This window comes from Kitasatospora sp. NPDC058218 (assembly GCF_042882445.1).
In the GTDB taxonomy this organism is placed as follows: Bacteria; Actinomycetota; Actinomycetes; order Streptomycetales; family Streptomycetaceae; genus Kitasatospora.
Map to the genome: position 1 here is coordinate 1 of NZ_JBHVWC010000018.1, position 110611 is coordinate 110611.

98 protein-coding genes and 2 pseudogenes are annotated in these 110611 nt (G+C 73.6%); 52 read left to right on the plus strand and 48 right to left on the minus strand.

Annotated elements, in window-relative coordinates:
- Positions 1-29: 29 nt before the first annotated feature.
- Positions 30-434 (plus strand): hypothetical protein, encoded by a 405-nt coding sequence (locus ACFVYI_RS13570; protein WP_387884531.1) that lies wholly within the window; start codon positions 30-32, stop codon positions 432-434.
- A 28-nt stretch (positions 435-462) separates the two neighbouring features.
- Here the strand turns inward: ACFVYI_RS13570 and ACFVYI_RS13575 are convergent, their stop codons facing one another.
- Positions 463-735 (minus strand): hypothetical protein, encoded by a 273-nt coding sequence (locus ACFVYI_RS13575; protein ID WP_387884533.1) that lies wholly within the window; start codon positions 733-735, stop codon positions 463-465.
- A 95-nt stretch (positions 736-830) separates the two neighbouring features.
- Between ACFVYI_RS13575 and ACFVYI_RS13580 the strand changes: the two genes are divergently transcribed.
- Entirely contained in the window at positions 831-1220 is a 390-nt protein-coding gene (locus ACFVYI_RS13580) for a DUF11 domain-containing protein (protein WP_387884536.1), read from the plus strand.
- A 353-nt stretch (positions 1221-1573) separates the two neighbouring features.
- Here the strand turns inward: ACFVYI_RS13580 and ACFVYI_RS13585 are convergent, their stop codons facing one another.
- Positions 1574-2140, minus strand: coding sequence for a class I SAM-dependent methyltransferase (locus tag ACFVYI_RS13585; RefSeq protein ID WP_387884539.1), 567 nt, complete (start codon positions 2138-2140; stop codon positions 1574-1576).
- 91 nt (positions 2141-2231) lie between these two features.
- Here ACFVYI_RS13585 and ACFVYI_RS13590 point away from each other — a divergent pair, with 91 nt between their 5' ends.
- Both ACFVYI_RS13590 and ACFVYI_RS13595 read left to right on the plus strand, forming a co-directional pair.
- Positions 2232-3080 (plus strand): AraC family transcriptional regulator, encoded by an 849-nt coding sequence (locus ACFVYI_RS13590; RefSeq protein WP_387884542.1) that lies wholly within the window; start codon positions 2232-2234, stop codon positions 3078-3080.
- 875 nt (positions 3081-3955) lie between these two features.
- Positions 3956-4423 carry a hypothetical protein gene (locus ACFVYI_RS13595; RefSeq protein ID WP_387884544.1) on the plus strand — a complete coding sequence of 156 codons (468 nt, stop codon included), beginning with the start codon at positions 3956-3958 and terminating at the stop codon, positions 4421-4423.
- A gap of 398 nt (positions 4424-4821) precedes the next feature.
- On the opposite strand, the gene ACFVYI_RS13600 is transcribed toward ACFVYI_RS13595, so the two are convergent.
- Positions 4822-5448, minus strand: coding sequence for a M15 family metallopeptidase (locus ACFVYI_RS13600; RefSeq protein ID WP_387884547.1), 627 nt, complete (start codon positions 5446-5448; stop codon positions 4822-4824).
- A 170-nt stretch (positions 5449-5618) separates the two neighbouring features.
- On the opposite strand from ACFVYI_RS13600, the gene ACFVYI_RS13605 reads away from it, so the two are divergent.
- A complete protein-coding gene (locus ACFVYI_RS13605) occupies positions 5619-6305 on the plus strand; it encodes a response regulator transcription factor (protein ID WP_387884549.1) in 687 nt (228 codons plus the stop codon).
- Positions 6302-7459 carry a sensor histidine kinase gene (locus ACFVYI_RS13610; protein ID WP_387884551.1) on the plus strand — a complete coding sequence of 386 codons (1158 nt, stop codon included), beginning with the start codon at positions 6302-6304 and terminating at the stop codon, positions 7457-7459. The genes ACFVYI_RS13605 and ACFVYI_RS13610 overlap by 4 nt, the downstream gene beginning before the upstream one ends.
- A 22-nt stretch (positions 7460-7481) precedes the next feature.
- On the opposite strand, the gene ACFVYI_RS13615 is transcribed toward ACFVYI_RS13610, so the two are convergent.
- Together ACFVYI_RS13615 and ACFVYI_RS13620 are read right to left on the minus strand one after the other, a co-directional pair.
- Positions 7482-7607, minus strand: a complete 126-nt coding sequence (locus ACFVYI_RS13615; RefSeq protein WP_387884554.1) for a hypothetical protein — start codon at positions 7605-7607, stop codon at positions 7482-7484.
- Entirely contained in the window at positions 7604-7951 is a 348-nt protein-coding gene (locus tag ACFVYI_RS13620; RefSeq protein ID WP_387884557.1) for a VOC family protein, read from the minus strand. Before ACFVYI_RS13620 ends, ACFVYI_RS13615 begins: the two co-directional genes overlap by 4 nt.
- Before the next feature lie 806 nt (positions 7952-8757).
- Here ACFVYI_RS13620 and ACFVYI_RS13625 point away from each other — a divergent pair.
- Together ACFVYI_RS13625 and ACFVYI_RS13630 are read left to right on the plus strand one after the other, a co-directional pair.
- The gene (locus ACFVYI_RS13625; RefSeq protein WP_387884560.1) at positions 8758-9141 is read left to right on the plus strand and encodes a hypothetical protein; all 384 of its coding nucleotides are present in this window, start codon (positions 8758-8760) and stop codon (positions 9139-9141) included.
- Between the two features lie 388 nt (positions 9142-9529).
- A complete protein-coding gene (locus ACFVYI_RS13630) occupies positions 9530-10438 on the plus strand; it encodes a DUF4231 domain-containing protein (RefSeq protein ID WP_387884562.1) in 909 nt (302 codons plus the stop codon).
- Between the two features lie 89 nt (positions 10439-10527).
- Here ACFVYI_RS13630 and ACFVYI_RS13635 read toward each other — a convergent pair whose 3' ends face one another.
- Together ACFVYI_RS13635 and ACFVYI_RS13640 are read right to left on the minus strand one after the other, a co-directional pair.
- A complete protein-coding gene (locus ACFVYI_RS13635; RefSeq protein WP_387884564.1) occupies positions 10528-11301 on the minus strand; it encodes a HEAT repeat domain-containing protein in 774 nt (257 codons plus the stop codon).
- Between the two features lie 275 nt (positions 11302-11576).
- Positions 11577-12698, minus strand: coding sequence for an NADAR domain-containing protein (locus ACFVYI_RS13640; protein ID WP_387884567.1), 1122 nt, complete (start codon positions 12696-12698; stop codon positions 11577-11579).
- A gap of 321 nt (positions 12699-13019) precedes the next feature.
- Here ACFVYI_RS13640 and ACFVYI_RS13645 point away from each other — a divergent pair, with 321 nt between their 5' ends.
- From ACFVYI_RS13645 to ACFVYI_RS13655, 3 genes are all read left to right on the plus strand, one after another.
- Positions 13020-13205 carry a DUF6928 family protein gene (locus tag ACFVYI_RS13645; RefSeq protein ID WP_387884819.1) on the plus strand — a complete coding sequence of 62 codons (186 nt, stop codon included), beginning with the start codon at positions 13020-13022 and terminating at the stop codon, positions 13203-13205.
- Between the two features lie 631 nt (positions 13206-13836).
- Positions 13837-14220 carry a hypothetical protein gene (locus ACFVYI_RS13650; protein WP_387884570.1) on the plus strand — a complete coding sequence of 128 codons (384 nt, stop codon included), beginning with the start codon at positions 13837-13839 and terminating at the stop codon, positions 14218-14220.
- A gap of 186 nt (positions 14221-14406) precedes the next feature.
- The gene (locus ACFVYI_RS13655) at positions 14407-15459 is read left to right on the plus strand and encodes an LLM class flavin-dependent oxidoreductase (protein ID WP_387884571.1); all 1053 of its coding nucleotides are present in this window, start codon (positions 14407-14409) and stop codon (positions 15457-15459) included.
- A 130-nt stretch (positions 15460-15589) separates the two neighbouring features.
- Here the strand turns inward: ACFVYI_RS13655 and ACFVYI_RS13660 are convergent, their stop codons facing one another.
- From ACFVYI_RS13660 to ACFVYI_RS13680, 5 genes are all read right to left on the minus strand, one after another.
- Positions 15590-16030: a VOC family protein gene (locus ACFVYI_RS13660; protein WP_387884573.1), complete on the minus strand. Its 441-nt coding sequence runs from the start codon at positions 16028-16030 to the stop codon at positions 15590-15592.
- Between the two features lie 638 nt (positions 16031-16668).
- Positions 16669-16908 (minus strand): OmpL47-type beta-barrel domain-containing protein, encoded by a 240-nt coding sequence (locus ACFVYI_RS13665; RefSeq protein ID WP_387884574.1) that lies wholly within the window; start codon positions 16906-16908, stop codon positions 16669-16671.
- Positions 16909-17024: 116 nt separating this feature from the next.
- Positions 17025-18344 carry an RICIN domain-containing protein gene (locus tag ACFVYI_RS13670; protein ID WP_387884577.1) on the minus strand — a complete coding sequence of 440 codons (1320 nt, stop codon included), beginning with the start codon at positions 18342-18344 and terminating at the stop codon, positions 17025-17027.
- A gap of 413 nt (positions 18345-18757) precedes the next feature.
- Positions 18758-19408: a fasciclin domain-containing protein gene (locus ACFVYI_RS13675; RefSeq protein ID WP_387884579.1), complete on the minus strand. Its 651-nt coding sequence runs from the start codon at positions 19406-19408 to the stop codon at positions 18758-18760.
- Positions 19409-19520: 112 nt separating this feature from the next.
- Positions 19521-21179, minus strand: a complete 1659-nt coding sequence (locus ACFVYI_RS13680; protein WP_387884582.1) for a molybdopterin-dependent oxidoreductase — start codon at positions 21177-21179, stop codon at positions 19521-19523.
- A 405-nt stretch (positions 21180-21584) separates the two neighbouring features.
- On the opposite strand from ACFVYI_RS13680, the gene ACFVYI_RS13685 reads away from it, so the two are divergent.
- Positions 21585-22160 (plus strand): sigma-70 family RNA polymerase sigma factor, encoded by a 576-nt coding sequence (locus tag ACFVYI_RS13685; protein ID WP_387884584.1) that lies wholly within the window; start codon positions 21585-21587, stop codon positions 22158-22160.
- Complete coding sequence (locus tag ACFVYI_RS13690; RefSeq protein ID WP_387884587.1) at positions 22157-22900, plus strand: anti-sigma factor domain-containing protein; 744 nt, start codon at positions 22157-22159, stop codon at positions 22898-22900. The genes ACFVYI_RS13685 and ACFVYI_RS13690 overlap by 4 nt, the downstream gene beginning before the upstream one ends.
- 81 nt (positions 22901-22981) lie before the next feature.
- On the opposite strand, the gene ACFVYI_RS13695 is transcribed toward ACFVYI_RS13690, so the two are convergent.
- Positions 22982-23536, minus strand: coding sequence for an ATP-binding protein (locus ACFVYI_RS13695; protein ID WP_387884590.1), 555 nt, complete (start codon positions 23534-23536; stop codon positions 22982-22984).
- Between the two features lie 463 nt (positions 23537-23999).
- On the opposite strand from ACFVYI_RS13695, the gene ACFVYI_RS13700 reads away from it, so the two are divergent.
- From ACFVYI_RS13700 to ACFVYI_RS13715, 4 genes are all read left to right on the plus strand, one after another.
- Positions 24000-27071, plus strand: coding sequence for an ATP-binding protein (locus ACFVYI_RS13700; protein WP_387884592.1), 3072 nt, complete (start codon positions 24000-24002; stop codon positions 27069-27071).
- Positions 27072-27146: 75 nt separating this feature from the next.
- Complete coding sequence (locus ACFVYI_RS13705) at positions 27147-28217, plus strand: class I SAM-dependent methyltransferase (RefSeq protein WP_387884594.1); 1071 nt, start codon at positions 27147-27149, stop codon at positions 28215-28217.
- Positions 28214-29668, plus strand: coding sequence for an amidase (locus ACFVYI_RS13710; protein WP_387884597.1), 1455 nt, complete (start codon positions 28214-28216; stop codon positions 29666-29668). The genes ACFVYI_RS13705 and ACFVYI_RS13710 overlap by 4 nt, the downstream gene beginning before the upstream one ends.
- A gap of 338 nt (positions 29669-30006) precedes the next feature.
- Positions 30007-31173 carry a methyltransferase domain-containing protein gene (locus tag ACFVYI_RS13715; RefSeq protein WP_387884599.1) on the plus strand — a complete coding sequence of 389 codons (1167 nt, stop codon included), beginning with the start codon at positions 30007-30009 and terminating at the stop codon, positions 31171-31173.
- Positions 31174-31302: 129 nt separating this feature from the next.
- Here ACFVYI_RS13715 and ACFVYI_RS13720 read toward each other — a convergent pair whose 3' ends face one another.
- From ACFVYI_RS13720 to ACFVYI_RS13755, 8 genes and pseudogenes are all read right to left on the minus strand, one after another.
- Positions 31303-31947: an AraC family transcriptional regulator gene (locus tag ACFVYI_RS13720; RefSeq protein WP_387884822.1), complete on the minus strand. Its 645-nt coding sequence runs from the start codon at positions 31945-31947 to the stop codon at positions 31303-31305.
- Positions 31948-32097: 150 nt separating this feature from the next.
- A complete protein-coding gene (locus tag ACFVYI_RS13725) occupies positions 32098-32691 on the minus strand; it encodes a hypothetical protein (protein WP_387884601.1) in 594 nt (197 codons plus the stop codon).
- A gap of 359 nt (positions 32692-33050) precedes the next feature.
- On the minus strand, positions 33051-33608 hold the full coding sequence (locus ACFVYI_RS13730; protein ID WP_387884603.1) for a hypothetical protein: 558 nt from the start codon (positions 33606-33608) through the stop codon (positions 33051-33053).
- 184 nt (positions 33609-33792) lie between these two features.
- A pseudogene (locus ACFVYI_RS13735) lies at positions 33793-33918 on the minus strand (GTP cyclohydrolase I); the annotation flags it as partial.
- Between the two features lie 159 nt (positions 33919-34077).
- On the minus strand, positions 34078-34512 hold the full coding sequence (locus tag ACFVYI_RS13740; protein WP_387884606.1) for a glutamate ligase domain-containing protein: 435 nt from the start codon (positions 34510-34512) through the stop codon (positions 34078-34080).
- Positions 34513-34861: 349 nt separating this feature from the next.
- Entirely contained in the window at positions 34862-35626 is a 765-nt protein-coding gene (locus ACFVYI_RS13745) for an ALF repeat-containing protein (RefSeq protein ID WP_387884609.1), read from the minus strand.
- Between the two features lie 411 nt (positions 35627-36037).
- Positions 36038-37099 (minus strand): HEAT repeat domain-containing protein, encoded by a 1062-nt coding sequence (locus ACFVYI_RS13750; RefSeq protein WP_387884611.1) that lies wholly within the window; start codon positions 37097-37099, stop codon positions 36038-36040.
- Positions 37100-37256: 157 nt separating this feature from the next.
- Positions 37257-37874, minus strand: coding sequence for a TetR/AcrR family transcriptional regulator (locus ACFVYI_RS13755; protein ID WP_387884612.1), 618 nt, complete (start codon positions 37872-37874; stop codon positions 37257-37259).
- Positions 37875-37909: 35 nt separating this feature from the next.
- On the opposite strand from ACFVYI_RS13755, the gene ACFVYI_RS13760 reads away from it, so the two are divergent.
- From ACFVYI_RS13760 to ACFVYI_RS13775, 4 genes are all read left to right on the plus strand, one after another.
- Positions 37910-38776: an alpha/beta fold hydrolase gene (locus ACFVYI_RS13760; RefSeq protein ID WP_387884614.1), complete on the plus strand. Its 867-nt coding sequence runs from the start codon at positions 37910-37912 to the stop codon at positions 38774-38776.
- A gap of 88 nt (positions 38777-38864) precedes the next feature.
- A complete protein-coding gene (locus ACFVYI_RS13765) occupies positions 38865-39641 on the plus strand; it encodes a DUF998 domain-containing protein (RefSeq protein ID WP_387884617.1) in 777 nt (258 codons plus the stop codon).
- 167 nt (positions 39642-39808) lie between these two features.
- Complete coding sequence (locus ACFVYI_RS13770; RefSeq protein WP_387884825.1) at positions 39809-40441, plus strand: RNA polymerase sigma factor; 633 nt, start codon at positions 39809-39811, stop codon at positions 40439-40441.
- On the plus strand, positions 40438-41253 hold the full coding sequence (locus ACFVYI_RS13775; RefSeq protein ID WP_387884619.1) for a hypothetical protein: 816 nt from the start codon (positions 40438-40440) through the stop codon (positions 41251-41253). The genes ACFVYI_RS13770 and ACFVYI_RS13775 overlap by 4 nt, the downstream gene beginning before the upstream one ends.
- A gap of 279 nt (positions 41254-41532) precedes the next feature.
- Here ACFVYI_RS13775 and ACFVYI_RS13780 read toward each other — a convergent pair whose 3' ends face one another.
- The 4 genes from ACFVYI_RS13780 to ACFVYI_RS13795 all read right to left on the minus strand — a co-directional run bounded on the left by ACFVYI_RS13780 (position 41533) and on the right by ACFVYI_RS13795 (position 44601).
- On the minus strand, positions 41533-41838 hold the full coding sequence (locus ACFVYI_RS13780; RefSeq protein ID WP_387884622.1) for a hypothetical protein: 306 nt from the start codon (positions 41836-41838) through the stop codon (positions 41533-41535).
- Positions 41839-41905: 67 nt separating this feature from the next.
- Complete coding sequence (locus ACFVYI_RS13785; RefSeq protein WP_387884624.1) at positions 41906-42370, minus strand: NADAR family protein; 465 nt, start codon at positions 42368-42370, stop codon at positions 41906-41908.
- A gap of 759 nt (positions 42371-43129) precedes the next feature.
- Positions 43130-43477 carry a DoxX family protein gene (locus tag ACFVYI_RS13790; protein ID WP_387884626.1) on the minus strand — a complete coding sequence of 116 codons (348 nt, stop codon included), beginning with the start codon at positions 43475-43477 and terminating at the stop codon, positions 43130-43132.
- A gap of 395 nt (positions 43478-43872) precedes the next feature.
- Positions 43873-44601, minus strand: a complete 729-nt coding sequence (locus ACFVYI_RS13795) for a hypothetical protein (protein WP_387884629.1) — start codon at positions 44599-44601, stop codon at positions 43873-43875.
- A 735-nt stretch (positions 44602-45336) separates the two neighbouring features.
- Between ACFVYI_RS13795 and ACFVYI_RS13800 the strand changes: the two genes are divergently transcribed.
- Together ACFVYI_RS13800 and ACFVYI_RS13805 are read left to right on the plus strand one after the other, a co-directional pair.
- Positions 45337-45978 (plus strand): dihydrofolate reductase family protein, encoded by a 642-nt coding sequence (locus tag ACFVYI_RS13800; protein ID WP_387884632.1) that lies wholly within the window; start codon positions 45337-45339, stop codon positions 45976-45978.
- 4 nt (positions 45979-45982) lie between these two features.
- Positions 45983-46825, plus strand: a complete 843-nt coding sequence (locus ACFVYI_RS13805) for an alpha/beta fold hydrolase (protein ID WP_387884635.1) — start codon at positions 45983-45985, stop codon at positions 46823-46825.
- 225 nt (positions 46826-47050) lie between these two features.
- Here the strand turns inward: ACFVYI_RS13805 and ACFVYI_RS13810 are convergent, their stop codons facing one another.
- A complete protein-coding gene (locus ACFVYI_RS13810) occupies positions 47051-47491 on the minus strand; it encodes a hypothetical protein (protein WP_387884638.1) in 441 nt (146 codons plus the stop codon).
- A 315-nt stretch (positions 47492-47806) separates the two neighbouring features.
- Between ACFVYI_RS13810 and ACFVYI_RS13815 the strand changes: the two genes are divergently transcribed.
- A complete protein-coding gene (locus ACFVYI_RS13815; protein ID WP_387884640.1) occupies positions 47807-48391 on the plus strand; it encodes a DinB family protein in 585 nt (194 codons plus the stop codon).
- A 354-nt stretch (positions 48392-48745) separates the two neighbouring features.
- Positions 48746-49387 (plus strand): HAD family hydrolase, encoded by a 642-nt coding sequence (locus tag ACFVYI_RS13820; RefSeq protein WP_387884643.1) that lies wholly within the window; start codon positions 48746-48748, stop codon positions 49385-49387.
- A gap of 59 nt (positions 49388-49446) precedes the next feature.
- On the opposite strand, the pseudogene ACFVYI_RS13825 reads toward ACFVYI_RS13820, so the two are convergent.
- Positions 49447-50030, minus strand: a pseudogene (locus tag ACFVYI_RS13825) (GNAT family N-acetyltransferase).
- A 65-nt stretch (positions 50031-50095) separates the two neighbouring features.
- Entirely contained in the window at positions 50096-51334 is a 1239-nt protein-coding gene (locus tag ACFVYI_RS13830; protein ID WP_387884646.1) for an alpha/beta hydrolase family protein, read from the minus strand.
- Positions 51335-51517: 183 nt separating this feature from the next.
- Here ACFVYI_RS13830 and ACFVYI_RS13835 point away from each other — a divergent pair, with 183 nt between their 5' ends.
- Positions 51518-52825 (plus strand): sensor histidine kinase, encoded by a 1308-nt coding sequence (locus ACFVYI_RS13835; RefSeq protein ID WP_387884649.1) that lies wholly within the window; start codon positions 51518-51520, stop codon positions 52823-52825.
- Positions 52822-53523, plus strand: a complete 702-nt coding sequence (locus tag ACFVYI_RS13840) for a response regulator (protein ID WP_387884652.1) — start codon at positions 52822-52824, stop codon at positions 53521-53523. The genes ACFVYI_RS13835 and ACFVYI_RS13840 overlap by 4 nt, the downstream gene beginning before the upstream one ends.
- 78 nt (positions 53524-53601) lie before the next feature.
- Here ACFVYI_RS13840 and ACFVYI_RS13845 read toward each other — a convergent pair whose 3' ends face one another.
- Both ACFVYI_RS13845 and ACFVYI_RS13850 read right to left on the minus strand, forming a co-directional pair.
- Positions 53602-54195: a hypothetical protein gene (locus ACFVYI_RS13845; protein WP_387884654.1), complete on the minus strand. Its 594-nt coding sequence runs from the start codon at positions 54193-54195 to the stop codon at positions 53602-53604.
- A gap of 114 nt (positions 54196-54309) precedes the next feature.
- The gene (locus ACFVYI_RS13850; protein ID WP_387884657.1) at positions 54310-57054 is read right to left on the minus strand and encodes a DUF6493 family protein; all 2745 of its coding nucleotides are present in this window, start codon (positions 57052-57054) and stop codon (positions 54310-54312) included.
- A 344-nt stretch (positions 57055-57398) separates the two neighbouring features.
- On the opposite strand from ACFVYI_RS13850, the gene ACFVYI_RS13855 reads away from it, so the two are divergent.
- From ACFVYI_RS13855 to ACFVYI_RS13875, 5 genes are all read left to right on the plus strand, one after another.
- Positions 57399-57806: a DoxX-like family protein gene (locus tag ACFVYI_RS13855; RefSeq protein WP_387884658.1), complete on the plus strand. Its 408-nt coding sequence runs from the start codon at positions 57399-57401 to the stop codon at positions 57804-57806.
- On the plus strand, positions 57803-58717 hold the full coding sequence (locus ACFVYI_RS13860; RefSeq protein WP_387884661.1) for a DUF3419 family protein: 915 nt from the start codon (positions 57803-57805) through the stop codon (positions 58715-58717). The genes ACFVYI_RS13855 and ACFVYI_RS13860 overlap by 4 nt, the downstream gene beginning before the upstream one ends.
- Before the next feature lie 64 nt (positions 58718-58781).
- Positions 58782-59561, plus strand: coding sequence for a DUF2071 domain-containing protein (locus tag ACFVYI_RS13865; RefSeq protein WP_387884664.1), 780 nt, complete (start codon positions 58782-58784; stop codon positions 59559-59561).
- Entirely contained in the window at positions 59558-60331 is a 774-nt protein-coding gene (locus tag ACFVYI_RS13870; protein WP_387884666.1) for a class I SAM-dependent methyltransferase, read from the plus strand. The genes ACFVYI_RS13865 and ACFVYI_RS13870 overlap by 4 nt, the downstream gene beginning before the upstream one ends.
- Positions 60324-60746: a hypothetical protein gene (locus ACFVYI_RS13875; protein WP_387884668.1), complete on the plus strand. Its 423-nt coding sequence runs from the start codon at positions 60324-60326 to the stop codon at positions 60744-60746. Before ACFVYI_RS13870 ends, ACFVYI_RS13875 begins: the two co-directional genes overlap by 8 nt.
- Before the next feature lie 95 nt (positions 60747-60841).
- On the opposite strand, the gene ACFVYI_RS13880 is transcribed toward ACFVYI_RS13875, so the two are convergent.
- The 3 genes from ACFVYI_RS13880 to ACFVYI_RS13890 form a co-directional block, all read right to left on the minus strand.
- A complete protein-coding gene (locus ACFVYI_RS13880; RefSeq protein WP_387884670.1) occupies positions 60842-61384 on the minus strand; it encodes a GNAT family N-acetyltransferase in 543 nt (180 codons plus the stop codon).
- Between the two features lie 143 nt (positions 61385-61527).
- Positions 61528-64899 carry a hypothetical protein gene (locus ACFVYI_RS13885; RefSeq protein ID WP_387884673.1) on the minus strand — a complete coding sequence of 1124 codons (3372 nt, stop codon included), beginning with the start codon at positions 64897-64899 and terminating at the stop codon, positions 61528-61530.
- Positions 64900-65034: 135 nt separating this feature from the next.
- A complete protein-coding gene (locus ACFVYI_RS13890; RefSeq protein WP_387884676.1) occupies positions 65035-66087 on the minus strand; it encodes an alpha/beta hydrolase in 1053 nt (350 codons plus the stop codon).
- Between the two features lie 114 nt (positions 66088-66201).
- Here ACFVYI_RS13890 and ACFVYI_RS13895 point away from each other — a divergent pair, with 114 nt between their 5' ends.
- Positions 66202-66807: a TetR/AcrR family transcriptional regulator gene (locus ACFVYI_RS13895; protein ID WP_387884679.1), complete on the plus strand. Its 606-nt coding sequence runs from the start codon at positions 66202-66204 to the stop codon at positions 66805-66807.
- 198 nt (positions 66808-67005) lie between these two features.
- Here ACFVYI_RS13895 and ACFVYI_RS13900 read toward each other — a convergent pair whose 3' ends face one another.
- Entirely contained in the window at positions 67006-67677 is a 672-nt protein-coding gene (locus ACFVYI_RS13900) for an IclR family transcriptional regulator (RefSeq protein WP_387884681.1), read from the minus strand.
- Positions 67678-67785: 108 nt separating this feature from the next.
- Between ACFVYI_RS13900 and ACFVYI_RS13905 the strand changes: the two genes are divergently transcribed.
- Both ACFVYI_RS13905 and ACFVYI_RS13910 read left to right on the plus strand, forming a co-directional pair.
- A complete protein-coding gene (locus ACFVYI_RS13905) occupies positions 67786-68436 on the plus strand; it encodes a nitroreductase family protein (RefSeq protein ID WP_387884684.1) in 651 nt (216 codons plus the stop codon).
- A 179-nt stretch (positions 68437-68615) separates the two neighbouring features.
- Entirely contained in the window at positions 68616-69059 is a 444-nt protein-coding gene (locus ACFVYI_RS13910) for a nitroreductase family deazaflavin-dependent oxidoreductase (RefSeq protein ID WP_387884685.1), read from the plus strand.
- 56 nt (positions 69060-69115) lie between these two features.
- On the opposite strand, the gene thpR is transcribed toward ACFVYI_RS13910, so the two are convergent.
- Together thpR and ACFVYI_RS13920 are read right to left on the minus strand one after the other, a co-directional pair.
- Positions 69116-69733: an RNA 2',3'-cyclic phosphodiesterase gene (thpR, locus tag ACFVYI_RS13915; RefSeq protein ID WP_387884688.1), complete on the minus strand. Its 618-nt coding sequence runs from the start codon at positions 69731-69733 to the stop codon at positions 69116-69118.
- Between the two features lie 323 nt (positions 69734-70056).
- On the minus strand, positions 70057-70797 hold the full coding sequence (locus ACFVYI_RS13920; protein WP_387884691.1) for a class I SAM-dependent methyltransferase: 741 nt from the start codon (positions 70795-70797) through the stop codon (positions 70057-70059).
- Positions 70798-71128: 331 nt separating this feature from the next.
- Here ACFVYI_RS13920 and ACFVYI_RS13925 point away from each other — a divergent pair, with 331 nt between their 5' ends.
- Complete coding sequence (locus ACFVYI_RS13925) at positions 71129-71878, plus strand: ABC transporter ATP-binding protein (protein WP_387884693.1); 750 nt, start codon at positions 71129-71131, stop codon at positions 71876-71878.
- Positions 71875-73566 carry a hypothetical protein gene (locus ACFVYI_RS13930; protein WP_387884696.1) on the plus strand — a complete coding sequence of 564 codons (1692 nt, stop codon included), beginning with the start codon at positions 71875-71877 and terminating at the stop codon, positions 73564-73566. The genes ACFVYI_RS13925 and ACFVYI_RS13930 overlap by 4 nt, the downstream gene beginning before the upstream one ends.
- 85 nt (positions 73567-73651) lie before the next feature.
- Here ACFVYI_RS13930 and ACFVYI_RS13935 read toward each other — a convergent pair whose 3' ends face one another.
- Positions 73652-75055, minus strand: coding sequence for a nucleobase:cation symporter-2 family protein (locus ACFVYI_RS13935; RefSeq protein WP_387884699.1), 1404 nt, complete (start codon positions 75053-75055; stop codon positions 73652-73654).
- Positions 75056-75485: 430 nt separating this feature from the next.
- Here ACFVYI_RS13935 and ACFVYI_RS13940 point away from each other — a divergent pair, with 430 nt between their 5' ends.
- Complete coding sequence (locus ACFVYI_RS13940) at positions 75486-76583, plus strand: MerR family transcriptional regulator (protein WP_387884828.1); 1098 nt, start codon at positions 75486-75488, stop codon at positions 76581-76583.
- A gap of 98 nt (positions 76584-76681) precedes the next feature.
- On the opposite strand, the gene ACFVYI_RS13945 is transcribed toward ACFVYI_RS13940, so the two are convergent.
- The gene (locus tag ACFVYI_RS13945; RefSeq protein ID WP_387884702.1) at positions 76682-77128 is read right to left on the minus strand and encodes an anthrone oxygenase family protein; all 447 of its coding nucleotides are present in this window, start codon (positions 77126-77128) and stop codon (positions 76682-76684) included.
- Between the two features lie 282 nt (positions 77129-77410).
- Positions 77411-78568 (minus strand): serine hydrolase domain-containing protein, encoded by a 1158-nt coding sequence (locus ACFVYI_RS13950; protein ID WP_387884705.1) that lies wholly within the window; start codon positions 78566-78568, stop codon positions 77411-77413.
- A 424-nt stretch (positions 78569-78992) separates the two neighbouring features.
- Here ACFVYI_RS13950 and ACFVYI_RS13955 point away from each other — a divergent pair, with 424 nt between their 5' ends.
- The gene (locus tag ACFVYI_RS13955; RefSeq protein ID WP_387884707.1) at positions 78993-79523 is read left to right on the plus strand and encodes a hypothetical protein; all 531 of its coding nucleotides are present in this window, start codon (positions 78993-78995) and stop codon (positions 79521-79523) included.
- Positions 79524-79659: 136 nt separating this feature from the next.
- Here the strand turns inward: ACFVYI_RS13955 and ACFVYI_RS13960 are convergent, their stop codons facing one another.
- Together ACFVYI_RS13960 and ACFVYI_RS13965 are read right to left on the minus strand one after the other, a co-directional pair.
- Positions 79660-80481, minus strand: coding sequence for a lipase family protein (locus tag ACFVYI_RS13960; RefSeq protein ID WP_387884709.1), 822 nt, complete (start codon positions 80479-80481; stop codon positions 79660-79662).
- 305 nt (positions 80482-80786) lie between these two features.
- Positions 80787-81644, minus strand: coding sequence for a CPBP family intramembrane glutamic endopeptidase (locus ACFVYI_RS13965; protein ID WP_387884711.1), 858 nt, complete (start codon positions 81642-81644; stop codon positions 80787-80789).
- Between the two features lie 858 nt (positions 81645-82502).
- Here ACFVYI_RS13965 and ACFVYI_RS13970 point away from each other — a divergent pair.
- Complete coding sequence (locus ACFVYI_RS13970) at positions 82503-84842, plus strand: SpoIIE family protein phosphatase (RefSeq protein ID WP_387884714.1); 2340 nt, start codon at positions 82503-82505, stop codon at positions 84840-84842.
- A 50-nt stretch (positions 84843-84892) separates the two neighbouring features.
- On the opposite strand, the gene ACFVYI_RS13975 is transcribed toward ACFVYI_RS13970, so the two are convergent.
- Positions 84893-85561: an HAD family hydrolase gene (locus tag ACFVYI_RS13975; protein WP_387884717.1), complete on the minus strand. Its 669-nt coding sequence runs from the start codon at positions 85559-85561 to the stop codon at positions 84893-84895.
- 355 nt (positions 85562-85916) lie between these two features.
- Here ACFVYI_RS13975 and ACFVYI_RS13980 point away from each other — a divergent pair, with 355 nt between their 5' ends.
- Positions 85917-86645, plus strand: coding sequence for a GntR family transcriptional regulator (locus ACFVYI_RS13980; RefSeq protein WP_387884720.1), 729 nt, complete (start codon positions 85917-85919; stop codon positions 86643-86645).
- 29 nt (positions 86646-86674) lie between these two features.
- On the opposite strand, the gene ACFVYI_RS13985 is transcribed toward ACFVYI_RS13980, so the two are convergent.
- Positions 86675-87748 (minus strand): alcohol dehydrogenase catalytic domain-containing protein, encoded by a 1074-nt coding sequence (locus ACFVYI_RS13985; protein WP_387884723.1) that lies wholly within the window; start codon positions 87746-87748, stop codon positions 86675-86677.
- 134 nt (positions 87749-87882) lie between these two features.
- On the minus strand, positions 87883-89820 hold the full coding sequence (locus tag ACFVYI_RS13990; RefSeq protein WP_387884725.1) for an alkaline phosphatase D family protein: 1938 nt from the start codon (positions 89818-89820) through the stop codon (positions 87883-87885).
- 547 nt (positions 89821-90367) lie between these two features.
- Here ACFVYI_RS13990 and ACFVYI_RS13995 point away from each other — a divergent pair.
- Positions 90368-91282: a phosphate/phosphite/phosphonate ABC transporter substrate-binding protein gene (locus ACFVYI_RS13995; protein ID WP_387884727.1), complete on the plus strand. Its 915-nt coding sequence runs from the start codon at positions 90368-90370 to the stop codon at positions 91280-91282.
- Positions 91282-92319, plus strand: coding sequence for a phosphonate ABC transporter, permease protein PhnE (gene phnE / locus ACFVYI_RS14000; RefSeq protein ID WP_387884729.1), 1038 nt, complete (start codon positions 91282-91284; stop codon positions 92317-92319). Before ACFVYI_RS13995 ends, phnE begins: the two co-directional genes overlap by 1 nt.
- A 405-nt stretch (positions 92320-92724) precedes the next feature.
- Here the strand turns inward: phnE and ACFVYI_RS14005 are convergent, their stop codons facing one another.
- From ACFVYI_RS14005 to ACFVYI_RS14015, 3 genes are all read right to left on the minus strand, one after another.
- Complete coding sequence (locus ACFVYI_RS14005) at positions 92725-93138, minus strand: hypothetical protein (protein ID WP_387884731.1); 414 nt, start codon at positions 93136-93138, stop codon at positions 92725-92727.
- A 22-nt stretch (positions 93139-93160) separates the two neighbouring features.
- Positions 93161-93736, minus strand: coding sequence for a MarR family winged helix-turn-helix transcriptional regulator (locus tag ACFVYI_RS14010; protein WP_387884734.1), 576 nt, complete (start codon positions 93734-93736; stop codon positions 93161-93163).
- 246 nt (positions 93737-93982) lie between these two features.
- Entirely contained in the window at positions 93983-95503 is a 1521-nt protein-coding gene (locus ACFVYI_RS14015; RefSeq protein WP_387884737.1) for a hypothetical protein, read from the minus strand.
- A gap of 412 nt (positions 95504-95915) precedes the next feature.
- On the opposite strand from ACFVYI_RS14015, the gene ACFVYI_RS14020 reads away from it, so the two are divergent.
- The 9 genes from ACFVYI_RS14020 (at position 95916) to ACFVYI_RS14060 (ending at position 107109) form a co-directional block, all read left to right on the plus strand.
- Positions 95916-96434, plus strand: a complete 519-nt coding sequence (locus tag ACFVYI_RS14020) for a MarR family winged helix-turn-helix transcriptional regulator (RefSeq protein ID WP_387884740.1) — start codon at positions 95916-95918, stop codon at positions 96432-96434.
- Positions 96435-96583: 149 nt separating this feature from the next.
- Entirely contained in the window at positions 96584-97063 is a 480-nt protein-coding gene (locus ACFVYI_RS14025) for a hypothetical protein (protein ID WP_387884742.1), read from the plus strand.
- Positions 97064-97188: 125 nt separating this feature from the next.
- Positions 97189-98043 carry an NmrA family NAD(P)-binding protein gene (locus ACFVYI_RS14030; protein WP_387884743.1) on the plus strand — a complete coding sequence of 285 codons (855 nt, stop codon included), beginning with the start codon at positions 97189-97191 and terminating at the stop codon, positions 98041-98043.
- A gap of 256 nt (positions 98044-98299) precedes the next feature.
- Complete coding sequence (locus ACFVYI_RS14035; RefSeq protein WP_387884746.1) at positions 98300-99841, plus strand: MFS transporter; 1542 nt, start codon at positions 98300-98302, stop codon at positions 99839-99841.
- 60 nt (positions 99842-99901) lie between these two features.
- Entirely contained in the window at positions 99902-100342 is a 441-nt protein-coding gene (locus ACFVYI_RS14040) for an SRPBCC family protein (protein ID WP_387884748.1), read from the plus strand.
- An 83-nt stretch (positions 100343-100425) separates the two neighbouring features.
- On the plus strand, positions 100426-101790 hold the full coding sequence (locus ACFVYI_RS14045) for a carotenoid oxygenase family protein (RefSeq protein ID WP_387884750.1): 1365 nt from the start codon (positions 100426-100428) through the stop codon (positions 101788-101790).
- Between the two features lie 105 nt (positions 101791-101895).
- On the plus strand, positions 101896-103383 hold the full coding sequence (locus ACFVYI_RS14050; protein ID WP_387884753.1) for an alpha/beta fold hydrolase: 1488 nt from the start codon (positions 101896-101898) through the stop codon (positions 103381-103383).
- A gap of 434 nt (positions 103384-103817) precedes the next feature.
- Positions 103818-106010, plus strand: coding sequence for a transglycosylase domain-containing protein (locus ACFVYI_RS14055; RefSeq protein WP_387884755.1), 2193 nt, complete (start codon positions 103818-103820; stop codon positions 106008-106010).
- A gap of 280 nt (positions 106011-106290) precedes the next feature.
- Positions 106291-107109, plus strand: coding sequence for a sortase domain-bontaining protein (locus ACFVYI_RS14060; protein WP_387884757.1), 819 nt, complete (start codon positions 106291-106293; stop codon positions 107107-107109).
- A gap of 281 nt (positions 107110-107390) precedes the next feature.
- Here ACFVYI_RS14060 and ACFVYI_RS14065 read toward each other — a convergent pair whose 3' ends face one another.
- The gene (locus ACFVYI_RS14065) at positions 107391-110255 is read right to left on the minus strand and encodes a hypothetical protein (protein WP_387884758.1); all 2865 of its coding nucleotides are present in this window, start codon (positions 110253-110255) and stop codon (positions 107391-107393) included.
- Positions 110256-110611 lie beyond the last annotated feature (356 nt).

Here is a 110611-nt window from a genome sequence, read left to right on the forward strand (position 1 = left end):
GACGACGGCGGGAGGACCCCATGAGGGACATGCTGGAGAAGATCAGCACCCGGCAGCGGCTGGTGCGCGAGACCGTCGAGCATCTGCGCGAACAGATAGCCCGGCTGGGCGAACAACTGGCCGCGGCCGAGCGGACCCTGGAACGACTGGAGATCACCCACGCGACGGTGCTGGAACTGGCCGCCGAAGACGAACATCCTCCACCCGAGGCCGAACCCCTGCCACCCGGCTACCGCGAGATCCTGGCCCTGTTCGAGCACGCTGACGGCGGACTGCGTCCCAAGGATGTCTGCCAGGGCCTCGGTATCGGCAGCGAGCCAAAGCACATCGAGGGCGCACGCGCCAAGCTCAAACGCCTGGTCACCCGAAGCATCCTGATCGAACCCGAGCCCGGCCTATTCGTCCTATCGCCCCCGCCGCCCACCCGCGCCTGACGAACCATCACGGGCCACTCTCGTGCGCCTATCCGACCGCGGCGTTCTCACCGCCGCCGTCCTTCTGAGTGGCCTCGCGGAGCAGGCGGTTCAGCCTCCGACGCGCATGCACGTCCATCCGCGCCAGATCCGCCAGTTCCTCTGTCCGCCGGGCACGCGCGAGCAAATCCATGTGCCACAGATGGTGGTCATGAGCGTAGAAGTCGGCCGAGTAGCACTCGGCGTGCACACTGACCAGCGCAATCGCCGTATCCCAGTCGCGACGTTCCTCGGCTTCCTTGGCCTGCTCAACCCATTCCACGGCATGAGTATCGCCGAGCGGTAAGCAGGTCTGCATCGAACAAGAGCGGTTCAACGAGCCAGTTCGAGCAAGTGCTCACGAAACGCCCTCTGAGCGTGACCAAAGCCGCCGACGCCACCACCGTCACCGTCGGCCAGACCGTCACCTACCGTGTGACCGTCCGCAACGCCGGGCCGAACACGGCCACCCGTGTCACCGTCGCCGACAGCCTCCCGGCCGGTCTGGCGTTCCTCTCCGCCACCCCCCGCCCCGGCACCTACGACCCCGACACCGGCCAGTGGAGCATCGGGACACTGGCCGTCCACGCCTCCGCCACCCTCGTCCTCCGGGCCAAGGCGATCACCACCGGCCCGGTCACCAACACCGCCACGGCGCAGGCGGCCGAGACCGACCTCCGCCCCGCCGACAACACCGACTCCGTCACCGTCTGCGTCGAGGCCGCCCCCACCTGCTGCCCGCCCCCTGGCGGCTGCGGACCCTGCTGACCCCGGCCGCCAACCGGCCCCGGGAAGGTGAGCGGCCGACTGCCGGTCACCGGGGAGCGGTGGCGCCGTATCGATCCCCGTGCCGCCGCGCGGCACACCCCGTCCGCCGACACGGACCCGGTCGCGTGCTCCGGGTCGGTCATGCCGTCCATGCGGTACTGCTCGTACGCGGCGAAACCGGGAAGGGAGAAGGAGGAGCCGGCCGCCGCGCCTTCGGCGTCATCCTGGACGCCTACGCCTCGACGGATCGGACGACGCTCGGCATGGCCCTCGGCGCGGTCGCCTCCTGCGCGGCCGCCCGGGACGCTCCCGGGCCGGAGCGGGCGGACGGGCGGGAGGCGACCGCGACCCGCTCAGGTGCGGCGGGCCAGGAAGCTGATCCGGCGGCCCGGCTGGTGGTCCGTCTCGATGTCCACGAAGCCGGCCCCGCGCAGCCGGTCGGGCAGGGTGTGCGGGTCGAGCGTCACCATCGTGTCGCCGACGTGCAGCAGCCGGAAGCCGGGATTGGGCTGGCTGTCCACGCCACGGAAGACGCCACCGGGCCGCAGCACCCGGTACGCCTCGGCGAACAGCGCGTCCTGCTGGGCGGGCGAGGGCACGTGGTGCAGCATCGTGAAGCAGACCACCGCGGAGAAGTGCCGCTCGGGGAAGGGCATCCGGGCGCCGTCGCCCCGCACGATCTCGACCCGCTCGCCGAACTCGGCGCGCAGCAGCCGGACGGACTCCGGGTCGATCTCCACCGCGGTCAGCCGCTCGACCCGGGTGGCCAGCACCCGGGTGGTCGCCCCGAAGCCGGGGCCGATCTCCAGGACGTCGTCCCCGAGTTCGACGCCGGCCAGCATCCCGGGCATGCGCTCCGCCACGTCGGCGGCCCACTTCTTGGAACTGCAGAGCTTGCGGTGCAACAGGTTCATCGGCATGCCACCGACCCTAGGCAGCAGGCGAGATGGCCGCGAGACGTACCCGGGCCAGGTGATGTCGCGTGGCGGCCAGGGATCGTACGATGCCCGGATGAGCTCCCGCATCACGCCGCCGGGCGCGGCCGTTCCGGCCGGCCGGAACATCGCCGGGCCCCCACGCGTGGCGGCGGATCCGGTGGGCGCCATCGTGGTCGGCGCCTTCCCGCTCGCCGCCGGGCAGTGGTTCGCGCCGCACGAGCATCCGCGTCACCAACTGGCCTGGGCCACCCGGGGCGTGCTGGGAGTGGCGGTCGGCGACGACTCGTGGGTGTTACCGCCCACCCGCGCCCTCTGGATCCCGGCCGGCACCGTCCACCGCACCGGCGCGCCGCGCGACAGCGTGTTCCACAGCCTCTACCTCACCCCGGACCCGTGCCCGGTGGACTGGCGGCGGCCGACCGTGGTCGCCGTGGACGACCTGCTGGCCGGGCTGCTGTCGCACCTGGGTCGCGAGGACCTCGCGCCACCCGCCCGGCAGCGCGCCGAGGCTGTCGTCTTCGACCTGCTGCACCCGCTGCCCAGCACGCCCATCTCCGTCCCCGAGCCGCTCGACGACCGCGCGCGGGCGGTCGCCGCGTTGCTGCTGGCCGACCCCACCGACTCCCGCACCCTGGAGGCCCTGGCCCGCGCGGTCGGCACCAGCCGGCGCACGCTGAGCCGGCTCTTCGCGCAGGAGACCGGGATGAGCTTCGACCGCTGGCGCACTCACCTGCGGCTGCGCGCCGCGCTCCCGTTGCTCGCCGAGGGCCACCCGGTGGCCCGGGTCGCGCACGCGGTCGGCTACGCCACACCCAGCGCCTTCCTCGCCGCCTTCCGCCGTACCGTGGGCACCACACCGCAGCGCTACCTGCGCGGCCCGTCCTCCGGCCGAACCGGCGCGGGTGGAGGACGGGACGGGTGAGGCGAGGCCCGGGGCGGCATCCTCGACACGAACGCCGGTGCCCCCTGCAGTGAGCGCCGCGCCGACGGCGGCGTACCCGGCTCTCCCCTGCTCACCGTCCTCACCGGCACGGCCGTCGCCCCGGTGCGCGCAGGGCGCCCCTCCTCCGGCCCCCGGCCTCCTGCTCGTCCCGCTGCCGGGACACACCCGGGGCCACTGCGGCGTCGCCGTCCGGAAGGCGGACCGCCAGCTGCCGCACTGCGGCGACGCCTACTTCTCGCACACTGCGCGAACTGCGCCGCACCCACCATCTGCGCCCACGACCCGGCCGACCTCGACCCGCACCCGGCTCCCCGGGGCTGATCACACCGGGGTCCGAGCCCTGATCAGGTTCGATCGGCCGGGTCGTCCGGCGTGGCAGCCCGCTCGTCCGGTTCCCCGACCGCCACCGCCACCCGTGGATCGTGCCCCGCCCGCGGCGGAGGGTCCGCTGGATCCCGGGATGGGAACGGCCGACGATGCCGCGACATCTCCGTTGTCATGGGCGAGCGACGGGTTCATCGGGGACCTCCGTGGATACCCCCGGCTTTGGCCGGGGGTGGGGGCGCCCCCGCTTGCGGGGGAGAAACGGACCGCCTGTGGAGCAGGTCGGGGGGCGGTGTTTCGCCGTCGAGGCGGACCGCCGATGCCGCTCGGAACATCCTGGCCGCCGGACGGGCGGACAGGCTAAACGCCTGCGGAGGGCCGGTAGGACCCGGCGTGGCGATCCCACGCCAGGCACGGCCCGTTGAAACAGGAACCCACCGGAACGCCGGCCACACCGGGCGCAAGCCCCGTGCCGCAGGCGCGGCCGGAATCCCCGTGCTTTAGCGCGGGGAGGATGTCAACATCGACAGATGTTCGAGCTGCTGCCCGGGAGGGGCGTCGTCCTGCCGCGCCAGGTGGGGGTCCTGAGGTTCGGCATGACCGAGCGGGCCGCCCAGTGGACCGTCGCGAGCCTGGCCGATGTGCGGAAGTCGTGGGTCTGCCAGGCGGGCTGGGCCTTCACCGCCGTGTACGACGGTGTGGACCTGCTCGTCTACGGTGACTGTGCCGACCGTGAGGGCCGCTCCGAACGGGACAGGCCCGGCCTCGCCGCGGTCGTTCTCGATCGCTGCCGGTACACCCTCACCGGTCCCTCGGCCGTGCCCGTGGTTCTGGACGGCATCGACGTCTTCGGGTATCCGGCCGCCGAGGTGCTGGACGTGCTCGTACCCGCCGACCACCCCGGGCTGAGGCTCCCCGCCGGCTCCCTGAGCACCTATCTGTCGCAGGTCTCGGTCTCCTGCCCGCCGTTCGACGCCCCGGCACAGACCGGGACGTGACCGGGTGGCCCCGGATACGCTCCCGGGCATCGGCCACGGCCGGATTGCCAGGCCGGTGCCGCTGTCGAGCAGGCGACCCGGTGCCCCGGTGTCCCGCGGGAGACGACGGCATCCGGGCGGCACGATGACACCAGGCGGACCCGCCCCCGCTCCCGGGGCCCTGCGGTACCACCGGCCCCGCCGCGAGTCGGACCCGGCGGCCCTCAGGCGGGGGTGTCGGGGGTGGTGCCGTGAACGTGCTCCAGGCCGAGACGGGTCGGCTGGTGATGGACCGGACCCATCCTCGCCGCCGACCGGCCTTCGGCAGCGAGAACGTCGGCATGTCGGCCCCAGGACAGCGGCCTCAGCGCCGTCGGCGGCGTCAGCCGTCCGGGTGCGTGCCGGACCCGTGTCCGCCGTCATCCGGCCGCGTCCGGCAGCTGCGCCGGGCAGGTCCCGCCCGGGGTGGTGAGCAGCTCGTAGTGCCACACCTCGTTGGAGTACACCTGGCACAGCCCGTACCGGGGGCCGTACTGCGCCATCCAGTACGCCGCGTCCGTCGGGCCGACGTCCACCGCCTTGCCCGACACGTGCGTGGAGGCGTCCGGCGTGTTGACGAACCGTCGGGCCCGCTCCAGAGTCCCGTGCTCGACCACCGCGCGGTCGAGCAGCCCCTGCTGGTAGTCCCGGCTGCGCCAGCCGGAGGTGACGGTGATCTCGATGTGCCTGGCGCGGGCGTCGACGGTGGCCTGCTGCAGGGCCGCCAGCAGCGGGCCGTCGAGCTTACGGACGGCCGGGGCCTCGGTGTCGAAGGGGCTCAGCCTGGTCCCCTCGGGGATCACCCCGTCCTCCGCCCCCGGCGACGCGCCGCTGATCATCGCCGTGATCCCGCGCAGGCCAGCCGTCCCCGAGTCGGCCGCCCAGACCCCCGCCGAGGCCAGCGCCACGACCGCGACGGCGCCCGCGACCAGCCGACCGCGGCGCCGCCGCGGGCCGACCGCCAGCCCTTGCGTGCACTCCGTCTGCTCCCTGAGCTCCGCGTCCATCCCAGCCTCCCGGTGTCGTCGGTACGTTGCCCGGGAGCCATTCGACGGGAGGCGATGTTGCGGGGGTGTTCGCGCGGGCCGATACGTTTTCGATACGCCCGATGGGGTCCAATGGGGGACGAACGACCGCCGTCGGCGGTCGTCGGCGGACACAGACGGGAGAGCGGCACGTGCGGGTCCTGGTGGTGGAGGACGAGATCTACCTCGCCGAGGCGGTCCAGGCCGGACTGCGGCTGGAGGCGATCGCCGCCGACGTGGCGGGCGACGGCGACGCCGCGCTCGAACGGCTCGCCGTCCACGCGTACGACGTCGTCGTCCTCGACCGGGACATCCCCGGCACGCACGGAGACCAGGTCTGCCGCATCATCGTCGAGCGCGGCCTCGGCTGCCGGGTCCTGATGCTCACCGCCGCCGCCCGTCTGGGCGACAAGGTCGACGGTTTCGAGCTCGGTGCCGACGACTACCTGACCAAGCCCTTCGACCTCGCCGAACTCGTCGTCCGGCTCCGCGCCCTGGCACGCCGCCCGGGCCGCTCCGCCCCGCCGGTCCTGGAGCAGGCCGGCCTGCGGCTGGACCCGTTCCGCCGCGAGGTCTACCGCGACGGGCGCTATGTGGCGCTCCCCCGCAAGCAGTTCGCCGTCCTGGAGGTCCTGATGGCCGCCCGGGGCGGTGTCATCAGCGCCGAGGAGCTTCTGGAGCGGGCCTGGGACGAGAACGCCGACCCCTTCACCAACGCCGTCCGGATCACCATCTCCAGCCTGCGCAAACGCCTCGGCCACCCCTGGGTCATCCACACCGTCCCCGGCGTCGGCTACCGCTTCGGCGAGCCGGCCCCCGAAGAGGAGGGCACCCGGTGAACCCGCCCGCCGGCGTCAGGCCCCGGCCACGGCGCCTGACGGCCCGGATGCGCCTGACGCTCAGCTACACGCTCTTCACGCTGGCGGCCGGGGTGCTGTCGCTGGCCGTGATCTACGTCGCCATGAAGTACGTCCCCAACTACCCGCTGACCTCCTCCAACCCGCGCTACCGCTCGGACGCGCCGTCGCGCCAGGAGATCCTCGACTCCCTCCTCCGGGCGGGTGGTTTCGCCCTGGCCCTGATGACGGCCGTCGGCATCACCGGCGGCTGGTTCATCGCCGGGCGCGTCCTGCGGCCGCTCCAGGACCTCACCGGTGCCGCGCGGCGGGCCGCCGACGGGGCACTGGAGCACCGGGTCGCCCTGAGCGGGCCCCGGGACGAGTTCACCGAGCTCTCCGACGCCTTCGACGACATGCTGGAACGCCTCCAGCGCTCCTTCGAGGCGCAGCAGCGGTTCGCCGCCAACGCCTCCCACGAACTGCGCACCCCGCTGGCCATCACCCGCACCATGCTCCAGGTCGCCGCCGCCGATCCGGCCGGCCAGGACTGGGGCCGCCTGGTCACCCGCCTCCAGGACACCAACCAACGCGGCATCGAGATCAGCGAGGCCCTGCTCCAACTCGCCGCCCTCGACCAGAGCCCGCCCGAACTCGCCCCGACCGACCTGGCCACCGCCACCCGGGAGGCCCTGGCCACCGTCCAGGACGAGGCCCGCACCCACGGCACCACCGTCACCGCCTCGCTCGACCCCGCACCCACCACCGGCAATCCGGTCCTCCTCCGTCAGGCCGCGCTCAACCTCCTCCACAACGCCCTCCGCCACAACCACCCCACCGGCGGCACCGTCACCGTCACCACCGGCCCCCACCGCCACCGCCCCGACCGCGTCCGGCTCACCGTCACCAACACCGGCCCCCCGCTCGCCCCCCAGACGGTCGCCACCCTCACCGAGCCCTTCCTCCGCGCCCGTGGCCGCACCGCCACCACCGACCCCACCCGGCGCGGCCACGGTCTCGGCCTCACCATCGTCACCGCCGTCGCCACCGCCCACCACGGCGAACTCCAGCTCTCCCCCGGCCCGGACGGCGGCCTCACCGTGACCCTCGACCTCCCCGGAGGCCGGAGCGTGACACCACAGACCCGCGCCCGGTGAGGTGATCCGACACCGTGTGCTCTCAGCCGGGCGTTTCGACGAAGCCGGCCCCGGCGTAGGCGCGGTGGTGGTCGACGGGCAGGACGCGACCGTCCGCCATGGGCGCGCCGGTGCCGCGGGCGAGGGCGTCGGGGGTCGGGCCCGTCAACGGTGCCCCAGGACGTTGACCACACGTCCGCTGGGGTCACGTACGAAGAACCGCCGCACTCCCCATTCCTCGTCCTGCAAGGGGTGGACGATCTCCGCACCGCTCGCGCGCATGACCGCGTACGCCGCGTCCACGTCGTCCACCTCGACGCTCATGTCGGGGGCGACGGGCGCCGTCCTGTCCTCGGTCATGACACTGATCTGCGCCGCCGGGCTGGACGGGGAGGCGAGCGTCATGATCCACCCGTGGTTCATGACCTCCTCGAAGCCCAGCAGCCCGTAGAACTCCCGGCTCTCCTGCACGGCTCCGGACCGGATGTTGGGCACGACCCGGCGAACGGCCATCGACGACTCCCCACGAGAACGAACCTGTCTCCACCACTCCAGAAGTACTACGGCTCGTCCGCCACCGCACGCGCTTTCGACGCACGGCCGTGCCCGGGACGTCCGGCGCCCGGCCGGAGGACGGCCGTTCGGGCCGCCGGGATCCCCCCACGATCTTCTCGTGGGTGTCGTCGGCGACACCCTGGCGGGCCCACGACCAGTGCTTGGAGGCCTCCTTCGAGCGGAAGATCGCGTCGGCCTGGTGCTGCCCGGTCCACTCCCTGAGAGCGGCATCGAGTTCGGCCAGGGGTACTCGGCGTGCCAGGGGTGCCCGAGGTGCCGGCAGGACCGCCGGTCCGGCGGCCGGCGCCGCGCTGCGGATTCGGCTGTCGGGGTTCCCGATCGGGTGATCCGTCCTCAGGAGTCGCCCCGGAGCGTCTCCCCGGCTGTCAGGATCAGCCGGCTCCCACACCTGCAAGCGCGTGACGACCTCGGCCTGGCCGACCTTCACAAGGGGGCCCCGGGTCGTGCCTGCCCCATGGCTCACCCACGTGTGTTCGGCACCGTCACAGACAACGGACGTGCCGATGGCGACCCTCCCCTACACCGAGCTGTTGACGACGGCGTAGGACCCGCAGGCTCCTGTGGGACGACCCGTACACCCTCAGGGTCGGGCTGGTGGACGCCGTCATCTACGGCGTCATGTTCGCCGTCGTCGGCGGGCCCATCGGCGCCAGGACGGCCTGGTTCGAGGCTCCCGAAACCATCGAATCGGCCCCCGGCCCCAGTGAGCTGCTGGCCCGCAACCGCAAGGCCGTACTTCTGCAATGGCTGCTGTTCGCCCCCTGTTCGGGGTCGCGGTCGCGGGCTGGCCCGCCGTCGAACTGCTCTGCGGGTACCTGTGGGGCGTCCGGCTCGGATGGACCATTCCGGGCGGGCTCCGGTTCGGGCTCCTGATCGCCTTCGGGGCCGGGCTCGGCACCGGGCTGAGCCTGACCGCCTGGGGTCAGTGGATGGTCTTCGCGCGCCTCTGGCTGCCGCTGACCGGGCGGGTGCCCCGCACAGCTATGGCGTTCCTCGAGGACGCACACCAGCGGGGAGTGCTGCGCAAGGCCGGCGCGGTCTGCCAGTTCCGCCACACCCGCCTCCAGCAGCACTTCGCCCGACCGGCGGTGCGGCCCCGCCGCGGGGAGCAGCCCTCGCGGCGGTGACCGGGCACCTCGTGGCGGCGGCCCGGGCCGGTGACCACGAGGCTCGGACGGCGGCAAAGGGCCGTTCCAGGCGGGGGATGTGGTCCTGCGCCGAACCCGTCCCGGAACGTCACGGGGCCCACCAAGGGGACCCTCCGGCAGGCAGCGTGCCGGCGCGGGGCACCGGACAGCGGCCTGACGGCCCGGGCGAGGTGACCGGGCGCTCCCCCGACACCTCCCGAGCGGCAATCGCCGAGGACGCCCGCTCACCACTGCCTGCGACAGCCCAGTCTACGGCCCAAGAGGTACCCGGGGATCATGGTGACGATCCGTCATGTTCGCCGGACACGCCCGCCCGGAAGCGCCTAGGGTGGCGGGGCCGACCGCCCATCCCGCCCGAGGAGCCACCGTGTCCACTCCTCCGCACGAAGCGTTCACCTGGCGCCACCTGCCGCCCTTCTTCCAGGACGCCGACGCCGAGTCGATCCGGTCAAAGCGGCGCTACCTGGGACAGCTCCGGTTCAACCTCCTGATCCTCTTCCTCGCGGCGACCGTCGGCGCGGCCACCTTCCGACCCTCCGGCAGCACAGTCGACTGGGCGGGGTTCGCCGCCGCACTCGCCTTCGTCGCCTCCCTGTTGCTCCGGCTCTACATAGTCGAGCAGCGCGACGAACGCCGCTGGTACGAAAGCCGGGCCGCCGCCGAGTCGTGCAAGACGCTGGCCTGGCGCTATGCGGTGTGCGGGGATCCCTTCCCCGAAACGATGCCGGCCGACGAGGCCAGGCAGCTGTTCGTCGCCCGCCTCCGCGAGATCAGCCTCGGCCTGGAGATCGTCGACGTGTCGGCCGGCCTCGACATCAACGAGGCGATGGAGCGGTGCCGGTCGGGCAGCAGGAGCGAGCGGATCCGAACCTACCGGGACCAACGCCTCGCGGAACAGGTCGCCTGGTACGCGCGCATGGCCAAGCTCCGGGACCGGCAGTCGCGCGTCTGGCGACGGCTCGCGCTGCTCGGGGAGATGGTCGGCATCGTGGCGGGCGTGCTGAAGGCGTACCGGGTGTTCTCCATCGACCTGCTCGGCGTGATCAGCGCCGGTGTCGCGGGGCTCACCGCCTGGGCCCAGGCCCAGCGGCTCGAGACCGAGGCCTCCGCCTACAGCCTGACCGCGCGGGAGATCCGGCACATCCTCTCCGTCACGGACATCGGGGCGGACGCGGAGGCGTGGGGGACCTTCGTCGACCAGGCCGAGGCGGCGATATCGCGCGAGCACACCATGTGGGCGTCCGGGCGGACCGGACGGGTTGGGTCGAGCGACTGAGAGACACGCCGTGAGCCGGTCGAGCAGACGGATGACACGGGCGGGTCGGTAGTAGCCCTGTGGACGAGGCGCGGGATGGGACCGGGCACCTACGGCCGGGGCGTGGTACGGGGTGCGGGGGCGGCAAGGGACGGGGATGACAGATGGCGGGCCGGCACGCAGCGGCGGGGCAGGGCTGCAGAGGTGTGGCGGGCGGGACGGCCCCTCACTGGAGCGGCACGCGGCGCTTCCGGGCCACTCCGGGGGGCAGATCCGGCCGCCCATGACCGCGTCGGCCGGGTGGTGGATGATCGGGGCGTGCTGGTGCGTACCGAGTTGCTGCCGCTGGATCCGTCGGGGAACGTGCTGACCTGCGGGCCTGTCCATCCCGCCGCTGCGGCCGCGGCCCAGAATCGGAGGCCGTCGTTGGGGTTCAGAGGGCTGAGGAGGTCGAGAACGTGGTCGATCGTGGCCATGTCCAGCGACAGCCGTTGCATGGCGACGGCGCGCAGAGCGCCGTCGGCGAGCATCGGGGTGCCGGAGTCGAGGCACCAGCGCAGGGAATCGGCCGTGTCTTCGGGAGTGTTCAGCCGGACGATGGCGTCGCCGAGCGCGACGTACACCATGGTGGCCTCGAAGGGGCGCCGGGCGAGGTCACGGAGGAAGCCGAGAGCGGGTCGGTGACCACATGCCCCGAGAGCCATGACCATCTGGTACTGGGTCTCCCAGGTGCGGGCGTCGCGAACTTCCCGCTGAAGGGCGTCCAGCAGCGCGGAGCCTGCGGCGGGGTCGGCGAGCCGGCGCAGGCGCGATGCGGCGGAACGCCGCTTGGGCGAAAGCCGGTGACCGAGCTGCGCTACGGCCTCATCCAACGTCAGTGCCATCTCGGTCCCCATCCGGTGGTTTCGTCGTGGAAACAACGTAGGTCATCGCACTGACAGGGCGGTTCGCGCCGTCGAGCCTCGCCTGCCCTGGTCGGCCCGCACGCGTCGCCACGTGCCGCCGGACGCCCTGCCACTGATCAAGATCGAGTGACGGCGACTGCCGCCAAAGATCATTCGACGCGGAACGGGGCGGTGCCCGGCTGACCCGTCTCATCAAAGTCTGACTGATGTCACCGGCCTTCGACCGGCTCGGTGAGGTCGCGCACCTGGCCCGCTCACGCCCTGAGAATCCCTGCTCGCCGCATCTGCAGTTCGGAGCGGACGAGTTCGAGGATGCGCCCCGACCAGTTGCGGCCCCGGCCGGCGTTGTCGCCCCAGAAGGTCGAGTTCATGTCGTCGTAGATCAGGGTGGCGTCGTCCGTCGCAAGCAGGACCTCGGCCAGCTCGGGGTGTTGGTCGTACTTGGCGCGCAGCAGGCGCGTCATGACTGCGGTTCGGGAGTGTTCCCAGCCCTCGCGGCGAGGGGCCTCCGCCGCGAGCGTGCGCGCTGCGGCGGCGGTTTCCGCTGCCGCGATCACGTGCCGGGTCTCGGGCTCGGCGACCGACAGGGCCCAGTAGGCGTGGGCGACGGAGGGGTAGTCGGTGTCCGCGACCGTGGTCGGGGCGGGGTAGTCGTGGCGCAGGCCGAGCTTGCCGGGATCGTCCACCGGCTTGATCGGGAACGAGTGGTAGAGCTGGACGGCCGGGGCGTGCGGTGTCGCCGGTCCGTCCGCGGGGACGCGGGTGGCCCTCACAGCCCTCCAACGTGCCCGCTCCTCGAAGTACGCGAGGGCGCCGTCGTAGTCCTCCTGCGTGACCGTTCCGTCGAACGACAGGTAAGTCCGGCCGCCGGGCCCTGCCACCAGGACCCGCAGCGGCCGGTCCTTGCTGTCCATGTCGCCCAGCGCGTAGCGGCGCTGCGAATCCGGGACGGCCAAGAACGCGGCGCGGGCCGCGGCCCCGTTCTCCTCGGTCCGGTCGGCGAGGAAGACGTCGACGGCGGCCAGACAGCGGCCGGTCGAGTCGGGCCGCCCGTTCAGCCGGTCGATGGTGTCGCGGACTTCGGCGACCAACAGCTCGGGCGTGAGCCAGCTCTCCGGCTCGCTGAACTTCCAGTCCGCCAGCTCGTGGGCGGAGGCCTCGCCGCCCTCCGGAAGGCTGGTGGCCACCCAGCCGGTGCGCAGCTTCTCCTCGAACTCCTCGACGGTGACCAGGCCCCAGCAGTCGATGAGCCCGTCGGCGTAGATGAAGAGGTCGGTGAGGAAGTAGTGGCCGCCGTTGCGGATGAAGGCGTGCCGCCAGGTTCCGGGCATGCGGACGCCGTCCGCTGTGCGATGCGTGATCCGGTTGCCGATCATCCTGGGATTGTGCCGCAGCGATCATCGCGCCGACCGTGATCTTCCTCCGGGGCAGCTCCAGGCACCCCAAGGTCCCAGACATCGTCCGGCGCTGAACCTGGTGGTCAGACTTCGATGAGACAAATGCCGATCGGTCAAACTCCGCCGAGACTCGCCGAACTTCAGTGAGACGGGTCACCCGGCGGCGGAGGCCGCCCTGTGCCGGCGCTACCCCAGCCCGCGCGGCGCAGCGCCGTCACCAGGGGAAACGGCCTGATCCTGCCCTGGCCGTCCCGCCTCGAACGATCTTGACTGTAGGTCACCGTCCGAGGTGGCCGGCCGATCATCCGGCCGTGCGATCAGGCCGAGGCCCCGCACGCGCTGCCGTTCCACGCCCTGAGGCTGGGCGTCGACGCGCTGCGTGCCCTCTGCGGGCTCAACCTCCACGGTCCGCCGGAACCTACCGACGTCGACGCCGCTGTCATCGAGCTTCACGGCTTCCTGGTTCGCGGCTCAACCGCCTCCTGAGCGCCTGCTCACCGGCTCGGCCCGGTCGCGGAACAGCGGCACGGGCCAAGCCGCAGGGCCTGCGGCCTCCAAAGCGGAACAGGACCAGCAACGGCCGGTAGCACCGAACCCTCCCCACCCCCGGTTGGCATCGACGGCCACGCCAAGGAGCGGCCACACCCGGGAGCGACGACGGGCAGCAGACACACGGACACCCGGCGGGCCGGGCGCGGTCCAGGGCCATGAGGCGGGACGGGCAAGCCGGAGCGGACCGCGCCGGACCCGGCGGACAACACCCCCGCCGCACGAACCAGGGCAGCGGCGAAGGGCGTGGCCGGACGGCACCGTCACCGGAGATGCCCGGCCCTGGGTACCGTCATGCCGAAGATCCCGCCCACCCCGCCGGAGCACCGGTACCGGCCACCGGGAACGAGCCCTCGGCCGGAGGCCGGACAGACCGCAGAGCCGACGGGCCGACGGCGGGGAGTGGCCTCGCCCGCAGCAGCGGGCGGACCCGGGGTCAGCGGGCGGGCGCCCGATCGCGTCGGGGGTCTGTCGGCGGATTCGGCCGCGCCGGGGCCGGTTCGTGGCCGATGATGTGATCTGTTCGCCGGCCGGGTCACCCGGCCGGACCAGAGGGAGGGGGCCGCGTGTGGAGATAACCAGCGGCACCGGTCTGCACGGCCGTCCCTGGCCCGAGCTGACACCCGACCGGCGCCCGGTCCTGGTCGTCCCCGCCTTCCCCGGCCGCCTCATGATCCTCGACGACGGCTGGAGCCACCACGCCACCGACCCGCGGCCCGCCTGGTCCGCCGTCCTCGACGGCCACCGGCTGACCCTTCTGCGGCCCGGCGGCCAGACCTGGTACGACGACGAGATCACCACCACGCACGAATGGCGGCGCGCCGTCCGCGCACACACCACCCTCCTCCTGATCACCGGCCCCTTCACCAGCCCCCACGACCTCCGAACCGCCGCCACGTCCGGCCGACTACTCCTCCTCACCACACCGATCCACCTCACCCACGACCCCTGACCTGAGCGGCGGCGCCCGGGCTTCGACGGCATAGTGGACAGAGTCCCGGCCGAAGGCGTCCCTCCACGAGCGGGCCGCCTCAAGCCGTCCCGGTGGCTCCGCCGACGGCGTCACGGCCATGGGCTCCCGCCCTGGGACCTGCCGGCGTGAGCGGGCTCGATCCGATCCTCGTACCTCGGAGGTCTGATGCGTGCAGGCGTCGTGGTCGCCGCGCACCCCGGCGTGGAGGATCTCGCCGTGCAGGCCGAGGAGTCGGGCTTGCACAGCTTCTGGGTCAATGACTCCCCCATGGTCCACGGTGACCCGTTCGTCGCCTTGGGTCTGTGTGCGAAGGCCACCCGTCGCATCCGGCTCGGTATCGGCGTGACCTCACCGGCGTTGCGCTCGGCCCCGGCCGCGGCGAGCGGGTTCGCCAGCCTCAATGCCCTGGCGCCGGGGCGGATCATCTGCGGGGTCGGCACCGGGAACACCGCCCGGCGCACTCTGGGCATGCCGCCGACCACGGCGGCCGCGCTGGAGAGCTTCACCGCGGCCCTGCAGGATCTCTGTGCCGGACGCCCGACCGGGTATCGCGAAGGTGACCGGGTCCGCGACATCCGCTTCCTGCACGCCGGGGCGCAGGTGAACACCACCGATCCGATCGAGTTCGTCGTGGCCGCGCTCGGCCCGAAGGCCGCCGCCGTCGCCGGTCGCCGCGGCACCGGCCTCATCTCCTTCGGCCTGCTCGACCCCACCGCCTGGCACGCGCTGCACGACGCCCGCCGCCAAGCCGCCCGCGGTACGGTCCCCGGCCCCGGCTCCGACGGGGACTCCTACGTGGTCACCGCGCTCCACCTGCTGCGCGACAACGAGGACGCCGACAGCGACGCGGCCCGGGACGCGACGGGCCACCTCGTCCTGTCGCTGCTGGACTTCGCCGCCGACACACCCGCCTTCGCCGGGCAACTCGGCCCCGACCTGCGCGAGGCGGTGCGACGGCTCCTCGACCGACGTGGCACCACCGCTACCGCGCCGGACCGGTACACCAAGCTCTACCCCAACTACCTCGGCCGCATCGCACCGCAGGACCGGGACCTGGTCCTGCCCTCGCTGATGAACAGCCTGGCCCTCGTCGGCACCCGCGACGACCTCCGCACCCGCATCTCGGCCCTGGAACAGGCAGGCGTCGACGAGCTCCTCATCCAACCGGTGATCGACCCGCCCACCGAGATGGCCCGACTCGCCGAACTCCTCACCTGAGCACCCGCTGGCGGAGGGACGGCTTCAGCCGGCCCCGTGGTATGACCTCCCGACCGCTCGGGGCGTGCGCTCGAAGCGCCTGCGCGACCTTTCAGCCACCCACACCAGCGGCGATCACGAGAACGGGTTCTCAGCGCAGCTGCTCGGCCAGTCCGACGATGATGCCCTCCGGGCCGCGCACGTAGCAGAGCAGATAGCTGTCCTCGAACCGGGCGATCTCGCCGACGAGTTCGGCGCCGTGAGGACGCAGGCGGGCAACGGTGTCCTTGATGTCGTCGACGGCGAACATGACGCGGTGCGTGCCCAGAACGTTGTGCGGCGGGTTGCGCGGCCCGGCGCTGATCACCGCGGGGCTGCGGTACTTCGCCAGCTCCAGCCGGCTGTGACCGTCCGGGGTCCGGAGCATCGCGATGTCGCAGCGGACGCCGTCGAGTCCGGTGCACTGGTCGGCGAAGAGGCCCTCGACCTCCCCCCTGCCCTCCAACTCCATACCGAGCTCCACGAAGAACGCGACGGCGGCGTCCAGGTCCTCGACGACGATGCCGACGTTGTCCATCCGCTGAATCGCCATGCTGGTCTCTCCTTCCTCGTGCGGCCGGTGGTGGCCGCGGATGCCCCTGGGACGGGGCGGTGGCTCGTTCTCGACATCCGCAGACCCCCGGACTCCCAAGGAGTCGGAGTCCTCCGAAGAAGTCCGGATCGCGCCTCAGCACCGCTGCTGAAACCCGCGAGCCGGGCGCATCACCGAGGCCCGGGCGAGCCGCAGGGCGACCGCACGCCCGATCCCGCGAGAGCCACCCGTCACCAGTGCGGTCCTGCCGTCCGGTTCCCCCACGATCGCCTCCCCTGTGGCCCCGACCGAATCCGGGACCGACCTCCAGCGGATCCGAAGTTCCGCCCCGCCCGCGGGACGAGGATGTCCAGGGTCAGTTCGTGACGACCAACCGGAACACCCTCCTGGCCGCACTGTACGTGAGATCGACGCCGGCATCGGCGGAACGCGACGGCCGGGCCGCCCGCCTCCGCCCGGCTGCTTCGAACTCGTCCGCCTGCCGGTGGCGCGGGCACTTCTCGGCCGCCACTCCGAGGCCCGCCGGCCGCGCCGCGCACGCAGGCGCCTGTGCGGCATGTTCCCGTACCCGCGCGCCTGCGGGCCCGGGTCACCTCGCGGTGGCCCGGGCCCGGGTGCTGCGTCAGGTGCCGGCCGGCTCAGCCCTCCCAGGGGCCGTCGGAGCCCTCCCCGTGCTGCGGGTCGCAGTCGATCAGGATCTCCAGGCAGTGCTCCTGCTCCACGTTCTGGGCGTGGTCGTCCGAGCGGTACCCGACCTCGTGGCGGCCGTCGCCGCTCACCGTGAACGGCCCGGTGTAGCGGGTCCATTCGCCGCCGTCGACCCGGTAGTCGGTCATCGCGGCACCGCTGATGTCGTCGGTGGCGTCGGGGGTGACCAACCCGTCGAACAGTCACCCCGTCGGAGGCGCAGCACTGGAGGCACACCGCCGAAGGCACGCCGCCGGAGCAGCGCCGATGCCAGGAGGACGGACCTGAGCGACGGCGGCACACGGTCTCAGGCGCGCACGAGGTCCCACACCTGGTTGGCGGCACCCGTGTTCGGCGCCTGGACCACCGCCGAGCCGGCCCCGCCGGAAGCGGTCAGGGCCATCCCGGAGTGGGCCAGGGTGATGCTGAATCCCCTGCCGTGATCACCCCGGATGCGGAAGGCCTCGTTGAGCCGGACCATGTCCCCCACACCGGCCGGGTCGGCCGTGTTCGCGGTGCACGAGTACTGGATGAGACCGGTGGTCGCCGTGCTCGCACCCGGCACGTCCAGGCACTTCCCGCTGTGCCGAGGGCGAAGGTTCCATCCGCCCAGGGTGGCCTTCAGGACGAAGACCTGGTTGGCGTTTCCCGTGTTCGTCCAGGTGGTCGGGGCGGCCCAGTCGTCCGTCGAGGATCCGGGGATGTCGAGGTACAGGCCGGTGGCGCGGTTCACCAGGTGGTAGCTCTGGTTCATCTCGGGGTCCCCACCCGACCACGGCACCGGCAGGTGGTAGCCACCGCCCCACTCGTAGTCCGCGTAGTACTGGACCCTCAGCCACGGCGCGTACTCCGACTCCTCCGAGTGGCAGTCGTCGGCGGAGGAACAGATCTCATCGTCCCTCCGGGCGTAGATGTCCAGGGCGTCCCGCTTGCTCCGGTAGGCGGCGTCGTCCAGGTTCTCCGGGCTGGTCCTGGCCAGGTAGTCGCGGTAGAAGGTGACCCTTGGCCACGTCCCGCCGCGCCGGTGCAGCGCACCGGCCAGCAGCCGCGCGGCCGCGACGTGGTCGGAGTGGAACTTCCCGTCCCAGTCGGCCGTGTGCTGGTCCGCGGACGGGTCCACCGTGTTGATCACGGTCGGCTGGTAGTCGTCGATGACGCCCTGGACGAAGGCGAGCACCTGCTCACGCGACAGCCGTTGCTGGACGGGGGCGTCGTCCCCCGGTAGGGGCCAGGCCTCCAGGTTGTCCGCGTACAGCGCCCACAGCTGCCCCCTGCGCATCGTGCCGGCGCTGTTGGAAGCGCTCGCATCGGGCACCCGGAGCTCGACCGTCGACACCCGCCCGCCCAGGCTCCACAACGCCGCCTGCACCCCGGCCTGCGCGTACCCGCCGTGCCCCCACGACCCGACGATCCCCGCCGCACCCTGGTAGGCCTCCCGCACGCCGCGCTCACGGTTCTCCATGTACGCGAACTTGGCGTCGTCCGTCGGGTGAAGGCCCCAGCGATCGTAGTAGGAACCCACCAGGAACACCGTCCGCACACAGACGTCCGGGTTGCGGAGGTCATTGATCAGATCCGGCGCCAGGAACAGCAGGTCGTCGTCGTGATGGGCGACGACGTTCAACACCCGGCCCGCCTGACACCCACCGGCCGCCGCCGCGCCCGTCGGTGACACACCACCGAGCCCCGCCACCACCAGAACGCCGGACAACACGGTTGAAACACGCTGCGCGAAACGCACTCGTCCCCCCAAAGGTCACAGATCCCACTCAGCGAACGACTCGCCGAGCGGACAGTCTTTCGCAGCGGTCGGGGCCCGACCCTCGTGGGGCCGATGGCGGACCCACCACACCCGCCCCGGGCCGGTCGCGGGCGGCCGCGCGGTGCGAACCGCGGCCGCGGGAGCGGGCACGGCGGCTCGGTGAGCGTGTGAACCGACTCTGTCAGGGGCGCCGGCCGCCCCGCCGCATTAGTCGGGCGCCTGGCCGCCGGCCCTCGAGGACGGGCCGGCGGCGATCGGCGTCTTATGGGCGGGAAGCGTCAGGAGGTGGGCATGAGGACGGTGTCGACGATGTGGACGGTGGCGTTGGCGGTCTGGACGTTGCCGCACAGGACCTTGGAGTCGGCGTTGACGGTGAAGTCCTCGCCCGAGCCGGTCACGGTGAGGGTGCTGCCTTCGAGGGTCCTGTGGCCGCCGGGCAGGGCGGTCGGCGCGAGGCGGTTCGGGGTGACGTGGTACGTGAGGATCTTGGTGAGCTTGTCCTTGTCGGCGAGGACCGCGTCCAGGGTGGCCTTCGGGATCTTGGCGAAGGCATCGTTGGTCGGCGCGAACACGGTGATGTTCTGCGCGGAGTTCAGCGTGTCGACCAGGCCCGCCTGCTTCACCGCGGTCACCAGCGTCGACAACAGCGGGTTGTTCGACGCGGCCGTGGCCACCGGGTCCTTCGCCATGCCGGTGAACGAACCCGCGCCGTCCTTCGGCACCGCCGCGCACGCCGCGCCGAACGGCTCGTCCGCCACCTGCTCGACGGGAGCGGTCGCGGACGCGGCCTGCGAGACGGCGGCGGTGGCGGAGGCCTTGTCCATGGCCGAACCGCCGCCGCCGCTGGTGCAGGCGCTCAGGCCGAGCACGAGCGCGCCGGCCACCAGGGCGGCGGCGGCAGAGGAACGACGGATGCTGGTCAGCGACATGTGATGTCTCCTGGGATGACTCGGTGGGTGAACGGCAGTGTGTGATCATCCGGGCGGCGTTGACCGCTGCCCGAAGCCTTGAGGGGTGTGGTGCCCGCCGGGTGCGGGACGGTCAGGTGACGGTGACGACGGTGCTGTGCCAGCCGGTGGCACCGGCCGGGAAGGGCGCGGCCCGCTGCTCGCTCTGAACGGCGCCCGACGCGTCGGTGGCACGGACCTCGACGCGGTGGGTTCCGGGCCTCGCGCCGCTCCAGGTGTGGGCCCACTGGCGCCACAGGTCGGGCCCGCCATCGGCCGCCAGTCGTGTCGTCTGCCAGGGGCCGCCGTCGACGCGTACCTCGACGGCGGCGATGCCCCGGTGGGTCGCCCAGGCGGTTCCCGCGAGCGTGACGTCCCCGGCCGGGACCCTGGCGAAGGGGGCCGGGACCTCGATGCGCGAAGCGGTGCGCACCTCGCCGCGCCTGTCCCAGCTGCGGCGCACCCAGTACGGGTCGTACGCGGCGAAGGTGGTGACGTCCAGGTCCACCAGCCACTTGGTGGCCGAGGTGTACCCGTAGAAGCCCGGGACGACCGTGCGGCACGGGAAGCCGTGGGCCACGGGCAGCGCCTCGCCGTTCATCGCGACCGCCAGCAGCGCCGGGCGGCCGTCGAGGACCGACTCCATCGGCGTGCCGATGGTCATGCCGTCCTGGGAACGGCCCACCAACTGGTCCGCGCCCGGCCTGACGCCCGCGCGGCGCAGCAGGGCGGGCAGCGAGGCGCCCAGCCAGCGCGTGGTGCCGACGTAGGGTCCGCCGACCTCGTTGGAGACGCAGGACAGGGTGTGGTCGAGCTCCTCCAGCGGCAGGCGCAGCAGGTCGTCGAAGGTGAGCAGGAGGGGGTGGTCGACCATGCCCCGGATGCGCAGCGACCAGTGGCGGGGGTCGATCCGGGGCAGGGTGAGGGCGGTGTCGACCCGGTAGAAGTCGGCGTTCGGGGTGACGAACGGGGGCAGGCCGGGCACGGCGGGGTGGAGCCCGGCGGGCAGCGGCGGCAGTGGGTCGGCGGCCGGCGGGATGCGCACGGCCGCCCTGACAGCGCCGATGTCGTAGCGCCGGTCGGAGACGGCACGCCCGCCGAACCCGGCGGCGGCGCCGAACGCCACCGCACCGCCCGTCGCGGCCAGGACCGTTCGGCGGCTGGTGACTCCTGTGGGAGGTCCGGGATCGGGCCGGGCGGGGGCGGGTTCCGGGGCCTCGCCGGCCCAGGGCGTGGTGGCCGGGGGCGAGGTGGCCGGCGGCGCGAGGGCCGAAGGGCGGGTGGCCGTGCCCGGGAGGCGGGCCAGGACGAACACCGCACCGGCTCCGACGATCCCGGCCGCGACCGCCGGTGCGGCGCCGACGGGTTCGCCGCCGGGCCGCGAGAGGGCCGCCCAGACGCCGACGGCGCCGAAGAGCGCGAACACCGCGGCGCCGAGTACGGGGCGCCGGGAGGCGAGCAGTCCGGTGAGGACCGCGAGTAGCGCCATCGTCAGGTAGATCCCGGCGAGCAGCACCGGCTTGTCGTTGGTGCCGAACGTGCGGACCGCACACTCCTTGAGCGGAGTGGGCGTCAGATCGATCGCCGCCGAGCCCACCGCGTACACCGGTGCGGTGTCGGGCCCGGTGAAAGCGGCGGCCAGCTCGCCTGCGCCGACCGCGACCGCCGCGCCGGCCAGCCCGGTCACGGCCCGCGCGATCCGGCCGCGCAGGGGGCCTCGGGGGGTGGGTGTCTTCCTGCTCACGTCGGCCATTCGGGGCGCGGTGGCGGCCGGATGGGTGGCATCGTCGGATTCACCCCGGAGGGTGAACACCACGGCGGCTCGCGGCAGAAGAGGACGCGGCTGGTGGCGGTGCGCAGGCACGGCCGCGTGCTCGGTCGGCCGAGGTGGCCCGGCCCGACAGGGTCGACGCGGCCCGACAGGCCGGCGGTGCGCGGTGGGGTGCGGCACGGCGGTGGGGCGCGACACGGCGGTGTGGTGCAGTGCGGCGCGGCAGGCCAATCCGCGACCGTCCGGGCCCCGAAGAGAGGGTGAGAGTCATTCGTTGTCTCGGCCGGGTCCTTCCCGCCGACCGTGGGAGGGCCCCTTGATGTTGTTGCGTGCGCCATTGCCCCGGCCGTTCAGCCACGGCCCCTCGGGGGTGGCGTGGTGAGCGCCGTGATCCACCTATCGGGACCGGGGCGGCCCGGGCCCGATCTGAAGGAGCTCATCGGAAAGGTCGCCCTGGGCGACCAGAACGCCTTCGGCGGTCTGTACGACGCCGTGGCCGGCCCCGTGCTCGGGCTGGTGCGGCGGGTGCTGCGCGACCCCGCCCAGTCGGAGGAGGTCGCGCAGGAGGTCCTGCTGGAGGTGTGGCGCAAGGCCGGCCAGTACCGGTCCGAGCGCGGCGAGGTGATGGCGTGGGTCCTCACCATCGCCCACCGCCGCGCGGTGGACCGGGTCCGGGCCGCGCAAGCGGCCGCGGACCGGGAGCAGCGGATCGCCGCCGCCTCCCACGCGCCGGCCTACGACGAGGTCTCCGAGCAGGTCGAGGGACGCTTGGAACGCGAGCAGGTGAGGCGCTGCCTCAAGGGCCTCACCGAGCTGCAGCGCGAGTCGCTGACCCTGGCGTACTTCCGGGGCTGCACCTACCCGCAGGTCGCCGACCTGCTGGGCGTCCCGCTGGGGACCGTCAAGACACGGATGCGCGACGGGCTGATCCGGATGCGCGACTGCCTGGGGGTGGGCGCATGAGCGCCGCGGACCTGCACACGCTCACCGGCGCGTACGCCGCGCACGCCCTCGAACCCGACGAGCGCGCGGAGTTCGACCTGCACCTCGAACGCTGCGCGGCGTGTACGCAGGAGGTCGCCGAGTTCACCGCGACCCTGGCGCGGCTGGGGTCGGCCCAGGCCGTCCCCGTCGCGCCGGAGTTCAAGCAGCGAGTCATGGACGCCCTGGAGACGGTGCGGCAGGATCCTCCCGACACAGCCCCGCTGTCGCCGGGACCACGCACCGGGACCGCGCGTCGGGCACTGCCGCGGCTCGCGCTGGCGGCCTGCCTGGCGCTGGCCGTCGGCGCGGGCGGCCTGGCCCTCCAACAGCACCACCAGGCCGACCGAGCCCGCGCCGCGGCCACGGCCCTTCAACGGCAACAGGACCGGATCGCCGCTCTGCTCACCGCGCCGGACGCCCGCACCACCAGCGGCAAGGTCACCGGAAGCGGGGCGGCCACCGTGGTGTGGTCGCACAGCCAGGACAGGGCGGGATTCCTGGCCTCCGGAATGCCCCCACTGACCGAGGGCACCACCTACCAGCTGTGGTTCGACGACGGCGGAACGATGCGCCCTGCCGGACTGCTGCCCACGGCAAGCGGGGCGTTGATGCTGAGCGGGGCGCTGACCAGCGCGAGCGGAGTCGGCCTCACCGTCGAACCCGCCGGTGGATCACCACAGCCGACGGGAACGCCGCTGGTGCTCCTCGCGTTCGGCTGAGCCCCGACAGCCCCGCCATCGGTTGCCCCGACCACGAAGGTCGGGGCAACCGATGGCGGGGAGTCCTGCCCTGGATACGGATCACCCCGTGGGTGTCCGGGGCGAGGCCTGCGCGATCATTGAGCTCACCGTGGCGACGCGGTGAGCCAGGTCGCCGGCAGGGATGTCGATGAGCTCGTAGCCGAACGCGCGGTAGCTCTCTTCGTGGATCTTTTCGAAAGCCAGTGATTCCTGGTAACTGATCCGCCGGGCTGCGGTCGGCTCGCAGAACCCCAGATTGCGGACGAAGATCACTTGCCGCTCGTAGACCCCTTCCGAGGTGATCCGTTCGAGCTCCGCGGCCAGCGCCGGGGACACCGGCCACCCCAAGTAGGTGGTGAGCGCGTGGGTGCAGACAGGCGATCTGTCGAACACCTGAACGGAGCCGGTGGCCTCCAGCTGTCGCTGTCGCTGCAGCGCGACGATGTCGTCGATGAAGGACGCCCGTGTCCACGGCTGGTCCTCGCCCAGCGCCTGCGCTCGTGCGATGACCGCCGTTGCCGCCTCCTCGACAACCCCGTAGCCAAGCTCGTCCAGGCACCGCAAGAGCGAAGTCTTGCCCGCGCCCGGCGTGCCGGTGAGAACGTACCGCCGCATGATTCGAGAACCCTTTCCTACAGGTCGAGACCGGTCCATTGGTCGCCGCTCGGGCCTCCGGCGGAGGCAACGAGCCGGTGGAGCCCTGGAGATGGGGACGGGGGCACAGGCGGATCCTCGAACGGCTCATGTGCCGGAGACGCCTCTGATACCCGAGGCGTTGAGCGAGGCGACCACGGCCGGACTGCTCAACGTCCTTCTTGGTCCCAGTACATCCCGTCGACCGCGGTCCCGGCAACCACCGCTGAGTCACCGGGTGTTGGAGCGAACGGTTCAGGAGCCCTGCCACATCGACCCCAGGAGAACCGGCCGAGGAACAGGACGCCGTCCTCGGGGTCCTCGTGAGGCCGCCCGGCGCGGCAGGGAGCATCGGACTCCGGCCTGGTACGAGCACCGGGTCGCGCGTTGGAGCCGGTGGCCGAATGGGTGGCCCGGGGCGGAGAATGCGGGTGTGGTCTCACGGGTGGAACCGCCCCTGGTCGGCCGTACGGCGCTGGTCGATTCGCTGTGCCGTGCCGTGGACACGGCTGCGGGCGGGCGTGGGGCGCTGGTGCTGCTGGCCGGGGAGGCGGGGATCGGGAAGACCGCGCTGGCGGCCGAGGTCGTGCGCTACGCGGCCGACCTCGGGCTGGCGACCGCGTGGGGCAGCTGCGAGGCCGGTGACGCGACCCCGGGTCTGTGGCCGTGGCGCCGGATCCTGGGATCGGTGGCCGGTCCGGCGGGGCCGTTCGCGCCGCACGGGGCGTGGGAGGTGGCCGGCGTCGACGCGCAGGGGGCGCGGCTGGCGCTGTTCGAGCGGATCACCGAGGCGCTGCTGGGGCGAGGGGCACTGGTCGCCGTACTGGACGATCTGCAGTGGGCCGATCCCGCGTCGGTGCTCCTGCTGGACCACCTGGCTCGCAGGGCCCGGCACGAACCGCTACTGCTGCTGGGGACCTACCGCGATGTGGAGCTTGCCGACGACCACCGGCTGCGCGCTCTGTCGGGTGCCGACGTCGTCGCTCTCGGGGGCCTGGCGCCGGCCGATGTGGGTGTGTTGCTGGAGCGCATCGGCGGTGCGGTCGGCCAGGAGAGGGCCGAGTCCGTGCACCGGCGTACGGGCGGCAATCCGTTCTTCGTGCAGCAGATCGCGCGGCTCCGGGCGGCCGGCGGCGACAACGGGGCAGTGCCCGCCGCGGTCGGCCAGGTCGTGGCGCGGCGCCTGGCCCGACTGCCGGATACGACGGCGCGGCTGCTGGGCACCGCGGCGGTGATCGGGCGCAGCTTCGGAGTCGGTCTGCTGGCGTCGGTGGCACGCCTGCCCGATGTCCGGCTGCCCGACCTGCTCGCTCCCGCCGTCGAGGCCCGCATCGTGGCCCGTGATGAGGAAGGCCCCGGCTACAGCTTCGTTCATGACCTCTTCCGTGAGGAGCTGGCGGCGCAGCTCGCTCCGGTGGCCCGCGCCCGCACGCACCTGGCCGTCGCGCACGCGTTGGAGGGCAGCGAACGGGTCGCCGAGCTGGCTCGTCACTACGCGGATGCCCTCCCGGTGGGCCCCGTAGGGCCGGCGGTGGACTACGCCGTACGGGCGGCCCGGGCAGCGATGGACCAGCTCGCCTTCGAGGAGGCCGTCCGGCAGTGGCGCCGGGCCGTGCGGCTGAGCGGCGACGGCGAAGCGCGGACGGTGCGGATGCGCCTGGAGCTGGCCGAGGCGCAGCTGTGCGCCGGGATGCGCGAGGCCGCCGTGGAGGGGTTCGGTGCGGTGGCGCGGGCGTCCAACGATCCGGGGGTGGCCGCGGTTGCGGCACTGGGCCTGCACCGGGCCGGGATCAGGTCCGGGGATTCCCGGCGGCAGGTGGTCGCGTTGCTGGAGCGCGCCGAGGTGGCGCTGCGCGGCCGGGCGGCGGACGGTGGGCTGCGCGCGCAGGTGCTGGCCGCGGTGGCACGCGAGTCGGCCGACGGGCCGGAGCGGGATGTGGAGGGTGCGCGTGCCCGGGCGCGGGAGGCGGAGCGGACGGCGCGCGCGGCGGGTGACCGGCGTGCCCTGGCCACTGCCTTGTTCGCGCGCCACGATGTGGAGTGGGCTCCGGGCACGGCCGGGCGGCGGCTGACGATCGCGGAGGCGATGACGGCGGCGGCGGTCGCGGCCGGTGACACGGAGCTGGAGTTCGAGGGGCTGTTCTGCCGGTTCGTGGCGCTGGTGGAGCTGGCCGACCCACGGGCGGTCACGGCCCTGTACGAGGTCGCGCAGGCGGCCGAGCGTTCGCGGCTGCCCAGGGCGCGCTACCTGGTCCGCTCGCGGGAGGCGGCGATGGCACTGCTGCGGGGCCGCTTCGAGGAAGGCGGCCGGCTGTCCCGCGAGGCCGCCGAGCTGGCCGAGGCGATCGGTGAGCCGGACGGCATCGGGGTCGCCGCCACGCAGCGCATGACCGCCGCAGTGGCCCGCGGCGGTCCCGGTGGCGTGGTGGCGGTGCTGGAGGAGTTCGGCGACGCCGGGCTGCCACCGGAGCTCCTGCCGCACTGGCGCTGCTTCGCCGCACTGGCGGCCGGCGAGCCGGAGGCGGCGGCCGCCGTCCTGCGCGCCCTGCCGCCGGCCGACGACCTCGCGGGCTACCGCTGGCGGGCCCTGGCGGGCATGGCGTTCGAGGTGGAGATCGCCGCCGCGGCCGGAGTCGGCGAGGTGCTTCAGGACCGGTACCAGCGGCTGCTGCCGTACGAGCAGGAGATCGTCGTGGTGGGTGGAGCGGTCGCCGCCCTTGCTCCTGTGAGCCTGTATCTCGGCCTCGCCGCTCCGGACCCGCAGCGGGCCGCACTCCACCTGGAGACCGCGCTCGCGGCCGCCGAACGCGTCGGCGCGCTGCCCGACACCACCCGGGCCAGGTACGAACTCGGCCGCGTGCTGCTCGCCCGCGACCCCGGCAGCGACCGCGGACGGCGGCTGCTCGCCCTGGCGCTGGCCGCCGCCGAGGACCAGGGCCTGGCGTGGCTGCGCGACCGAGCCGCGGCCGCCCTCGCGCACATGGACACCAGGAGTGTCTTCCGCCGCGACGGCGAGGTGTGGACCCTCGGCTACGCGGGGCGCACCGTGCGCCTGAAGGACGCCAAGGGGCTGCACGACCTGGCGCGACTGGTGTCCTGCCCCGGGCAGGAGGTGCCCGCCACCCACCTGCTGGCCGGCGAGGACGTGCCGTCACCCGGCAGTGACGAACTGCTCGACGAGCAGGCACGCGCGGCCTACCGTGCCCGTCTCGACCGGCTGGACGAGGAGATCACCGCCGCGCGGGAGCGCGACGACCCCGCAGGACTCGCCCGCGCGCAGAACGAACGCGACGCCCTGATCGCGGAACTGCGCCGTGCCTACGGCCTCGGCGGGCGCCCGCGCCGCCTCGGCGACGCCGGCGAACGCGCCCGCACCACCGTCACCGCACGCATCCGCGACACGCTGCGCCGCATCGAACACGAACACCCCGAACTCGCCGCGCACCTGTCCGCGTCGGTCACCACCGGCCGCTCCTGCGCCTACCGTCCCGAAGAGCCCGTGCACTGGCAGCTGTGAACCCCCGGCCCACACGATGTGAGCCCGATTCTCACGCCCCTTGGTCATCAGCACTTCCCGAGAGAGGTGATCGAGATGGCACCCCTGGACACCGCCAGGCTCGACGAGGCCGTGGGAACGGTCTTCGGCGACCTCGGCGTCAACTGCACCGCCCCCCTGATCGTGCTGGGCGACCGGCTCGGCCTGTTCCGCACCCTGGCGGGTGCGGGCCCGCTCGGTTCGGGCGAACTCGCCGACCGCACCCACCTGGTGGAGCGCTACGTACGGGAGTGGGCACGCGGCGTCGCCGTCGCGGGCTACCTGGACTACGACCCCGCCACGGACCGCTTCACGCTCACCGACGAGTACGCCGCCGTGCTGGCCGACGACCGGACGCCGACCTCACTGATCGGGGTCTTCCCCGGCCTCCGGGCCCTGTGGGCGGACCTCGACCTCGTCGAGGGCTTCTTCCGCACCGGCGGCGGCATGGGCTGGGGCGAGCACCACCCCGCGCTCGGCGCGGCCCAGGAGCGCTTCACCCGCCCCGCCTACGTGCACGGCCTGATCGCCGCCTGGATCCCGGCCGTGGCGGGCATCGAACCGAAGCTCCGCGCCGGTGCGCGAGTCGCCGACCTCGGCTGCGGCTACGGCCTGTCCTCGATCCTGATCGCCCAGCAGTGGCCGAACACCACCGTGACCGGTTTCGACCCCGACGACGCCTCCATCGCCCACGCCCGCGCGGCCGCGTCCAAGGCAGGCCTGGACGGCCGGGTCGCCTTCGAGGTCGCCGACGCCGCCGGCTACCCCGGCAACGGCTACGACCTGGTCACCTTCACCGACTCCCTCCACGACATGGGCGACCCGGTGGCCGCCGCCGCGCACGCCCGCACCACCCTCGCCGCCGACGGCGCCGTCCTGGTCGTCGAACCGCTCGCCGCCGACCGGTTCGCCGACGACTTCACCAACCCCTACACCCGGATCGGCTACGCCATCTCCACCCTGGTCTGCACCCCGTCCGCGCTCGCCCAGGACGGGGCCACCGCGCTCGGCGCGATGGCCGGCGAATCCCGGCTGCGCGAGGTGCTCACCACCGCCGGGTTCACGCGGCTCCGGCGCCTCGCCCGGGACGGCGCACCGATCAACCTCGTCCTGGAGGCCCGGCCGTGACCACCCTCACCACCGCCGACGTCGAACACATCACCGCCCTCGACGCCACCGGCCAGGCCGAACTGGTACGCACCGGCCAGGTGAGCGCACCGGAACTGGTCACCGCGGCGATCACCCGGATCGAGCGCCTCAACCCCCGGATCAACGCGGTCGTCACGCCCACCTTCGACCGCGCCCTCGATCAGCTCCGCACCGGGCTCCCGAACGGCCCGTTCACTGGGGTGCCCTACCTGCTCAAGGACCTCGCCACCGAGCAGACCGGCGTCCGCTTCACCGAGGGCTCGGCCTTCCTGCGCGAGAACACCTCCCAGCGGGACCAGGAGCTCGTCCGGCGCCTGCGCGCCGCCGGACTGGTCCTGCTCGGGAAGACCAACACCCCGGAGTTCGGTATGGCCCCGACCTGCGAGCCGCTGCTGCACGGGCCGACCCGCAACCCCTGGGACCTGAGCCGCACCACCGGCGGCTCCTCCGGAGGCTCGGCCGCGGCCGTCGCCGCACGCATGGTGCCGGCCGCACACGGCAACGACGCCGGCGGCTCCCTCCGCTTCCCCGCCTCCTGCTGCGGCCTGTTCGGCCTCAAGCCCAACCGCGCCCGCGTCCCGCTCGGTCCCGCCTACGGAGACGCCTTCGGCGGCTGGGCCGCCGAGCACGCCCTCACCCGCACCGTCCGCGACTCCGCCGCCCTGCTCGACGCCGTCGCCGGCCCCGAACCGGGCGACCCCTACCCCGCCCCACCGGCCACCGGTCCCTTCCGGGCCGAGGTGGACCGCGAGCCCGGAGTGCTGCGGATCGCCTACAGCCTGCGCACCGCCGAAGGGCACCCGGTCCACCCCGACTGCGCCGCTGCCCTCCACGACGCCGTCCGGCTGTGCACGGACCTCGGCCACGATCTCGCCGAGCAGGACCTGCCGGGCCTCACCGCGGACGTGGGCGACGCCATCGGTACCGTCTACGGGGCCGCGATGGCCTGGATCATCGCGTACTGGACCCGCGAACGGGGCCGCGCACCGCGACCGGAGGAACTGGAACCGTACACCCGCGCCTACGGGTCGCACGGCCGGCGCGTCACCGGCGGCGCCTACCTGCTGGCCGTCACCACCGTGCAGGCCTTCGCCCGCACCGTCGCCCGCTTCCTCACCCGCTACGACGCCTGGCTCACCCCCACACTGGCCCAACCGCCGCTCCGACTGGGGGAGATGACCTCCACCGAGGACGATCCCTGGCGCACCGCCCGCGCCGGCGCACCCTTCATCGCCTTCCCCGCCGTCATCGCCAACATCACCGGCGCCCCCGCCATGTCCGTCCCCCTGTACTGGCCGGAGGAGGGCCTGCCGATCGGCGTGCACTTCCTCGCCCGCACCGGAGCCGAAGCCACCCTCTTCCGCCTCGCCGGTCAGCTGGAACGTGCCCGCCCCTGGTCCCACCACACACCCGACACGGCCTGGGTCTGACCGCACCGAGCGGACCGGGGACGCCCCGCCGCCACACAATCCCCCGACCCGACCGCTCTTGCGCGAAGACCTGAGTGGTCCCGGCAGGGCGCTGCCGGGACCACTGGTGTTCCGGGGGCGCGGGTGTGGTGGTCAGCGCTCCCGGCGTGCTGCTGCGCCCCCCTTCCGCCGGCGCGACGGGGCGGTCAGGATGGCCGGGGTTGTCGTCCTGTGCACGAAGGGGGCCTGATGGGGAGCCACGAGAAGCCTGCGCCGGATCCGGGCAAGGGTGACCCGCCGCCGGGGAACGCGGACGGGCAGGTCCCGAAGCCGCCGCCGGGCGACGGGAAGCACAAGAAGTGACGTCCGACCTGGCCACGTTGCGGGCGCGCCTGGATGAGGCGATGGCCGCGCGCGGGGCCTGGCCCGGGCGGGCGCCGTGGCTGCGCGAGGCGGTCGCGGCGTTGCCGCGGGACCTGTTCGCGCCGGACCGGCTGCTGCGGTGGGACGGGCAGGCGTACGTACCGGTCGACCGGCAGGTCGATCCGGACGGCTGGGCCCTGCAGTTGTACGGAGAGCAGGACGCGGCCGCGGTCACCCAGGTGACGGGCGGGCTGCCGTCCTCCAGTCTGTCCGCGCAGGGCGTGGTGGTGGACATGCTCGACAGCCTGCTGCTGGAGCCCGGGCACCGGGTGTGGGACATCGGCACGGGGCAGGGCTGGAACGCCGCGTTGGCGGCGTGGCGGGCCGGCCCGGGCCGGGTGGTGTCGACCGAGGTGGACGAAGGCCTCGCCGCGTTCGCGCGCGGGCGCCTGGCCGCGGCCGGCCTGCGGGTGGAGGTCGTGGTGGCGAACGCGACCGGCACGCTGCCGAAGGCCCCGGTGGACCGGCTGATCGCCACCTACGCGGTCGAGCGGGTTCCGTGGGCGTGGGTGGCGGCGGTCCGGCCGGGCGGGCGGCTCGTCGTCCCCTGGGGCCGGCTGGGACACGTCGCCCTGGACGTCGCCGACGACCACCGGCAGGCGTCCGGCTGGATCCAGGGCCTCGCGCAGTTCATGGCCGACCGCACCGCCGGCCCGGCGCCGGCGGCCGGGCACGCCGGCTACGCCGCGGTGCGCGGCACCGGTCCGGCCGAGGTGAAGCGCGTGGTCGAACGTGACCTCGCGCCGCTCGCCGACAGCTGGGACCTGCGGTTCGCGCTGCGGGTCGCCGTGCCGGACGCCGTGGTCATCACCGGCACGGACGAGGACGGGGTGTCGGCGTGGACGCACGACGGCGACCGGTCCTGGGCGGCGCTGTCGGCCGGCGGCGACGGTACGGCGACCATGTACCAGGGCGGGCCCCGGCGGATCGGCGACGAGCTGATGATCGCCTGGGCGGCGTGGGAGGCGCTGGGGCGGCCGGATCCGTACGGCTACGGCATGACGGTGCGGCCGGACGGCCAGTTCGTGTGGCTGGGCGATCCGGTGAACGGCCCGCGCTGGGCCGCCGGCGGGGCCGTAGCGGCCGGTGGGCCGGCTCGTTGAGCACGGTGTGAGCAGCGTTCGTCGTGCCGGTGGCGGCTCTGGTCCGGGGTCTTGATCTGCGGGGTGCCGGAGTGGTGGGCCGGGCACCGCTTCGACATCCAGATGGTTCAGGGACGTGAGGCAGCGGCGCTACGCCCGCCGTAGCGAAGCCGACGCCGTCCGCCGCTCCCGGCGATATGCCCCGGGCGGGGCACCGAAGTGCCGCTTGAAGGCCTTCGCGAACGCGAATTCCGAGGTGTAGCCGGCGTTCTCGGCCACGGCGCTCAGCGAGTCGACCGTCTCGCGCAGCATCCGCGCCGCGATGGCCATCCGCCACGCCGTCAGGTAGCCGAGCGGCGGCTCGCCGACCACCGTGGTGAACCGCCGGGCGAACACGGCGCGCGACAGCCCGGCCCGGCTCCCCAGCGATTCGACGGTCCACGGATGTGCCGGGTCGTCGTGGATCGCTTTCAGCGCCGGGGCGATCAACGGATCGTTCAGTGCCGAGGCCCAGCCCTGCGTCCGTTCCCTGGGCAACTCGGCGTACCAGAACCGCAGGATGTAGAGAAGCAGCAGATCGACGAGCGCCGTGACCACCGCGTCCGAACCCGGCTGAGGCCGGTGGATCTCGGCGCAGAGCTGATCGACCGCCGAGCGCAGCGCCGGATGGCGCCCGGGGCCGGCCGGGAGGTGCACGACCTCCGGAAGGTCGCCGAGCAGCGGATGCGGCCGGTCGATGCCGGAGGCCTTCCTCCGAGCACAAGGCAGCGGTCTTCCCGTGCAGCGCGTCGGCAGCCCCGAGAAGGCTGCGGCGGCCTACCTCTACCTCCTGAGCGACGGCTACGCGACCGGCACGGTGCTCACCCTCGACGGCGGAGCCGCACTGGCCTGACATCGGCCGCTGTCGGACCGGCAAGCCCCGGTCCGACAGCCTCGGGCGCCGACTCAGGACTTCTTCGGAGGCACCCAACTCTCGTTCGGCCGGGGCCGCTCGATCCCCAACGGTTCGCCGAACCCACCGAGCGTGTAGGTGGCCGCAGGCTGACTGTTCGACGGGTCGAACTCGACCTTGACCGGATACGGCGTGCCCTCCGCCGCGACCGAGGCCATCGTGATCCCGGAGGGGCCGGCCGAGCGCAGGACGACCACCGGTGTCTGCCCGACCGTGCCGGTGCCGACCCGGGTCACCTTGAGGGTCTTCGTCTCCGGGGCGTCGCTCCAGATCAGATCGGCCACCGGCTTGACGGTGCACCGCACCCGGTAGTCCTTCATGGCCGCCTCGTTCCCGGTACTCGGGAACCACTTCAGCATGAGCGCCAGCACATCGTCCATGTCCTCCGGCGCGGTGTGGCTCCTCGTCGCCGAGTCGTGCTCCACCCACTCCCGATCCGGGTGCGACCAGGCCTCGTCACCGATCATCCGGAACAGGATCGACCCGTGCTCGACCGCCATCTCGCCGGCGCAGCCGCCCTGTTGGTCGAAGGAAACGCGGTTCGTCGGATTCTTGACCTGACTCGGCTGCTCGTGCAGCAGCGACACCGACGGCGAACCGGTCAGAGCCGCCCGGGCCCGCCGCGCGAGTTCGGGCGCCTCGGTGTCCTCACTGGGTGTCGCGGACGGCGGGACCGTGGCCGGGACGGATGCGACGGCGGCCCCGCTCGTCTCGGGACTCGCCGCCGAGGTCCTCGCCCCTGCGCCGCACGCCGCCGGCGCCATCACCGCGGCCACGGTCGCCGCGACCGCAAGCACCCCCGAACGTCGCACTCGCCCACCCCTGTTCATCGCTGGAACGATCACTGTCCCACGGGCCGGCAGACGGGCGGGCGGCAGTGGGCTGGGTCGTAGGCGGCCGGCGCTACCGCGGCAGCGTCTCCGGAACGCTCGCGCCGACCGGCCGCCTAGCGACGCAGGACGGTCCCGCCGTCGATGACCCAGAAGCCGGCCGGAATCGCGCCGCACTTGACGACTTCGGAGTGCGTCTGGGGGTTGGTCCGGTTCCAGCCGACCCGGCGCTGGTGCTGCTCGTCGGCCGGGTAGAAGGTGAGGCCGGCCTCGGGGTGCCGGCCCTCCTCGAAGAGGTACGGCTCGCCCCCGAACGGGGTGACCACGATCTGCGAGATGGGCCCGGTCACGGTGATGGCGCCGTTCCCGTCGACGGTCAGGCAGTCGACGTCGAACTCGGCCCGGGTGGTGCCGATCTTCTCGAACACGTGCTGCACCACGACGTGCCCCCGGGTGTGGCCGTCGACCGCACGGGCGCTGACCCGCGCGGTGATCCGCTCGCCTGGGTTGGGGCCCGGGCCGTGCTCGTTGAGCAGGGTCCAGCTGTGCAGCGCGAGGTGCCCGGCCGGTAGGGGGGTGGCAGGCGCGGGCTCAGCCGCAGCGGTGCCGGCCGTCCCGGCCGCGAACGCCACGACCGCAGTGGTGAGCGCGATGGAAGTGGTGAGCTTTCGCATGGTCAATCCTCAGGGGGGAGACAGGAGTCGGGCTGTTTCCCGACTGCCTCCAACCTCCCAGCTCACCCCCGGTCGCGGCCTCCGCCGCAGGGAGGGCCCGGCTCCCCCGGGCGGGGGAACCGCTCCTCCCCCGCCCGACGCACCGAGTGGCAGGTCACCGCGCGATGTGGCGTCTCATGTCCAGGGCGAGGGCGACCGCGAGCCGGGCCAGCTGCGAGAGCCCCGTGATCTTGCCGTCGGCGGACGGGACGTAGCCGACGTGCGCGACACCGACGAAGGGCACGAGGTGATGCTCGCAGCAGCTCACGACCGAACTTTATCCACTGCACCTCTGCCGTGGAGGCGCCGAGATCGGCTCGGATCGCCGGGATCGCGATGGAGGAGACCGACTGGTCGAGCAGGGTCGTCAGGCCGGCGGCGAGGCGGACCCACAGCGTGACGCGGTCGGCCGCCGGCGTGGTCCTCCGCTTCACCGAGGCGTCAACCCGAGGTGGTCCCGGATCGCACCGACAAGGCGGAGCGAGCCCAGGGCCACCACCGGACGGTGCGGGGCGGCGGCCGCCGACGCGATGTCGAGGGCCTCGGAGACCTCCGCCGTCACGCCCAGGACGGAGTGCCCCGGCAGGAGCGCGGCCACGGCGGCCGGATCGGCCGAGCGGTCGCCCTCGGCCCGCGAGACGACGACGGGCCAGGTCGGTGGCAGCAGCTCCAGCATGTCCGGGATGACCTTGTCGCGCATCGCCGCGAAGACGACGACCACGCCGTCCGGATACCTGGCGGCCAGTTCCGGCACGACCGCCGCCAGTGCGTGCGGGTTGTGGGCCCCGTCCAGCACCAGATCGCCTGTCCACCCAGGGTTGATCCCGCTCCCGTCGACGACCTCCAGTCTCCCCGGCCAGTCCACGCCGCTCAGCGCCTTCTCCCACTCGTCGCGCGACGGAGCCCGCGCTCAGCCGGTGGGTCAGGGCGTCGACCGAGGCGACGGCCAGGGAGAGGTTCCGCGCCTGGAACTCGCCGGCCAGGGGCACGCGCAGGCGCCTGCGCGTGCCGAAGGGGGTGACGATGTCGACTCCCCCTCCACCGGGGTACGTCACGATCACCTCACGCCCGGCCCGGGCGACACTGCGCGCCGTGTCGAGGCTGTCGCGCATGGCGGCGCCGGCGGGAGACGGGAGGACCCCGAGCAGCACGTCGCCCCGGGCGCAAGGGTGCCCCCGACCGAAACAGCCAGGGGCACCAGGGCGTACTACGCGTCAGCTCTCGGCGGCGTGACGGCGGCGCGAGACGGCGACCAGGGCGGCACCGGCGGCGACGGCCGCGGCGGCGCCGCCGGCCTCCCAGCCGAGGCCCTCGTCCGCGCCGGTGGCGGCGAGCTGGCCGGAGGTCGGGGCGGCGGCGCCGGTGGTGGTAGTGGCGACCCGCGCGGGTGCCACGGCCGGAGCCGGGTTCGCGTTGGTGCTCACCGCGCCGGCGGGCTGGACGGTCTGCCCGGTCGGCTGGCCCTGCTCGGCACCGGAGTTCTGAGCCGCCTCGACCGACGTGGTGGGCTTGGCGGCGGCCGCCGCGTTGGCCTCGTCCTCGGCACGGGCCCTGTACTGGCCCTCCTTCAGGAACCTCAGAACGTCCTCGTAGGTGCCGTTGAGCGCGGCGCGGGCGGCGTTGTGGACAGCGGGACCGCCGCTGAGGAGCTGGGCAGCCTTGAGCCGGTTCTCCGACTGGCGCTCTTCCTCCAGTCCGACGGTGAGGAAGTACCGCAGGTCCGCGGCGGTACCGGCGAGAGCCTTCTTCGCGGCCGCACGAACATCGGGCCCCGACTCCTTGTCCGCCAGGATCCGCTGAACCTCGGCACGGTCCAGCGCCTCCTGGGAGTCGTGGTCCCCCACCGCATCGGATGCCGTGTCCGGACCGGACACCCCGGTCGGCGCCGGCTGCTCGGCAGCGGACGCCATCGACGGGAACAGCACGGTGGGCGCAAGCGCAGCCGCGGCCAGAACGGCGGAGACCTTGGGCAACTTCATCAAGCAAACCTGCTTCTTGAGCGGAGAACACGGAGAAAGATCGTGAACCCGGTCAGCATAGATCTTTTCATCTGATCAGCATGCCAACCTTCCGCCCGGGGCCTGCGCACACGGCACCCCTCCTCCAGTTCACCTGTGTCGGGGTTTCCGAGCTCACCGATCCTCAGCAGGCGACCGGTCCCGGTGGGGAGCGGCCCGCAGTGCAGCAACAGCGGGTGGCCGATGAGGCTCATCATCTGCGGTCCTCGTGCCGGCCGGATCGGTCGAGGAGGTCCAGTGGGTGATCAGGTCGCCGAGCTGTGACCGCAGTCGCCCCGGCGCGCGGTAGCTCCGGCGCCCCGCACCACATGCAAGGGCGGGGCTCCCGCCGGCCCCCTCGGCGACGCTTCCCCGGAAAGCTCCGATAGACCGTCAGCCCCCGGTCCGCTCGCCAGCGGAAGCAGTGAGGTCGGCCACCACCAGCTCGGCCGCCCGCACCGGGTCCCCGCTGGCGCGGGTGAGCAGTGAGGCCGCGTCGTAGCTCGCGTCGACCGTCGCCCGGTGGGTCACTTGCATGCGGTGCACCGACTCGTAGCGCGGCGAGCTGAGCGCCGCGCCGATGTCGGGGCGCAGCCGGTCCAACTCCACGACGACCGTCCAGGCGTCGTCCTCCATCCGGGCCCGTCGTACCGGGTCGCAGGCCGCGATGGCCCGGTCGGTTGCGGGTGCGTCGAACTCGTAGGCGTGCAGAGCCGGCAGGAGTTCGGGAACGCCCAGGATCTCCGCTGCGTCCAGGGTGAAGATCTGGGACCCGTCGTCGGAGTCCAGCAGGTGCGCGATCAGTGGGACGGCCCGTGGGTCGTGCCGTCTGGCGAGCCCTCGCGCGCCCTCTTCCCGGACCTCGCTGTCCTCATCGGTGGTGCACTTCCACAGCGCGTCCCTGATGGCGGTCGTGTCCAGCTCCAGTTGGAACCCCAACGTGAAGGCCGCCCAGTTGCGGACCTCGGGGTCCTGGTCCTGGGTGAGTCGGATCAGTGCCTGGACGTCGGGCCCGTCGGGCAGTCCGCTGTTGGCCGTGCTGAATTCCGAGGCGACCTGCCGCCGCACGTCGGCGTCCTCGTGTCCGGAGAGCCGTACCAGCACGGGAACGGCGCGCCGGTCCTGCGCCGAGCCCAGGCCGACGACGAGGGAACGCAGCACGCAGGCCTCCGTCTCCACCTCGGCCAACGCGATCAGGGCGGTTGCCGCCTCGCCACGCAGGGGCTCGTTCACACCGGCCGCGCTGCTCACCAGATCGCAGCCCACCTCCCGCCCCAGGGCCTCGGCCGACGCCAGCAACCCCACCCCGCAGCGCAACGCGGTCTCCCCGCTCTCCCCCTCCGCCGCCTCCCGGACCAGCGCCCAGTAGGCGTGCACGTCGTGGTCCGCCTCCGAGGCCTGCGCCACTCGCGCCGCAGCCATCAAGCGCCCCGTCAGCCCCACCGCGTTGTCCATGCGCGCATTCCTATCTCGAACGGCCTGCCGCCGGGTACTGAATTCCTGTGCCGGACCCGCGCGGGCCGAGGGCCGCCGGGCGAGTGCGTTCCAGCCAGTCGGACACCTGGCGCAGCGGGCGGCGGTGCGCCAGGTGTCCGCGGTCTGCCGGGCGTTGTCACCTGGTGTCCGCTGTCCGCTGGAACAGTTCGTCGAGGTGATGGGCGAGGATCGCGAGGGCCGCCTCACCGGTCCGCTGGCCGCCGAGGACGCTGGAGCCCAGGCCGTTGGTCAGCGCGAGCAGTCCGGCGGCCGTCCACTCCGGGTCGCGGCCGGCGCTGACCTCCCCGGTCTGCTGCGCGGCGCGGATCTGCTTGGCCAGGAACCCTTCGAGCAGGTCGGGCTGTGGTGTGCCGTGCTGCTCGACGAGCTTCGGGTCGCTCAGGACGAGCGTGTAGTACGCGGCGTAGGTCCGGGTGATCCGGCGGCTGTCGGCGTCCGTGGGCAGGATGCTCGACAGGATCGCGGCCACGACACTGCGCGGCGTCGGCGGGCTGCCGGCCGCGGCGATCCACTGCTGCATGCGGGCCTGGAGCTGCGCGCCGAGGCGCGTCAGGGCATCCATGAGCAGCTCGTCCTTGGTGTGGAAGTAGTACTGGACCAGGCGCAGCGAGACTCCGGCCTCGGCGGCGACGGCACGCATGCTCGCTGCTTGGAGGCCCTGGGAGTCCGCGATCCGCAGGAGCGCCTGCGCGATCTGGTCCCGGCGCTGCTCGTGGTCGACACGTGGGGGCATTGTTCGTCATCTCCATGTTGTGATACGACTGTATCATGACGATGGGTCAGTTCAGGAGTGATGCCGCCAGGGCCGGATTCCTCGGGGCCTACGACCGCGTTCTCGACCAGCTGTGGCCCGGGCCCCGTACGGCGGTCGACGCCCCCACCACCTTCGGCACCACCCGCGTGTACCGCAGCGGCAACGGCAACGGCAGCCCGATCGTGCTGCTGCCCGGGGCGGGCGGCAGCTCCCTCATGTGGCACCGCTACGTGCGCGCCCTCGGCGACCACCACGAAGTGATCACCGTCGACCCGGTCGGCGAGCCGGGCGCGAGCGTCCAGCGGGCACCGGTGCGCGACGGTCACGACGGCGCCGCCTGGCTCGAAGAACTCCTGACCGCCCTCGACGTGACGTCGGCGCACCTCGTCGGCTGCTCCTACGGAGGCTGGCTCGCCCTGAACCACGCGATCGACACCCCGGGGCGGATCGCCGCCCTCACCCTGCTCGACCCGGCCGGCTTCGCCCACCCGGGCCCGCGCTTCTACCGCTGGATGATCGCCGGCGCCCTCGCGGGACTCGCCCCCCGCCCCCTGCGTCCGCGCCTGGCACGCCTGGTCACCAACCACACCGTGCTGGAGCGCGAACTGATGAGCCTGGCACTGCCGGCCGCCGGATACCGGCGCCGACTGCCCCCGGCCACCCTGTTCACCGACAACGACCTGCACCGGCTGCGCACGCCCGCACAGTTCCTGCTCGGCGCCCGAAGCGCCCTGCACGACGCCCGGCAGGTCGCGGAACGCCTCGCCGACCGCGCGCCCGACGCCCTGGTCGAGATCGTGCCCGGCGCGGGACACGCACTCCCGATGGACCGGCCGGACCTGGTGACCGACCGCATCCTGCGGTTCGCCGCACCCCGGTAACCGGCCAGGACCCGCGCGAGCACCGACCACTCCCCACCGGGGCCCCATCCCGCCCCGGCCCACCACTACGGCCGCCGGCGGAGGATCCGTGCACGTCGACGAAGTGACCTCGGTACGGCTCCGCCGCCTCGCCGCCCTGCTCGGTGTCGCCGGCCCCGTGGTGTTCACCCTCGGGTGGGGCATCGGCCAGGCGGTGCAGGACGGGCGCTACGACCCGGGGCGCGACGACATCAGCGACCTGGGCGCGCTGACCGCCCGGCATCCGTGGATCGTACTCACCGGACAGGCCGTCTGCGGCGTCGCCACGGCCGTGTTCGCTCTCACCGCGCTGCGCCTCCTCGTGCGCGACAGTCGCGCCGGCCGCGCCGGTGCCTGGCTGCTGGCCCTCTCCGGATTCGGCCTGGGCAACCTCCTCGACACCCTCTTCCGGCTCGACTGCCGCGCGGCCGACGGCTGCGACGTCGCCCGACGGACCGCCTCCTGGCACGGCACGATCCACGAGATCGGCGGCGTCACCATCCTCTTGCTGGCCATGGCCCCCCTCGTGCTGACCATGGCCTTCCGCCACCTGCCCGGCTGGACCGGATTCGCGCAGGCCTCCCAAGCGGTCGGCTCGGTGCAACTCCTGCTCGTGATGGCCTCCCTCGCACTCGGCGGCCACGACGGCAGCGGGTACGCCCAACGGGCCATCGGCCTCCTCGCCTCCGCCTGGATGATCACGCTGGCCGTACGAACACTCCGACAGCCCCACACCCCGCTGCCGTCCTCAGCGGACGAGCCTCCCGACCGGGCAGCACCCGGGTGCCTGCCCAGGGGCCACGGTTGTGCTCAGCACAGCGAGCCGGGTCCGCCGAGGCGACCGTGACCGCGGCAACCGCTCGGCACCGACGGGGCCTGCCGGCGGAACGACGACGGAAGGACAGCGGAAGGGCGACGGACCGTGACGGACCGTCCGATCTCCTGTGACGCAGGTCATAGGAACGGGTGCGGGCGGGGCACCAGATAGGGGACGTGGACTCTTCAGATCAAGATGTGCGCGCGCGGGTGCGGGCCGGGAACCGGGATGCGTTCGGCCGGCTCTTCGACACGCATGCGCGCGCGGTGTACAACCACGTGTTCCGGCTCACCGGGAACTGGTCGACGGCGGAGGACGTGATGTCGTTGACGTTCCTGGAGGCCTGGCGCCGGCACGACCGGGTCGATTCGGAGGGTGGGTCGCTGCGGCCCTGGCTACTGGGCATCGCCACGAAACTGGTCAGCAACCAACGCCGGGCCGCCTGGCGGCACCGGCAGGTCCTGGCGCAGCTCCCGCGCGCACGCGATGACGTACCCGACTTCGCGCAGGAGGTGGCCGGGCGGATCGACGACGCGGCGCGGATCGCCGTCCTGCACCAGGCGCTGGCGCGCCTACGCCGCCCGGACCGTGAGGTGCTGGCCCTGTGCGTGTGGGCGGGCCTGGAGTACCAGGAGGCCGCCGAGGCCCTGGGCATACCGGTGGGCACCGTGCGCTCACGCCTGTCCCGGGCCCGCGCCCGGCTGCACCGTCTCGCCGAGACGGCCCAGCGCCGGGCGCAGCGCGAAAAGGTGGAACCCGGCCGTGGCCGGAACCAGATCCAGGGTGGGCCGGCGAATGCGGCCCCGTCCCCGAAGGAGGTACACCAGTGAACGCCGGACAGCGGCCGGATCAGGCCGAGCGCGCGGAACTGCTCGGGCAGGCGCCCGTGCCGGCCGAGCGCGACCTCCCCGCGGGACGCCACGCCCTACACCGGGAGCGCCTGATGCGCCGGATCGACCTCGACACCCCCACCCCCGTCCCCGCCCCGGCCCCCGCCGGGCCGCGCTTTCGGCGGCGGCTGGCCGTCACCCTCGCCGGTGCGCTCGTCGTGGGTGCGGTCGTCACCGTGGCCGCGACGCAGTCCTCACGGGGCGGCGGCAACGGGCCGCTGAGCTCTGCGGAACTGGCCAGTTGGACCGACGCCCCGACGCCACTGGCCGCCTCGACGGGCCCGGGCGCCACGGCCGAGAAGTGGTGCCTGGACCGGATGACCGCCGGCCCGGGCGCCGGGTCGCCGGTCACGATCACCAACGCGGACCTGCGGGGCAAGGTCGCCTCCATGGTCGTCAACCGTGGTGGCAACGCCATGCTCTGCTACGTCGCCTCGCAGACCAGCGGCCTGTGGGAGGCGATCGACCCGGTGAAGACCGTGGCGCCCGATGCGGTCACGTACGACACGGGCGGCTCCCACGGTGACGAGGACACCACGTTCAACTACGCGCAGGGCTCCGTCGGGGCCGACGTCAAGGCGATCACCATGCGGGGCGCCGGACATACCTTCCAGGTCACCGTGGCGGACGGCCGCTGGACCGCCTGGTGGCCCGGCGCCACGCAACGCGGCGGCGCCATCGACACGGCCACCATCACCCTCTCCAACGGCACCACCCGTACCGTCAGCGGCAGCTCGCTGCACGCGAGGTGAGACCTCCCGGATGTGACGCAGGCACGGCGCGACCGAGGCGACCCTTCCGGCGGCCGCTCACGGTAGGGCCGGCTACGTGATGTCGTCGAGGTCCGCCTGACAGTGGCGCCTTCCCGCCTGGCATCGGAACGAACGGCCGTACCGCGTCGAGACCGTCGCGGTGCGGCCGCCCGTGCCTGAGGAACCGGCCGCGCCGCGAACACGTGCACCGTCCGGGCCGCCGAACACCACCGGGCGCAGCTGCAGCGGCGGGCCGGGGCCGAGGCCGGCGGAGTCGGCTCAGGACCCGACGGCGAGGATCGGCTCGGTCGTCGTGAGCAGGCGCCGGAAGGCCGCGAGGCCCTCGCGGTGCTGCGCGGAGCGCCCCAGCAGGGCGACGGCCGCCCGGAGCTCCGGCAGGCAGGTGCGGAGGATGTCGGGATGGCCCTGACCGGGGACACCGCCGTTGCCGAGGTAGGTCGACAGGAACCGGACCTGGACGGTACGCCGTGGCCGTGGGCCTTGCGCAGGTAGGCGGCGTGTTTGCGGATCTCCGCCCACAACGGCAAGAAGGTCCGCCGCTGGGCCGCCGACCACAACGTCCACCTCTGCTTCACCTCCACCAACGCGTCCTGGGCGAATCCGGTTCACAGGGCATGCCCCGGAGTGATCGTCACTTCCTTGGACCTCTGCCGTGGACCTCTGCCCGGAGTTGGTTTCGGGTGCGCATCAGGATCCGGCCGAGCATGTTCTTGCCGGTACCGGTCCTGCCGCGGCCCCAGTAATGGTCGGTGGTGGTGTCCTCGACGATCTCTTCGTCGGCGGTGGACAACAGGATGTCGCGGATGTCCGCATACGCTCGGAACTTGGTCGCCACGGCACGACGCATCACGTCGTCTTTGACACGTTCCCAGTCCCGCCGCAACGGTTTGGAGGGGTCACGGCCCAATTCGGCGGCACGCAACGGCGTGCGAGCCCGACGGATGAGATCGGCATGGCGGGTGCCGATGAACTTCTGGGCCTGGAAGTAATGCTCCGAGGTCGGCCACAGATGCCCGTCGAGGTCCAGACTGTGCGCAGAGAAGTTGGAGAAGCAGCCGTAGGGGACGTCGTCGGCGCCATAGAAGTAGATCGTCATCCGAGCCTCGTGGCAGGTGTGGGAGCCCGCACGGTCTCAGGCGCTGGTGGCTTTCGCAACCGGTTTTGCCACCCTCCACCTTCGGCACATTGCCGTCACCCCGAGCGGCAACCCGGTGAACCATCCCGGCCGGAGCACTATCCGGGCGCAGCGGACGGGTCAGAGCGAAGCGGGGCAGGGCGAGGCGAGGCGAGGCGAGGCGGGGCAGGCCAACGGCTGACCGGGCCGAGCGGACCGGGACGGCGGCCACCGCCGACCCTCGGCCAGAAACCCCGCCGTTCCCGCCACCGAAATCATGGGCCGCCCGACCGGGCCCTTCCCGAAGGAAACACCCGCTGAATCCGAGAACGGAACGCGGACGGAATCGGCCACCATTCCCGACCCTCCGTCAATTCGCCCCGACATCTCGGCCACCCCCCCAGACGGGCCTGACGGTCCCGAGAGGCCCCGGACGACCGGAGAGAGCGAACACCCCCGGAGTCCCAGGGGCCGAGGACCCGGAACACGGGGACTCCCGCTCTCTGCCTGCCGAACGAGGTCACACCCCGGGGCTCGGACAAACACCGGGCAGGCCACCGCGGCCCTGCCCGGGTCCGGCCCCCGGGGGGGGCGACACAGCCGCAGCCCGGCGGGCGGGCGGCGGGCCGGCGCAGCCGGTCCCGGAAGGGGCCGGACCCCGGCACACCGGCCAGGCGCAACCCCACCGCACGCACGCCCGCGACGCACGCCCGGGAGTAGACCCGCAGCGGATCAGGCCGGTCAGGCGGCGAATCCGAGGGCGAGGGTGACCGCGACGGGGGCGAGGTAGAGGAGCGGGAAGGGCACGGTCTTGTACGACCGGGCCCGCACGTTGGCGGCCACCGCGCCGAGGAAGTACAGGATCAGGCCGACCGCGGCGGCGACACCGACGGCCGGTACGGCGAGGCCGACCAGGAGGCCCGCGGCACCGGCGAGCTTGGCGAGTGCGAGCCCGGTCCACCACGAGCGGGGCACGCCGTACTCGACGAGCGGCTGGGTGACGAACTCCGCGCGACGCGCCAGGGACACGCCGGAGAACCCGACCCACAAGGCGCTGACGACGGCGAGGACGACGTAGGCGACAGACACGGTGATACCCCGGTTTCGTGTGAAGGGAAGCCGGACGGAAAGGGCTCCGCCCGCTTGGTTGCATTTACTCGGACACTCCACTGACCCGCCGCCCGCCTCGGATGTGACAACGCGGCCGAAGAAGTTTTCGCCGACCATCCCGGGCCGGGAGTGGGCGTGCGGGACGGCCGCAGCAGGACGGCCGGATCCTGGAACCTGCCCCGCCGGGTCGGGCCGGCCCGGCCCGGTACAAGGACCGGCCCAGGCGGGGCATGCGACCGCCGGCCGGGGCCGGTCACAGAAGCGGGGCGAAGCCGGGGGTGGGAAGGCGCAGCACGGACATCACCAGCCGGCCCCTACCCCGGACTCCGAGCCGGCTCCGACCGGTGGCGGGCCGGTCGGTCAGGGCCGGTCGGTCAGGGCCGGTCGCCGGTACCGCCGCTGGTCGGGGCGGCGTCTGCCTGCCGTTGCCCGCCGGCGCTTGCGCCCGGGTGGGAGCGCCGGCGGGTGGCGGCAGGCATCACCCGACAGGTGAAGACCAGGTGGACGATGATGACGGTCACGGCGGGAATGCCGCCGATCATGACCAGGAAGGCCGGCGCGAGGTTGGCGAGGACGGCGAGAGCAGGGCGGGCATCCAGGCCTCGCGCCGCCCACGGCGCCACCATGAGCAACGCGACGACGACGGGGCCGCCGAACAGCAGGGCGGCCGCGCCGATGAATTGGAGCGACTCCAGCAGCAGGGAGTCCGACTCCCAGGTGCCGCCGAGCGCCGCGGTGTAGGCCAGCGAGGCCAGTCCGAGGAGCAGGAGCAGCGGGGCCATGAAGTACGCGGCGTAGTACGCCACGGCGCGCCCGAACCAGCGCAGTACCACCCGCCGGTGATCGGCCCAGGCACGGGCGCCGATGGCGACGGGGAGGAGCAGGAGCGGCAGCACGAACAGGAGGACCATCGCCGGGTCCCCGCCGGGGTAGCCCTCGGACAGCTCGAACACCGTCAGGTAGGCCGCGGGCAGCAGGACGAGCAGGGCCACGGTGAAGGAGTGGACGGTGTCGCAGCAGAGACCGCGCTCCCTCCTCCTGCCCGGCTGCGGCCGGCGCCGACCGGCGCCGCCGCCACCGGCGCGCATCGTCACCGGGGACACGGCGAACGCTCCCCCGGCCGATCCCCCGACTGCCGCGGCCACCCCAGGCCCGACGTGCTGAACCATGTCCATGCCCCCTCAATGAGATTGAACGCGTTCAAAATATGGTGTGGCGGCTCCCCGGGTCAATTCCGTCGCCGGCCCACGCGCCTGACGTCGCCCCCGCCCGCCGTGCCCGACCTGGGCCGACCTGGGCCGACCTGGGCCAGCCGCCCAGGCGACAGGGGTCGCTCCGGCGCGCCCTCCGGCCGCCAGCGACGCCGACGTCCACCCCCCCACCGGCACCGGGCACGGGGCCGGTGAGGTGGTGGACGTCGGCGGCCGGGCCCGCCGGACAACCGGGCGTCGAAGCCTGACGGCCCCACAGGCGAACACCGGCAGGTGCCGGCGAGCCCTCTGGGGAGCGCCAAACAGCCGGGACGGCAACGGGCCCCGGGCAGCGACCACCACGAACTGACACACCGAGCGCCAGAAGCAACAGCGGCCCGGTCACCAACCGTTCTCCGACCTCCGCCGTCGGGCGGAGGTCGGCGAGGACGTCGAATGCGGAGGCGGTGTGTCTGGGGAACGCCTCGTACCGGTGGGAGTGCGGGCGCGGGGCCCCGGCCCGGGCGGGAGTCTGCCGGGCGCGGCGGTCGGCGGGTTCGGAAACCGGGTACCGGCGTGGCGATGAGTTTTCCGGCCCCGGCGGGTCTACATCTTCGACTGGACCGCCAACTCATCGGGAGTACAGACATGGGCCTCATCCACATCGAGCTGTTCGCGACCCTCGACCTCGTCGGGCAGGCGCCCGGCGGCCCCGACGAGGACCCGGTGGGGTTCCCGTTCGGCGGCTGGCAGGCGCCCCTGCTGAACGAGACCACCGGAGCACAGATCCTCGCCGCGTACGAGGGCACGGACGCCCTCCTGCTCGGCCGGCGGACGTACGACCTCTTCGCCGCCTACTGGCCGCACCAGAAGGACGGCGAGATCGCGGAGCTCTTCAACCGCGTCCCGAAGTACGTGGCCTCCCGCGGCACGGCCGACCTCCCGTGGGCCGGGTCCACGCAGCTCGGCCCGGACCTGGCCGCCGCGGTGCGCGAGATCCGTGACCGGCACGAGCACGTGAAGGTCGTCGGGAGCCTGAACCTGGTGCAGACCCTCCTGCGGGAGAAGCTCTTCGACCGTCTCGACCTCTGGGTGCACCCGATCGTGCTCGGCGTCGGGAAGAAGGTGTTCGACGGTGGCGCGGTGCCCACGAACGTCACGCTCCTCGAACCGCCCGTGGCCGGTCCGCAGGGCACCGTGTACCTGCGCTACGGGCTCGCCGACGGCACGCCCGCGACGGGCGACATGAGCGCGCCCGACCGCGGGCTCGGGAACGGCGACCACCGGTGATCCGATGACCACTGTCGACGTCAACGGGATCGCCTTGGGCATCGAGTCCTTCGGTGCCGACGACGCGCCGCTCGTCCTGCTCGTGGGCGGGACGACGATGCTCTCCTGGCCCGACGCGCTCTGCGAGCGCCTCGCCGCCGGCGGGCGCCACGTGGTGCGCTACGACCTGCGCGACAGCGGGGAGTCCACGACGACGGATCCGCAGGCACCCGCCTACACCCTGCGCGGCCTCGCCGCCGACGCGGCGGCCCTCGCCGACGCGCTCGGCGGGGGGCCCGCGCACCTCGCGGGGATCGGCGTCGGCGGGATGGTCGCCCAGGTGGCCGTGCTCGACCATCCCGACGCGTTCTCGGCACTCACCCTGGTCGGCACCCGCCCGGTTGCCCCCGGCCCGCCCGACGATGACCTCCCAGACCACGACCAGGCGACGATGAGTCGGCTGTTCGCCCGTCCGCTGCCCGATTGGACCGACCGCGAGGCGGTCGCGGAGTTCGCCGCCGCCGGCGCGCAGATCCTCGGCGACGACCCCGTCGCCGCGCGGGCAACCGCCGCCCGCATCTGGGACCGCACGCCCGGCACCGCTCCCCCGGTCCAGATGGCCAACCAGATGGGCATGGTGTTCTCCAGGCTCGACTGCAAACCCCGCTGGCGCGAGCGCCTGTCCGAGATCGAGGCCCCCACCCTCGTCGTCCACGGCCGCCGCAACCCGTTCTTCCCCGTGGGCAACGGCGAGGCGATCGCGCGCGAGATCCCCGGGGCACGGCTGCTCGTCCTCAAGGAGGCCGCCATCGCGATCCCCGACACGGCGGTCGGCGAGATCACCGAGGCGATGCTCGCACTCGGATAGCGGACGGCAGGATCACACGTGTCCGGCCTCCGGGCCGCTCGGCACCGACCAGCCCGGAGGCCGGGCTGAACGCCCGCGGCCACCACTGGTCCACCACGCCCCTGTCGACCGGCGCCTACCGGGAGGTAGGCGGGCACCTTAGAGGTCGTGCACGGTGCGACCGAAACAGGGTCGTGTCCGTAGTCGAGGTACGGCTCGACGCGAGTGTGCGCCGGTGATCCCCGGTCAGCGGCGGCCGGTGGACAGGATGACGAGGAACTGGCCGCCGCCCGCCTCGACATCGGCGGTCACCGGCAGCCCCGGTACCAGTCGGGAGAACCGGTCCACCAGCCAGTCCGCCGCCTCCTGGGCGTCCTTCCTGGTCGGACAACGGCCCACCATCTCGCGGCCCCCCTTGCGCTCCAGCCTGGCGGCAACGGTGATCAGCGGCGCGGGTTCGACCACGTACAGGCGCTCCGGCCAGGCGATGACCACCTTGACCGCGCCCTTGCGGGTGTTGCACCCGCGGTGCGCGAGCCGCTCGGCGACCTTGGCCTTCCGGTCGGCGGTCCGGCTGTCAACGCTGGGCCCCCGCGGGTCGTTCACCGACTTGTCGGGGTCGACCGACTCGTCGCACACCCAGCATCGCCAGCCGTCGCGCTCGGCCACATCATCAAGAAGACTCACCCGAGCAACCTAGCCTGCCGGGCCGCCACCTCGCACACCAGGGCCTCGGCCGGTCTTGGCACCGTCGCCGCCTGCCTCCGACCGACGCATCCGACACCGGCACCCCCACCTGCCGACCTTCCGGGGCCGCCGGTGCGGGGCATAGCCGGCCAGGGCGGTCCGGCCGATCCCGCTGGGCACCCGACGCCGCGCGCCGGTCGGACAAGATCGATGAGGGCAGGGCGGCGGCCATGGCCAGGCCTCGGCTCTGCCAGTCGTTACGGACCAGGTACGGGATCTTGAGGCCGCGAGCAGCCCATGGCAGGCTCATGCCGCATGATCGATGAATTCGCGAAGGACAACCTGCACGGGAGACTGCGGCGGGACCGCACGGCGCTGCTCTGGAAGCTCGACGGCTTGTCCGAATACGACGCCCGCCGACCTCTGACAGCGACCGGGACCAACCTCCTCGGCCTGGTCAAACACGTGGCCACCGTCGAGGCCAGGTACTTCGGCGAGGTCTTCGACCGCCCTTCCCCGGAACCGCTGCCCCGGTGGCAGGACTCCAACGGCAGCGATCAGTGGGCGACCGAGGACGAGACCCGCGATCAGATCATCGGGTTCTACCGGCGCACGTGGGAACACTCGGACGCGACGATCAACGAGCTTCCCCTCGACGCCCCCGGCCACGTGCCGTGGTGGCCGGAGCCTCGTCCCAACACGAACCTGTTCGCCATCATGGTCCATGTCCTCGGCGAGTCCATCCGGCATGCCGGGCACGCCGACATCCTGCGCGAGGGCCTCGACGGCCGGACCGGATTGCGCGCCGAACACGAGAAGCAGATCGACCAGGAAGCCCGTGCGGCCCACTGCGCGAAGATCGAGCAGGCCGCCAGGTCGGCCGCAGCGATCAAGGCTTAGCATGTCGTCATCGTCCGGCTTCGAACCCGAGACCTGGGGCGACGAGCAAGCGGTCACCAGCACCGCCACCCCCGCTACGGTACCGCCGTCGCGCGGGCGTGGGAGCCTTCGACAGCCTCGGCTCAGGCACAGTGCGGCGAAGCCGGCATGAGCGGGGGATACCGGGTCTTCGAACGTAACCGTGCCTGGTGGGCACGGTTAAGTCCGACGACCCGTGATGCTCCGTCACATCCAGGGTGGGAGCTGGGATGTACCGGTTCCGCGAACCGCTCCAGCTGATCGAGGCCGGCTGGCGACGGTACGATCCGCGGGGGCACGCCGGCCCGTCGCGGCCGCTAGGAAGGTAATGATGTCGTGAAGAAGTACATACTCTTCGATCATGACGGTGTCCTGGTCGACACCGAGTTCTGGTATTTCAGATCCGCAGAACGCGCCCTGGCGGAGGCCGGTTTCACGCTGGACAAGGATCATTACCTCCGGGACACGGCCCGGGGGGCGGGCTCTTGGGCCCAGGCCAGGGCAGCCGGCATCGACGACCGGACCCTCGTCCGGGTTCGCGAGACCCGTAACGGCTACTACCAGGAGTACTTGCGGACCGAGGCCATCGAGATCGACTGCGTCGTCGACACCCTCGCCGAACTGTCGACGTATGCCCGGATGGCCATCGTGACGACCGCGAAGCGGGCCGACTTCGACATCATCCACGAGAAGCGCCAGATCAGGCAGTTCATGGATTTCGTCCTTGTGCGCGAGGACTACGAACTGGCCAAGCCGAACCCGGAACCGTACCTGGCCGGACTGAAACGCTTCGGCGCCACCGCGCAAGAGACCCTGGTCGTGGAGGATTCAGCCAGGGGACTCACCTCGGCGGTGGCCGCCGGTATCGACTGCGCCATCGTCCGCAACGAGTTCACGAAAGCTGACGACTTCTCCCAGGCAACTCACCGGATCGACAGCCTGAGCGGATTGAAGGACATCCTTCTCATGGAAAGCTGACGCCCCTTGGTGCGGAGCCCGCACCCGGTGCGCCGGGTGCGGGCCGTACGAGAAACGGACTAACGCCGCGCTTCGTGGGCTGGAATCGGCACAGCAGACGGCCGCCACTCCCGCCTGATCAACCCGAACACCCACGAGTCGGATACTTCGCCGTTCACGACGCAGTCTTCCCGCAACGTCCCTTCACGCACGAATCCGACCTTCTCCAGGACCCGGGCAGACGCCACGTTGCGCGTATCGGTCTCGGCCTGCACCCGATTCAGGTCCAGCGTGTCGAATGCCCACCGCAGCACGGCCTGCGCGGTCTCCGTCGCGAAGCCGTGGCCCCACATCGCCTCGTCGAGGCAGTAGCCCAACGACGCGCTGCGGTAGTCCGGGTTCCATCCGGTCAGACCGCACCAGCCGACGAATACCCCGTCGGAAGCACGGTCGATGGCCACCCGCGCCCCGGTGCCTTCGTCCGGCACATCGCGATGAAGCGCTCGGCGCGGGCCTGTTCGTGCCACGGCGGGGAGTCCCAGTAGCGCATCACGTAGGTGCTGCTGTGCAGCGCGAAGAGGGAGTCCGCGTCGGCGTCGGTGAAGGGGCGCAGTCGCAGGCGAGCGGTGTCCAGTGTGGGGGTGGCCAGAGTCATGCGCACCATCTTGTGCCTTCATGGGCAGGCGGAACACCGAATATCCGACCCCGGTCCGGTCCTCACGACCAAGGTCAGCGGCGGTGGGTGATCTCGGGGAAGAGCGGGGAGGGGCGGTCGAAGAGGGTGGTCGGGCGGTGGCGCAGGTGGAGGTCGAAGAAGGCGGCGAGGTAGGCGCGTTGGACCGTGCCGGCGCGGGTGCCGTCGATGGTGCCGAGGACCTGGTCGAGCTGCTCGGCGGGCCAGGTGAGGACCGGGCGGGCGGCGGGCAGCAGCACCGCGAAGTCGCTGAAGGAGAGGTGGCCGGAGCCGCTCAGGGTGAGCTGTCGGCGCCAGGAGGTGAGCCGGGGCCAGAGGGCGTCCCACATCGCGTCGCGGGCGGGGCGGACGTCGGAGGCGCCGAGCAGCAGCAGCGGGCGGTCCACGCCGTCGGTGGCCGAGGTGCCGAAGACCGGGCCGTCCAGGGTGGTGGCGGCGAGGACGCGCGCATCGTCGTGCAGGGTCTGGACGGCGGTGGCGCCGCCCATGGAGTGGCCCAGCATGCCGACGGCGGTGAGGTCGAGGGCCGGGCCTAGGCCGGACGGCAGCTCCCGGTGCCCGGCGTCGGGGTTGGTGCCGGCCGCGAGGTCGGTGAGCCGGTCCAGGACGAACCGGGTGTCGGCGGTGCGGTAGGCGACGATCTCCTCGTCGGTCATGGCGTGCACGGCGGGGGTGTTGCGGACCTCCAACCGCCCGTCGGGGAAGCGCACCTCTCCGGCGTCGAAGGTGTGGTCGATCCCGACGACCACGTACCCGCGCGAGGCGAGGTCCTCGGCCTCCGTCGTGCCGAAGGAGCGGTCGCCGCGCGAGCCGGGCGAGTACAGCACGACCGGGTGACGACCGGTGTGGTCGGCGGGCGCGTCCACGAGGGAGTGGGTGAGCGGCCAGACGAGGCGGCCCGGGGTGGTGATGCCCAGGAAGTCGCTTTCCAGCCGGGCCTGTTCGGCGGCCCCCGTCCAGGGCGCGCGCGGCAGACCGGACGAGCCGCAGGCGGCGGCCGGGTACCAGACCTGCGCCATCAGCTCCCGGGGGCGAGGGGTGGGCGCCCACAGGTCGGTGCGTCGCGGGTCGACGAGGTGCAGCGCGGTGGTGCCGACGGGGTGCGGGCCGGTGGGCGCGGGCAGGGAGAGCCGGATCGGTGCGGGAGCGGTCGCCGCGGGCGGGGCGGAGCGGTTCGGCGGGGCGGCCTGAGCCGCCGGGGTGGTGGCGGCGAGCGCACCGGCGGTCAGCACGGCGGTGAGCGTCCCGACGAGCAAGCTGTGACGGGCTGTCATGTCGACTCCTTCACTTGGTCCTTCGGTGATCTCTTCATGGGATCCGCGCGCCGCCCTCCTGGTGAGGGAAGGGGGTGGGCGGCTCCGCTCCACGGTGGCGGACGTGCCGCGCCGCCGCGTCCGACCGCGGGCATACGACCGTGGTCGGATGCCCGTCGCCCGTGCCGTGGCTAGCCTGGCCGCGTGCAGATCGACGAGTCGTCCGCCGCCGCCCCGTCACCCGCGCTGTTGCCGTGGACGCGCAGGGTGACCTCATCCCTCTGGGTACTGGTCGACGCCCTCGCCGCGTCGGTCGGCACGGCCGTCACCGGCTCCCGCGTGCTCGCGGCGGCCCACGAGTTCGACCCGCACGCGCGGGGCAACCCGCCGCCGTCCGCCGTCGCCCTCCCGGTGGCGCTGCTCGCCGTCGTGGCGCTCGGCGCCGCGCTCGCGCTCCGCCGCCGGAGCCCGGCCGGGGCCTGCGGGGCGGCGGCGCTCGCCTGGGCCGTTCTGGTGGCCGGCTGTCGCCAGCCGGCGATGGGCCTGGTGGCCGGGTTCTGGGCGGTGCTGGTCGGCGTGCCGGCGGCCTACACGGCGGCGGCCCACGACCGGCGGGCCGGCCGGGTGGCGCTCGGCGCGGCGGGCTTCGGCTGGGCGGTCACCCTGGCCGCGCCGGGCGAGGTGCGGGGCAACGTGCTGCTCGCGGTGGTCGCCCAGTCGGCCGCCTGGGCGGTCGGGGACGCCGTCCGCCGCCACCGGGCGCACACCGCGGCGGCGGACGCCCACCGGGCGGCGCTGGACCGGGCCGCGCGCGACGGCGAACGCCTGCGCCTGGCCCGGGAGGTGCACGACATCGTCGCCCACGGCCTGGGTGTGGTGAGCGTGCAGGCGGGCTTCGGCCAGTTCGCGCTGGAGCATCGACCGGAGGAGGCCGGAGCCGCGCTGGCCGCCATCCGCGCGGTGAGCGCGGAGGCCCTGCGGGAGACCCGGGCGCTGCTCGCCGTCCTCCGCGAGGACGCCGGCTCGGCGCCCGCCGTGCTGGCCCCGGTGCCCGGGCTGACGGCCGCGGACCTGGACCGGCTGGCGGTCCGGACAGTGGCCGCCGGGATGGCCGTCGACGTCCGGGTGCGCGGGTCCGAACGTGAACTGCCGTCCGGTGTGGGCCTGTCGGCGTACCGGGTGGTCCAGGAGGCGCTGGCGAACGCCGTCCGGCACTCGGGGGCGGCGGGTGTCCGGGTGGAGGTGGAGTACCGGGACGGCGAGGTGTGGTTGGAGGTCACCGACGACGGCTGTGGCGGCGTTGGTCTCCCGGACCTCAGCGGCGCGGCGGGCAGCACGGCAGGCAGAGCAGCGGACGGCACGGCGGGCAGCGCAGCGGGCGGCGGTACCGGGCTGACCGGGATGCGCGAGCGCGTCGCGTCGTACGGGGGGTGGTGCACCGCCGGCCCGCTGCCGACCGGGGGCTTCCGGGTGACGGCGGCCCTGCCCTCGGCCGGAGCCGACGGCGCATGACCGTCCGGGTCCTGGTCGCCGACGACCAGACGCTGGTTCGCGCCGGGTTCGCGGGCATCCTTCGGCTCGCCCCGGGCTTCGCCGTGGCGGGAGAGGCGGCGGACGGCGCGCAGGCGGTCGAACTCGCCCTCCGGGAACAGCCGGACGTCGTACTGATGGACATCCGGATGCCCGGCCTGGACGGCATCGAGGCGACTCGCCTGATCACCGCCGGCCCCTCCGGCAGCCGCGTCCTGATCCTCACCACCTTCGAGCTGGACGAGTACGTGCGCGGCGCGCTGCGGGCAGGGGCGAGCGGGTTCCTCCTCAAGGACGCGGAACCGGCGGAACTCCTGGCCGCGACCCGGGCGGTCGCCGCGGGCCAGGCCGCGCTCGCGCCGAGCGTCACCCGCCGGCTGATCTCCGGCCTCCTCGGCGCCGAGCAGCCCACCGGACCCACCGGACCCACCGGGGAACGATCGCTCCTCCCCGACCCGGCCCGTGACCTGGCCCGCGCCGCCGTCGCGGCTCTCACAACGCGGGAACGCGAAGTGCTCGCCCTCATCGGGGACGGCCTCACCAACCCGGAGATCGCCGCCCGCCTGCACATCACCGAGGGCACCGCCAAGACCCACATCGGCCGACTGCTCCACAAGCTGGCCGCCCGCGACCGCGTCCGCCTCACCATCCTCGCCCACCGCGCGGGCCTCTCCCGCTGATCAGCCGCTCCGGGGATTCGCGGCTGCTCGTCGGCCAGGCCATCAGCGCCGCCGAGGCGGCATCACCGAACGGATCGGCTACTCCCAGGGATCGACGCCCACCTCGTACGAGGCTTCCTCGTCCTTGTCGTGAAGGAAGCGCGGGTTCACCATGTCCTGGATCGAGCTGTCGCTGATCGGCCACGGCTGCCACTCGTCGCGCAGGAGCCCGAGAAGGAACTCGGCCATACCGCACGGGTACACCGACCATTCGAGGTCCCCGCGCGAGTACACCGCGACGGGCCATCGGTCCGGGTCCGGATCCGTCGTGATCCAGCACAGGGTGTCGGCCGCGGCTGTTTCCCCCCAGATGAGCAGGTCCTCCAGCCGGTGCCGGCCCTTCCCCGCGGGAGCCCACCGGTTGACCGACCTGTCCGCGAGCGCTGCCTTCGAGAGCCTGGAGACCGTGTTTCCCTTCCGCTCGTCCGAGGAGACGGCAGGGATGCAGATGCCGACCATCTGCTCGATCGAGCCGCTGCCGAAGGCTGCGACGAAGGCCCGGTAGTCGGCCGGGAAGGAGGTTCCGTGGACCCTCTCCGCCGCGCTCCAGTCGACGGTGTCCCCGCAGGTCGGCCCGACGCACGACAGTACTTCTCCGAGGCCCGCCATGGCGGCGGGCCGATCGTCACTCACGCCACGGCTCCCATCGGTTCGGGTACGGCGGTGAAGGCCGGGGTGGGGCGGGCAACGGCGTCGGACCCGGTGCGGCGGCTCCCCGGGTACGTCGTCGTGGGGCATCCGGCGTGGTCACGTCGTGAGGATCCTGGCCAGGCGTGCCGATTCCGTTCGGACGCGCTGGGGTGCGACCGGTGCGGCCAGGGCGTCGAGGGCTGGGACGGTGGTGCGGATGCCTTCGGCTGCCGCGCACTCGGCGGCGAGTGCGAGGGCGTCGGCGAGTCCACGCTTTCCGGGCTCGGCGGCGAACTCGGTGATCACGGCCGTGAGCACCGCCCATACCGTCCGGCCCGCTCCGCTGCGCGCGGCATCGGCCAGGGCGGGCAGGACCCGGTTCGGTTTGGCCACGGACAGTCGCCAGAGCGCCGCGAGCCATTCGCCGAGCAGCTCCGGCCGGAGCCGACCTCGTGCGGTCGCCGTCAGCAGGAAGTCCAGCGCGGCTGTGCGGTTCTCCGCTCGGGTGGCGCTCAGCCCGTAGGCGAGCAGGAGGTGGCTCACCGGTCCGAGCTCGCCCGGGACCTCCGCGAGCCGGGGCAGCAGGGGGTTGGTTCGGGGACCGGCCGTGTCCGCCTGTTCCACCGCGACGGGGACGCCGTGCGCGGCGACGGCATCCGGGTGCCAGGGCGCCAGCCAGGCCAGCTGGGCGAGTTCGGCGGGCGACATCCCCGGCACACCCATGAACCGGCTGGTCTCGGTCGGGTCGGGGAGGCTGTGGAGGAGGCCGGTGATGCCCTCGGGTGCGGGCGCGGCGCTGACGGCCAGCGGTGCGATGCGCGGGACCGTGGGCAGCGCCCGGCCCTGGATGCCGACCCGCTCGGGCAGCTCCAGGGGCTGGGTGTGGAACCGCCGGGGTGTGGGCGGCGCCGTGTCGGGGGGCAGGTCGCAGCCGAGTCCGGCGGCAGCGGCGCGGACGGCCGGCAGCGCGTGCGGGGCCACCCGGAGCAGGGCTTGGGCCAGATCCCCGGGCCAGGGATGGGCGCCGGCGGTCCGGTACGCCGTGAGCCGCTCGACGAGCACGGCCGGATCGATCGCGCCGTCGCCGGTCGTGGGAGTGGCGAGCAGGAGCGGTACCGGCGCGTCGGTGATCCGGCACGCCGCCTCGTGAACGCGCAGTGAGGGGATCACACCGGGGGTGCCCAGGTGGGCGGGGTGGTCGAGCAGCAAGGTCGTGTACCGGCCCGACTCGTGCGCTCGTCCGGTCAGGGCGTCGAGCAGGCAGCCGAGCGCTCCTCCGATGCTGCGGAACTCCCGGAACGAGGCCGGATTCGCGGTGCGCCGTGCGGCGAGCGGGGCCAGTGCCGTCCGAAGGGCGGCCGCGTCACGGTGGTGCTCCATGACGAGGGCGGCGAACACCGTTTCGAACTCGGCGGGGTCGGGCACGCCGGCGGCCATCACGGCACCCAGCCGCGCGGCGAGATCGAACGATCCGGCGGGTGCGGCCGGCAGCGTGACAGGCCCTGCGTGCGCCGGCGCGGCGGGCGCGTCCTCCTGCCGCTCGGCGGCCCGGGCCGGGATGGCCAGCAGGCGGTGGGCGTCCGCCTGGAGGGCAGGGCCGAGGGTGGCGGCGGCGGCGCGCACGGCCTCGGCGGTGGCGGGGGCGGTACGGGGCAGATGGCGGGCGACGAGCCGCAGGGCCTGTTCCTGGATCGCGGGAGCCGGGTGGGTGAAGGCCGCGGCGACGGCGGGCAGCAGTTCGTCGGCACCGGCCGGGTCGCGGCGCAGCGCGGCGTCGACCCGGCTCAGCTGGGCGGTGGCGAGGGCCTTCTCCGGGCGGGCCAGTACCCCGGCCGTCAGTTCGGCGAACTGCTCGGCCGGCAGCCGCGCGTCCACGGAGTGCAGCGCCGCCTGGGAGACCTTGGCGGCGCCCGGCGCACCGTCGGCGGCCAGTCGGACGTGGTCGCGGGCCCGGGCGAGGATCTCTTCGGCGTCGGGGGCCAGCGCCGTGTACAGCTGGAGGAATCCGCGCAGGTTTCCGGGCCGGTCACCGCGCAGCAGCCGGCCGAGGCAGAGGTCGATCAGTTCGGCGCGGTCGAGCAGGCCCTCCCCCGCCAGGGCGGTGAGCACCTTGGGCCACTCGTCGTCCGGCCCGGAGCAGGCGGCGGACGAGTGGGCGAACTCTGCTCCGACGTCCGGGACTTCGAAGAGTCGGCGGACGAACTCGGCGAGCCGGGGTTGCGGACGCAGCCAGGAGAGCAGCGAGTGGTGACGCCGCACCGGCTCGCGCAGACCCTGGTCGGCGAACCACTCGCCGATCTCCCGGTGGTGGTAGTGGATCAGCCCGCCCTCGCGCACCCAGCCGATCACGTAGCCGTCGGTGGTGGGGAGTTCGGCGCCGGACCAGACGGCGAGTCCGTGGGTGATGAGCCAGCGGGGGCCGTCGCCTCGTGCGGGCAGCCATTCGGCGAGCCGGACCGCGAGTTCGCGGTGGAACGCCGCGTCACGGTGCGGCGGGAGCAGGGCCAGCAGGAGGGTGTGAGGATCGGGGTTGGTGGAGCCGCCGCCGGGCAGCGGCCAGGTGATGCCGAGGAGGCGGCGGGCGGTCAGCCAGTCCAGGGCCTCGGCCGGAGTGGCGGCGGAGAGGATCCCGGCGAACTGCAGGGCGGCGAGCTGGTCGTACGCGACGGAATACCGGCGGGCGTCGCCCGAGGAGAGCTCGCGCAGCAGCTCGGTGCGGAGCTTGCGCAACGGGGTGCGCAGGTGGCGCAACCCGGCGGCGGGCACGGGGCCGAGCCGGTCGATCACCCCTTGCGGGATCCGGGCGTCGATGAGCGCGCGGGCCTCGTCCCAGCTGATCGTCTCGCTCGTACGGTCGGTCACGGCGCCCCCACTCGGTCCGGCTGATGATCGAAACCTAGCGCGCCGCACCGACAGCGCACGCCGCGGGCTCCGGGACGCGACCGGCCGGCGGTGACGTGCAGGCCCGCGCCCACGGTGTCGGAGCCGTCGCCCCGCTGTCGTCGCAGGAGTGCGGGCCTGCGTGCCGGCACCCGGCGGCGCGCCCGCGCCGACCCCATAGTTGAACATGTTCAAAGTGGTGCGCCATGATGATGCCGAACGGGAGCCCCCCCGGCCCTGACCAAGGGTTTCGGGCCGCCCCGCCCAACCCCGCCCTGCCCCGGCGCACCCGCGCGCCCCGGCAGCGGAAGAAAGGACCGTCCGCCGTGCTGACACCCTGGCAGACCCGGCCGGCCGCCGCCGCGGTCGCCCTGATGTGGGGCTACGAGGGCCTCTGGTGCAAGATCTACCCCGGCCGCGCCGACCAGCGCGCCATCGTGGAGGGGCTGCCGCTCCTGCCCGAGAGCGCCGTGTCGGCGCTGCTGATCACCATCGGCCTGGCCGAGCTGGCCCTCGGCATCTGGGTGCTCAGCGGACGCCGGGCCCGGCTCGCAGCGGTCGTCCAGACCCTGCTGGTCGTCGGGTTCAACACCGGCGGCCTGCTGTTCGGCGCCGATCGCATCCCCGAACCGGGCCGCCTCGTCGTCCAGGACATCGCCTTCGTGGCCCTCATCTGGACCGTCGCCGCAGCCCACCGTCACCACCACGCCCGACCGATCGCGCTCACCGCATGACCACCACCCCCTGGAGCGAGGGCCGACTGCTCAGCCTCCAGACCCGCCGCCCCCGTGTCCTGTTCGGCCGCATGTACGAGGACCCGGCCGTCGAACTCGCCGCCTTCCCCCCGCCCGGCGCCCGCGTGCTCTGCATCGCCTCGGCCGGCGACACCGCCGCCACCCTGGCCGCCGCCGGGTACGACGTCACCGCCATCGACGTCAACCCGGCCCAACTCGACTACGCCCGCGCCCGGCTCACCGCGGCCGCACCCGCCACCACCGGCTCCGCGGAACACCTGCTCGCCGCCGGCCGGACCGTCGCCGCCGTCCTCCCGGCCTGGCGACCCGCCGCCCTGGAACGCTTCCTGCGCCTGGACGACCCCGCCGCCCAGGCCCACCACTGGCACCGCCACCTCGACGGCCCCGGCCTACGGCTGCTGCTCGCCGCCACCCTGCGCCCGGCTGGCACACTCGCCGCCGCCGTCCGGCCCGCCTTCCTGGACGTCCTGCCGCGCCGCTTCGACACCGCCCTGCGCGCCCGCCTGGCCCGCGGCCTCGCCCGCCACCCCAACGCCGACAACCCCTTCGCCTGGCGCCTGCTCCTCGGCCGCGAACTCCCCGGCACACCCACCACGCCGAGCACGCCGAGCACGCCGACCACGGCGCCCGTCCGACTGCTCGCCGGTGACGTCCTCCAGCACCTCGAACGCTCCCCGGCCCGCCACTACGACGCCGTCACCCTCTCCAACGTCCTGGACGGCCCCGGCCCCGCCTTCGCGCACCGCCTGCGCGCCGCCGTGGGCCACGCCGTGCGTCCCGGCGGAACCGCCGTCCTGCGCAGCATCCGGGAACCGGGCCCCGCCGGCCCCGGCGCCGCGGCCCAGGACCGCTCCCTGCTCTGGGGCGTCGTCCGGGTGCTCCGGCTCTGAAGGCCGCCCGCCCCCAGCTCCGCCCACCGCCGAACGCCACTCGAACTCACCGACGGAGTCGACCGTGCGACACCTGCTGCAACGCCATCCCTTCCCGATGCGCACCCGCTTCGCGAACTCCCTCGTCCTCACCTACGCCCTCCCACCACACCTCCTCGCTCCCCTCCTGCCGCCCGGCCTCACCCTCGACACCTACACCGACCCCACCGGTACCGAACACGGCTTCGTCGCCGCCGCCGTCGTCGACACCCGCGCGCTGCGCCCGGCCGCCCTGCCCGCCCGCCTCGGCCGCGACCTCATCCTCACCGGTTACCGCGTCTTCACGCGCTTCCCCACCCCGGGCGGACGGACCATGCGCGGACTGCGCATCCTGCGCTCCGACACCGGCGACCGGCTGATGGCCGTCGGCGGAAACCTGTTCTCCCGCTACCGGTACCACCACGCCAGGATCGGAACCCGGACGCTCGGCGACACCCTGGAGTTCAAGGTGCTCAGCTCCGACGGCCACGCCGACCTGCACGTCCGGGCCGACCTGGCGAGCACCCCGGCCCCCCTGCCGCCCGGCAGCCCGTTCGCCGACGCCCGCGCCGCCCGCAGGTTCGCCGGCCCGCTGCCCTACACCTTCGAGTACGAGTCGCAGACCCGCTCCATCATCGTCGTCAAGGCCACCCGCACCCACTGGGACCCCGTCCCGGTGAGCGTCGACGTCCCCCGGTTGACGTTCTTCGACCACGGCCCCTTCGCCGGGAGCCACCCCGTCCTCGCCAACGCGTTCCACGTCGCCGACGTCGACTACGGCTGGGAGTCCGGTCACCGCCGCGCCCTCGACGGAGCCCCGCGGTGACCGGCCGACCCGCCGATCCCGGGCACCGGCCCTCCGGCGTCCGCGAGGTGATCCGCTACAACTGGCCGATGTACGCCGCCGGCGCGGCCACCACCGTCGCCGGCTGGGCGCTGGCCCGTCACCTCCCCGGCCGGCCCGCCACCCTCGCCCGAGCCGTTTCGACCACCGCCGCCGCACTCCTCACCACCAGCACCCTCGCCACCTGGCATGTCTACGACCGCTCCGAACTCCACACCTACGACTGGCTGCCCGAGCTGCTCCCCGACGGCCCCGGAGACCACCTCGTCGTCTCTACCGGGCTCGACGAGGCCAGCCGCCCCATCGCCGCCCGCCACCCCACCGCCCGCCAACTCGTCGCCGACCTCTACGACCCCGCCCTGACCACCGAAGGGTCCATCCGGCGCGCCCGCCGCCACGTCCCGCCCGCACCCGGCACCGTCCCCGCCCACCCCGGCGCCCTGCCCGCCGCCACCGCCTCCCTCGACACCGTGCTCACCGTCCTCGCCGCCCACGAACTGCGCCGGCCCGCCGACCGCACCGCCCTGTTCGCCGAAGCCGTCCGCACCCTGCGCCCCGGCGGCACCCTCCTCCTGGTCGAGCACCTGCGCGACCTCGCCAACACCGCGGCCTACGGCCCCGGCGCCTGGCACTTCCAGCCACGCGCCACCTGGCTGCGCCACGCCGCCGAGGCCGGAATGCACCCGGCCGCCGAACGACGGATCGCCACACTGATCACCGCCTTCGCCTTCCGGAGCCCGTCACATGATTGAACTGTTCACCCTGGAAGCCCAGTTGAGACTGGTCGGCGCGGCCCTGGTCGGAGTGGGCCTGTTCCACGCCGTGCTGCCGCGAATCGTCCAGTGGCCCGGCGACCTGGCCGGCACCAGCCTGCTGACCCGCCAGGTCTCCTACGTCCACCTCTTCTTCATCGCGCTGACCTGTGCCCTGCTCGGCCTGCTCCCGCTCTGCCTGGCCCCCGAGCTCCTCGCCGGCACCCGCCTGGGCACCGCCCTCCTGGCTGGCCAGACACTCTTCTGGGGCCTGCGCTGGCTGTTCGAGTTCGCCGTCTTCTCCCCGAAGCTCTGGCGCGGCGACCCCGTGCGCACCCTCGCGCACCTCGGACTCTCGGTCCTCTGGACGTGGGTGGCCTCGGTCTTCTCGCTCGCCCTGTGGTGGGTGCTCTAGGCCTGTCCGGAGCCTGGCGGACGGTGCACGCGTGCCGACCGGGGGCCACACAGCGGGTACCGCGCTGCCTGACGCCCCGGTTGCCGGCCCGCCGTCTACGAGCCGGCCCGGGCCCGGCGGGTGGCCGCCTCCTCCCGCAGCACGCTGTAGCGGACGCTGTCGCGCCACCGACCGTCCCGGAACACCACGCTGCGCAGCACTCCCTCCCGCGTGAACCCGGCCTTCTCCAGAGCGCGTTGCTCGGCGAAGTTCTCCGTGTCGGTGTCGGCTTCCACCCGCGCCACCGGCGAGTACCCGAACAGGTAGTCCACCAGCAGGACCTGGGCCCGCGTCCCGATGCCCTGCCCCCGGGACCCGGGGAGCAGCTGGATGCCCATGCTCCAGTAGTACGAACGCGACACGGTGTCCACCCGCCGCCACCCCACGAACCCGTGGAACTCCCTGCCGGTCTCGACCGCCAACTGCCCGCGGTCGTCACCCAGCAGCCGGTTCTCGGCCCACCTGCGCCGCCAGACGCCCGGGTCGGTCCAGCCGAACCACTGGAACGACCCGACCGCCTCCGGGTCCTGGACCAGTTCTTCCAAGGTCCCGAGCTCGCTCTCGGCCACCGGTCGCAGCATCACATTGTCATATGCCATGCCGGGGAGTGTAGTTCCAGCCACCGGGCACCGAGCAGGAGCTTCTTCACCCCGCGCCCCGCCCGGCCTCCGCCGGCGGATCCGCGGCCGTCTCCCACCACCCGGGCCGTTCCCGCCGATCACCCGCCGGAGGGAACCGATGATCACTCCGGTGCCGTCCACACCGCGAGGGCCGCGTCGCGGACGTCGGGGTACGGGTGGCGGCGCAGGGAATCGAGTGCGGTGCGCCAGTCGGCCGGCCAGCCGAGGCTGCTGCCGTAGGAGCTGACCAGGGCGCCGGCGAGCAGACCCGAGGAGAGGGTGCCGACCGCGACCAGTCGGTGGACCGCGGCCAGAGCGGCCGCCGGCGCCGGGGCCTGGGCCTGGGCCGCGGCGAGACGGGAGCGCAGCCCGGTGGCGGCGCTCGCGGCAAGGACCGGGCGGTCGGCCAAGGTGCCGGCCAGGTTGGCGAGTTCGTCACCGAAGGTCGGAGAGTCCGCCTCGATGGCGGCCACTGCCAGAGGAGCGCCCAGGGCCAGCAGCGCCGGTTCGCTCAGCAGCATCGCCGCCATGGCGCGGGTGGTCGCGCGGACGGCTCCCGGTGACGCGCCGGCGCCCCAGTACTGGCCGATGAGCGCGGTGATCCGCTGACGGGCCGGGTGGTCGCGCCCCTCCAGGGCTGGCTCGCCGGCACGGACGGCCTCGATCAGGGTGGACAGCGTCCGTGCCATGACGCTGCCCGGGGCGCAGCCTCCGAGCGGGTGCGGCGCGTCGGATCCCGCGAGGCGGCGTACGGCCTGGGCCGCCTCCTGCCACCTCCCGTGGTGGTCGATCGCGGTGACCGGCCGTGCCAGGGCCGCCACGGTGTGCGGTGCGTAGCGCCCCCAGAGGACCACGTGGTCGAGAGCGGGGGCGGCGATCATCGGATCGTCGTCGGTCGCGAGGCGTGCGGCCAGTTCGACGGCGCGGGGGCGCAGTGCGTCGGGCAGCTCGTGGAGGCGGAGGCTGGCCACCAATGCGGGCCGCAGGCCCGGCGAGACGTCGGCCGCGTCGACGAGGACGTCCCACAGCTGAAGGGTGTCCAGCCGTGCGGCCGCCTGTTCGACGACGGTGACGCGCACGTCGGGATGCTGCTCGGGTGCGCGGTAGGCGTCGTCGAGGATCACGGCGGCCCGGGCCGCGGGCAGGTGGGCGGCGGCCAGCCGGATCGCCTGTTTGCGGCTGGTGACCTTGGCCGCGGGGTCGGTCGCGATGCGGGCGAGGGCCGGGGCGAGGTCGGCGGCCGGCACGAACCGGGCGACCGCGGAGGCCGCGTACAGGGCGACGCGGGCCCGGTTGTCCCCGGCGTGGGCGAGCAGGTCGGGCAGCGCGTCGGCGGGCCGCCCGATCCGCGGCAGGGCGGCGAGCGCGACCTCGGCGAGCAGGGCGGCGGTCGGGTCCTGGTCGGCGGGAACGGTGTCGGCGTGGGCGTAGCGGCGCAGCAGTGCGGGGCCGTGGCCGGGGATCCTGGCCGCGGAGCGGAGCGCGGCGGCGCGTTCCTCCATGCGGCGGGTGGTGTCGGCGGCCGTGCGGGCCAGTTCCTCGGCTGCCGTCCGCTGCTGGCGCGGCAGCCAGCGGTCGGCGAACGTCACGTCGAGGGGTGTCCGGCCGAAGCGGGGCGGGGCCGTGCCGTCCCGGTCGGCGGTGGGGTCCGCGGGGGCGGGGGTGAGCAGCGTGTCGAGCAGGTCGGTCCGTACGCCGGTCAGCACGGCCTGCACCGGGGCGAGGGTGGCGGCGGACGGTTCGATCGCCAGCACGTCGGCGACGCGGTGCGCGCGGGTCGCGGGGTCGTTCAGCAGGTGGGCGGCGGCGCGCGTGAAGGCGCGGTCGTCCCCGCCGCGCAGGACCTGCTCCAGCAGCCCGGCCAGCAGGGGTGCCCGTGCGGTGCGCCGGCCGAGGTGATCGGTGAGCGCGAGGAGCAGCTCGGCCTCGCGCGAGTGTGCCGAGCGTTCCAGCAGCGGCCTCAGCTCGGCCGTGACGGCCTGCTCCCTGCCTCGGGGAACGTCGAGGACCGGCGCGCCGGTGGCGTCCAGGGCCCGGACGGCCCAGTCGAGCAGTTCCCGCGCGCCGGTGCCGGCGTGCTCGGCCAGCACCCGGCAGGCCAGCCGCGAGAGCGCGGCACGCGTGGCCGGCGAGCAGTCCCGGGCGCTCAGGGCGTCCCGGGTGAGTCGTTCCAGCGGCCCGGCGGCGGTGGAGTCGAAGAGCGCCGGTGGCACCGTCGTGACCTCGTTCAGCACGTCGCGGCGTACCGGGTCCTGCTCGTTGCGCAACCGCCCGAGCAGTTCGAGGGTCTCGTGGAGGGTCTGCGGATCCGCGGAGTACGCGGCCTGCCGGACCAGCAGCTCCCAGGCGTGGGCGCGCTCCCACACGTCGGCCGTCCTGGTCCGCGCCAACAGCTCGGGCCGGGCCTGCGCCGCAGGGAGGTGCGTGAGCGGAGCCGGGTCCTCGTCGTCCTGTTCCAGCCGCTCGCGGGCGCGGGCCTGCCGCTCCCGCTCGGGGAGTTCGGCCAGGACGTCAGAGGAGTACCAGACCCGGGACGGGCCCGGCACGGCGGCCACCGCGTCGTAGAGGGCCGCGCGCCGGTTCGGCGGCAGGCTCCGCAGGAGCGCGCGGTGATCGGCGTGGTGCCGGTGGGCGAGTTCGGCGACGACGGCGAGGGGCGCCGTCACCAGTCGGCGGGCCAGGGCCGCGGTCGGCGGCGGATCGTGGCGCGTGCGCTCGGAGGCGAGCAGCAGTCGGGCGGTGCGCTCGGCGTCCACCGCGGCGAGATCCGCCAGGCGGTCGAACAGCGGCGCGGGGAACGTGAGACCGTAATGACGTATCGGATGCAGCTCCAGCAGCTCCAGCGCCAGCACCGGCTCCCGGCCGGCCGCGGCCGCCAGGCCGCATGCCTGCCTCTTCCAGAACGCCGGCCTCAACGCGTAAGGCAGAGCGTCGAGTTGCCGTCGTGCCTCGTCCAGGACGGCCACCGGGTGGCGGCGCCCGAGGGAACTGGAGAACGTGAGCGCATGGGCGAGTCCCGGGAGCTCGCGGGCGACGAAGCCGGGCGAGCAGGCCGGCAGCAGCCGGGCCGCCTCGGTGGCGCCCCAACGCTCTCGCAGCGCGGGCACCAGGCTCTCGGCCGGCGCCGTCCTGCCCGAGGCCAGGACGGAACGGATCAGCCCGTCCCGCAGGGCGGTCGGCGCGGCGAGCACCGCCCGCTCGACCGCCTCGTCCGGCACCGCGAGCTCCCGCACCGCGCGCAGGGCGTAGCGGCGCACCACCGGGTCGGGGTCGGTCAGTCGCGCGGTCAGATGGCCGACGTGGCGGGCGGCGAAGGCCGCGAGAGCGGCGAGCCCGCGCTCGTACGGGCCGCGGCGGTCCAGTTCGTCGAGGAGCCGGTCGAGTTGACCCGCGTGCGCGAGGCGGGTGGCGGTGCGTGCGGTCGCACGCAGTCGCAGGGCATGGGGCAGCGGATCGACGACGGCCAGCAGCCGGTCGGCGGAGGATTCAGGCATCGCCGGCGATTGTGCCGGAGGGCGACGGGGCGGGGCACCTGATTATCGATCGGGTGCCTCCGACCCGTCGTCCGGCGGGCCGTGGCCGTCCGGGCCGGACCGCCACGGCGAGCCGTCCGTGGCGGGGGCGCCGGATCAGCCGATCAGGGTGTCCTTCAGCCAGGGGGCGATCACGGCCATCGCCTCGCCGAAGCGCGAGATGGCGCAGTGGCCGGTGTCCGGGATCAGTTCGACCCGGGTGTCCCGGCGGCCCTTGAACACCAGGGTGTCGTCCAGTGGGACGTGGACGTCCTGGGTGCCGTTGACCACCAGCATCGGCCCGTTGGCGTCCTGGTCCAGCAGCGGGCGCAGGTCGAAGGCCGCGAAGGCCGCCTCGCGCTCGGCCGTGGTCGGCATGGCGTCGAAGCCCAGGGCGTTGCCGACGATGCCGTCCATGCCGAAGGCGAAGCCGCGGCCCGGGGCGAAGGAGCGCTCCACCGGGCCGCCGAGCACCACGGAGGCGTCCACCGCGCCGGTCAGTCCCGTCCGGGCGGAGTAGTAGCCGCCCATCGAGATGCCGAAGTGGCCGACCTTCCCGTTGCCGGCCGCGCGGGCGAAGGAGACCAGTCCGGCGACCACCTCGGCCCCGCCGTCGGGGGTCATCGGCAGGTGGGCGGTCTCGCCGGTGCCGGCGAGGTCGAACAGCAGGAGTCGGGCCGGCAGGGCGAACGCGAGCTGCTCCCACATGCCGTGCAGGTCGGTCTTCCAGGAGTCCACCCCGCCGCTGGCCAGCACGATCGGCGCGTCGGCGGGCAGACCGGGGGCGGCCATCAGGTGGATCGGCAGGGTGGCCTCGCCGCCGCGGTACGGCAGGGTGAGCGCGCGTCGCTCGAACTCCACCGGGAAGCCGGGGGCCGCGAGGACGTACTGCTCGACCTGGCGGGCGAGCGCGGTGCGCTTCGGGCCGTCGGCCAGGGAGGGGAACTTGGCCCAGCCGTACGCCTGCGCGGCCTGGCGGTGGCGCCCGGCCCCGGCGTGCCGGGCAGCGAGGGCGGACCACTCGTACACCCAGCTGCCGGGCCGGTCGGGCCACATCTCGGTGACGGCGGCGCGGACCGCGTCCACCTCGTCGACGGACAGGCCGAGGGTCATCTGCGGGTAGCGCTCGACGAACAGGTCCTGTGGGTCCAGGGGCCAGGTGAAGGACATGGTGGTGCCTCCTGCTGTGCTTAAAGCCGGAACTCTTGCATTAGCGACTATGCGCCCGGGCCACACTTAATGCAAGACACCCTGCGTTAAGGTGGTGGTCGAGGTGATCGACACATGACCGAGGAAGAACCGGAGCAGATCCGCCGCCGCCCCGGCGGCCGCGCCGCGCGCGTGCGCCAGGCCGTGCTGACGGCCGCCATGGAGGTGCTGGCCGAGGACGGCATCGCCCGGCTCAGCATCGCCGGGGTCGCGGCCCGTGCAGGAGTCAACGAGACCACGGTGTACCGGCGTTGGGGCACTCGGGAGAAGCTCGTGCTGGACGCCATGCTCGCCGGGAGCGACGAGGGCGTCCCCGTCCCCGACACCGGAGCCGTCCGCACCGACCTGGCCGCCTTCGCCCGCGCGCTGGCCGAGTACCTCGCCACCCCGACCGGCCGCTCCGTCGCCCGGGCGGCCTCGCTCAGCTCCGACGACCCCGACCTCGCCGAGGCCTGGCAGGCCTTCTGGCAGACCCGCCTCGATCAGGCCGGCGCCATCGTCGACCGGGCCGTCGAACGGGGGGAACTCCCCGCGGGCACCGACACGGCCCTGGCACTGGAACTGCTCTGCTCCCCGCTCCAGACCCGCTCCCTTCTGGGCCACCGCCCGATCGAGCCGGACCTGCCGGAGCGCTTGACGGACCTGGTGCTGGACGGACTGCGGGGAGGAGCCAAGGGCTGACCCGCGTCGTTCACGAGTGCCGCGGGTGCGGTCGGGGCCACTCGCCGGCAGCCGCCACGCCGGAGCGGTAGTGGCCCGCCGGGGGCTCAGGTCCCGTACGCCGCTGATGAGTCAGGGCGTTCCAGGTGTCGGCGAGGGACATGTCGGTGCCGTCCCGGCGGGCCGACCGCGCCAGGATCGGCATCCCGACGGAGACCGTCACGGCGACGGCGGCAGCTCCGGAGGCCGTACCCGCGCGGCCGCCGCCCGGACCGCCGCCACCACCCGGTCCAGGGGGACGCCGGTGGGGACGGTCACGCCCAGCGCGGCGACCGTCCCCACCGGGCCCAGCACCGGAGCGGCCACCGACACCTCGCCCAGCCGGAACTCCTCGGCGCAGACCGCGAGACCCGCCGCCCGAACCCGGGCGAGCTGACCGGCGAGGACACCCGCGGAGACCACCGTGTGCCGGGTGTGCCGGGGCAGCTCCGCCGGCGGGACGGCGAGCAGCACCTTCCCGTACGCCGTCGCGTGCGGCGGCGGCCGCTCCCCGCTCACCAGGCACAGCACCCCGCCGGCCGGCGGGGCGGCGAGCACCGCCAGGTCCGCGTGACCGCCGGTCCGGGCACCCAGCGCCCGCAGCGCGGGCAGCGCCGCGTCGAGGAGTCCGCGCGGACAGGGCGCCGCCGCACCGAGGACCCGCAGCCGGAGCCCCAGCCGGTACCTGCCGTCCGCGCCCCGTTCCAGACCGCCCCACGCCACCAGCTCCCGCACCAGGCGCAGCGCCGTCGGCGCCGGGAGCCCCGTGCGGGCCGCGATGTCGGTGAGCCGCAACGCCGCCGGGCCGCCGCCCTCGAAGGCGTCCAGCACCGAGAAGAGCCGTCCTGCCACGCTCTCGCCCAACGTCCCGCCCCTGTCCCCTTGGTTCCATCGGTCGGACTTCCACTCAGTGGAAGCCCGGACTTCCCGCCCCCGTCCGGGCCGTACGAGGCTCAACACATGAACCTCGGTCTCACTTCCGACACCCTGCTGTCCACCACCCGGGCCGTCCGCCACCGGCTCGACCTCACCCGGCCGGTGCCCCGCGCGCTCCTGGAGGAGTGCGTCGACCTCGCCGTCCAGGCGCCCACCGGCCGCAACCGGCAGCGCTGGCACTTCGTCATCGTCACCGACCCGGCCCGCCGGGCCGTCCTCGCCGACCTGTGGCGGGCGAGCCTGGGCGTCCCCGAGGCCCACCAGCCGCTGCCCGCCCGGGACGTGCGCCGGGCCGAGGTCGCGCCGGGCGTGATGGAGCGGGTGTACACGGGCGTCGAGCACCTGTACCGGCATCTGCACGAGGTGCCCGCCTACGTCATCCCCTGCGTCGAGGGACGCACCGAGGGCCTCTCCGTCACCCACCAGGCCGGCACCTGGGGGTCGATCCTGCCCGCCGCGTGGAGCTTCATGCTGGCCGCCCGCGAGCGCGGCCTCGGCACCGTGTGGACGACCGGGAACCTGCCGCTGGAGCGGGAGTTCGCGCAGGAGCTCGGCATCCCCTACCCGGAGGTCATGCAGGCCGCCTTCATCCCGGTCGCGTACACCGTCGGCACCGACTTCCGCCCCGCCCGGCGGATCCCGCGCGAGCAGGTCCTGCACTGGGACCGCTGGTGATCCGCCCGGCGGGCGGTGGGCCGCGCCCGTCACGGTGAGGACCGTCCTGGTCGGTGTCCTGGCGCTCGGCGTTCGGTCCGCCCCGGTCCCGGACCAACCGGAGCGGCGGCCGTGCCCGAGGACGTCGACGGTCGTTGTCGAGACTGTCGACCAGTTCCACACGAAGGCAGGCGAACACCGTGACCGACATCGACTGGGACCACCCCAAGGACCCCGGGCCGGGCACCTGGCAGCTGGACCACGTCAAGTTGTACGTGGGCTCGAACGGCGCCGAGGGCCGGGAGTGGAACGGCACCCAGACCCTGCTGCTGACCACGGTCGGCCGGGTCTCCGGGCAGGCGGTGCGCACACCGCTCATCTACGGCGAGGAAGGCGGCCGCTACCTCGTCGTCGCCTCCAAGGGCGGGGCCGACGAGGCGCCCCTGTGGTACCGGAACCTGACCGCCGATCCCCGGGTACGCGTCCAGGTGGGCCCGAAGGTCCTCCAGGGCACCGCCCGCACCGCCACCTCCGAGGAGCGGGCCGCCTTCTGGCCCGTGATGGTGGGCCACTGGCCCGCGTACGACGAGTACCAGGCCAAGACCGACCGCGAGATCCCGATCGTGGTCATCGACCCCGCCTGACCGACGTACGGACCGACAGCGGCCCGGCGGGGCTGTCCCGCAGGCTCGCCCGCCGGCTACGGCTCGGTGAGAGCGCCGTCGCCCCCGGCCCGGACGGCGGCGCCGAATCGCCACGCCTCGATGTCGCGGTAGTGGATCGGCCCGGGGCCACGGCCGATGTTGCTGCCGACGAGGTGGAGACGTTCGGCCCGCCACGGCCGGCCCACGAACCCGGCGAGCCCGGCCGCGGCCCGCGGCACGCTGGTGGGATCGTCGCGGCGGGCCCGCGCCAGGGTCAGATGGGGGCGCAGCGGGCGGTCGTTGAACTCGATCCCGCAGGACCTGATCAGGCCCCGGACGTCGGCGGCGAGCTGGTGCAGTCCCTCCAGGTCCCCGTCGATCCCGCTCCACAGCAGTCGCTGGTCGAAGTGGCCGCCGCCCCGCAGTCCCAGCTCCAGGGCGGGGTGCGACGCCGCCGTACCGGCCAGCGCCGACCGCAGCAGCGGCACTGCCGTGGACGGCAGTTCACCGAGGAAGGCGAGGGTGATGTGCCAGTCCTCGATCCGGTTCCAGCGCAGCCGCGGGTACCCGGCGTAGGCGGGCCGCAGGGCCCGGGCCAGTTCGTCCTTGGCGTCGTCGGGCGGGGCCAGCGCCACGAAGACGCGCAGGGTCGAGGGCTCGGGGGGAACGTCCACGAGGGGGGAGGTTAGCCGAGGACAGGTCGCCCGCGCTCGCCGGTGCCGCCGGGGCCGACGCCCTGACCGCCGGCCGCCACCTTGCCGCGGGCACCGCGCCGACCCGGGACGCAGCGCCGGCGCCGCGGCCCTGCTCCACCGCGGTGACGGCGCCCGCCTCGCCGGGCAGCCACAGCTCGGCGGTGCACCGGGGCTCGGGGCCGCCGGCAGCAGCGGCCTCGAACGTGCGCCGGACCGGCGCGGCCGTCTTCTCCCGGAACCTCGCCCAGGCGTCCTCGGGGTCACGGTCGGCGCGGCTGCGGCCGCCCGCTGCCGGCGGGCGCTCAGCTGCCCGGCCGGCCGCCCCCTGCCGCGGCAACCACGAACCAGTGGGCCGGCAGCGCGACCCGGGTGCCGTCCGGATGGCGCTCGCTCATCGCGAGGTCGGTCCCGCCCTGGTCGAGGACCTCCAACCCGGCGCCGCGCAGCAGCTCGGGCACCTCCCCCGGGGCGACCTCGGCCGGGCGCAGTTCGTGCTTGCGGACCTGGCGGAGCTTCTCCGGCGGGCCACCGGGCCGTTCGGCGACCTGCTGCAGCACCGTCTTGGCGGCGCCGGTCGGCTCGACCACGAAGCCCCGGCCGCGCCGGCCGAGCAGCAGGGCGACGGCGGCCGCGACCGGCGCCCGGTCGGCCGGGTCGCTCTGGTGGAGCACGGCCCGCAGGTAGACGTTGGCCTCGCCGAGTCGGTCGCCGAGGCGCCGCACCCCCGCCAGGTCGGTGAGGTCGAGCTGTTCGAACTCGGCCACCGCGTCGCGGTCCGCCCGCCGGGCGTGCGCCACGGCCGAGGCGGACAGGTCGACGCCCACCGCCCGCGGGAAGTGCCCGGCCAGGTAGCGGGTCTGGGTGCCGTTGCCGCAGCCGAGGTCGACGATCGGCAGCGTGCGGTCGGCGTGGGCCGCGAGCAGTGCGGTGTGCGGGGCCGCCGTCAGCGTCGCGTCCGCGTCCCAGAACGCCTCGCCCGGCTCGCCCGTGTTCTCGGCCCAGAAGCCCTCCCATGCGCGTACGTAGCGCTCCGAAGCACTCATCGGCAGGTCTTCTCCCCTGTGTCGTGGCAGCGATGACAGCCTCCATACCGGCCCTGGCACCAGCGGAAACCACGCGGCCGAATCCTTCACACCTCGTTCGACCCCACACCGGGAAACCACCCGATCGGTGCATCCCGGCCGGCGGCATCGGTCGAGGCGGCGCACGCCCGCACCCCCCGGCCCGACGAGGCCGTGCCCGGACGGTGCGGGAGGTGCGGTCGGCCGGAGCCGAGGAATCCACGCGATTCCCGGGCCGGCGCCACCCTCACCCGGGTGGCCGCCGACGGATCGGTACTGTGGCCGGACACCCTGTCGAGAGGCGCCCTCCCCCATGGCCAAGAACGCCGCCGAACCACGTGCCGCAGCCCGCAAGCCCCTGCTGCAGCTGACCGGCGTCAGCCGCTCCTACGGCGAGCGGGAGGTGCTGCACCCCGTGAGCCTGTCGCTGGCCGCCGGAGAGTGCGTGGCGCTGCTCGGACACAACGGATCGGGCAAGTCGACCCTGCTCAGGGTCGCGGCCGGACGCGACGTACCCAGCAAGGGCACCGTGCGCTTCGACGGCATCCCGATGGACGAGAACGACCCCCGGGTCCGGGCCCGGGTGGCGGTGGTCGGCGACACCGTCGCCTGCTATCCCGACCTGACCGTCCGCGAGCACCTGCTGCTGGTCGCGGTCGCCCACGGGGTCGCCGACGCGCCCGACTGGGTCTCCCACGTACTGAACGACCGGATGCTCACCGAGCGGGCCGACGCACTGCCCTCGGCCCTCTCCTCCGGGCAGATGCAGGCCCTGCTGCTGGCCTGCGCCCTGGTGCGCCCGCGCGATCTGCTGCTGCTGGACGAACCCGAACAGCGGCTCGACCCGGACGCCCGCCGACACCTCGCCGACCTGCTCAAGGCCGAGCTGGCCGACGGCGTCGCCGTGTTGCTGGTCACCCACCACACCGACCTCGCCCTGGACGTGGCCGACCGGGTGGTGGTGCTGGAGGACGGCAGGATCCTCAAGCAGGGCGCGACCCACAAGGTACTGGCGGCTGAGTCCACGGCCCGCACCGCCGCAGGCCCGGCGGGTGCCCGGTGACCGCCGTTCACCCGCAGACCGACCACGCCACCGAGGCCTGGACGGACGACGACGACTGGACCGACGAGACACTCGCCCTGCTGCGCGCCCTGCGCGCCCCCCACCGGCGCAACCGCGCCAAGTCGGTCGGCTTCGCCGTCTACTGCGTGATCCTCATCCTGATCATCTGGGGCGGCGTGCCCAGCCTCGGCCTGTTCCTGCAGGCGTCCATGGGCGCCGACTACACCGGCCACGGCGGCGATCTGCTCGCCGCGATGCCCGCCGGCATCACCGCGATCGGGCTGGCCACCTTCCTCCTGCTGGTCCGGGACGGCCTGTGGCGCGGCCCGGTGGTGCCGCCCCGGGCGGCGACCGACTGGCTGCTGACCCACCCCGTCCGGCCCCGCCCGGTACTTCGACCGTGGTTCTGGCTCTCCTGCGCCGTGGCCGCGTTCCCCGGCCTGGTGGCGGCGGTCGGCGGCATGATCGCGCTCGGGCTGACCGTCCGGGTCGGCCTGCCGGCCGCGCTCGGCTGGTGCCTGCTCGGGGGGCTCTGCGTACCGCTCCTGGCCACCTGCGCCGCGCTGGTGGTGGAGCGCGGCGACCGCGCCGCCCACTGGGTGCGCCGGCTCACTCCGTACCTGACACTGTTGATCATCGCGCTGGCGGGGCAGAGCGCGCTGGCCGTCGCCGGTCACCCGGTGCACTGGCTGGAGCTGGTCGAACTGTGGTCCGGGCCGTGGGGCTGGGCCGCGATCGCCGCACTGGCGCCGACCCCGTCCGCCGTGGCGGGCGGCTGGACGGCCGCCGCGCTCCTGCTGGTGTCGACCGCTGCCGCCCTGGTGCTCGCCGACCGGGCCGCCGCGACGGTGCCGCTGGCCCGGCTGCGGGAGCGGGCCAGGACGGCCGCCGGGGTGCTGACCGCGCTCCGCACGGTCGAGCTGCGCAGCGCGCGCCTGGCGGTGAACAGTGCCAACGGCAGCGCCCGGCAACGCCGGCTCCGGCTGCCGGCGCCCCGGCGGGCCTGGCTGGTGGTGCCGTGGCGGGACGCCCTCGCCCTGCTCCGCTCCCCCGCCCGGCTGGGCCGCGCGGTGGTGCTGGCGGTGCCCGCACTGCTCAGCGCCGTCCTCGCGCACGGCGCCACGGGCGGGCTGTCCTGGCTGACCACCGCCGCCGCACTGGTCTTCGGCTACCTGGCCGTCGCGCAGCTGCTGGAGCCGGCCCGGATCGAGACGGACGACGTCCGGCGGGCCTCCTGGTCGCCCTATCCGTTCGCCGGCCTGATGCTGCGCCATGCGATCGTCCCGACGCTGGCCGCGGTCCTGCTGGGGCTGGCCTGCACCGGGACGCTGCTGGCGGCGGGCACCGGCCCGGCGGCCTGGCTCGCACCGGCCGCCGCGCCGGCCCTGGTCGCGGCCGGGCTGGTGAACGCCTGCCGCGGGGTGCTGCGCAAGGACCTGATGTTCTCCCCCGCCCAGGGCGCGGGCGGCGGGACGGGCCCGCTGATCTTCGCCGCCTGGTACGCGGCCGGACCCGCCGTGGGCGTGGCGGCGCTGACGCCGATGTTCTCCTCGGCGCTACGCGGCGGGACGGCCGTGCCGGTCGGCAAGGCCGCCCTGATGGCGGTGGTGGTCGCCGTCCTGCTGCTGCGCTGGGCACAGGCCAGGGCGGCGAAGATGAGCAAGGCCCGCCCGGTCGGCGCGGCCTGAACGGAGGAGCGACCCCGTCCGCGTCCACGGGGTCGACCCGGCCCGTCGGCGGGCCGGACGTGGTGCGTCCGGCCCGCCAGTGGGATCAGGTCGGGTCGGCCACCCGCCCCAGCGCCTCGACCTGTTCCTCCGGCAGGTACGCGGGCGGGACCTCGCGCCCCCGTCCGAGGTGGTTGAACAGCAGGTTCAGGGTGACCGCGAGCAGGCAGCCGACCGAGATGCCGGAGTTCAGCACGGTCGCGATCTGCTCCGGGAACGCGTGGTAGAAGCCGGGGAAGGCGATCGGGAAGATGCCGAAGGCGAGGCTGACCGCGACGATGATCGCGTTCGGGCCGGCGCTCAGGTCCGCCTTGCCGAGGGTGCGGACACCCGCCACCGCCACCGATCCGAAGAGCACCACACCCGCGCCGCCGAGCACCGGCTGCGGTACCAGTGACACCAGCCCGCCGACGACCGGCACCAGGCCCATCACGACGAGGAAGACCCCGGCCAGCGCGACCACGAAGCGGCTGCGGATCCGGGTCAGCGCCACCAGCCCGATGTTCTGCGCGAACGCCGAGCAGATGAAGCCGTTGAACACGCCGCCGAACGCCGTCGCGAGTCCGTCCGCCCGCAGTCCGCCGGCGATCGTGCGGTCGTCCGCCGGCCGCTCCACCACCTCGCCCAGCGCGATCATGTCCGCGGTGGACTCGGTCATCGAAACCAGCATCACCACCAGCATCGAGATGATCGCGGCGACCTCGAACCGCGGTGCGCCGAATGCGAACGGGTGCGGCAGCTCGAAGACCGGCAGGTTGCCGAGGGCGCCCGCGTCCACCTTGCCGAGCGGGATCGCCACCAGGGTGCCCACCAGCATTCCGAGCAGGATCGAGATCCGCTGCAGGAACCCGTGCAGGAAACGGTTGAAGACCAGCACCGCGAGCAGGGTCAGCCCCGCCAGTCCCAGGTTGCCCAGGGAGCCGTATCCCGGCGCCCGGGAGTCGCCGCCCTGGGCCCAGTTCCCCGCCACCGGCAGCAGCGAGATGCCGATCAGTGTGATCACCGTCCCGCTGACGCCCGGCGGGAAGAATCTGACGAGTCGGCAGAAGGCCGGTGCCAACAGGAAGCAGAACAGACCCGCGATCAGGGTCGATCCGAAGATCAGTGGCAGGGCCGCGCCCTTCTTCGCTTCGACCACGGCGAGGATCGGCGACACGGTGGCGAAGGAGACGCCGTTGACGAACGGCAGCCGCGAGCCGATGCGCCAGAACCCCAGGGTCTGGAGCAGGGTGGCGATGCCGGCGATGAACAGGCTGGCGGCGAGCAGGGTGGTGAGCTCGGCGGCGGTGAGGCCGGCCGCCGCACCGATGATCAGCGGCGGCGCGGCGACCCCGGCGTACATGCTGGCCACGTGCTGGAGCGCCACGGTCGCCATCCGGCCGGGCGGCAGCACCTCGTCGACGGGGTGCGGAGCCGATCCGGACTCCAGGAGCGCTGTCTGACGTCGCATGCGCTGTTCCCTCCACTCATAGGCGGCTTCGGGTCCGGGAACGGCGCCTGGGACGGGACGTGGCGACGTTGGGACGACCCTGGCGGGCAGCGGTACCGTCGCCCACCTGCCGGGCCCTGCGGCGAGCAGGTCCGACCCATGATTGGATCCGCGATGCGGAATCTTGATTCCGCAATCCGATTTCCACAGAATGTAGAAACTGGAGCCGGGTTGGTCAATAGCTCTCGCCCGATTGCCCTCCCCGGCTACCGATCTGTGACTTCCTCCAAGCACGGGCGCCACCCCGGGCCGACCGGCCCGCACCACAGCACCGCCGCCCCCGTCCCGTCGGAGCGCCGTTTCGCGTCGGGCCCCCGCTGCCGCGGGTGAGGCTCTTGACCCTCACCCGGCGTCAGGCTGCACAGTCGGTGGCGTGAAGGATCACTGGACCGTGGGACGCGTGGCCGCGCTGGCCGGCGTGAGCGTCCGCACGCTGCATCACTATGACGAGATCAGGCTCGTTCGGCCGTCGGCGCGGACCGCCGCCGGATACCGGGCCTATTCGGCGCGCGACGTGGAGCGACTGCGGGAGGTACTGGCCTACCGGCGGCTGGGCTTCGGGCTGCGGGAGGTCGCGGAACTGGTCGGCGACCCGTCCACCGACGCGGTCGCGCACCTGCGCCGACTGCGCGGCCTGCTGCTGGAGCGGCGCGATCGCACCGACGCCACGGTGGCGGCCATCGACAGGGAACTCCAGGCACGGGCGAAGGGACTGAAGGTGACACCGGAGGAGCAGTTGGAGATGCTCGGCGCGCGGCTCTACGACACGATCGGCGGCGCCTACACCGCGACACGGCGCACCGAGCCGCGGATCGCCGCGCAGATCTGGGACGCGCTCGGGGACGCGCGGACGGTGCTGAACGTAGGAGCCGGCACCGGCTCCTACGAGCCCGGCGATCGACACGTGACCGCGGTGGAGCCGTCGGCGGTCATGCGGGGGCAGCGGCCGGCCGGCTCGGCGCCGTGCGTGGCCGCCGCCGCGGAGCGCCTGCCGTTCGACGACCGGTCCTTCGACGTCGCGATGGCCGTCTCCACCGTTCACCACTGGGGGGACCCGATGGCGGGGCTGCGCGAGATGCGACGCGTGGCCCGCCGCGTGGTGGTGCTGACGTTCGACACCGACGAGCCCGGATGGCAGGACCGGTTCTGGCTCACCCGCGACTACCTGCCCGAGTTCGCCACCGTGCTCGCGCGATTCCCCTCGCTCGCCGGGATGGCCGACGCGATCGGCGCCCGCACCGAGCCGGTGCCCGTCCCGTGGGACTGCACGGACGGCCTGTTCGAGGCGTACTGGCGCCGACCGGACGCGTATCTGGAGGATCACGTGCGCCGTGCGATGTCGGTGTGGACGAGGGTCGGGCCGGAGGCCGAACAGCGGGCGGTGCGAAGCCTCGGCGACGACCTCGACTCCGGCCGGTGGGCCGAGCGCAACAGCGACCTCGCCGACCTCGACGCGGCGGATCTCGGCCTCCGCCTGCTCATCGCCTGAACCACGTCGAGGTCGGCACACGGCGGCTCCCGGACGGCCCGCCGGTCAGGTGCGGCGGCCAACCGACGTTCGACGGACGCCGGTGGGCCGCCGGGCCCTCACACGAGGGTGACGACCAGCAGGACGAACGCGGTGACGATGACGGCCAGGCGCACGTAGTGGAGGCGGTCCCAGCGGCCGAGCTGTTCCCGCCAGTCCGCCGGGGCGTTCTCCGGGGTCCAGTGCGCCGCCCGGGAGTTGATCGGAACGAGCAGGGCGACCGACATCACCACGCTGAGGACGAGCAGCCCGGCGGCCGTGGCCACCAGCCCCGCCCCGGTCTCCCCCCAGATCACCGCGGACCACGCGACGCCGAACACCACCGACCCGATGTACCAGAAGGGCATCACTCTCCCGAGCAGCCGGGCTCCCGCACTGCGGGCAGCGAGGCCGCCGTTGTGCGGCAGCCCGTCGACGATCGGGTTGACGAAGACGGCCACCGCGAACTCGACGCCCACCAGCAGGCCGACGACCACGACCGTGACGACGGCGATGAGGTTCTGCATGTTCCCTCCCGAGACTCGGACGCGGCCATCATTGCTAGCGCCGCTAGGTTCCGGTGCGATGCTAGCAGATTCGATGCTCGGTTGGCTAGCGCCGCTAGGATCGCAACGATCCCGCGACAGGAACGCGAGGAACGACAGCGGAACCCGACGTCATCGGCCGATCGTCGCGACGGCCCACGAGGGCGGGGCTACGAGGGCCCCGGACGCCGGAGGGGCCCCTGACGTCGCAGGGACCCCCGGACCGCCGGTTTCAGCGGGCCCCGGACGCCCCGGGGCGTCGCCTCAGCCCGCCAGCAGCGCGCACACGAAGTCCTCCTGGACGGACCGGAGTTCGGCCAACAGCCCCGGGTTGCCGGTCTGGTTCACCTGCGAGGTGACGGAGAAGGCCAGCGAACGGCTGCCGTCGGGGGTACCGACCGCCAGTTGGGTGTAGCCGGCCGTGTTCCCGGTGTGTCCGTACACCACGCCGCACCGGGTCGTGTAGCGGAAGATCGCCAGCCCGGCCTCGTTGCGACCCGGCCCGGCGGGCTCGGAGGCACCGTCGACGAAGGTGAGCTGCTGCCGGCGGACGGCCGGCCCGATCAGCCGGCCGCCGGCGTACCCGCCGATGAACCTCGCCAGGTCGTCCGGGGTGGAGACGATCCCGCCGGAGGCCCAGGCTCCGGAGGCGCCGAACCGCGTGCTGACGTCCTCGGGTGCGGCGGGGGGCTGGACGTCGTAGCCGTGCAGGTACGGCCGGGGCAGGCGGTAGCCCTGGGGAAGGCTGGTCTCCCGCAGCCCGAGCGGACGGTAGACCACCGTGCGCAGCAGGTCCTCGTAGCGGGTGCCCGAGGCGGCCTCGGCCATCAGGGCGACCGCGATGTTGTCCGAGTTGGAGTACGCGTACCGGGAGCCCGGGGTGAACTCCAGCGCCTGGCCGGCGACGAAGTCGAGCAGGCAGCGGGATTCGAACCGGTGGTGCGGGTCGGCCTGGATGATCGCACGGAACTCCGACGACGCGCTGTAGTCCGGCAGCCCGCTGGTGTGGTTGAGCAACTGGCGCAAGGTCACCGCGCCCCAGGCGGCGGGCAGCGCCGGCAGGCGCTCGGCCAGCGTGTCGTCCAGCCCCAGCAGACCTTGGTCGACCAGGCCGAGCGCCACCGCCCCACTGAAGGCCTTGGCCGCGCTGGCGATGCGCATGTGGTCGGTCGGCTGCGGCGGCCGGCCGCTCCCCACCTCGGCCACCCCCGCCCGCAGCGTCTCCCGGTGGGGACCGTGCCGGAGCACGGCGATGACCCCGGGCGGACCGTCCGCCCGGGCGACCAGCTCGTCCAGCCGCCGTTGCAGCCGGGCGTCGTCGTGCGCCTGGCCGGCCTGGGCGGGGGCCGGAGCCAGGCCGAGCACGGAGGCGGCCGTCAGCACGGCGAGCAGCGGGCGAAGGCGCGGACGTGTCAGCGGCATGGGGAGCTCCTGGGGGCGGACCGGCGAGTGGGGCGGCACGGGCACCGCCCGCCCCACCGCATCACCCCCCGCACCCCGGCCACCGCCGACCGGCCGGAGCCGTCACCTTCTCGGGGCAACAGCCCCACGACCGATCGGAGCAGCAACCCCGGCTCGACCAGCTCCCGGACCTCCTCACCGACGCGCCCCCGGGCGACGCGACCCCGGGCCGCCCCGCCCTTCCGCGGGAGTGCCGGACCCGCCGGACGCCATGCCGTGCGTGTCCAGCGCGGGCGTCCAGTGCGGGGAAAGTGTCGGTCCGGCCGCCGCGCGCGGTCGTGTGTATACGTGTCAGCTGTTCGGCGCACGGGGTTTGCGGGTTCCAGCATGGGCGAAGAGGTTGATCCCAGTAGCACTTCGCCGACGAACAAAGGACAGCGACATCATGAAGCGCACAGGGACGCGCGGGCAGCTCGCGGTGCTGGCCGCACTGCTCGCCGCAGGCACGCTCACGCAGACCGGCACGGCGCACGCGCAGCCCAGGGCGACCGATCAGTGCGGCGGGAACGTCGCCGACTACACCTACCCCGCGCGGCCGTTCCAGTTCGACGACGTCGTCAGCAAGTGGAACGGAGTGCAGTCCGTCCTGTTCAACGACGACATGACGCTGACGGTCACCGCGAACGACCCCGCCGCCGCCACGACGTCGGGCAAGTGGGAGCTGCACGACCCCAACGGACCGAACCCGGCCAAGGTGGGCGTGGTGACCTTCTACACCAGCGTCTCGCCCGCCGTCACCGGCGACGGCGTGGCCACCATCTACCACTACGTGGGCCACCCGGTCTGCAATCCCACCGCCGCCGACCCGGCGAAGAAGCTGTTCCAGATCGTCGGCGACGTCCAGCTCCAGCCGGTCTACGCGGACAACAGCTTCGGCCCGCTGAGCGTGATCAACGGCTTCTCCGCGGACCGCTGAACCGTTCCCCGGCGCCCGGCCTCCCCCGCAACGGGCGGGGGGCCGGGCGCCAGGGCGGGCGGCAGCGGGAGAGCACCGGCTCGTCCATGTGCCACGGGGGAACGGGGGCCGGCGCGTCGGACGCGTTGGGGGCCGGTCAGGCGAGGTTCTTCTCCAGGGCGGCGAGGTAGTTGCGCATGAAGTGGTCGCGGATGCCCTCTCCGGTGGGCGAGAACGCGGCGGTGGTCAGGCCCTCGGCCCGGTTGGTCAGGCCCGTGACCAGGCCGGTGCTCTCGTGGATGCGGCCGGAGGCGTCGAACCGGCGCAGGGCGTCGACGTGGGTGAAGGCCGGCTCGGGCGGTAGCTGGGGCACGATGTCGTTGTTGTTGACGAACCGGTACATGCGCTTCGCGAAGCCCTTGTTGTAGGCGGCGGCGAGAAGACGGTCGCAGGTGCGGGGTTGGCCGAAGGTGACGACGCCGTCGGCGAGCAGGCGCGGGTCCTCCAGGTAGAGGCGGGCGGCGGCGAGCATGGCCAGGGCTCCGCCGAGGCTGTGCCCGGTGAACCAGAGGCTCTGCCCGTCGGTGCGCAGTTCGGCGATCGCCTTCCGGACGGCGGGGAAGACGGAGTCGAGTGCCTCCGCGAATCCGTGGTGGACGTAGCCGGTCCGGCCGGGACCGGGCCAGGGCGGGGTGGTGCTGTCGGTGAGCCAGTCGCGGATCCGCGCGGGCTCCGTGCCGCGGAACGCGGTGACGATCATGTGGTCGCCGGCCACGGTGAAGGCCTGGGTGTCCTGGAGCGGGAAGGGCGGGGTGAAGGTCGTCTCGTGGTGGCGCACGGTGTCGAAGCCCCAGGCGCGGGCCTGCTCGTCGATCTCGGATTCGCTCTTGTAGGCGAGGTCGCAGGCTCTGGCCATCCAGTAGGCGTGGGTGAGGCTGTAGTCGGTGGTGGTCTGGTCGAACGCGGTGGGTAGGGCCATGGCGGGGACTGCCTTCCGGTGGAGGCGTCGGCGATCGGCGTGACCGGCGACAGGACGGCGTGCCCCTTGTTCGTAGCGGAACCACTTGGTCCTGTCCGCGCGACAGAGCCGGGGTGTCGCCCGGACGGATCGCGAACGGTGGCGGGCCGCCGATCCCGGGCCCGTCGGCCCCACGTATCGGACATCCCGTAGCGGCAGGACCGGTCGGAGAACCACTGCAGCCGGCCCCTCGGGGCCGGCTGTCACTGGTCCTGCGCCTGGTTTGCGCGGTTCTGCGCCCTGCCCTGGAACCGGTGCGCCGGGCGCTACGCGAGCCCCGCCCGCGAGTCCGGCAGGTCGGGCTCCGTCGCCGGGAGGGCCTCCCGGCCCGGTCCGTCGAGGTCGGTCCGGTGCCGCCGGGCCAGTACCACGATGACCAGGACGATCTGGAGGAGGATGATCAGGACCACGCCCAGGGGCGCCTTCGGCTTGTCGCCGATCAGGTTGGAGAGCAGGCCGAAGTCCCACAGCCCGTGCACCGCCATCGGCAGCAGGATCACACCGCCCACTCGCAGGCACAGGTAGAAGAAGTAGCCCGACGTGGAGACGATGGCGGCCTGCACGAGGGCCTGGGCACCCTCCCCGACGGCGTTGCTGACGTGGACCAGCCCGAAGACCAGGGAGGAGTAGAGCGCCACCTTGCCCTCGCTGAATCCGGCACGCCGGAACACGTGGACACCGATACCGCGGAACATCAGTTCCTCGCCGAGGCCGACGAACACTCCGAGCAGCACCAGGCAGAGCACCAGGGAGACCGGCTGGTCGGCGAGGTGCCCGTAGTTCACCGCGACCAGCGAGACGGCCAGCATCGAGATCGGCACCCAGCGCACCCATCGGCGCACCGGCACGCGGTAGGTCAGGACCTCCCCCCACCAGCCGAGCCACGTCACCACGCCGGCGACGAACACGATGGACGCCCCGATCGGGATCAGTGCGTTGCGGACCAGCGCCTCGGTGGTCGCGAACACACCGGAGCCGGTGGTGTCCACCCCGACCAGCAGCCCGATGCCCTGGATGATCCCGGCGTAGACGGCCACCAGCAGCAGGAACCACGGCCACGTCAGGCGCCGCCCCACCCGGTCGACCTCCGCCGGTCCCGTGCCTTCGGGTTCTCTCGTGTTCATCGTCTCGCCTCTTGTGTCGGAGGCGACGGTTCTCGGCGCCCCGCCGTGCGCTCGGCCCTCGGATCGACGGCCTGCCAGCGACACAGTGTCCCATGTGTCCGTTTCCTCCCCGGCGGCCGGTCGTCGCAGCGGGCCCACCGGCTCGATACCGGGCCGGGGCCGGACCTCATGGCGGGACCTCCGCAGCCGGGCCGCCCCGTACGGGTGGCCCGGCCGCCGGGTGTTCAGCATGGCGCGCCGGGACGAGTTCCACGCCGGACTCGTCCAGGTCGTGGCCGACGCGCAGGACACGGCCGGGCTGATCGCCGGGCTCCACGCCTTCTACCGGCGTGGCGACCCGGCTGGTGCTGGACGACCCGACGGTCGAACACGGACGGGTCTTCGCCCGCATCCTGCTGGCCAGTCCCGCCCTCCAGCGCGGCTACTGCCCCCTGGAGCGCGAGCGCCGCGACGTCTTCGCGGCACTCGCCGGGCACGCCGACGAGACCACGGAGCCGGCCGAACTCGCCCTGTTCGCCGCCCTCGCCTCGGCGGCCGCCTCCCACGCCTTCGACACCATGCACGAACAGAGCTCGCCGCAGGCACCGGCGCCGACCGCGTCCGCGCCGCCGTCGACTCCGCGCTCACCCGCGGCTTCGACCGCATCGCCGGCGCCGACCGCACCGCCCCCCTGCTCTCGGCCGGCTGCGGAGTCGGCGGCGACCTGTACGGGCCCGGTCGCGACGTGCCCGGCCCCGCAGCGCGGCGCATCCTGGCAGAGGACACGCGCGGCCGAGCACGGAAAGGGGAAGACGCACCGTGGACTCTCCGACACCCCCCGCACCCGGCTCAGCACCCGTTCCGGGGCCCGAAGCCACGGTGGCCTCCGCGCCTGCCACGGCCGTCGTCAACGCGGAAGGCGCCGTCGCGTGGTGGTCGAAGGAGGCCGCCGGGCTGTTCGGCGTCCCCGCGGACCTCGCCATCGGCCGGCCCGCCGCCGAGTTGCTCGGCCACCCGCTGCCCGCCGGGGCCATCCCCGTCGAGGGCGCCCGCCTGCGCCCTGCCAACCGCGCCCCGCTCGCCGCCGACCTGCGCCTGCTGCCCGCCGACACCCCGGCCGCCGGCGCCCTTCTCATGATCACTTCACGGCCCGCCGGCACGAGCCGGGACCAGGACACCCTGCTCGCCCGGGCCCTGCTCCACCAGGACCGCGTCGCCACCGCCTACCTCGACACCCGCCTGCACCTCGTCCGCGTCAGTCCCGCCTTCGACGCCCTCCTGCTGACCGGCCTGGGCACGGACCGCAGCGGGGCGGACTGGCTGGAGAGGTTGCGCACCCCCGAAGGCTCCGCCGCCCGCGCCGCGTGCGCCGGAGCGGCCGCGGACGGCACTTCGGTCGTCGGCGCCGAGTACCACCTGCAGAGCGGTGGCGGTCCGCGCGTCTTCTCGCTCACCTGCCTGCCCGTCGACGGTCCCGACGACCCCGAGGGACGCCCCGCGGGCGTGGTCGTCGTCCTGGTCGAGCTGACCGGCCGCAGCGGCACGCGTCTGAACCTGGCCGAGGCCTACCGCCGCGCCGCCGAGATCGGCAGTTCCCTGGACGTCGTCGCGGGCGCCCGCGAACTCGTCGACATCCTCGTCCCGGCTCTGGGCGACCTGGCCGCCGTCGACTTCCCCGACGCCGTCCTGCAGGGACGCGACCCCCGGCTCGGCTACCCCGGTGCCCAGGCGTCCGCGCCACGCCGGGTCGCCGCGAAGGCCACCGACGGACGCTGGCCGACCGCCCTCGTCCAGGTCGGCGAGACCGTCCCCACCGCCGCCGACCGGCCCGAGACCGCGGCCACCACCGTCGGCGGCGCGCTGGCCTTCGACCCCGACGCCGCCCGCCGGGTCCTGGGCGACGACCCCCACCTGATCGCCCGCCACGTCCCGGAGGGCATGCACGCGGCCCTCGGCTGCCCCCTGTACCACCGCAGCCGCCTGTTCGGGTACGTCATGGTCTGGCGCACCTCCACCCCCCGGCCCTTCGACGACGGCGACGTCCGACTCCTCCAGGACCTGTGCGACCGCACCGCCGTCGCCCTGGACAACGCCTTCCGGTACACCCGCGAGCACGCCACCGCGCTGGTGCTGCAGAACAGCCTTCTCCCCCCACTGGCCACGACCGCCACCACCGCCTGCGAGTGCACCGGCGCCTACCGACCCGCCGACGGCACGCTCGGCGTCGGCGGCGACTGGTACGACGCCTTCCCCCTCTCCTCCCTGCGCACCGCCCTGGTCATCGGCGACGTCACCGGCCACGGCCTGCAGGCCACCGCGACCATGGCCCGCCTGCGCACCGCCGTCCACACCCTGGCCGAACTCGACCTCCCGCCCGACGACCTGCTCACCCGCCTCAACGACCTCGTCCGGCGGATGGCCTCCGAGTCCGCGGAGCCCGACACCGTCGGCGCCACCTGTCTCTTCGCGATCTACGACCCCGTCGGCTGCGAACTGCACGTGGCCAGCGCCGGGCACCCCCCGCCCCTCCTGCTGGCCCCCGACGGCACCGCCTCCTACCTGCCCCTGGATCCCGGGCCGCCGCTCGGCGCCGGCGACGGCCCCTACGAAGTCCACCGCGGCACGCTGGCACCCGGCAGCCTGCTCGCCCTGTACACCGACGGCCTCACCGGCCACGACCCCGCCACCGCCATGCCCCGTCTGCTGGCCGGCCTGCCCGGCCTCGCCCCCGCCGACCGCTCCTTGGCCGAGATCGGCGCCGACCTGCTCGCCGTGCGCCCCGCCGCGGAGCACCCCGACGACGACACCGCGCTCCTCCTCGCCCGCACCCAGGCCGTCCCGCCGCAGTCCACCGCCACCTGGCAGTACGTCGACCTCGCCGACGTCCGGCAGGCCCGCGCGGACACCGCCGCCCAGCTCGCCACCTGGGGCCTGGACCACCTCGGGTTCGCCACCGAGCTCATCGTCAGCGAACTCGTCACCAACGCCATCCGCTACACCAGCGGCCCCGCCGTGCTGCGGCTGATCCGCGACCGGGTGCTGGTGTGCGAGGTCTCCGATCCCAGCAACACCCAGCCCCGCCTACGCCGCGCCCTGGACAACGACGAGGGCGGCCGCGGCCTGTTCCTGATCGCGCAGCTGTCGGCGCGCTGGGGCTGCCGGTACGCGGAGCGTGGAAAGGCGATCTGGGCGGAGATCGCCCTGGAGCCGCAGTTCTGAGCGGCCCCTCCGGGGAACAGCGTGCCGGTGCGGGCGACGAGGGCGCAGGGTCACCGCGCGGTGTCCGTGTCGAGGGCGTCGAGCAGGGCGGGCAGGTCGGTGACACTGGCCAGGACGTGGGTGTGGGGGACGGTGGCGAAGTCGGCGTCGCCGTGCGCGCCGGTGCGGACCGCGGCGGCGACCCGGGCGCCGGCGCGGTGAGCGGCCAACAGGTCGCTGGTGGTGTCGCCGGCGGCGGCCAGCCGGTGCACGGACTCCGTACCGGTGCGCAGCAGCGCCGTGAGCAGCATGTCGGGGTACGGTCGCCCGCGGCCCGCGTCGGCGGGCGACAGGGCCAGGGTGACCAGGCCGTGCCAGCCGAGGCCGTCGAGGATGCGGTCGCGGGTGGCGCGGGAGAAGCCGGTGGTGAGCACGACGTGGCGGCCGGCGGAACGCAGCAGCTCGATCGCGTCGGCGGCACCGGGGATCTCGCGGACGCCCTGGGCGTCCAGGGCTTCGTCGTAGCAGGCCTCGAAGGCGCGGTTGGCGGCCTCGGCGCGGGCTTCGTCGCCTCCGGTCAGGGCACGGAAGACCTCGATCTTCGACCGGCCCATGGTGTCGAGTGCGTAGGCGACGGCGGCGGTGTGCTCGGCGGTGTCCGCCGGGAGACCGATGGCTTCCAGCGCGCGGTGGAACGCTGCGAGGACGGCGCCGCCGTCCTCGACGGTGGTCCCAGCCATGTCGAGGCAGACCAGTCGGGGCCAGCGCGGGAGTGGTGAGTCCGGGAGTGACGAGTCCGGGAGTGACGAGCGGGGCCCGGCCCACGTGGCACCCGGGCCTGTGTGGTGCGGCCGGGGCGCGGTCGGGGCGTGCCGGCCGCGGCGCTCCTCGGGCTCGGGCCCGACTCTGTCAGGTGCCGGGACGACGGGTCAAGACTTGTCATGACAAGATATCGACTATTCACCTGGACCACCTCAGCGGGCGCGTGGCGACAAGGGCGATCACGGCGGTCTCCACAGGTCATCGCGGAGCATCGGAAGATGTCATGACAGGACCTGCGGTGGGAGGTGCGTGACACCTGTAGGGTCAGGTCCCGTGAAGGAATCACTGCACAGTGTCGTCGCCGCCCAGCTGCGCCAGCGGATCCGGAGCGGCTCCTTGAAGGTGGGTGAACTTCTGCCCTCGGAAGCCGAATTGTGCGAGGAGTTCGCGGCCTCGCGCACTCCGGTGCGCCAGGCGCTGGCGACCCTTCGGGAGGAGGGGCTGATCAGCGGGGGGCAGGGCCGGCGGTCGGTGGTGCTGGATGCGGTGCCGTCCCAGCCGTTCGAGTCACTGCTGTCCTTCACCACGCGGGCCCGGCTGACCGGACACAGCCCGGGGCAGCGCCTGCAGGAGATCGCGCTGCGCAGGCCGCAGACGGCCGTCGCGGCGGCACTGGAGGTGGACGCGGACGCGCTGGTGGTGCAGTTGCTGCGGCTCCGGCTGCTGGACGGCCGGCCGGCGATGCTGGAGCGGATGACGTACACCGAGGCGGTGGGCCGTCCGCTGCTGGGCGCGGATCTGGACGCCGGCTCGATCTACGCGCTGTTGACCGAGAACGGGGTGGAGCTGGCCGCGGCCCGGCACACCTTCGACGCGGTCGCCGCCGACGAGGTCGACGCGCAGCTGCTGGAGGTCGAGGTGGGCGCGCCGCTGCTGCGCGAGCGGCGGCTCACCACGGACGCCCGGGGGGTGCCGGTGGAGTGGTCCGAGGACCGCTACCGGCCGGACGTGGCGAATGTGACGGTCACCAACACCCGCTCCGCGCGCTCGGCGCAGCTCTAGGCGACGGCCGCGCCGTCGACCGGGCGCGGTCACCGGGCGTGCGGGGCGAGTGCCTGGCGCGGCGCCGCCCCGGTGCGGGCCGCTTCGATGGCGGCCTCGATCCGCTCCAGCGGGTGGGCGGCGGCGACCAGGGACGCGAACGGGTAGACCTCGTGATGGGCCGCCAGGAAGCGGACGGCGGTGTCCAGGTCGCGGGGGTGGTAGTTGTGCACGCCGGTCACGGTGTGCAGGCCGCGCACCAGCCGTTCGGGATCGAGGGCGACGGCGGGGCCGGGTGAGACGGAGCCGACCAGGACCGCCCGGCCGCCGACGGCGAGGGAGTCCAGGCAGCGCTGGACCGCGGCCGGGTGGCCGGAGAAGTCGAGGGCGGCGTCGGCCTCGCCGGCATCCTCGGCGGTGTCGAACGCGACACTCGCGCCGAACCGCAGGGCCTGGGCGCGCCGGGCGGGGTCGGGGTCGACCGCGCTCACCCGGGCGCCGCCGGCGGCGGCCATCGCCGCGGCGGTCGGGCCGAGCATGCCCGTGCCGGTGATCAGGACCCGCTGCCCCGCCAGCGCGCCCGCGGCGGCGAGGGTGGCGGCGACGGTGGCGGTGGCGCAGGAGGCGGGGCTGGCGACCTCGTCGGGCAGTTCCGCGGGCACGGCGACGACGGCGGTGCCGGGCAGCACCACGCAGTGGGTGGCGAAGCCGCCGTTCAGCGGGGCGAGGCGGGACCACGGCCCGTGGCCGTACTTGCGCAGGCTCAGGCACTTGTGCGGCAGGCCGCGTCCGCACCGCTCGCACCGTCCGCACGAGGCGGCCACCGACCACACCACCCGCATCCCCTCCTGGACCGGCGTGCCGTCGACGCACCGCACGCCGCCGGCGCCCACGCCGACCACCGTGCCCACCTGCTCGTGGCCCAGCAGTGCGGGCACGGGCGAGGGGCGGCGGCCCTCGACCGTGTGCAGGTCGCTGCCGCAGACGGTGGCCAGGTCGATGCGCACCAGCAGTTCGCCGTGGCCGGGGGTGCGGGCCGTGGCGCCCGCCAGCAGGGAGAAGGGTTTGTCCACTCCCTCCCAACGGGCGAGGCGGACCGGGATCAGATCAGTGGAATCGTTCACGCGTTGAACCTGTCATGAAAGTGCGCGCCCATCAAGTACTTGTCATGACAGGTTGGGCGAAGATCGGATGAACCCCGGTGTCCCGCACCACCGTCGAGGGGCGGTGCGGGACACCGGGGTTCAGGAGCCGGGGGTCAGGCCGGGTGACCGAGCTCGGTCGCGGTGCGGTGGACCTCGAAGAGGCGCCTGCCCTCGCGGTTGATCCAGGTGGCGGTGAGCGTCGCCGGGGAGACCGTGGTGTCCGCGACGAGCTTCAGGAAGACGTACGGCTCGACGGCACTCGCCACCAGGGCCGGATGCGGGGTGTTGAGGCCGGCGATGGTGCTGCCGTGCAGCGGGCTCACGATGAACTGCCACAGGTCGTAGCCGATCCGGGGCCCGTAGTTCAGGGCGCGGGAGACGTGGATGTCGCCGCTGACCAGGAAGCAGCCCGGGATCCGCTCGGCGGCGAGGAGGTCGAGTATCGCGTCCTTCTCGTACTGGTAGGTGGCCCAGTCGTCGGTCTCCGCGTTGCCCTTGTCGTCCCAGATCATGCCGGAGGCGATGGCCTTGAACGGGGCGGTGCTGGCCCGCAGGGAGGCGCGCAGCCAGTCCCACTGGACCTGGCCGAGGCAGGTGGTCCTGGTGGGGTCGGCCCAGCTGGGGCCGGTGTTGCTGAACCACCGGGGATCGAGCAGGAAGACCTCGACGGGGCCGCGGCGGAACGAGGTGTAGACGGCCCGGCCGGCCGTTCTGGTGGTCAGCCGGGTGCCGTCGTCGGCGTGGCCGAAGGAGGCGTTGGCGCGGTAGTCGACGAAGGCGGTGCGGGTGTTGACCTTGCCCGTGAAGGAGCCGTTGATGCCGTTGCCGCCGAAGTCGTGGTCGTCCCAGGTGCCCCAGGTCGGCATGGTGGAGACCATCTGCGCGATCTCCGGCTGGGCGAGGAACTCGCGGTGCTTGGTGCGGGCGACGGCCAGGTCCCCGGAGTCGACGTAAGGGGTGTCGCCGAGCAGCACGAAGCTGTCGCAGCCCTCGTCGATCACACGGGTCCACACCGTGTTCGGGGTGGACGGGGCGCACGAGCCCAGGCCCACGGTCACCACGGCGGGCGCCCCGTCGGCCGGTGCCGTGCTGAAGGAGCCGGTCAGCGGGGCGAAGCCGGGGGCACCGGCCGTCGGGGCGAGGGTGAACGCGTAGTGGGTGGCCGGCCGGAGGCCGGGGACGTCGGCGAGCAGGGTGTTGTCGTTGGCGGTGGAGATCGGCACGTCGACGCCGGTCGACCAGCCGTCGGCCCGGCGTACCGTGCAGCGCCAGACGGGGTAGACCGCGGGATCCAGGCCGGGACGGGCCCAGAGGCGGGCGGTGGTGGTGTCGACGTGTCCGACCAGCGGGCCGACCGGGGCCTGCGGCGGCATCGGGGTGGGCGGGACGGCGGGGGCGGTGCCCGCGCGCACCCGGGCGACGTAGCCCGCGAGGGCGGTGAAGAAGGTGACGCTGTCCTGCACCGCGGCGGCGGGCTGGATCGCGGAGCCGCCGCCGTCGAAGCACTTGTCGACCGTCAGGCTGGCCACCAGGAACCGGCCCGCGCCGTGCGCGCCTTCGAGCAGACAGGGGTTGGCACCGCCGGCGGTGCACGCCATCAGCACCCGCATGGAACGCCACGAGCCGATGGTCTCCCAGCTGACCCGGATGCCGGCGGCCCGGCCGGTGAACACCTTGCCCGCGCTTGCCGGAAGCGCCGCGACGAGCGGGTGGTCGGCGGCGATCGGCAGCACGGTGTCGTAGTCCGCGTCGGTGCGCACCGCGCCGAGTGCGGGCGGCAGGTAGGAGACGGTGGCGCCGAACTGGTCGGACTGGGCGAGGTCGAGGACCACGCCGCCGGCGGCCGCGAAGTCGCGCAGCGAGGCGGCCTGCGCGGCCACGTAACCCGGGTACTGGGAGCCGTTGTTGGTGAAGCTGCCGAAGGCGATCAGGTCGACGTCCTGGGCGGTCGCGGCGCGCGTCGTGTCCAGCGGGACGACGGTGAAGCCGGCCCGGCGCAGCAGTTCGGCCAGGCCGGTGGCCTTGGTCCACTGGTCGGTGTACTCCAGCACCGCGGCGCGGGGCGGCGTGGAGGGTGTCAGCGTGGAGGGTGTCAGCGTGGAGCGCGTCGGCGTGGGCGGGAAGGGTGGCGACGGCGGTGGTCAGGGCGGCCGCGCCACCGACCAGGAAGGACCGTCGGTGCATTCCGTCTGGGCTCATGAGTGGTGTTCCTCCTTTGACGGCAACCGTCGCAGCGAGAATGGCTCGCCAACAAGCACCTATCACTACAAGTCATGGAGTGTTCACCTGCTCGGCTTCGCGGTCGGACGATGCGACGACGCTCGAAGGTTCGCTCGGCCGACGCCCGCAGGTCGCCGGGTCAGGTGCGATGACCTGGGCAGTAGGGCGCCCGCAGCCGCCCCGGCCACCGAACCCGCGAGGTCACGGGTGGGCGAACGGGAAATGACTTGTCACAACAAGTGGTTGACCTGAGACCACCGGGCCTGACAGCGTTCCGGTGCCGGCCCACGAGCGGCGCCCCGTCCGGTGATGCCGGGCCGCGCACCCCGCCCCGGCTTCTCCTCCGCCTCTCCCCCGCTGCTCACCCCGGAGCCCACCGTGCGTCTTCGTCCCCTCGCCCTCATCGTCACCGGCGCCCTCGCCGCGCTGACCCTCACCGCCTGCGGCAGCGACGGCGGCGCCTCCGCCACCGGCAAGTCCGCCACCTGCCCGGGCGGAAGGATCCGCTTCGGCGTGGAGCCCTTCGAGGACCCCGCCAAGCTCACCCCGGCCGCCAAGGTCCTGGCCGACGCCCTCGGCGAACAGCTCGACTGCCCCGTCCAGCTCACCATCACCGAGGACTACTCCGCCGAGGTGCTCGCCCTGCAGAACGGCAAGCTCGACGTCGCCATGTTCGGCCCGCTCGGCTACGTCTTCGCCAGTCAGCGGGCCGGGGCCGAGGCCATCGCCTCGTTCGGAACCGGCGAGGGCAACGTCTCCAGCTACACCGCCGGGATCTGGGTGCCCGTCGACTCCGCCGTCCGCGAGGTCAAGGACCTCGCCGGGCACTCGCTCGCGCTGTCCTCGGTCGGCTCCACCTCCGGCGACGCGCTGCCCCGCAAGGCCCTGGTCGACGCCGGCCTGAAGACCGCCGACGTCAAGGTCAACTACGCCGGCGGCCACGCCGAGTCGCTGCTCGCCCTGGCCAAGGGCACCGTCGACGCCGCCGAGATCAACTCCCAGCAGCTCGCCAGCGCCACCGAGTCCAAGGCCTTCGACCCGGCGAAGTTCCGCAAGGTCTGGGCCTCCGACGCCATCCCCAACGACCCCATCACCGTCCGCGGCAACCTCGACCCCGCGTTCAAGAAGGCCGTCGCCGACGCCCTCCTGCACCTGCCCACCGACAAGGTCGGACAGATCGGCGCACTGCTCGCGGTCAAGCCCGCAGCGCCCCTGGTCGCCGTCGACAAGTCCACCTACCAGCCGCTGTTCGACCTGGCGGCCACCCTCAACCTGACCGACAAGGACCTCTGATGCTGGTGCTCTCCGACATCGCGGTGCGGTACGGACCGCGACAGGTCCTGCGCGGGGTGGACGTCACCGTCCCGCGCGGCGAGTTCCTCGCGGTGCTCGGCGCCAACGGCTGCGGGAAGTCCACCCTGCTGCGCGCGGCCGCCGGACTGGAACCGGGGGCGGAGGGCACCGTGACCGTCGACGGCAGGGCGGGCGACCCGCTCGCCCTCGCCGTGGTCTTCCAGCAGATCCACCTGGTGCACCGGCGCACCGTCCTCGACAACGTCTGTGCCGGCGCCCTGGGGCGGCTGTCCCTACGGCACTCGCTCCACCCGCGCCTGTTCCCGCGGGACCTGCGCGAGGAGGCGATGGCCTGCCTGGACCGGGTCGGCCTCGCCGACCGCGCCCACGACCGGGCCGGCCGGCTCTCCGGCGGCCAGCAGCAGCGCGTCGCCGTCGCCCGGGCGCTCTGCCAGCGCCCCGAGGTGATCCTCGCCGACGAACCGGTCTCCGCCCTCGACCCCGCCGCCGCCGAGCAGGTCCTGGCACTGCTCGCCGCCCGCGACGTCGCCCCGTCCGGCCTGGTCTACCAGGCGGCGCGCTCGCTGCTGTCCTTCCTGCGCTCCGTGCCGGACGTGGTCTTCGCGCTGGTCTTCGTCACCGCCGTCGGCCTCGGCCCGTTCCCCGGTGTCCTCGCGCTGGTCTGCCACAACGTGGGCGTCATGGGCAAGTTGTGGGCCGAGGCGATCGAGGAAGCCGACCCGGGCCCCTCGCAGGCGCTCAGGTCCGCGGGCGCCGACCGCGTCCAGGTCGCCCTGCACGCCCTGCTCCCGACCGTCACTCCCCGGCTGGCCGGCCTGCTGCTCTACCGCCTGGACGTCAACGTGCGCGCCTCACTGATCCTCGGGCTGGTCGGCGCCGGGGGCATCGGCTTCCTGATCAACCAGTCCATCAAGCTGTTCCGGTTCGACGAGATGCTCACCCACATCCTGGTGGTGCTGGTGCTGATCATGGCGGTCGACCGCCTGTCGGCCGCCGTCCGCCGCCGTCTGGCCTGAGCGCGACCCGGTCCGGGTCGCGGGCACGCCGTGCGCACGGCGGCCGGGGCTTCCCTCCACCTGACCGCCCGGCACAGCGAGCGCCTACGCGTACACGCCCCCCGGGAGCCGCAGCAGCGGCTCCCGGGGCTTTTAGCCGCACAGCGCGGGAAGTGCGCCTCGATGGGTGCGGTGACCGCGATGCCGACGACTTGGCGCGCCACCTGCGACAACCCCGCCGGCCCCGAAGCGGTCATGGGCCGGGCCTGCGCCGACGGCCGGGACGGTGCCGTATGGCGCCGGCATGAGGGCCACGGGCGCGACGGTCGTGGTCGGAGCCGACGCCGACCACCGTTCCGAGGTCGCTCGGCCGCTTGCCTCGGCGGCGCGGGCGATGCGCTCCGTCGTGTGAGGACGCGCGGCCGGTCACGCCACGGTGGCGGCCTCGCCGTGGCTCGGGCCGGCCGAGGCCATGATGGCCTGCCACGGGGCGGAGTCGAAGAGAAGCGTGATCGAGGTGATCCGGCCGTCGTGGACCCGGAAGTGTTCGGCCGTGTGCTGGGTGATGCCGACGGCCGGGGCGGTGTGAACGTCGTAGACCAGGGTGGCCTCGGTCTCGCCGTACAGCTCGCTGATCAGCTCCACCCCGGTGACGATGCCCAGGAGCCCGTCCAGGCCGTCGAGGTGACCGGTCGGACTGTCGGAGGTGATGAACGGGCTCCGGAAGACGAAGCCTTCGCCGATCTGGGCCGCGGCCGTGGTGACGTCTCCCCGGAACCGGGCCTCGTGGTAGGCCCTGACGGTACGTCGGACGGCCGCGTCGGCTGACTCGGTGCTCATGTGGCGCTCCATCGTTCTCGGTTCAGGAAGTCGCCGGCTGGTCGTTCCGGGCCTCGGTCAGGTACTGCTCGATGCGTTGCTGGTTCTCGACCACGCGCAGGCACAGGTCGCGGAACCGGGCGAGCTCGTCCTCGGTGAAGCCCTGGAAGACGGCGGACATGGCGCGCTGCGTCGGCTGTCGGAAGGAATCCAGCCAGTCTCGGCCGGCCGGTGTGATCCTGCCCCGTACCGACCGGCGGTCGCGCTGGTCCTGAACCCGCTGCACCAGTCCCTCACGCTCAAGCGTGTCGACCAGGCCGGTGACATTGCGGGAACTCACCCCCGCCGCGCGAGCCAGTTCGCCGATGCTCAGCCCGTCGTCCGCGGCCGCGCCCAGCCGTGCGAGGACGTCGAGCGCCCCCGCGCTGAGCCCACGCCCTCCCGCACCCTGCGAACGCAGCCGGTCGACCGCCTGCGAGGCCGACCGGACGGCCGCGGCCGTCTCCAGCGCGAGGGTGTCGTCGCCCGCCGCGAACGCCTGCATGGAGTCCCGGACACCGGGGTCATAGCGGAAGCCGTCGTCGTCGTGGGCGAGGCCGGAATTATGTACGTGCTTCATAATGAAGTCGCACTCTACTCTGCCGAGGGTGACTGCACCAGCGACCGGCCCGCTCTCACGAAGGACGGCGATCAAGCGATGTCGCCGCCCCGGGGCGTTGGTGCAGGGTGCGCCCCGGGGCGGTGCGCCCGGTCGGCTGTCAGCGGAGACCTCCCCCGCCCACATGATCACCGGACGGGGTGTACTGAGCCGGTCCTGCCGGGCCGACCGGCTCGTTCGCGGTCAACCCGACCCCGTCCCCAGCGGTCAGTCGTTGTCGCCGTCGTCGTCGCCGTGGTGCCCGGTGGTGCGGGCGAAGACCTGGTAGTCGACGTGTTCCGGGCCACCGGCACCGGGGAGCAGGTTGCCGCTGGTCGAGCCGAACACCACGGTGCCGCCTCGGGCGTCCACGACCGGGGCGATCGAGGAGCCGTTGCCGAGCGAGCCGTCCGGCGCGGTGGCGACCCGCTCGGTGCGGCCGGTGCGCAGGTCGTGGCGGTAGACGTCCCAGCCCGGGTGCTGCGGGCCCACCACCAGGTTGTCGGCGGCGGAGGAGAAGTAGACCCAGCGGTTGTCGGCGGTGATCCGGCCGTGGTCGGAGGAGCCGACCGAGGCGGTGCCGGGCAGGCCCCCGCTGATCTTCGTCACGGTGCCCTTCCTGAGGTCCCGGACGTACAGCACGGTGTGGTACCGGTGGCCGTTGGTCGAACCGCCGGGCTCGGGCAGGGCGTAGATCGCGCGCCGCCCGTCGGGGCTGATCGTCGCGTCGAAGCTCGCGTAGCCGAGCTTGCCGTCGAGGTCGAGGCTCGCGGCGCGGATGCGGCCGGACTCCACGTCGTAGGTGTAGTAGACGCCGGTCGTCGGCCGGGACAGACCCGACTGGGCGCCGCGGGGCAGGGCCGCGGCGGCGCCCGGGGCGAGCTCCACGTCGGCGGAGGCGGTACCACCGGCGGCCGGGGCGGCGGGGTCGGGGGTCGGCTCGGGGGGCAGCAGGTTGCCGGCGAGGGAGGTGAAGCCGATGGTGCGGCCGTCCGCGCTGATCGTCGGATTGAGGGACATGCTGTCGCCCGGCTTGCCGTCCACGCCGCGGGTCACCAGGCGGGTCTTCCCGGTGCGGCGGTCGGTGACGTAGATGTTGTAGTCCCAGGTGTAGGGCCTGGCCAGCGAGGGGTCGGTGCCCTGGAGGTCCGGAACGAGGTCGGTCCGGCTGGAGACGAAGGCCACGTAGCGGCCGTCCGCGCTGAGCGAGGGCGCGTACGAGGAGTGGAACTTGTCGGTGTCGGTGCTGGTGAGTCCGCCGCTGACCAGCTCGGTGCGGCCGGTCCTGCGGTCGCGGACGTACACCTCGTTGCGGCCCTGGACCTGCACACCGGGCACCACGTTCACGGCGTCGCTCTCGAAGGCGACATAGCGGCCGTCGGCGTTGATCGCGACGTAGTCGGTGAAGCCGTCCAGCACGCTGCCGTCGTCGGCCAGGTTGATCCGCTCGGTGCGGCCGGTCCGCAGGTCACGGACGTAGGCGTCGCGTCCGCTCTTCGCGGGCTGGGACACCAGGTTCGTGGCCCACGAGGTGAACAGGGCGTAGCGGCCGTCCGCGCTGATTCCCTGGCTCCACGACTGGTCGTCCGGCGCGGCGCCGTTCAGCCCGACACTGACCTGGACGGTGCCGCGCGGTGCCGGAGTGGCCTGGGCGGGGGCGGCGGTCACCGCGAGTACGGCGACGGCCGCGAGGATGCTGCCGGCGCCGGCCGGCCACCGGCTGCGGGTGGTGCGGATGCTGCGTGCCATGAGGTCTGTCCCTTCCCCTCTGATCACCCGGCCGGGCTCCCTCCCGGTTGCGGGCTCCAGGAGAGCCAATCGTCGGCGGGCACGATGGTCAACGATCGAGGGCCCTCTCGGCGGGAAATACGCCAACGAACGTATCCCGCACGGGAGTCGGGGCACGCGATGCGCAGCCCGACCCCAGGGGCCACCGGCGGCACGGCAGGCGGCGACCGATCGTCTTCGCCCTGCGGATCCCCGCCGACCGACGCCGGCCGGCCCGGCACCGGCGAGGCCGGACAACGGCCGGATGAGGCCTGCGCACTCGGACAGCGGCGCACTGCCCTGGGCGGGCGCGCGCCGGCCGGCGGCCAGGGAGCCGGGGGCCGGGCCTCGGGACTCCTTGACTCCCAAGGTAATTAGCTGCCATATTACCTACATGACGAGGGATGAGGCCGACGGCGAGGCGCCCACGCTGGACCAGGCCAGGCGGCAGCTCCAGCACTACGGCCTGGAGACCGATCCGCAGGCGGTGCTGGTCGCGGTGCGGCTGATCTCGGCGGGCGCACGGGTCGGCCGGGCGGCCGAGGCACACTTCGCCAGGTTCGGCCTGTCGACGGGGCGCTACCGCCTGCTCGCCGATCTCGAAGCCCATGGCGGGGAGAAGTCCCCTTCGCGCCTGGCCGCCGACCTCGACGTCTCCCGGGCCACGGTCACCGGCCTGCTGGACGGCCTCGAACGCGAGGGCTTGATCGCCCGGCGCCCGTCCGCGGAGGACGGGCGCGGCACGGTGGCCATATTGACCGCACGCGGCGCTCAGCGCCTGCGCGACATGGCGCCCGAGCACTTCGGACGCCTGGAGACGATGGTGGGCGGACTCAGCGTCGAGGAGCGCGCGGTGTTTCTGGACCTGCTCGCACGCGTGGTGCGCGGCAGTGCGGCCCTGGCCGCCGACTGACCCGACTCCCGGCCACCCCGGCCCCGCCCTCCGGGCAGGGCCTTTTTCACGGACATATAGTTAGCCACCTAATTATTCTGCTGGGGAAGGTCCACCGGCCACCCCCAGTAGCCCTTCGCTTTCCTCACGCCGACGAGAAAGAGGCCCGCATGCCCGCAATCAAGGACCGCGCAGCGAAGGACGGAGCCGGCCGGAGCCGGGCGGCGTCTCGGCCGTTCGTCCTGTGGCGTGAGGTACTGACCGCCTACGCCGCCCCCGCCCTGATGGCCGGCACCGCCGGGGTCGTCACCGGACAGCGGGACCTGGCGGTGGCGGCGTGCACCTCCATCGCCGGCACCTCCGCCGTGGTGGCGTTCCTGGTCGGCACCTGGCTACGGCACGGCGGCCGGCCGCGGCGGTGGACCACCGCCATACCCCGCCTCGCCCTGACCGTCCTACTCGTCGTCATGACGGCCGGCGCGGCAGCCCTGCTGGCGTGGGCCGCCGCCCACTGGCTTCCCGCCCACACCACCCTCCCCGTCAGCCCCTGGCTGGACCGCCTGCGCATCGACCTGCCCGTCTCCGCAGCCCTCGCGACCACCATCGTCACCCTGCGCTGGCGCAGCACCACCGGCGCATCCCGGGCATAGCCCGCCCCACCACCCCTCCAGACCCGCCCCACCGGCCCGGGCCCAGGCCCGGGCCGGGCGGGCCCGCCCGGCGGTGACCACCGCCGGGAACCCACCACGAAGTGAGGACACCGATGATCGTCGTCATGGGAGCAACCGGAGCGACCGGCAACGCCCTGCTCCACAGCCTCCTCGCCCTCGGCGAGCCCGTTCGCGCACTGACCCGTACCCCGCAGCAGCCGCTGCCCGGCCTCGGCGGCGCACACCCTTCGCCCGTCGAGGTCCGGTACGCGGACGCCGGCGACCCCGACTCGCTGCGCACCGCCTTCGAGGGCGCGAGCCAGCTCTTCCTCGCCATGGCCAACAGCCCCGCACAGGTCGAACTCGAAACCCGCGTCATCGACATCGCCGCCCACACCGGCATCGGGCACATCGTCAAGATCTCCGCGCCCGCGGCCGAACCCGACTCCCCCGTCGCCGTATCCCGCGGACACCACGCCGTCGAGACCCACCTGCGCGCCTCAGGGCTCACCCACACCATCCTGCGCCCCTACGCGTTCATGCAGAACCTCCTGCGGCTGGCGCCCACCGTCGCCCAGGGCGTCATCCTCGCCGCGCTGGGCGACGCGCCCTGCAACTACATCGACTGCCGCGACATCGGCGACGTCGCCGCCGCCGCCCTCACCAGGCCCGGCATCGCCGGCGGCACCTACACCCTCACCGGTCGGCAAGCCGTGTCCCACCCCGAACTCGCCGCCCGGCTCACCACCCTGACCGGCAGGGAGATCCGCTACGTCGACCTCACCCCGGACGAACTGCGCGACCACCTCGTCCACCGCGCCCACCTGCCCACCTGGCTCGCCGACCACGTGACGGAGATCCAGCAACTCGCCATCGACCGCCCCGAGATCCCCACCAGCACCGTCGCCGACATCCTCGGCCGCCCGCCCCGCACCCTGGACGCCTTCCTGAGCGAACACGGCGACCACTTCCGCCGATAGGACCGCTCGCCGCGTGCCGCAACGCCACCGGCGTAGCGGCACGCGGCCGGATCCGGCCCCGACCACTCCCCCAGGCGGGACGGGCCCTGCCCCCACCTGCACAAGGCATGGCACGAGCCGTGAACGCGCCCACGACGTTCGGGCGCCTCCCGCTCGCCATCGGCAGGAGCGGGTGGACAGGTGCGGACAGGAATGGACAGTCCCCGCCCCCGCCGGACCTGGAATGTGGACACCGCCCGACACGAGTCTGTGCGTCATGAACGCTGCACGCAGACAGACCGGCCAGGCGCCGAGCCGAACCCACCGGCCGGGAGCGGCACTCGCGGCACTCGCCGCGGCCCAGTTCACCGTCATGCTCGCCACCTCGATCGTCAACGTGGCCCTCCCCCGGATCCACGCCACCATCGGACTCTCGGACGGCGCGACCACCTGGGTGATCAACGCCTACGGCCTGGCGTTCGGGGCACTGCTCCTGGCCGGCGGACGGGCGGCCGACCTCCTCGGCCGGCGCCGGGTGCTGATCGCCGGCCTCGCTCTGTTCGTGCCGGCCTCACTGGCGGCGGGACTGGCCGCCTCCTCCGGCGTGCTGATCACCGCCCGCGTGCTCCAGGGCCTCGCCGCCGCCGCCATCGCCCCGGCCGCGCTCGCCCTGGCGATGGACCAGTTCCCGACCGGCCCCGGGCGGGGCAGGACACTGGGCGTGTGGGGCGCGGTCTCCGGCGCGGGAGGAGCGGGCGGCGTCCTGCTGGGCGGCGTCCTCGTCCAGGCCTGGAGCTGGCCCTGGATCTTCCACACGGTCGCGCTCGCGGCCGCGCTGGTCCTCGCCGCCGTGGCAAAGCTCCTACCGGCGACGGGGCAGGACACCGGGCACGGGGCCGGACACCAGGCCGGACAGGACGACGGACAGGACACCGGACAGCAGCCCGGGCAGCGGGCCGGACGGTTCGACCTGCCGGGCACCGCCACCGTCACCCTCGCACTGACCTGCCTGGTCTGGGGCCTGACCAGCGCACGCGGCGCCGGCTGGAGCGACACCCGGGTGCTGGGCGCCATCGGCGCCGCCGCCGCCCTGCTCGTGGCCTTCACCGTGATCGAACGCCGCCGGCCCGACGCGCCGATACCGCCGCGCCTGCTCACCACCGGCCGGGTCGCCGCGGGCAACCTGCTGATGGCACTGCTGGGGTCCGTGTGGATCGCCCTGTTCTTCTTCCTCCCGCTCTACCAACAGCAGGTCCTCGGATCAGGACCCCTGGCCACCGGAGCCGGACAACTCCCCCTCGCCGGCGCCAACATGCTCGGCGCCGCCCTGGCCCCACGCACCTCCCGCCGCATCGGCGCACCCGCCACCGTGACCACGGCCCTGCTCACCGAAGCCGTCGGGCTGCTGTGGTTGTCACGGATCGACGCCGACGGCAGCTACCTCGCCGACATCCTCGGCCCGAGCTTCCTGATCGGCCTGGGTCTCGGGGCCGCCTTCGTCCAGCTCACCGCGCTCGCCGTGACCGGCGTCCCGCAGCGGGACGCCGGTCTGGCCGGCGCACTGGTGAACACCACCCGCCAGGTCGGCGGCGCGATCGGCCTCGCCGCCCTGGCCACCCTGGCCGGTTCCGTCACCACCCACGCCGCCACCCACCAGCCCCGCCTGGAAGCCCTCACGGCCGGCTACCGAACCGCCTTCGCGCTCTCGGCCGCGGTCATGACCGCCACCGCGCTCCTCGCACTTCTCCTCACCCGCCGCGCCGACCCCACCCCTCTACCCACACCCACACACCCGGCTCCCGAGCCGCAGACCGCCTGAAACCCGACGCACCGACCGCACCGACGGCCCCAGCCACCCTTCGAGAGAGGAAGCACAACCGTGGTCACCATCGACGAGACCGCCCCCGTCACCGTCCGCCTGAGCACCGTGATCGACGCCCCGCTCACGACGGTGTGGGCACTGCACACCGACATCGCGGCCTGGCCCACCTGGAACACGGACATCGACCGGGCGGAGCTCGACGGCCCGCTGCTGCCCGGCAACTCCTTCAGCTGGCGCACCCACGGCCTGGACATCACCTCCACCGTGTACGAGCTCGTCCCCGGCGAGCGGATCGTGTGGGGCGGCCCCGCCTCCGGCATCACCGGCGTCCACGTCTGGACGTTCGAGCCGAGCGGCGACCACGTCACCGTCCGCACCGAGGAGTCCTGGAGCGGAGCGCCGGTCGAGGCCGCGGCCGACCACCTCTCCCAGGCCCTCCACGACTCCCTGCGGAACTGGCTCTCCCACCTCAAGGCCCGCGCCGAGCAGCCCGGCTGACCCCGACGCCCCTACGCCACACCACACCGCCTCCACCTCCACCTCCACCTCCACCTCCACCTCCACCGAAAGAGGTTCCTGCCATGACCACCGCGAAGCCGTACCTGACCGGCCACTACACCCCCGTCGCCGACGAGATCACCGCCACCGGCCTGACCGTCGAGGGCCACCTGCCGCCCGAACTGACCGGCCGGCTGATCCGCAACAGCCACAACCCCAAGCCCGGCATCACCCCCACCCACTGGTTCAAGGGCAGCGGCATGGTCCACGGCATCCGCCTGCGCGACGGCCGCGCCGAGTGGTACCGCAACCGCTGGGTGCACACCCCCGCACTCGACGGCGCCCCCTACCTGACCGAGCACGGCCCCGACCTCACCGCCTCCACCGCCGGCACCCACGTCATCGAACACGCCGGACGCCTCCTCGCCCTCTGCGAGGCCAACCTCCCCTTCGAACTGACGGCCGACCTGGAGACCGTCGGCGCGCACGACTTCGACGGCAAGCTGCGCACCGCCATGACCGCGCACCCCAAGACGGACCCGGTCACCGGCGAACTCCACTTCTTCGCCTCCTCCCCCTTCCCGCCCTACCTGACCTACCACGTCGCCGACGCCAAGGGTGAGATCGTCCACAGCGCCGAGGTCCCGGGTGCGACCGCCGCGCTCAAGCACGACTTCGCGATCACCCGCCGCCACGTCGTCTTCATCGAGGGCAGCGTCACCTTCGACCCCGCCGAACACTCCGGCATCCCCTACGGCTGGAGCGACGCCCAGCCCGCCCGCATAGGCCTCATGCCCCGGGGTCACGACGGCGCCCGGCAGATCCGCTGGTTCTCCATCGAACCCGGCAGCATGCTGCACGCCGGCAACGCCTACGAGGACGGCCAGGGCCGCATCGTCCTGGAGGGCCCCACCGTGGACCGCGAGGGCTTCCGGCTCTCCTGGAACTGGTGGGTCGGCGCCCCGGGGCGCAGCACCGAGCCCAACGCGCGCTCCTACACCCGGCGCTGGGTGATCGACCCGGCCGACGGCAGCGTCGACGAGCAGATCATCGACGACCTCGCGGTGGAGTTCCCCACCCTCAACGAGGACTACCTGGGCTCCGAGCACCGCTACCAGTACGCCGTCTCGTTCCCCGACGAGCAGGGCCACGGCGCCTACGGCGTCGTCAAGTACGACCGCGTCACCGGCGCGCGCCGCATCCACCGGGTCGGCGACGCGCGGCTGCCCAGCGAGGCCGTGTTCGTCCCCGCCGCCGGCGCCGGCCGCGAGGACGACGGCTACCTCCTGACCGTCGTCTCCGACCTCAAGCAGGACAGCTCGCAGCTCCTGGTCCTCGGCGCCTCCGACCTCGACCGGATCGCCACCGTCCACCTCCCCCGCCGGGTGACCGCCGGGATCCACGGCTCCTGGGTCCCCGACAGCGCCCTGGAGAACACCGCGGACTGACCCACCACCAGGAGACCGGACCACCCCTCGGCCCGCCGCCCGAACGAGGCACCGCCAGAACAAGGCGCGCGACCGGGGACAGCCCAGGAAGACCAAGGACATCACATGACGAACAACCGCAGAACCCGCCGCTGGATCGCCACCGCCCTCACCGCGCTCACCGCCACCCTCCTCGCACCGGCGATCGCGCAAAGCGCCGACGCCGACACCGACCACCGGGCCCCCGACGCCCGCATCGACTGGCACGCCTGCGCCGACACCGACTTCCGGCACATGCAGTGCGGATCGATCGAGGTACCGGTGGACTACTCCCGCCCCGGTGCCCGCAGCCTCACCCTCGCCCTGGTCCGCCGCCCCGCCGACGACCAGGCACACCGCCAGGGCACCCTGCTCCTCAACGACGGCGCCGGCGGCTCCTCGATCGAGCAGCTGCGCCTGGCCATGCACATCGGCCTGCCGACCTTCGCCGGCGACATGACCCGAAGGTTCGACCTCGTCGCCGTGGACCCGCGCGGGGTGGGCCACAGCACGCCGATCCTGTGCGGCGAACCCCTCAAGCCCGCCGGAGTCACCCACTTCCCCCGGGACCAGGCCGCGTTCGACACGCTCAAGGCCCACAACCGCGCCTTCGCCGAGGACTGCCTGGCCCGCAACGGCCGGCTGGCCGCCCACGTCGACCTGACCAGCACCGCACGGGACTTCGAAGCGCTGCGGATCGGCCTGGGCGAGCAGCAGGTCAACTGGTACGGCATCCACTACAGCACCCTGCTCGGGCGCACCTACGCCGACCTGTACCCGGGCAGGCTGCGCACCATGGTCCTCGACACCGCGCTCGACGACACCGGCTCGCCGCTCCCACGGGTCGTCCAGGAGGCGGCCACCGCCGAGGCGGCCTTCAACCGCTTCGCCGCCTGGTGCGCGACCTCCACCGACTGCGCCCTGCACGGCAAGGACGCCGCCGCCGAGTACGACGCCCTCGTCGCCCGCGCCGACCGCGATCCGATCCCGACCGGGGGCACGGCCCACCAGCCCCTGACCGGCGAGGACATCCGCGAGGCCACCCAGGACTACCTCACCCTGTCCGGGCACACCTGGCCGGACCTGGCGAGGGCGATCGTCAAGGCCCAGGGCGGCGAGGCCACGGACTTCACCCGCGACCCGGACAACACCCTCGACCCCGTCCAGGTCCAGGTCCCCGCCTGCCTGGACAACGCCCCCGCGGTCACCACCCTCGCCCAGCTCACCCAGTTGCAGCGGCAACTCGCCGGGGTGTCCCCGCACCTGGGCGGCGCCGTGCGCTCGTACAAGGCCGTCGCCGGCTGCCTCGGCTGGCCCCTGCCCGCTCAGCCCGTGAAGGCGGGCGCCCCGGTCCACGGCGCGCCGCCCGCACTCGTCCTGCAGTCCACCCACCAGGCCCTCGCCCCCTACGGCGCGGGCGCGGCCATGGCGGCCCAGCTGCCCGGAAGCGTCGTCCTCGGCCGCGAAGGCGACGACTACAGCATGTTCCTGGCCTCCCCGTGCGTCCAGGACGCCACCAACCGCTACCTGACCGCACGGGTACTGCCCGCCCCCGGCACCACCTGCGCGGACTGACCCCCCACCCGCCATCCGCCGAACGCCCCCGGGCGGCCCCGTCACCAGGACGGGGCCGCCCGGGGGCGAGCCGCTTGCCGGACACCGCGTCGAAACGGGGAGGAACCGGTGCGAAGCACGTCCCGAAAGGGCAGCTTCGACAGGGACGGACGGGCAGCGGTTCACCGGAGCCCGGGTTCGCGTGCAACGTTTCGCCCCGCCCACGGCATCTACGTGATGTCAGGGGCCTCCCCCCGACGTGGATTCGTTCACGTCCGTGCCGCCCGCAGACGTGCCCTGAATTCATCGTGGGCGATATCGAATTCTCCCACGGCGATTCAGTGCGTATACCATCGAGCTATTTGCAGCAAGCATTCCGGACTTGTCACACGGTTGTGACAACCCTGCACGACAATGCGTCGGATCCGCGGGACGCGGCGGTTAGTGTTTCTGACATGGCATCGAACCTCCCTCCGATATGGAATTCATCCGACACCGAACCCCTCCCGCCCACCCGCAGCTCGCCGCTCCAGATGGCCCGCTACGGAGCGACCTTCCTGGGTGTGAGCGTGGTGTCCGGTGTGCTGCTCGCCGGCATGGCCCTGCCCGCCGCCGGGGCGCTCGGACTGACGGCGAAGAGCACGGCGGAGGGCTTCGAGGACATCCCCGACGACTTCAAGACCCCGCCGCTCACCCAGTCCACGCAGATCTTCGACGCCAAGGGCGGGCTGATCGCCAAGGTCTACGAGCGCGACCGCACGGTGCTCGCCGCGGACCAGATGTCGCCGTTGATGCGCCAGGCGCAGGTGGACATCGAGGACGCGCGCTTCTACGAGCACGGCGCCGTCGACCTCAAGGGCGTGGTCCGCGCGGCCGGCAAGAACGCCGAGAGCGGCACCACCTCGCAGGGCGCCTCGACGCTGACCCAGCAGTACGTGAAGAACGTCAACGTCGAGAAGGCCGGCGACGACCAGGCTGCCGTCCAGGAGGCGCAGCGCAAGACCCTGGGTCGCAAGATCCAGGAGCTGAAGGTCGCGATCAAGCTGGAGGACGAACTGACGAAGGATCAGATCCTCACCAACTACCTCAACATCACGTACTACGGGAACGGCGCCTACGGGGTCGAGGCCGCCTCGCAGCGCTACTTCAGCAAGAGCAACAAGGACCTCACCATCGCCGAGGCCGCCACCCTGGCCGGGCTGGTGCAGAACCCGTCGGCCTACGACCCGAAGCTGCACCCGCAGGCCGCGCAGACCCGCCGCAACGTGGTGATCGACAAGATGCTGGAGAACAAGCACATCACCGAGGAGCAGGCGAAGGAGGCGAAGGCCGCCCCGCTCGGCCTGCAGTTCAAGGACCCGCAGAACGGCTGCATCACCGCCCGGGCGGGCATGGGCTTCTTCTGCGACTACGTCCGCCACGTGGTCAAGCAGGATCCGGCGTTCGGCGACAGCGCCGCCGAGCGCAAGAAGTTCTGGGACCAGGGCGGCCTGAACATCTACACCACCCTGGACCCGGACAAGCAGGCCGCCGCGCAGGACGCGGTGAGCAGCAACGTGCGGGTCACCGACAGCGTCTCGGCCGCGGCCAGCATGGTCGAGCCGGGCACCGGCAAGATCCTGGCGATGGCCCAGACCCGCCCCTACGGCCTGGACAAGGACAAGAACCAGACCGTCGTCAACCTCAACGTCGACCTGGCGATGGGCGGGGGCAACGGCTTCCAGCCCGGGTCCACGTTCAAGCCGATCGTCGCGGCCGCGGCACTGGAAGCGGGCCGGCCGCCGACCCAGGAGTACTCGTCGCCGAACAAGCTCGAATACCCGACGACGAAGACCTGTACGGGCACCTGGAAGAACGACGCCCGGCCCAAGGCCGTGGTGCCCAACGAATCCGCGAACGAGAAGGGCCCCTACCAGCTGAAGGAGGCGATGGCCCTCTCGGTCAACACCTACTTCGTCCAGATGGAGCAGGACATCGGCCTCTGCCCGGTCAAGCAGATGGCCAACAAGCTCGGCATCACCACCCGAGCCAGCGGCAAGCCCCTCGACGAGGTCCCCGCGATGGGCCTGGGCGTCGAGGAGGTGAGCCCGCTGACCATGGCGAACGTCTACGCGACCTTCGCCGCCCAGGGCAAGTACTGCGCGCCGATCGCGATCAACAAGATCACCACCCTGGACGGCAAGGACGTCCCCACCCCGGCCGGCCGCTGCGACCAGGTGTTCTCCGAGACCACGGCACAGGCGCTCAACACCGTCCTGAACGGCGTGACCGAGAACGGGACCGGCGCGAAGGCCAACCTGGAGGGCGGCCGGCAGATCGCCGGCAAGACCGGCACCTCGGACCACAAGAAGGCCGCCTGGTTCAGCGGCTACACCCCGCAACTCGCCACCGCCGTCTGGCTCGGCGGCCCCAACGGCGGCGTCGAGATGCGCAACATCACCATCAACGGGAAGTACCGCCCCGAGGTGTTCGGCGCCGACGGCCCCGGCCCGATCTGGCAGGACGCCATGAACCAGGCCCTGCGGGGCGCCCCCAAGCTGCCCCTCAAGATGGCCGACATCCCCGACCCGGCACCCAGGACCGACCCGAACCCCTCCGGAACCCCCACGAGCCCGCCGGCCACCACCCCGGCCGGCCCGCAGCACTGACCGGGGCGGGCACGACTACCCGGCGACGGCGCCGGCCGCACGGCGCCGCCGCCGGGGTCACGCGACACGTGGGGGTGTCGCACGTGGCTGCGGTGCCCCCCGGCCGTGAACCCCGCCCGCCCCGGCGGGGCGGCTCGTGCTGCGCGGGTCGGCCCGGGGCGGCGAAGATAACAAGGCGGGAACGCTTGGGCACTCGCGACCGCTCAGCCCGCCGCTGAGTACCACCGGCGAGGCACCATGGGCGACCCGACCGCACCACCGCCGACACCCCAGGACCGCCATGCCTGCACCGCCCGTCTCCGCTCTCGCGCTCGCCGCGGCGGCCCTCGCCGTGCTCGCCGGCTGCGCGGGCCAAGGCGGAGCCGGGGCGCCGGAGGGTCCGGCCGCCGTGTCGGCTCCCACCGGCCCCACCGCCCCGCCGTCGACGCCCGGACCTTCCGCGAGCGCCTCCCCGGCTGTGCCCTCCTCCCCGGCCACCACGAACCTCCCGAGCGCCACGGACCTCCCGAGCACCACCGACCTCCCGAGCGCCACGGACCTCCCGAGCACCACCGACCTCCCGAGCGCCGCCGCCACCACCGTCCGTACCGAGGTCGCCACCCTCGCCATCCCCTCGATCGGCCTGGCAGGGCTGAGGGTGATTCCGTACCCCGGCACGATGGACGACGGGCCCGGCACCCGGATCCAGAACGGCGGGGCGGCCGCCACCCCGTACGGCGAGCTGGGCGGCGCCGGCCCGGGCGAGGTCGGAAACTTCCTGGTCGCGGCACACCGCCTCTCGGCCGGCGGCCCGCTGCGCGACCTGCCCTCGGTTCGCGACGGCGATGTCGTGCTGGTCACCGCGCACGGCACCGAGTACGAGTACGTGATCACGGGCACCAGGACCACCTCGTTCCGTTCCCAGCAGTCGCTGGCCGAGCAACGCGCCGCCGTCCCGGGCCACCCGGGCGAGCAGGCGGTCCAGCCGATGATCACGATCTCGACCTGCGCCACCCCCGAGGACAACGCCGCGGGCAACCGCTGGCGGGACGCGAACGGGAACCCCGAGCACCGGATCGACAAGATCGGCGTCCTGCGCGCCACCCGCCCCACCGGCTGAACCCCGCCACGCCTCCCCTGTCGATCATCGGCGAGGGATCCGGTACCGCTCTCGGCTCAGCCCACAGCGGCGGCCGAAGCCCCGACGGTGATGCCTTCACCCCCTCCCCGGCCCCCGGCCCGCGGACCGTCGTGCTGGGCTTCCGGGCAGAGCTCCTGGCCTGGGGCCAAAGATTCTTCGGCCCCAGCAGGTGAGCGACCGTCACTTCAAGCGGTGAGAACCGCAGGATTTCCTGTCGCCCCCACCCGCGGTCGAAGCCGCTCAGTGCCGGTCAGGGGCGGTCAGGGGCGGTCACCGAGCCGGAGGTGGGTGGCGAGCCGGCGGCGGCCGCCGGTCAGCGCCTCGGCAACGACCGCGAGCGAGACCAGCACCGCGAAAACCACCGCCGGCAGGGCGAGCGGCCCCGCCGCGGAACGCAGGCCGGTCGGCACCGGAGCCCCGACCAGCGTGGACAGGTCGACCGCCGGGCCGAGCAGGACGACGGCCGCCAGCGCGGCCAGGGCGCCGCCGGCCGCGGCCGCCAGGGTCTGCGGCAGCGTCTCGGCGAGGACGAGCGCGAGGCCCTGCCGGGAGCGCAGGCCCATCGTGCGCAACCGGGCCAGCAGGGCGGCGCGGTCGGGTGCGGCACGCAGCAGGGTGAGGAGCACGGCCAGCAGGGTGAGGGCGCCGGCGGCCAGGACGGCGTGGAGGAAGAGACGGCCTGCGGCGTGCTGGAGGGGATCTCTGGCGAGGTCGGCGGTGACGGCGGCGCTGGTGCGGGTGAGGTAGCCGTTGCGCAGGGCGTCGGGATCGTTACCGACCACGGCGGTGGACGCGGTCGACCCGGGCGGCGGGGCGTCGGGATCGGCGAGGGCCGAGGGCGGCAGTTCGTGGACCAGCCGGGCGAGCGCCGGTTCGTCGACGGGGCCGACGGCGAACCAGTCGGTGATCCGGGCGAGTTCCGGCAGCACGGCGGCGGCGGGGGTGGGCAGGACGACGAAGGGCCGGGTGGCTCCGGGCAGGGCGGGGGTCGCGTCGACCGTGCCGGCGTGGACGGTGAGCACCTCGCCACCGCTGGGCAACCGCAGGCGGTGGCCGCCGGGACCGAGCCGGCGCGCGAGGTCCGCACTGAACAGGGCGGGAACGGTGGGCGCCCCGGCGGCGGGACCGGCCGGCCCGGAAGCGGCGGGAGCGCCGGCCAGCGCGGCCGGGTCGAACACGCCCGCCCCGACGACGCGGGCGATCCGCGCATACGCCTGCGGCTCGGCGACGACCAGGGTGACCTGGGTGGCGCCCGGGTCGACGCCCGCCCGGGCCCCCGGGACGCCTTCGAGGAGGAACGCCTCGCTCTCCAGCCGGACCCCGGTCGCGGCGCTCACGCCCGGCAGGGCGGCGGCCGCCTGCACGAAGCCGGGCGGCAGCGTGGCACCGGCCGGCGCCGTGACGTAGGCGTCCGCCCCGACGATCAGCCGGGCGGCCCGCTGCCGGGCCGAGTCGACGCCCTCCAGCACACTGGCGCCGAAGCCCGCGGTGGTAACGGCGAGGACCAGAGCGAGCAGCGGCAGCACGGAGGGGCGGGGCCGACCGTCGGTGTCCCGGGCGGCGCGGGCCAGTCCCAGGAAGCCCACCGTCCCGCGACCACGGGCGGCCGCGCGGGCCAGGATGCCGGAGAGGTGGGGCAGCAGTCGTGCCAGCAGCAGCGCCGCGGTGAGGGCGATCAGCAGCGGCGCCGCGACGAGCAACAGGTCGGGGCCGGCGTCCGGCGGCGCGGCGCTGCGCCGCCGAACGCCCGTCACCGCGGCGACGGTCAGGACGAGAACGGCGAGTTCGGCGATGTACCGGCCGCGCCGCAGGGCCCCGCCGAGGTCCCGGGCCGGCGGCAGCGCGGCCCGGACGGGGACAGCGAGCAGCGCCAAGAGGGTGACGACCAGCGCGGCCGTCACCGCCGCCGTCCAGCGCGGAGTCGGCCGGAGCCACAGCGCCAGCGCGGTGGCCGCCACCGCCGCCGGCAGCACCGCCACCGCGCTCTCCCCACTCAACCGCGCCAGTACGCCGGCGCCGGAGGCACCCCGCGCCCGGAGCAGGCGGAGTTCCGCGCCGCGCCGCTGCATGGTGAGCGCGGTGGCCAGCGCCAGGACCACACCCGCCACCCCCGCGACAGCCGCCGGACCGACCAGGGCCAGCGGCGCGACGGCGGCCTGACGCACCACCGCCCGCTCCAGGTGGCCGGGCAGCCGGGACGTCGTCGCCAGATCGGTGCGCCCGGTCGCGGCGACCAGCCCGGTGGCGGTCGGCCCCGTCATGAACGCGGCGACGTCCCGCCGAACCCCTGCCAGCCGGTCCGCACGCAGCCCGTCGATGTCCACCGGCAGCCGCCAGAAGTCACGCACGTGGTGCCCCCAGACGGCGAGGGCACCCAGATCGTCACCCCCGACCACCGCGGCGGTGTGCCAGTGCCGGGTGTTCGGGTCGTCGAGCGAACGCACCAGGCAGGCCCGGCCGGTGCACGGCAGGTCGGCCCAGAACGGATCGGCCGGATCGGTGACGGTGTAGAAGCCGGTCACCCGTACCTGCCGGGACGGCACGGAGTCGTCTCCGAGGACGTCGCCGAGACGGATCTTGATCTTCTCCGCCGCGTCGAGGGCGACCGCGATCGGAATCGGGTCACCGGCGGTGGCACCGCCGGACGGCCAGGCGCCCGCCACCAAGGTCGAGTGCTCGGCGAAACCGTGCAGGTAGAGCAGGTTCAGCGTGGGCGGGGAGACACCGTCCGGACGGTCCAGACCCGCCGTGGTCAACGCACGAAGCCGAACCCCCTCGGCACCGAACACCGGCCCCGAAGGCGCCACCGAGAAGCCCGCACCCGTCCGGGCCAGCAGCTCGCCCGCCACCGACTCCAGGTCCGCCGCGCTCTCGCCCCGGTCAGGGCGGGGCGCGGCGGTGCTCAGCAGGCTCGTCTCCAACGGCCCCCGGTCGTGCAGGAAGTCACGCAGTGCAGCGTCCGCACCACGATCCAGGACCCGCGGGAACACCGCCGCCAGGAACACCAGCGCGAAGGCGAGCCCCGCGGTGAGCAGCGCCGCCCAGGGCGCCGTGCGCAGCCTCGTACGCACCCACCGGGCCGGCCGGTGGTCACCGCTGGCCGCGGAACGGGCGGGGCTGGTCACATGGTCCTCCGTCGGACGGGACGGCGGTCGTCGACGATCCGTCACGCAATGAGCGGCCGATCCTGTCAAACACCCCCACGCAGTGGAAGAGACCGCTGTGAAACACGGACCGAAGAGGCAGTCCGGGGACGGACGAACGGGCAGACGACCCGCCTGTGACCCGGCAGCCGGCTCCGAACCGGGCGGACCGCCGGTCGCCGGCCCCGGTGGCGCCCTCGCCGGTACGGGTGGCACCGGAAAGGGCTGTGGCCCGACCCCCCCGGGGGGGGGGGCCCACCCGGTTGGTTGGGGCGGGGGGGGGCGGGGGGGGGGCCCGGGGGACGACGGGGCGGGGGAATGGGGGCCGACCCCCACCT

Bases quoted from the DNA above. Each gene is read 5' to 3' on its own strand.
- ACFVYI_RS13620 (WP_387884557.1), bottom strand. From the start codon at position 7,951: ATGGCCGTTCGCCGGGTCGTGCCCAACATCCGGTCCGGAGCCGTGCAG.
- ACFVYI_RS13925 (WP_387884693.1), top strand. From the start codon at position 71,129: ATGGCCAAGAACGCCGCCGAACCACGTGCCGCAGCCCGCAAGCCCCTG.
- ACFVYI_RS13680 (WP_387884582.1), bottom strand. From the start codon at position 21,179: ATGGCCGACGTGAGCAGGAAGACACCCACCCCCCGAGGCCCCCTGCGC.
- ACFVYI_RS13640 (WP_387884567.1), bottom strand. From the start codon at position 12,698: ATGATCGGCAACCGGATCACGCATCGCACAGCGGACGGCGTCCGCATG.
- ACFVYI_RS14015 (WP_387884737.1), bottom strand. From the start codon at position 95,503: ATGGCACGCAGCATCCGCACCACCCGCAGCCGGTGGCCGGCCGGCGCC.
- ACFVYI_RS13800 (WP_387884632.1), top strand. From the start codon at position 45,337: ATGGGCCTCATCCACATCGAGCTGTTCGCGACCCTCGACCTCGTCGGG.
- ACFVYI_RS13755 (WP_387884612.1), bottom strand. From the start codon at position 37,874: ATGCCCCCACGTGTCGACCACGAGCAGCGCCGGGACCAGATCGCGCAG.
- ACFVYI_RS13760 (WP_387884614.1), top strand. From the start codon at position 37,910: ATGACGATGGGTCAGTTCAGGAGTGATGCCGCCAGGGCCGGATTCCTC.
- ACFVYI_RS13955 (WP_387884707.1), top strand. From the start codon at position 78,993: ATGAAGCGCACAGGGACGCGCGGGCAGCTCGCGGTGCTGGCCGCACTG.
- ACFVYI_RS14030 (WP_387884743.1), top strand. From the start codon at position 97,189: ATGGGAGCAACCGGAGCGACCGGCAACGCCCTGCTCCACAGCCTCCTC.
- ACFVYI_RS13905 (WP_387884684.1), top strand. From the start codon at position 67,786: ATGAACCTCGGTCTCACTTCCGACACCCTGCTGTCCACCACCCGGGCC.
- ACFVYI_RS14035 (WP_387884746.1), top strand. From the start codon at position 98,300: ATGAACGCTGCACGCAGACAGACCGGCCAGGCGCCGAGCCGAACCCAC.
- ACFVYI_RS13585 (WP_387884539.1), bottom strand. From the start codon at position 2,140: ATGCCGATGAACCTGTTGCACCGCAAGCTCTGCAGTTCCAAGAAGTGG.
- ACFVYI_RS13960 (WP_387884709.1), bottom strand. From the start codon at position 80,481: ATGGCCCTACCCACCGCGTTCGACCAGACCACCACCGACTACAGCCTC.
- ACFVYI_RS13690 (WP_387884587.1), top strand. From the start codon at position 22,157: ATGAGCGCCGCGGACCTGCACACGCTCACCGGCGCGTACGCCGCGCAC.
- ACFVYI_RS13895 (WP_387884679.1), top strand. From the start codon at position 66,202: ATGACCGAGGAAGAACCGGAGCAGATCCGCCGCCGCCCCGGCGGCCGC.
- ACFVYI_RS13705 (WP_387884594.1), top strand. From the start codon at position 27,147: ATGGCACCCCTGGACACCGCCAGGCTCGACGAGGCCGTGGGAACGGTC.
- ACFVYI_RS13595 (WP_387884544.1), top strand. From the start codon at position 3,956: ATGTTCGAGCTGCTGCCCGGGAGGGGCGTCGTCCTGCCGCGCCAGGTG.
- ACFVYI_RS13745 (WP_387884609.1), bottom strand. From the start codon at position 35,626: ATGAAGTTGCCCAAGGTCTCCGCCGTTCTGGCCGCGGCTGCGCTTGCG.
- ACFVYI_RS13885 (WP_387884673.1), bottom strand. From the start codon at position 64,899: ATGCCTGAATCCTCCGCCGACCGGCTGCTGGCCGTCGTCGATCCGCTG.
- ACFVYI_RS14020 (WP_387884740.1), top strand. From the start codon at position 95,916: ATGACGAGGGATGAGGCCGACGGCGAGGCGCCCACGCTGGACCAGGCC.
- ACFVYI_RS14010 (WP_387884734.1), bottom strand. From the start codon at position 93,736: ATGAAGCACGTACATAATTCCGGCCTCGCCCACGACGACGACGGCTTC.
- ACFVYI_RS13730 (WP_387884603.1), bottom strand. From the start codon at position 33,608: ATGCGAAAGCTCACCACTTCCATCGCGCTCACCACTGCGGTCGTGGCG.
- ACFVYI_RS14045 (WP_387884750.1), top strand. From the start codon at position 100,426: ATGACCACCGCGAAGCCGTACCTGACCGGCCACTACACCCCCGTCGCC.
- ACFVYI_RS13815 (WP_387884640.1), top strand. From the start codon at position 47,807: ATGATCGATGAATTCGCGAAGGACAACCTGCACGGGAGACTGCGGCGG.
- ACFVYI_RS13975 (WP_387884717.1), bottom strand. From the start codon at position 85,561: ATGGCTGGGACCACCGTCGAGGACGGCGGCGCCGTCCTCGCAGCGTTC.
- ACFVYI_RS13785 (WP_387884624.1), bottom strand. From the start codon at position 42,370: ATGACGATCTACTTCTATGGCGCCGACGACGTCCCCTACGGCTGCTTC.
- ACFVYI_RS14055 (WP_387884755.1), top strand. From the start codon at position 103,818: ATGGCATCGAACCTCCCTCCGATATGGAATTCATCCGACACCGAACCC.
- ACFVYI_RS13965 (WP_387884711.1), bottom strand. From the start codon at position 81,644: ATGAACACGAGAGAACCCGAAGGCACGGGACCGGCGGAGGTCGACCGG.
- ACFVYI_RS13880 (WP_387884670.1), bottom strand. From the start codon at position 61,384: ATGGCATATGACAATGTGATGCTGCGACCGGTGGCCGAGAGCGAGCTC.
- ACFVYI_RS13920 (WP_387884691.1), bottom strand. From the start codon at position 70,797: ATGAGTGCTTCGGAGCGCTACGTACGCGCATGGGAGGGCTTCTGGGCC.
- ACFVYI_RS13805 (WP_387884635.1), top strand. From the start codon at position 45,983: ATGACCACTGTCGACGTCAACGGGATCGCCTTGGGCATCGAGTCCTTC.
- ACFVYI_RS13570 (WP_387884531.1), top strand. From the start codon at position 30: ATGCTGGAGAAGATCAGCACCCGGCAGCGGCTGGTGCGCGAGACCGTC.
- ACFVYI_RS13590 (WP_387884542.1), top strand. From the start codon at position 2,232: ATGAGCTCCCGCATCACGCCGCCGGGCGCGGCCGTTCCGGCCGGCCGG.
- ACFVYI_RS13625 (WP_387884560.1), top strand. From the start codon at position 8,758: ATGGCTGCTGTTCGCCCCCTGTTCGGGGTCGCGGTCGCGGGCTGGCCC.
- ACFVYI_RS14005 (WP_387884731.1), bottom strand. From the start codon at position 93,138: ATGAGCACCGAGTCAGCCGACGCGGCCGTCCGACGTACCGTCAGGGCC.
- ACFVYI_RS13660 (WP_387884573.1), bottom strand. From the start codon at position 16,030: ATGGCGATTCAGCGGATGGACAACGTCGGCATCGTCGTCGAGGACCTG.
- ACFVYI_RS13750 (WP_387884611.1), bottom strand. From the start codon at position 37,099: ATGGACAACGCGGTGGGGCTGACGGGGCGCTTGATGGCTGCGGCGCGA.
- ACFVYI_RS13935 (WP_387884699.1), bottom strand. From the start codon at position 75,055: ATGCGACGTCAGACAGCGCTCCTGGAGTCCGGATCGGCTCCGCACCCC.
- ACFVYI_RS13945 (WP_387884702.1), bottom strand. From the start codon at position 77,128: ATGCAGAACCTCATCGCCGTCGTCACGGTCGTGGTCGTCGGCCTGCTG.
- ACFVYI_RS13695 (WP_387884590.1), bottom strand. From the start codon at position 23,536: ATGCGGCGGTACGTTCTCACCGGCACGCCGGGCGCGGGCAAGACTTCG.
- ACFVYI_RS13655 (WP_387884571.1), top strand. From the start codon at position 14,407: ATGCGTGCAGGCGTCGTGGTCGCCGCGCACCCCGGCGTGGAGGATCTC.
- ACFVYI_RS14025 (WP_387884742.1), top strand. From the start codon at position 96,584: ATGCCCGCAATCAAGGACCGCGCAGCGAAGGACGGAGCCGGCCGGAGC.
- ACFVYI_RS13830 (WP_387884646.1), bottom strand. From the start codon at position 51,334: ATGACAGCCCGTCACAGCTTGCTCGTCGGGACGCTCACCGCCGTGCTG.
- ACFVYI_RS13600 (WP_387884547.1), bottom strand. From the start codon at position 5,448: ATGGACGCGGAGCTCAGGGAGCAGACGGAGTGCACGCAAGGGCTGGCG.
- ACFVYI_RS13950 (WP_387884705.1), bottom strand. From the start codon at position 78,568: ATGCCGCTGACACGTCCGCGCCTTCGCCCGCTGCTCGCCGTGCTGACG.
- ACFVYI_RS14050 (WP_387884753.1), top strand. From the start codon at position 101,896: ATGACGAACAACCGCAGAACCCGCCGCTGGATCGCCACCGCCCTCACC.
- ACFVYI_RS13860 (WP_387884661.1), top strand. From the start codon at position 57,803: ATGACCACCACCCCCTGGAGCGAGGGCCGACTGCTCAGCCTCCAGACC.
- ACFVYI_RS13635 (WP_387884564.1), bottom strand. From the start codon at position 11,301: ATGGCACTGACGTTGGATGAGGCCGTAGCGCAGCTCGGTCACCGGCTT.
- ACFVYI_RS13890 (WP_387884676.1), bottom strand. From the start codon at position 66,087: ATGTCCTTCACCTGGCCCCTGGACCCACAGGACCTGTTCGTCGAGCGC.
- ACFVYI_RS14060 (WP_387884757.1), top strand. From the start codon at position 106,291: ATGCCTGCACCGCCCGTCTCCGCTCTCGCGCTCGCCGCGGCGGCCCTC.
- ACFVYI_RS13675 (WP_387884579.1), bottom strand. From the start codon at position 19,408: ATGTCGCTGACCAGCATCCGTCGTTCCTCTGCCGCCGCCGCCCTGGTG.
- ACFVYI_RS13875 (WP_387884668.1), top strand. From the start codon at position 60,324: ATGATTGAACTGTTCACCCTGGAAGCCCAGTTGAGACTGGTCGGCGCG.
- phnE (WP_387884729.1), top strand. From the start codon at position 91,282: ATGCTGGTGCTCTCCGACATCGCGGTGCGGTACGGACCGCGACAGGTC.
- ACFVYI_RS13840 (WP_387884652.1), top strand. From the start codon at position 52,822: ATGACCGTCCGGGTCCTGGTCGCCGACGACCAGACGCTGGTTCGCGCC.